Source organism: Mucilaginibacter celer (assembly GCF_003576455.2).
Taxonomy (GTDB): Bacteria; Bacteroidota; Bacteroidia; order Sphingobacteriales; family Sphingobacteriaceae; genus Mucilaginibacter; species Mucilaginibacter celer.
The window spans coordinates 57672-173014 of the sequence record NZ_CP032869.1 but is presented as its reverse complement, the minus strand read 5'-3'; the positions used below and the strand labels follow the sequence as shown (position 1 = coordinate 173014).

The following is a 115343-nucleotide window of genomic DNA, read 5'->3' as shown; positions in this document are numbered from 1 at the left end:
GCATAATGTTTTCCAGTTTTTCATCATCAAAATTGAAATAGCCGTTTTTCCAGGCTACAGCCTCTTCGGTATTTACTTCGCTTACATCAAGCGTATTGCCCAGCTTAGCCTGCTGGCCTGGGTTTAAGATGGCGCTACGGTTTGCAGCTGTTACCCTCACCATCCCCTGCAACAGGGTAGTTTTGGTAGTGGCATCATCGGCATAAGCGTTCACATTAAAATGCGTGCCCAAAACCTCAACGGTTTGGCGGTTGGTTACCACCCTGAAAGGCATTTCTTTATTATGGCTCACCTCAAAATAAGCCTCGCCCGATAGTTCAACCCGACGCTCATTCCTGTTAGCAAAACTTACCGGGAATTTTAAAGATGAATAAGCATTAAGCCAAACCTTTGAACCATCGGGCAAAACAACCTGGTACTGGCCACCTTTGGGTGTTTCGATGGTGTTGGAGGCGTCGAGATCTGTGCTGGATGAAGCACCGGACAGATCTACCCGGTCGGTAATGGTATAAACTAATTGGCCGTTAGCAGCTTTGGTCACGTTGATACCGTTTTGATTGGCAATTTGCCCATTGCCTGCATCGGTAAGGGAGATTTTGTTGCCGTTGGCTAAAGTTAAGATGGCTTTATTGCCTCCGGGATGGATATTGGATTGAGCATTTTGATGAAGGAAATTACCACTATCGGTTGTGAGCATCCTGGTAATGAATAGGCCGGTAACACCCAATATCAACACAGCCGAAGCAGCCGCTACCCAACGGAAGTAGCCCGGCTTCGTTTTAGCAGGTTTGGTTTCCTGGTTAAGGCGGGCAAGCATAGCTTCTCCTACCGTTTCCTCATCTTCCGGAAATTCGGCATCCTGGTAGGCGGTTTCGCGGAACCATTGCAGCAATTGCTCGCGCTCGGCGGCAGTGGCGGTACCGTCTTGATACTTTTTTAATAAAATGTGAATCTGTTCCTGGTCCAATTGGTTTGGGTGCTTTTATAGGTGGGTACATTGAAAAGCGGGTTACCCTATATTGGGGAGGAAAAAAAATTTATTGTATTGTTGATCTAAGCACGCCAGGCTCTAAGACGGAAAGAAAGACATCTGGATTTAATACCCTTAGCCAACCAGATGAATCGCTTGTATAATACGAGGCACCCACGGAGCCATTTCAAAACAAACTATAATTTGCTATAAACACGATACTCCTAACGGAGTTAGAAAACAGTGCCAAATACCCCGTAGGGGTAGCGTGTTTATAGCAAAATCTGAATGAGTTTAAAGGCTCCGTAGGTGCCTCGTATTCTAAAAGGGATGTGAATCGTTAATGTCGTGGAGATAATAGATGCGTTAGTATTAAAGGCGATTATAGTTATTCGCTTCGTCCCTGTCAAATTTGAAGCCGGTAAGATCAACCCGATGTTTATTCAAGGCTTTATTGATGTCCTCAATACGTTTCTTTTTTTGATCTGCAATAATGGTTTCTTCAATTTGATCAATCTCGAACGCGATAACCTCGATAGTCTTCCCCACCAAGCTATCCGGCAGCTTTATCGTTAAGCAGTTTTTATCGGGTGTCATGATTATCCTTATCATAACCCAATTTACTAATTTTCAATATAATATTGATAGGGCTAAACGAAAATCGCTCTTCTAAAGGCGATTCGTTTTACAGGGCGTATAAGATTTCTCCTCACGCCACCTCCTTGCCCTCCCACAGTCCGTCGAAATGACATGGGGGAAGCTTTGAAGCTATTTCAAAAGCGAAATAACCGTATGCAACACCACCACAATACTCCAACCATAATTCTTCAACTCGCCGCGGATAATTTTTAGTGCACGGGTAAGGTTAGCCTCCACCCCTTTCTCGCTGATCTCTATTTTCTCGGCTATCTCGGCATTCTTCAAGCCCAGGTCACGGCTGTAGCGGAATACCAGTTTGCATTTTTCGGGCATTTCTTCCACAATGCCGTTGATGTACTCTTGCAGAAAGAGGGCATCGAGTTTGGCTTCGTCGTGGGTGATATCGGTAAATTCGTAGTTGGCCTTGGCCAGGTCGGCGCGGTTTTTTTCGCGTTGGTAGTGTTTGAATACACCGAATTTTACAGCGGTAGACAGGAAGGCCGAAATGCTTTTGATCTCCACGGCGTCGCGCCTTTCCCAAAGCGAGAGGAAAACCTCGTGTACAATATCCTTAGCTACAGTTTTATCCTTACTGTGGTTCCAGGCCACGGCAAGCATACGCCGCCAGTACCGCTGGTAAATTTCGATAAAAGCGTCATGATCGCCGCTTTGCAGCAGGCTGGTAAGGTCATGATCGGTATGTGTACTGTACTTTGACATCGGCCCCGCTCTAAGGGAGATCTTTTAAATGTTTTGCAAACTAACTATGGTTATCGATTGCGAACAAAGCGTATTATCGCTTAAACAAGATCCATCGCTTTGCGAACACACTTTCATTCCGGATTTAATCAATAATTGGTTACCATGTTCAGTTGCAGCAGGAACCGCTTCTGAACCGGATACAAATATGCAATATAATTTTGATGAAAAAATTATTTTAACATTTAGGGGGGGAGAGAGAACCCATTCCGTCATGTTGAACTTGTTTCAACATCCCACTCGCTAAGCGGCCATGCTTAGCAAATCGTCTACCTGTCCTGTGGGATGCCGAAACAAGTTCGGCATGACCTCGATGTAGTAAATAAACAGGAACGGCCCGCAATGCGGGCCGTTCCTGTTTATTTAAGGGGGCTGTTACTTAGTCTCCGGCAATAACTGCATACGGATAAAATTCTTCCCGCTTAGGTATTTTTGAGCAGTTGCTTTTACGCTTTCAATAGTTACGCTATTCAAATCTTTAGTATAGCTATCTATCTGGTGCAAGTCTTCTTTATCGTTGATCTGCCCGCTGATGTAGCCCAGCCAGAAACCGTTGGTACGTACACTGGTTTCGCGGGTGCGGATGCTTTCGGCGCGCCATTTATCAATATTTACCTGTGCCGGACCGTTGGTTTTCAGCTTATTGATCTCATCTAAAGTTGAGGCTACCAATTTATCAGCATTTTTTGGATCGCAACCAAAGTACACGAACATGGAGTAACGTTGAGTTGGGAATTTGCTGTTATTAGCATAAGCGCCAGGCGAATAAACACCGCTTTCATCTTCCCTCAAGCGCTCAATCAACCTGATTTCCAGGCACTCTTTTAAAGCATCCAGCTGGATCCGCTCGGCAGCGCTGTATTCAAACGGGCCCGACCATACCATATCAACGGTGGCTTTCGGCTCCGAACCTTTGTAAACGTTTTTGGCGATCTTACCTTCGGGGATATGGATGCCTAAATCTTTAGCCTTCTCACCAAGATTTTTTGATGGCAGCGAGGCGATATATTTTTCAATAAGCGGTTTAATTTTCTCAATATCGATGTTACCTACAAAAGTAAAAGTCATGCCCGACGCATCGGCAAAACGCTCTTTGTAGATGGTGTACTCCCTATCCAGATTGATCTGATCAATTTTCGCGATGCTCGGCCCTGTACGGCGCACGTTGTAGTTGCCCAACGTTGCGCTTAAAGTATCCTGGAACACGGCGTTAGGATCATTCCCCCTGTTGGCGAGGCTTGCTTTTGAACGGGTAATGATGCCCTGGAACAAATCGGCATCTTTACGAGGTTCAGTTAAATAACCGTAGATCAGTTCAAAAGCACTTTCCAGGTCTTTTGGAGTCGAATTACCGCTTACACCTTGTGTGCGCTCGCTGATGTATGGACTTACACTTAACTGCTTACCTGATAAATATTTTTCCAGTTGTGTAGGATTGTAATTGCCCAACCCAAACGATTCGATCATGCCCGAAGCATTTGCGGCCGACTGGTAATCGGCATCACTATAAAGCGAAGTACCGCCTGGGGACGAAGCGCTGAACAGGATCTCGTTATCTTTAAAATCAGTTGGTTTCAATACCACTTTTACGCCGTTGCTCAACGTAAGGGTTGTTGTACCCAGGGCTGCATCTTTGGTTTCGGCAGTTATTTTACCTGCAACCGGAGCGTTGGCCAATAAAGGTTGTTTGCTTACTTCATCATTGTAAGGTTTGAGATCTTCGCCTTCAACAGCTTTTATCCAACTGTTCATAACAGCTTCTGTTGGCAAAGTTGCTTTATCTTTTTCAGGAGCAAGCAGCATCAAATCGCGGTTGGTGTTTTTGATGGATGATTTGCTTACGGCATTCACCTCGTCCAGGGTTACGCCCGGCAAATCGTTCTTCACCAGATCATACTCGTAGCTGATACCCGGTGCCGCTGTCCCTTTTAAAAAGTATTGCAGGTATTCGTTCACATAGCTATCCGAGTTGGTTTTGTTTTTTTCTTTAAGCGAAGCTTCCATATCGCTCAGGTAGGCTTGTTTGGCACGGTCAAGCTCGGTTTGGGTAAAACCGAAACGTTTTATACGCTCAGTTTCGCGCCATGCGGCTTTGAAGCCGTTTTCCAGTTCGCCTGGTTTGGCTACGGCATACAGGCTGTAGTTATCCAATCCGCCTAAAAAATCGCCTACTTCGGCACCACCCTGTAAATATGGCGGGTTGGCCTGGCGCATAATTTCGGCGTAACGGGCACCTGTCATCCTGTTAAATAATCCACGAACAATATTATCACGGTAATCGGCAGCGGTATGCAGTTTAGCTGCTGGTTGCTTCATCATTACCTGCGCTACAGTAACAGTCATTTCCTTATCGGTAACAGCTAAAAACTGGTTCTGGCCCAGCAATGGCACGGTATATTTGGTACGCGGCTTTTCGCCTGCAGGGTTTTTCAGGTCGCTGAATTTGGCTTTGATGGTTTTCTCCATCTGATCTACGTCGATATCGCCTACTACAATTAAAGCCTGCAGGTCGGGGCGGTACCAATCGTGGTAAAACTTTTTGATGGTTTCTGGTTTAAAGTTATTCAGCACTTCATCAGTACCAATTGGCAAACGCAGCGAATAGCGCGAGTGGTTAAGGATGGTTGGCAGGTATTGACGTTGCATGCGTTCCTGCGCGCCTTTGCCTAAACGTTTTTCTTCCAGTACTACACCACGCTCTTTGTTTATTTCGGTAACATCAAGGGTAGCATCCTGCGCCCAATCGCGCATAATCTGGATACCGTTTTTCAGGATGTCCGGGTTATCAGATGGCAATGGCAACTGATATACTGTTTCATCAAATGAAGTATAGGCGTTCAAATCAGCCCCAAAGCGTACGCCCGATTTTTGCAGGTAGCTTACCAGCTCATTTTTCGGGAAGTTTTTAGTACCGTTAAAGCTCATGTGCTCCATAAAGTGAGCTAAACCACGCTGGGTATCATCTTCCAGTACCGAGCCAACTTTATTGGCCAGGTAAAAAGTAACGCGTTTTTTAGGTTCTTCGTTATGCCTGATGTAATAGGTAAAGCCGTTAGGCAATTTACCGGTACGTACAGCCGGGTCAAGCGGCAAATTTTTCTCTGTTGTAGTTTTTACAACTTTTGGCTTGGCTACCTGTGCCCATGTTGGCGCAGCGGTAAACGACCAGCTAAGCGCAATGCCTACGCTGGCTAATAAAATAGTACTTTTTATGTTTTTCATAATTTGTAAATCGGATCAGGATTTAGCGCTAAGTTAAAAAAGAGCCGGTATTTAAACCGGCCCCTCGAAATTAAACTTAACTAAAACTGATGGAAATGCCCGACAGAGCTTCTTTATGTGGCAATGAGAGCCACTTTTTTATTTTTAACTATTAAATATTTTTTTGAGCAACGCATCAATGTCTTCCGCTGCAGGATTCACAGCAATCACTTTGCCGCTGTCATCCAACAATAAGGCAAAAGGTACTGATTGGATGCCCAGAGCGTTCATCATTACCGATGCGTCCTTCCCCGCTTCATACTTATCAATGGCCTGTTGCCAGGGCATTGCTTCCTTCAGCATTGCGCTTTTCCAGGCCCTGCTGTTTTGATCTATCGAAACACTCAATATCTCAAAACCGCTTTTTTGATACTTTTTATAAAGCTCCTTTAAATGCGGAATGGACGCCCGGCAAGGCATACACCACGATGCCCAAAAATCAATAAGTACCACCCTCCCTTTCACTGCCGATGATTTGAGCGGCTTACCGTTACTGCCCTGCAAACCGAACGCCGGTAATACTTTACCAACTTCAACGCCCTGCCCTACCGTATCCGCCTGTTGGCGGGTATATGCAGCCACTGGCTTTGCCCCTGCTACAATCAACACTGCTAAGGTAGCCAGCATTAAAAATGTTTTTTTCATACCAATTACCTATAAAATCTGTAATTCAATCAATTTGCGTTTGGGCGGGAAGCATTTGTTATTATCACATACCTGGTAGTAAAGCCCGCATTTAATGGTGGTGCCCGGCTTTAATGATTTGGCGTTTATTTCGGTTTTAAATGTGGCTTTGTCTTCCCATACAAACATGCCCTCGCCGCCGGTAAACGGTACGCCGGCCGAGCTTTGCCAAGCTGTGTTTTTAATTCCTTTAGGTAACTCAATAACCGGCTCGGTTATAATAAAAGGGCTATCCTTAGGCACATAAGCGTAAATATGCCAGCCCTGCAAAATATCGGCATTAACAACTACCTGCTTTTTTCCGCCCTGCATATCAACCAGCGTAGCGGTAACTACTACCGGATCGGCACGGGTGGGTACCGTAGTAGCGGCAGTCGTTTTAACAGTGCCGGATACCGGAGCTGCAACAGCAGCTGTTTCTGTTTTATAGGTATTCACCATAAATTTAAATCCGCCTGCTTCGGTGTAATAAAGGTTTGGTTTGTTTTTGTTTAACCAGTTACGCCATTCAGTAGCCGAGCCAAATTTTTCGGTAGTATATCTCTCCAGTACCCTTTGGGCTAAGGCCGCGTCATCGCCTTTTTCAAGCATGCTGATACATTTTTCAAGCAGCTCTACCTTGCGGTTGGAGATGCCCAGCTTTTTCGCATCTTCATCTACCTGTAGCGAATAGCCATCTGCCGGATAATAATATTCAAGGTTTTCGCGATAGTATTTATGATAGGCCTCTACATCAGTGCCAAACATATTATACATGCCGCTGCCGGTCCAGTACTTCAGATAGTCATCAAAACTTTCTGTAGCATCGGATATCGGCATATGCAGCAGGGCTTCGTTAGCTCTGCCAATATCCTCTCCTTTGGCTTTGCGGTCTTTCAACTCCTGTTGCATTTTAAGCAGGCGGGCATTGCCTTCCTTACGGGAGATCAGCGTTTTTTCATACTGAGCTTTATCGCTGCGATAGATCATTTCGCTTACCCATTCGCGGTTTTCGATCTGTACCTTTTTCATGATTGGCTGCTGACGGTCGAACTTTTTGATGTAGCAAATCGTGTTCACGAAAACATCTTTGGCCTCATCCGTCATGTGGTTGGGCGAACCCGAAAATCCCCACATAAAATAATTGCCATGCCTGCCAAGCGCTACCGCCTCAGCATTTTTTAAACAAACGCCGCCGCTTATAGCTTCCGCATCCGGCGAATCGTTAAAACCCTCGCCATGGGCTACCATACCTATGATATACTTATCTTTTGCAGATGCATCTTCCTTAATCACCTTCCACATCGGCATTTCTTTTGGCGTGGTTGCAGCCTGGTAACCGTTAAAAAAAGATCCGGGCGTAGGCCTTGTTACCAATGTTAAATTAACCTTTATTGGCGTGTTAAATATCGGGTGACTGGTTTTAATGTTCAGCGCATCGTCTTCCAGGCACTGGCAATACCAGTCAAACTTTAAACCGATAGGCAAACCTACATCTGGTGCCAGCTGGTGCATTAAAATAATAGGACGGTTAAAATTTGCCGGAAGGTTTATCGGACCGGCATCGGCAATGGTTACATCTACCTTATCAGACATTGATGCATTATAATCCCGCACGTCCACCACTTCTACCTTATCAAACCGCGTTTCCAAAAATGCCTTAAAATCGGCCATACGGGTTTTCCAGGCTTCGTCGATAGCCGGTGTAGCGGTACTGTAGTAGGTTATTTTTGCTGGTTTCGGTTTTGGGGGATCGTAGCCCACGTACAAAACCCTGAGGCTAATTTTGCCTGATCCGGCTTTTGTAACCTTTGCAGATGAAGCCATACTAAACACAAGGAAAAGCAGCAGGGCTGAAACTATCTTTTTCATATCTTTTTAATTAAAAAGTTTGGCAAGTTTGACATTTAGCTGTTTACCGTGTCGGTTATTGCCGATGATTTGTTGTGTATAGGTTATTTTAAATCAATATTAACTTTGTTTCAATAGTGCAGGTTTCTCCGGCCACCATGGGTGTTCGGAACGTTTTTTATTCCCTCCCCGGGAGGGGGCTGCCAACTTAAAGATCCGGGCAGCAAATGGCTTTAAGTTCCCCTCTTGAGAGGGGGCGCGATGGGAAAGAGCGAGAGCAGGGGTGTGTTATACGAGCGATAAACCTCGCGCAGAATAACACACCCCTCCACCCCTCTCGAGAGGGGAATCGCACAAACCCACCGCTTTTTGCCAAATTGAAGGCTATGCTCCCAGGGGAGGGAATCGCTCTCTCCCCGCTTTTTTATCAGCTATGGTACTAACGCCGGAGTTAAAGCTAAAAGTGACATCCGCTTGTCTATTTATACTTCACCTTCGGAAAATCCTTTTGCGCCTGTTTAAACTGGGTTTCCCACTCCTCTGTCCAGCCGAAGGCCTGGGTAGCTTGCTGCTTAAGGTTTACACCTGCAGCCCCGCTCCAGAAATGCACAAATTCGCCCCAGTTCATATCACGGGTATATTCATGCCCGTGCGGATCTTTTTTTTGCGGGAAGTTTGCCGCCAGCAAAGCAAAGTATTTATCAAGCACCGCTGCTTTACCGTAACTGCTGTAAATGGGATAAAACCAGTTTTTAAACCACTGCGTTTTGGCCCGCGGAAAATCATCATACTGGCCCTGCATCTGGTCGTAAACCCGCTTTGCCTCATCTTCGCGACCGATATGCAGCAATACATCGTAGTTGAAAATCTCCATAAACTTACTGTCGCCCCAAAGCACATCCGATGGTGAACCTTTTACACCGTGACTGGCACCGCTTACAATATGCCCCATTTCATGAATGGGCATGCCTATTTCCTGGCCGGTTGGTTTTTCCCAGCCATCGAGGCCGCAATCAATGGTATTTCGGTAATCATGACTATCATCAAAGTACGAAGCGGGATGGCCGCCGCCGTAAATGCCCTGGTGAAAAATGGTGTACAACCTTGTCGAATCGCCGAAGCTACCGTAAGTGTTTTTTACATAGCCCCAGGCATCCGACATGGTTTTGTAAGGCCATGTAACCGATTTATCCATCCCCTTATCGTAATAAACGGCAACGTTTTTATCCTCATAAACCAACGATACCACCTGGTTATGTTCAAACCAGTGCTCCTGCCAGTAAGCCGGCGGTTTACCCGTTTGCCGGATGGGTGCTACATCGGGCTTATTAAGGCATTTGCCGTAAAAAAACGAAAACGACGAGATCACGATGCCGCCGATGATGTACCTGGTTAATTCATTTTTTGTCATAAAAAGCTTTTTATTGCGCCTTACGGAACCATTGGCAACACCCCTATCCGCAAAGGATGCTGCCGGCTCCGTATGTCTTTAGCATGTTAATTATTTGATATTGTTAAATTATATTTTGCCGGGTTACGTTAAAAGCAACAGCCTAACCTGCTTACAATTATGGCAATAAAACCGGCTACAAAAATTGATATGCTAATCGGAGCGTACGTTTAGTTAATTATATTGAAAAAAAAATGCCTTTATGTCCGGTCCATCATAACCGTAGCTGCAGATATCAAAATCACCCTCACTTTTTTCGTTTTCTGCGGCTATTAATATTACATGTCTTATTATAGCCGGAATGGCGAACCACTCCGGCTATTTATTTTTAGAGCGCCGGGTTCTTACTATAAGCTTCCCAAAGTTCATCAACTGTTTTACCAGTTAATGTTTTCCAGGTTTGATCAGAATACGTATTATCGCGGCAGGCGGCGTCCAGGCCTTTTACAATACCGGCTTTAACATGCTTATCAAGCCAAACCAAAAAACGGGCTGTTATACCGTAACTCCCTGTATAATCTTTATCTGCACTATAGTCGGGTAAATGCCAGTTAGCGGCGGCGTTGTTTAGCCCGAGGGTGTATCTGGCGTAATCGGCAATGCCTTCAGTAAGCCATCCGGGGTTGCCTCCTTTATAATCCTGTACAATATGCATTACCTCATGGGTAACCACATCCAGATCCTCAGGGTTAGCAAGCATCCATTTTGGGCTTACACGAACAGTGCCGTTTCCTGCTTCGGCAACACCTGTATAGGATGGATCGATGTTAAAATGAACCTTCACCGTTGTTTTAGGATTATAAATGGAAGCTTCCAGGGGATATACTTTAAAAAAGGCATCGATCATCCGTTCCTTGATTTTTTTCCCCTCTTCGGTTTCAAAATCGGGCGAGTAGTTGGTGAAGATCAATGTATAAGGCCCCCTGGTTACTGAATCCTGCGACAGGTAATCATGAAAAACCGGCTTAACCTGTGGTTCATCCCTGCTATCGGCCAGTTTATCTTTGTAACAGGCGGTTGTTAAAGCCATGGCAGTAGCCATCAGCATGAAAACTTTCAGGCTGTTATTCATTTTTTTCATATGGTTAGGTTTATTGTTTATTTAGTAACTATGTCAATTGGTTCACCAGGAATGCCACTTAATGTTTTGATGATGTTTCCCGTTTTGGAAACACTCACATCAAGTGTATAAACAGCCCCGTTTGCGCCAACAGTAAGAGTATTATCATCCAAACTAACCTTGATCATTGATATTTTTTTACCGCCGAAATCTGCATCAAGCTGTCTTATATCCTCATTAATAGGATTGTATCGGTATATTTTTCCTTTTGATGAAAAGTAGAATACATTTAAACTGTTAACTACCCACTTGGTGTCGTCGTCAATTAATGCGCTGCCTTTAAATGTGCGTTTGCCCAGGCCTCTAAAGGTTCTGTCGTTGCCCAAAGGGTAGCTGAAACTTAATTCGGTTACGGCACCTGTGCCCGTTTTAAAGAACGCGTAAGATGCGCCGCCCTCAACAGGCTTCATGAATAAAAGGTTATCGTATGTAACATTTTTAGGATCAAAACCTGTGCTTGCTGTATCAACTTTATAGTTGGTTCCAGAATAGGTTCCATCAGAGCCAAATGTGATAAACGCTTTTTTCTTCAGATCGTACCCGATGAAAAATGAGCTGCCGTGTGTAAAATACTTCGACATATTGTAATCGCCGGCCTGCGCATTGGCAAACTTGCCATAATCATCAGCAAAAGGAGCTGTTGATTGAACACCCACGTATAACTTGCCGTTAATTACGCCGGTTGGTACTGTACCCATTTGTACAGGCCCCAAAAACGGTTCGAGATACCCGGCGCTGATAACGGCAGGCGGCGAGAAAAACTGCGACGAAAAATCTTTTCGTTTCAATAATGTACTGGCATCAAGTATCACACCACTTTTATTAGGATCATTACTTAACACCCAATATTCCTCTTTGGTGTTGGGCTGGTAAGGCAGTGGTTTTGAGTAATACAGTTCAACCGGGTTTATAGGCAAATCTTCTTTATTAAGCGATTTATAAATATCGCTCAATACCGTTTTATCGGGCCTTACAAATGATAGTTTGGTAAGCCCGTTATCATTGCTTAATACCAGGCTGCCCACCGAAAACTGGGTTGTGCCTGTTATTTTAAAGGGGAAATTATAAAACAACCCGTTGCGTTTATCGGTAATGAGGAGCTTACAGGTGCGGGGGCCAGGGCCCAAATTATAAACTATTTTAAGCGGGTAACCCTTGTAAACCGCTTCCCGAAGTTCTTCCTGAACGGTTATGTGCCACTCAAAATCCAAATCCTTAAGCGGATCGGCGTTTGCGAGGGTAATTTTTGGTTGTATGGTAAGCGTATCGCCAATCTGCGCTGCGAATGTTGCGTTATTAAAGCCGGCAACTACCGGCTCTGAAGGTGGCGAGTATACATAATTGCCCAGGTCTTTTTTACATGAAGTATAAAGCACTGTTGTTATGAACGCCAATATAGCTATCGATTTAAATTTCATGACCTAAGTGTTTAATTGATAATAACCTGTTGACCATTTTCATCAACAAAAAAGTACTTGCCTGCCAAATCGTAATACTTGAGATAAAACTTTTTATCGGGCGAAGAAGAACTATAAAAATCATAATCATTGCTTCCGTTGGCTCTTTTGGTAAGTACATAACCCTTTTCAGGATAACGCGCTACCCAGGCAAAGGGGTCGTTCACAAATGTTCTGACATTATCTATATAATACAGCGAACGCGGAATTTGAAGATAAGCATCTGGTTTGGAAAGATTTACAAGATCAACAGTACCCGATGAAATCAGGAATAACTGGTGTTTGATCCTGCTGTAATTACCGAGATTACCCATCCAAAAAATCCACCATGATGGCTGCTCTAACCGGGCAGAGTACAGGATAGTTCTTTTTCTGAGCAATACAGGAAGTGAAGAGCCAAAATCCTGACCGCCCGAAACGAGAATAGTGAGCTTTACTGATTTATTGGCAAGATCCGGGTCGCTGTTTTTTATAATCACCGGTATTTTTACAGTGCCAGAATCGGCAGGCATCACGTAAGTTGGTTTAAGCGCTTCATAATGCAGCCCGGCCTTAGCTGTAGTAGCAGTATCAACTACGCTTATTGTAAACTTCCGTTCGCTTTTTGATATCTGGCCCGAAATAATTACCGGCACCCAAATGGTATCCTGGGCCAGCGTGGGGTTATAGGCAAAAGAGTAAGTGAGTATCGAAGTGTCCTGATTTTTGTCTTTATCCTTATAGTTCAGATAAATATTATCCTTAGAGCCATAGGTAAGCAATTGGTCTTTTTTGCAGCCAAAAAGTGCTGCAACAACCACAAAAACATAAAATATATTTCTTTTCATTGTTATAAATGGTATAAGATCAATTATTATAAGCTTTTTCATCATCCGGAACCGGGAACACATAGATGCTGTTAGATGCAGGATATACCTGTCCGTTGGCCGCTACTATATCAAGGTTTAACCGTTTATACATGTAAAATATCTGGCTCTCGCCGTAAAACTCTTTACGGGCTTCCTTAACCAACGCATTTATAAAAGCCGTTTTACCTAAAGTTGCGGGCAACAGATCAATTATACCGCGGTGCGTGCGCACAGTATTTAAGTACTCAATAGCTTTCATCGGGTTACTATCGTAACTCGCTTCGGCGGCTATGTAATAGGCCTCCGTTAAACGAAAAGCAGGTGCCATAAGCGGGTGCAGATTTACCTGAGGCGAGCTGTTAACCAGGTACTTAATCAGGTAACTACGGTTTGGTGTTACATCGGTAGCTGTATAAAACCATTGCCTGTAGCGCCAGTCTTCGGCACCAACGGTGCTTTTTTCATATATGTTATCTAACTGTGCCGGGGTTGGCTGGTAGTCTGCCGTATTTGCTCTGCTAAATAAGCTTACGAGCGCATCATTATCATTGGCGTAAGGCGCATACCATCCAAACACCAGTTCATTGTAAAAAATCCGGTCTTTCTGCGTAACATCGTTGTTAAAAGCATCTTCTTTTTGTGTCCACGGAAACTTGTTGGCTGTTATTACATCATTCGCGTTCGAAAGCGCATTCTGATAGTCGTTTTTGTACAGGTAAACCCTTGCAAGTTCACCGCACACCGCGTAGTAGTTTAGCCTGTGCCTGCGGTTTTGTAAAAACAGGGTATTGCTTGTAGTTTCGGTTTGCTTTATGCCTGTAAAATTATCGGGATATTTTTTGTTCGGATAACCAACAACATAAGCTGCCGAAATAATAGGATCTGTGTTACTTAGTAAGGTACGTGCGTTACGCAAATCAATAATAGCGTAATTAATTACATCACCTACTGATGAAAAGGGCGTGCTTTTAATGCTAACATTAGTTACATAAGGAATGCCCTTACTATCGGGGCTGTACTTGTATGATGGGGCAAACATACGTAACAGATCGAAATGAAGATACGCGCGCAACGCCAGTGCTTCACCTTTGATGATGGCATAGTTATTTCCTGAAAATATTGCCTTTTGCTTATCTATAACCTGCAGTATTTGGTTGCAGTTGCCGATAGCATTATAAACAGACGACCAGATCTGGCTGTTCTTGTCTTTTAAAATGCTTTGACTGTATTGAAACGAGGCGATTTTTTGGAAATCGGTATTAGAAAACGAATAGTTTTGCGCCATAATATCAAGGTTGCTAAACGTAAGGTTTCCTGCATACAAATCTGCTTTGGTGCACCTTGCATAAACCCCGTTTAATGCCTCCTGAAATCCGGCTTCAGTTTGAAAAAGCTGCTCCTTATCTACATCAGATTCCGGCTGCACATCCAAAAACTTCCTGCATGATGTAAAAACAAGTAATGGAATTATAAAAATTAAATATTTTTTCATGGTTTTTTATTAAAATGAACCTAATAATGAAAATGTTAAGCTGCGGGCGAACGGATAATTAATACCCCGCTCTGCCTGGATAGTTGAAGCCCTGAAAATATCATTTGCAGTAGCCGCGAGCCTCAGGTTTTGAAGCCCCAGACGACGAATAGCCGCCAGTTTAAAATCATACGACAGGTATAACGACTGCAACTCAATCAGGTTATCTTTTTGTACAAACCTCGATGAAACGTAGGTATCAGTGAGATCGGTAATATTTTTGAAAAATGTATGGTCGCCCGGTTTTTTCCACCTTTGTTCAAGTACCCGGCTGTCAACATTAAAGCGCGGGTCGGCATTTTCAACCCTGTCAATAAGCGTTTGATTGAAGGCCTGGCCGCCAAAACGGTAATGAAAACTAACGCTCATCAAAAACCTTTTGTACGAAACCGAAGTACCAAAAAAACCTTCGGCCTTTGGCGCGGTATTACCTACGTCCTGTACATCCTTAACATTCCAGTCGTAGGTTAGGGTACCATCTTTTTTCACTAACAGTTCTTTACCATTCTGAGGATCGATACCTAATGATTTTACAGCATAAATGGTAGTAAGCGATTTCCCCTCAACATACCTGGTAAGCGGTGTTGAAAATGCGTTATTATCAGTATTGGTTTGGAAGTTGTCTATATTATTATTAAACGCTTTAAGCGAATTGGAGATACTGATTATTTTGTTATCGTTATGGGCAAGGTTGCCAGTAACGTTTATGTTCCAATCTGTTGTATGGAAAACCTGGGCTACAAGGTAAAGCTCATAACCCCTGTTCGACATATCGCCGAGGTTATCTTTGTAGGTAGTAAAACCTGTTGATGGGGCGAGGTTAATGTCGGTAATAAGCCCTTTGGTAAGTTTGTAATAGTAACGGGGCGATATAACTATCCTGTCCTTAAATAAACCGATGTCCATACCAACATCTGTCGTACGGGTTTTTTGCCACTCCAGGTTGCTGTTTCCATAACCCAATATGGTGGCGCCGATACCTGTTGAATACCAGTGCTGGGTATCGTACAAGTAAATTGAGCGTGACTGGTAAGCAGGAAAACCGATAGAGCCCAGGGTAGCTATGCTCCCTTTAAGGCGCAATTGGCTTATTACTTTTGAGCCTTGCAGGAAATTTTCTTTGTGAATGTTCCAGCCAATACCTAAGGAACCAAAAGGGGCATAACGCCTATCGGCACCGAAAGCCGATGAACCGTCAACCCTTACAGATGCATCTAAAAGATACTTATTCTGGAATGCGTAGTTACCCGAAAAGAATGCACCGGCAGTTCTTGATTTGGTAATATCACCAAAAGGTCCCGAGTTTTCTTTATAAATACGTGCAAAGCCTATGTTGGTAAACCTGTCGTTTGCGAAACCCTGGGCCGAGAACGATTTAACATCCGTTTTCGACGCTAAAATGTTGGCACCTAAAACAAGGTTGAAATAGTGATCGCCCAGCATTTTGTTATAATTGATGGTTACGTTTCCATCCAAACGAAGGCTGCCATTATTTCCATAATCATAACTACCCCTGTTATTTAATTTATCAGCTGCGGTATTATAAAAAGCGCTGCTTAACGGCGACACATAATGATCTGAGGTACTGTTATTTTTGTTCACACTCATTAATGCCCTCAATCTTAAACCTTTTGAGAGCTTGTAATCAGCCGATAACGACTCTAAGATCTCTGTATAAGCAGATTTATCAAAATTGCTGAGGCTGGCTTCATACAACGGGTTAAAAATATTTTCGGTGATGTACTGATCTGATCCTTTGCGGAAGGTGTTTATACGCCAGTTGGCAAGTTCCTGTACCAACCTGCCTGTACTATCCCTGATGGGGAAGTAAGGATTGGCATTTACATATGTTGCAAAATTGCCATAAGGTGAGTTAACCTGGTTAACCTGTGTAATGGTTAAATCATTCCTGATGATGAGTTTCGAACTTGGGTTGTAGGTAAAGTTAACCCCGCCGCTATATCGTGTATTGTCTGAGCCTTTCATAACACCGGGCTGTGTCTGATAACGCATATCAAGACCATACCTGAAAGATTGGTCGCCGCCCTGCACGTAAACCGAATGCTTTTGCTGGTAAGCATTTCTTAACGGCTGCGATAACCAATAAGTATTTACGCCGCTGGCCACGTTTTTCAGGCGCGTAAACAACTGGGCGTCAAGCTCGTCCTGTTTGGTATCGCCGCTGGTAGGGGTTTGTGTACTGTATAAGCCTACAAGCCGCTCGTAATCTACTTTTTGTTTGGCATTAAGCACATGATAATCAGATAAATCCGGTCCGTTAAAAGTAAGTTCATAGTTATATGATAACTGCAACTTTCCGGCAACAGGGGCCTTAGTGGTAATAACCATTACACCATTGGCAGCCCTTGAACCGTAAACTGCCGTAGCAGCACCATCTTTTAATAAGGTAACCGATTCGATACGGTTGATGTCCAGGTCTACTACTTTTTGAAGCGAAACCTCAAAACCATCCAGTATGAATGCGGGCAGGTTGTAATTGCTTGAAAGGTTGTTACGATCAAGTATGTCATCGTTTATTGATGGAATTGCCGTGGCTCCCCTTACATTTATCTTGGGCAGCTTGTTAGGATCGGATCCTGCAAAGTTATTATCAAGCACCTTAAATGACGGATCAAAAGAAGCAATAGCTTTGATTACGTTTTGTGGATTATTACGTTTCAGGTCGGCACCGCTTACCGAGATGGCGTTGCCGGTATAATTATCCTTTTTGATAACCTGGTAACCGGTAACTACAATATCTTTTATGTTATTAATATCCGGTAAAAGCTTAACTACAATCGATTGCCCTGGCACAACTTTAACTTCTGCAGATTTGTAGCCGATAAACGAGAATACCAAGGTTTGCCCTGCATCGGCCTGCACGTTAAATTCGCCTTTTTCGTTAGTCTGGCCTATTACTCCTTTACTCCCTTTAATAGCGATATTTACACCGGGCATGGTGGTTTTACTTACCGAATCCACTACCCGGCCGCTCACGGGTATTTTGTTTGCGGCAATAACCGGGGCAGGTTCCGGCTCGGGAATTTTATTTTGAATCACGATGGTTTTACCTACAATAGTAAAACTCAGGTCAAAATTTTTAAGGCAGGCGGTAAGCGCATCAACAAGCTGCGTATTATGAAAATCCGCATCAATTGTTTTGCCTTTTAAGTTTACCTTATCGCTATAAAAAAACAAATAGCCGGTTTGACGCTTAATGTCCGTAAAAACAGATTGCACACTTTTGTTTTTACCGGATAATGTCACCGTTTGCGAATAACTTGCAGCGGATAAGTGTAACGCGCCCACAAGTAACAGTATAGTGGTGAGTTTCAATACTAATAAGATTTTGTACTTTACCCCCCGTATTGCGCATACGGCGTTGTAAAGAAAAGTTAATTTCATATTTTTGAATAAGATTGGGTTAATAAAATGCAGCCCAGGCCTTGAACTTCTTGTGCTGCGCGACCTTTTTGCAACCGGAAGCGGTGAGAGGCTTCCGGTTTTTTTTGTCTTTAATTAGGGGGTTATCTGAGATTTAGCGTATTCGTTTCTCCATGTAATTTCTTTTAGTTGTGAGCATTCAGTTTGTTAGTTTAGTTTTCGATTTTTATAAAGTTTAGGGACGGATATTTTCTTTTCAGAACTGTTATTTACTGTAGGATACCTTTACTATTTTGCCATCAACCTCAAACTTTATGTTGTTCAGCTCGAGGATCTTAAATACATCGGCAAGGTTGCTGCCGCGCGAGATTTCGCCGAAAAATTTTTCATCGGGGATCTTTCCTTCGTAAACCACATCGATATCATACCACCGGCTGATTTGCCTCATTACCGTACGGAGATCCTCATCTGCAAATGAAAATACGCCGTTTTTCCAGGCTACCTCTTTTTCGGTATCTACCTGCTGTAGGCGGATAGCTCCTGCCCCACCAGCTGCCAGCTGGGCCTGCTGCCCCGGAACAATCACTGCCGAATTAGCCGCCGAACTCACTTTTACCGAACCTTCCAGCAGCGTTGTTTTAACAAGCGCTTCATCGGCATAGGCATTGATATTGAAGTGGGTGCCCAATACCTCAACCGTTTGCCCGGCCGAGTGCACCCTGAAAGGCATTGCTTTATTTTTAACCACCTCAAAATAACCCTCGCCGGTAAGCGTAACCAAACGCCCGGTACCTTTAAAAGCTGTTGGATAGGTTAATGACGATGCCGCGTTGAGCCAAACATTGGTACCATCGGGCAGGATCACCCTGTACTGGCCGCCGTTGGGTGTGGTTATTGTGTTTTGAAACACCTCGCCCGATGGCTCGGCGGTTTTGTAAACAATTTGTCCGTTGGCGTATTTGGTAATAATAACGCCGGCCTGCCGCGCGATTTGCCCGCTAACCGAATCATCAAGCGTGATAGTTTTGCCCCCCGCCAGGGTGAGGGTAGCCTTATTGCTGCCCGGTTTTATGCTTTTGTAATTATTAGCTATAAGTTTATCAGCCTTATGGTTATTGCGGGTAAAAAAGTAAGTACCCACAGCAGCAAATAAAAGTATTGAGGCCGCTACCGCGTATTTTGCCCAGCCATACTTTGATGGCATAGTAAGCGGCTTTTTTTCGTATTGCGCTATTTTTTGATCGATGTTGGCCTTTATCGCGTTTTTCAGGTGCAAATAATCGGCGTCGTTGTCATCGGTAATTAAATCATCATTTAAATCAAACAGGTTGTAGTACGATTCGAGAAATTTAATTTCCTCGTTCGTAGCTTCACCAAGCCTGTATTTTTTTAGTATCTGTACAAAATATGCTTTATTCGCCTCGTCCATTTGCTGCCTTTATATATACATGAGTGGCCAAAATGAAAATAGCCCACGCGATTTAAAAATATTTTTACATTTTTTTAATAAAAACATATTCTTAAGATCACATAGCTAAAAATTTGGCAACAAAATACCGCTTAAGATAAAAATATCCCACATAAAATAACTGAAAAATCGTTTTACCAACCTTTTTGATAGAAATAAAGCAGCACATGAAGTAAAAACAGCGACCTGCGGAGGGTAGCAAGTGCTTTGCCCATTTGGTTACGCACAGTTTTGGGCGAAATTTGCAGCTGATCGGCTATTTCCTGGCTCGAGAGGCCTTCGTTGAAGCGTAAATTGAATATAAGGCGTTGCTGCGGAGGCAGCGTTTCTATCAAATCATTAAAAGCCTTCAAAAACTCATCATGCAATACATTGGCATCGGCCCGGCCAAGGGGACTTTCAATTTCGTGGGCAGTATCGGGTAGCTGGGCATACCTCGATTCCTTTTCCATGTATTTAAACACGCCGTTGCGGGCGGCCACCATTAAATAGGCAGGCAGGTTTTCGATGGTCGATTTTGATTCCCTCGTCCACAGTTGTACAAATACATCCTGGGCTATATCCTGCGCCCGCTCGGCATCGTTAAGCCTTTTATAGGCCGCGTTATAAACCTGTTTCCAGTACTTGTTATACAAGGCATCAAATGCCCCTTTATCGCCCCCGCTTAAAAGCGACAGCAGTTCGGCATCGTTATCAATGTATAGTTCGTTATAGGCCATGGTGTTTTTATACCTTTTGATACTGTATAACACTTATACAAACATCATGGTGGCTTAATGTTTAGTTTAAATCTGTAAAACCAAATATAGGTTTTTATTATGAAGCTTAACAGTATGATGTTACTTTGGTAATGAGATTTGTAAAATCTGGGGTAATTTAAGTTGATAAAGCGGAATGTTCCGGATATTGGCGGTAAAAAGGGGATCCCCAAAAAATAACGGTACAATGGAGTTTTATTTTAATGATCAGGATACAGAGCGGCTATTTAACTTTATACAGCAGAAGGGCGGTAGTTTCATCCCGGATATTTTTTTCGACACGGAAATGTTTAAAACGATAGCCGACAGCGAGGAATTTCTTCAATACCGGCAAACGCTAAGCACTCACTTTTTTTTAATTGCAGAAGCGTATTCTTTCGAAAATCTCAGCTTAAGTATGAACAGATTTATTGAACAGCCCGCGTATGCGGTAAATCAACGTAAAGGAGGTCCTTACATCGATTTCTCATTCTACCGGGGTTTTACAGCGGAATCGGTTATTCCTTATAAAAGATCTGAAATAGATATATACTCAAAATTTATCCATGTTGATGGTAACGGGGAGTTTGCAGCAACCGAAAATTTAAAAAGGTATTATAATGATATTGTGGCTTATATAAAGAGTTGCTGCAAAGCTGTTAAAAAAGGGAGGAAAACTTATTGGATAAGTGTTGATGTTTTAAGGGAAATAGAATAGTTCACCCGTTGGTCGGGTGTCTGGCTTCGAGTTAGTTATACGTGGATTTTACAACATCAACTGAATGTAGTGCGATACTTTAATACCGTATGCCTGTAGTTGCAAACTACAGGCATACGGTATCCGTAGACAAAGTCTACGGACAGCAGAGTTTACCGATAGTCGGTTAAATCAATGCTATTTCTTTTTGTAAAACGGCCTAAACTCTTGTGTATAACAAGCCGTATCTGTTTTAAATAAACCTTTCGCAAGTGCTTCCTTATGCAATTGGGGGAGTTTTTTGTACCTTTTCATCCGGAGTTTATCAACCCTTTTGGGTGTCATAAAATCATAAGTGAAGCTTGCTATCATTACAACCTCTGCCTCGTCACATTTATCTGTAAGCGCTATTATTGCCGGCTCGAAACCAAGATACCAAAATGATATTTTTTTTACCCCAACAGGGATTTCAACTTGAAAAAAGCCATCCAAATCTGTTTTGCCAACTTTAACTGTGTCGTTAATCATAATTAACGCAAATGGCGTGGTTTCGAAAAACTCAGATATTACCCTTCCCTTAATCGTTTTAGTTTGAGCATAAACACTGCACATTGAAACACCGAGTAAAATAAAAATGATTAATACTTTCTTCATTTTAATTTTTTTCAGGACGAGACAAATACATCAATCCGATATAAAGTTAATTATTGCCGTTTACCTTGCAGCCACTTCCTTCCCTTCCGGCTTAAAATCCAGATCGCCGATGTATACCGCGCCGTTTGCATCTTTTTTCATTTGCAGCACAATAATCTCCTTCTTTTCCTGCGGGGTGCCGTAGTGGGTAAACATTTCGGCCATAATGGTGGTTGGGCCGGCAATGGTAGCCTGCCTGTCTCCATAGTAATTGATCTCTATTTTATAAGTACCGGGAATTGCTTTTTTCAGCAAGAACTGCTCAGGACCTAAACCCTGCGTCATATCGCGCGAGATGCGGCCGCCAATTTCGGTGCGGTTATGGCTGTAAAAACATTTTTCGTTATTGGGGTCGGTTACCCAAAGGTCAATATCAGTATTGTTCATGTTCCAGTCCATCACTATCCGCACATCAACCGGCATGGCCTTAATCAGCTTTTTATCAATGCCGGTTAGGTTCAGCTTGCCTTTATTAAGGGCAATAATGCGGTTTATTTCTGGTAAAAACACTTCCTCGATGCCTTTGTACAAACCGTCGGCATCAGGGTTATAGCTTTTGGTCATGGCCGTATACAATACATCAAGCGCTTTTTGATGCTGGCCGGCATCTTCCAGGGCCCAACCATAATCGCGGAAGCTTTGCGGATCGAGCGGGCGCAGTTCGGTTACTTTTTTAAAGGCAAACAGTTCGCCATCTACATCGCCCAGTTGTTTTAATTTATAGCCCAGCATTTTGTATAGTTCGTAGCTGCCCAGGTCAAGTTCGGCCAGGTTGCTCAGGATGCGCCTGCCCAGTTCGGCATTACCGGTTTTTATAAAATAATCGGCCACATCAAAATAGTAAACCGGATTGCTGCTAAACGATGTGCGGAGCTCAATATATTTTTGATACTGTGCGGCTTTGGCTGTTTTTTGAATGATTTTTAAATAATCGGCAGTTACAGGGTTATAGGCAACATTAATGCCACCATTTTGCACCGGGCTGCTATTTGCAACCGTATCCGCCACAGCGCGCCTGCTGCCATTGGTATTGATCACCACTACACCGTTAGCAGCCCTTGCACCGTACAATGCCGTGGCGCTTGCATCCTTCAAAATGTTTATTGAGGCAACATTATTTGGGTTGATACTATTAATATTACTTACGGCCACGCCATCCACAATATATAAAGGCGGGGCACCTGTTATGCTGTTAACACCGCGCACATTCACCTGGCTATTAGCTCCTGTTGCGCCCTGCGAAGGAGTTGCTGTGACACCTGCCACCCGGCCTGCCAATGCATTGTCAACCGATGCAGGGCTAATGGTAGTTACCGAACCGGTTACAGATACTTTTCTTTGTACACCGTAACCAACTACCACAACCTCGGCAAGCTGGTTTCCGGTTGGCGCGGCAGGTTCGGCCACTCTATCAGCCACATTAGCGTTAGCACTACCCCTTACCTGCATTTCGGCCACTGCGGGTGGCTCCTGCCCATTTGTTTTTGTTCTGCGGTTTCGGGCTTTTCTATTGGCGTCGGGCTGAACCTGGGGTTGTGGTTTAGGTTGCTCTTTAACTTCGGTTTCTTTATCCCACCATTGCCCAAGCTGCGTTTGCATCGCGATTGAGGTGCTGAGGTTTTCGCGCTGAGGTTTTTCAACCGGGCCGCGTTGTTTCATAATGGCATTGTATTGCTCCTGTAATTCGGCAGGAGGTTCAATTTCGTACCGGATATAATCGTCGATGTTTTCTAATACGATGAGTGAGGTGTTGCGGGTAACGATGCCAAAACGCTTACCTAACGATTCTATCTCCTGGCGGTTGGCCTCGTAATTGATATCCAGCTCGCTGATCTTTTTCTGCCCCCAAAGTTTGGCAACATCCACACCTTCAACAGCGTTGGCGGCCAAATCAAGCGTTACCTGTTTTTCAAGGCTCACTTTGTTATCATAACCGTATTGCAGGGTAAGCGTTTGATTAGGATTACGGGTAATGCCTGCCACCGAAAAGGTATTGCCCACAGCCACCGGCAACGACGGGTAATTTTCCTCAACACCGGCTTCAGCCTTAATGCCTATAAAATGCAGGGGACGGGTGGTAAGCTTAACGAGGGCTTTATCGGTATCATCGGCACCCAGATCAATCATTTCGCCGTGGGTTTTGAGGGCGATGAGCTTCAGGTTGCTGTAATCGGCCACGGCTGATGAATTGATGCAATAAACGGGTTTATTGATCAACTTTAATGTTTTTTCGCCAAAAGTTTGGTGGCCGTCGCTCATCAGCAAAAACTCGTCGGCATTATATGGGTTCAGGTTAATATTACCCAGGTTGGTAGCGCCGTCATAAGTAATATGTTCGAGCACATTCCTTAAATCAGACCAGTTGCCGTTATTAACCGTATAGGTTTTTGTATTTAAAATGGTATTGCTAAAGGTTGTGAGCACCACATCGGCATTGTTCACCTTTTTTAAGTAAGCATCAAGCAGGGCCAGGTCTTTTTTAATATCGCGGTTGGCACCACTTAACGAGGCATCCCACAACAGCCCTATGCGGTGCGGCATGGGTTTGCCAATGGCCTTCGCCTGCAATTGGGTATTGATAAAATAATAGTATTTATTGCCCTGCGCCTGGATCATTACCTCGCCGGCATCAGTTGGCTTAGGGATCAGAAATGATAAGGGATGATTGGGCATATAGCTGCTTTTAGCCAGTGAGGCCGAATACGTATTGTGGTGATTATCGAAATGTAAAGCATCCCCCTCCCCTTCAGCTACAGGGGCATCGGCACTTTGAATAACCGAGGCATTCAACAAAAATTTCTCCACCGTATCCTTCACATTTAAGGGCAGGCTAAATTTCAGGTTTCCTTTATCGCCTAAATGGATCTCCTCTTCGTAACCAATAATTACGGTGCGGGTACTGTTAGGATTGATAGGATAAATACGGGTGCGGAATGCATTGCCTTCTACTTTCTCCAGCAAACCGGGATCAACGCGGCGGCGTTCAATAGCCTCGAAGGTTACGGTGCCCTTGCCCCTGTCTACCGGTACGGCTTCGCGCATTTTTCCGTTTATATCCAGCGCGTAGCGGCTTACACTTATGCCATCCTTTAGCGGAAAGGTTAATGTACCTTCTAAAATACGCGGGGTGGTGTTTACAAAGGTCATTTGCCAGGTGGTGCGGCTTACGTTACCATAAATAGCCACATCAATTTTTAACTGCTGCAGCTTTACGCCGTTGTTGCTTTTACCATCAACAGTAAGCTGCGGACTTTGGGCTAAGGCAGGCTGTACCATGAGTACAGCCGCCATCAATGCAAAAAGGGGAAAGGAAATCAGTCTTTTCATAATCGCTCGTTTTATGTAAGATGCAGGGGGAGGTGGGATTCCATAAGTGGGGTTGAAAAATTTGATAAAAAAGTGCGGGAGGGTTTAGGACGCTGTTGTTTTTGCCGGTGTAGCTCGTTAAGTTGAGCGTTGTTAATATTACTAAGCCAGCCCCGCGGCTTGTAGCGGTAATCGATGTTTTGCAGATAGTATATAGCGGGCAAAAACTACGTTATCAAAAAGCAAATCCCGGATGTAGTTATATCCGGGATTTGCATAGCTATTACTTTGCTTACGAGCCAAAAGCCGGGAGGCTTGTGGCAGCAATTACTTGCGGTAGCAGGGCTTGCTCAAGTTTAGGCGGAAGTTACGCTTTCGCTAAAGTTAGACCAGGAGGGGTTTATTGACGTTAATTATATATACTTATTTTCTGTTAAAGGTTACTTACGTATATACTTTATTATTGCAGATGAACTTCCCAACGCCCATGCGATTCACGGTCAACCGTTTCTTGTGATTCAAAACCGATAAAAACCCCATCTCTTCCCTCAATGGGATATCCATGTTGATCTAACAAACTTCTTAGCTTTTTGTAAAGTTCTTCGTCTGATTTTAACTTCATCTTCATATCGTCGGACTTGACGCAAATCCAAAATGCCAAATATTTCGGATGTACGTCGTAAGACCCGAACCAATCGATCCAATATCTCTCGTCACAGACCGCTGCTATAATTGTTTTCATGTCTCGCCTGATCGCTAAAATCTTCTTTTTTATCGGATCTGATTTAAATATTTCAAAAAATCCCATATTCTAAATTAATAAATATGCCTATAGTTGCAAACTACAGGCATAAGAGGTTTATAGTCTAAGTCAAAAATTCAAGCCTCACCTGTTCTGATTTCCGTTTAATGAAAACCGCACACACTTCAAGAAGATCATCCGAGATGTATGGGGGAAGCGGTGCTTCATTTTTTGAATAATAAGAAACATAATATTGTCCATTCTTATCGTGAATATACCACACGGGCGACATTCTTTGATCCTCCGAATATGCTACCCACTCCTGGACTAATTCCGGGTGCTTAACGAGGATATCAAAGATATCTTTTTCGGTAATCTCGTCATGAAACTCAAAATAGCCAGATTCTTTCACTAATGCATAGGGTGATTTATCCTCGTTAGCGTATTTTACAGGAAGAAATATGAGATCCTGTATTACTTCGTTTTTGTTCATCGCAATTACTTTTACCAGTTAGTATAAACCTGTTTTCCAAGCGCAATTAAAAAAAATACCTGAGAGATAAAGATTAAAATATATAGTAATTTAAAGAAGAAAAACTTGTGCAGCTTACTGTGTGATTGCTTAGTATCGTCATTATAATATGTCGAACGGGCAAGCTTATATGTAGATATTTTACTACCTAAAGCTATAATTAACGCCGCTATTAAGGCCCCTCCACACAGCACAAAATCTTCCAACGATAGCAAAAACTTTGATTGAAATAAGCCGGCATGAATAAGTGTAAGAACAGCAACATATAAAACAACAAGCGAGATGTTTCTAAAATTCGGTAAAATTACGCTGTTAACTAATAAACAAACGAGTAAGTCCATCGAACCAAATACTGCGATGTAAAGTAATACCATATTATTTCTATAAAATAGCCCGAAGTTAGCCCAATAATTTTTCAAGTATACAGATTCAACAAACGATCTGCCGCCGGAAATCCTGAAAGTGTAAACCTATTACACCATTAAAATTAGATGTAAACTTTCTTCAGGACGATACTGTTCCAAAAATATGTCTTCGTGTTCCAATTTCGCAAAAACAAGTGTTCCATTTTTAAAAACGGGTGTTCCAATTTTATTTTTCAAAAATCACAGCATACTGATTATCAACACAAAGGTGTTCCAATTTGCAAAATCACTCATTTTATCAAAACTTAAGTGACTGATTATCAACTGTTCCATTTTACGAAAAAGTTTAAAGTGTTCCACCTTTTAAAATTGGAACACCGCAAAAAACCTTGCCCCTTCATCGCCCCAATTGTCCGTTTCAACTACCCCATTGCCCTATCCAACCGGTTTCATCTTCGCTCCCGCCCCATGTTGAAATACCTTTGAATCAACAAAACAGGAAATATATCATGAAAGCTATAACCACATCAATACTTGCCTGCATTACCGGGGCAATGGCATTAACCGCCTGCGGACAGCAGCCCAAACCTACCGATACCATTGCCAAACCCGATGGCTTTGCCGTGCTGGAACTGTTCACCTCCGAAGGCTGCTCAAGCTGTCCGCCCGCCGATGAGGCCATTGCCGCAGTACAAAAAGCCACCGAAGGCAAACCCGTATACATCCTGGCCTACCATGTTGATTACTGGAACACCCTCGGCTGGAAAGATAGGTACAGCAATGCCGATTTTTCGAAAAGGCAACGCCGCTACGGCGACCTGCTTAATGCCCAGGTATATACCCCGCAGCTGGTAGTAAACGGTGCCGCAGAATTTGTAGGATCAGACGTGGGGGCTATCAGCAGCGCGCTTTCCAATCAATTATCGGTTGCGCCCACACCCAACCTTACGTTACAGCTGAGCCAAACCGGCGAAACGGTGAACATACACTACAAAGCCACCCAACCTGCAAAAGGCAGTAGTTTGCAAATAGCCATCGTACAAAAAAATGCCCAAACCAGGGTTGAGCGCGGCGAAAATGCCGGGCATACCCTATCGCACGTGCAAATTGTGCGTAAGCTGCAAACTGTAAACTTTAATGCCACCGGAGAAGGAGATGTCCAGATAGCCCTGCCTAAAGAACTTAACGGCCAGGCCTGGGAGGTGATAGTGTTGGTACAGGATCAAAACACCGGCAAAATTTGGGGCGCAGCTAAAGCCGGATTGGATAATAGCATAGCCGGTAAATGATAATCATCATGAACAATTTATTGAAGCACAACCGCAACAGGTTTATCATCGGGCTCATCTCGTTGCTCTCTATGTCGTTCGTAGCCAGCGCACCCTTTGAGAGTAATCCACAAGCCTGCGGGATGATTATCGACGGTAAAGAAAACAAAAAGCAGAAACAGCCCGGTAAAAAATAAAGCGCCGCGGCAGGGCAATGTAAAAATTGTCCGGTTCAGGGGCCGGTTTGTCCGCTTCGGCCAGGAAGTGATTGAGGCGGAGCCGATATCGCAGTAATTTTGAATCAACAAATCAGATAAATAACAACAACAACTTAAAAATTTAAAACATCATGGAAACTTCAAATAGCACCATCGAAAACAAAAAAGTATTATACACAGGTAAAACCCACACAACCGGGGGCCGCGACGGAGCCGCAAAAAGCACCGACGGTCGTTTGGATCTTAAATTATCAAGCCCCGGAACTTCAGGTTTGGGTACCAACCCAGAGCAGTTATTGGCAGCCGGCTGGTCGGCTTGTTTTATCGGCGCAATGGGTTTGGCCGCCGCACAAAAGAAAGTAAGGATCCCTGCCGATGCAGCTGTTGATGCCGAGGTTGACCTGGTACTTACCAACGGCGCTTACTCTTTACAAGCCCGCCTTAACATCAACCTGCCAGGCCTCGACCGCGAGCTTGCCCGCGAACTTGCCGAAGCTGCGCACAACACCTGTCCGTACTCAAAAGCATTAAAAGGCAATATTGATATAACGCTTAATATCGCTTAATCATTAATAAAAAGGGGCAATCTCATTGATGGTTGTCCCTTTATTTTATAATCTATCTAAAAACTAAACATCATGAAAACTACCACTAATCATATCCGCCGCTTTTTTGCAACTGTTGCATTTATAGCTGGCTCACTTTTTATCGCCAACGCACAAACAGCCGCTAATACAACTGCGCCCGATCCTTTCAAAAATATTAAACAAATTAATGCCGGCGAACTGAATGTTGGTTATGTAGATGCCGGCCCGGCAAAAGGTCCGGTGGTACTGCTGCTGCATGGCTGGCCTTATGATATTTACAGCTATGCCGATGTGGTGCCCCTGCTTACCCAAAAGGGCTACCGGGTAATTGTACCCTATCTAAGGGGTTACGGCTCAACCCGCTTTTTATCCGACACCACTTTCCGCAACGGGCAGCAATCCGTTTTCGCTACCGATATGATTGCCCTGCTCGACGCCCTCAAAATAAAAAAGGCCATAGTTGCCGGTTACGACTGGGGTGCCCGCACCGCCGATATCCTGGCCGCCCTTTGGCCCGAACGCTTTAAAGCCCTGGTATCTGTAAGCGGCTATCTCATAGTAAACCGCGAAATGAACCAGCAGCCCTTAGCACCTAAAGCCGAACTGGGCTGGTGGTATCAATATTACTTTGCCACCGCCCGCGGCGAAGCCGGCTACGGTGCCAACCGCAACGATTTTAACAAGCTGATCTGGAAACTGGCATCACCAAAATGGAATTTTGACGATGCCACCTACAACCGCTCGGCCTCAGCTTTTAACAACCCCGATCATGTAGCCATCGTGATTCACAATTACCGCTGGAGGTTAAGCCTGGCCAAGGGTGATGCTAAATATGATGAAATTGAAAATAAACTGGCCGCCGGCCCGGTAATCAGTATCCCAACCGTTACCATCAGCAGTGATTTTGATGGTGCCGCGAAAGACGGCGCTGCTTATGCTAAAAAATTCACAGGCAAATACGATCATAAAATTTTAGACGGCATTGGTCACGATGTGCCGCAGGAAGCTCCGCAGGCATTTGCTGATGCCATTGTTGAGGCTGATGGGTTGGCTAAGTAAATCGCTCATACTCCTTGTTTATAAATCCCGGCCGTTGGCTGGGATTTTTTGTTTTAAGCCGACAGCAATATCGGTGCTAACTCCCGCAACAAACGCCTTTCCCTTCAAAAATCAGAATGTCTAATTCACAACTCCGTTTGTCCATCCCAGCTATGTATTGATTGTCGCCCCTCCCTTTTGAAGGTAATTTTGATTAACAATTAAAAAAACACACAATGAAAACTTATAAAAACATCCTTAATAAAATGATTGCCGGAGCTTTCGTTTTATTCACATCTACCGCATTTGCACAAACAACACCCGCTGCCGATGCTATCCGTCCGTTTCATGTTAACGTTCCCGAATCGGCATTAACCGATCTTCGTCAACGCATCTCGGCAACCCGCTGGCCCGACCAGGAAACCGTAACCGATCGTACCCAAGGTGTAAAGCTCAACCAGATCCAAAACCTTGTAAAATACTGGGGTACCGATTACGATTGGCGCAAGGCCGAAGCCAAGCTGAATGCCCTGCCGCAGTTTATCACCAATATTGATGGGCTTGATATCCACTTTATCCATCTACGTTCAAAAAACCCTAATGCTCTGCCTATCATCATTACCCACGGCTGGCCAGGTTCGGTATTTGAGCTTTTGAAAATTGTTGGTCCGCTTACCGATCCCGAAGCTTATTGCGGTAAGGCATCTGATGCTTTTGATGTGGTGATCCCTTCAATGCCTGGCTATGGTTTTTCTGAAAAACCTAAAACCACAGGCTGGGATCCCGACCGTATAGGCAAAGCCTGGGATGTACTGATGAAACGCCTTGGTTATAAAAACTACATTGCACAAGGTGGCGACTGGGGTTCGGTTATTGCCGATGCTATGGGTCGTCAAAAATTTTCGGGCCTGATCGGCATCCACATAAACATGCCTGCAACTGTACCTGCCGAAGTAGCCAAATTGCTTAACAGCGGTGCACCTGCACCGGCCAATCTGTCGGTAAAAGAAAAGGCTGCTTATAAATCTTTGAGTTATTTATATACCAAAGGTGCCGGTTATGCAGGCATTATGGTAACCCGTCCGCAAACTATAGGCTACAGTTTATCTGATTCGCCTGTTGGTTTGGCCGCTTTCTTTTTAGATAAATTTAACGACTGGACCTACAGCGGTGGTAATGCCGAAAAAGTATTAACCAAAGATGAAATTTTGGATGATATCACCCTGTACTGGTTAACCAATACAGGCAACTCATCAGCACAGCTTTACTGGGAAAATAACAACAACAATTTTAACGCCATTGAGCAACACACACACGAAATTACAGTACCGGTTGCCGTAAGCGTATTCCCCGGCGAGATTTACCAGGCACCAAAAACATGGGCTGCACGTGCCTACCCTAAGCTAATCTATTTTAATGAGGCCAGTAACGGCGGTCACTTTGCCCAATGGGAACAACCTCAAATTTTTGCCGAAGAATTGAGGGCTGCCTTTAAAACATTGCGTTAATTAAACGAAGCTTCTAAAAGCTCTCTCGCAGGTTCAAGCGTTCGCGCTTGAACCTGCGAGTTTTTACACCCCGCGAACAAACAGCATCATGATACCATTAATTAGACATTATATTTGCATACCAGGCATGACAAAACAAACGTTTAAAATCTCGAATAAAGTAATTTGGATCAGTTCCCTGTTTTTGGGTGCAATGATGGCCCTGCCTAAAATGGCCCAAATGCATTTTAACCCTTACGAAGCACTGGTAGATTCGGGCATAACTGCTTTGTTCGCGCTGTTTACCTGGTATTACAATATCAAAACGCTGCCCGCTTACTCATCCCGCGATGTGGCCAATGGCTTCTCGACACCTATTTTAATCAAAAATTTGCTTTTGGGGATTGTGGTGATGTTTGTATTAGCCTGCATTCAGCAGTTTTTGATGACACACCTTAACTTCGGCCCCACCATGCTGATGTTTGAGGTGCGGGGGATTTTGGTAAACGTAATGTTTTACATGTTTATCCACCTTTTGTATCAAAACTATCATAACCAGCAGGTAGGCATCGAACTGGAGCGTATTAAAGGTGATAATCTGGGTGCCCAGTACGAGTTGTTGAAGCAACAGGTTAACCCTCATTTTTTGTTTAACAGCCTCAACACTTTAAAATATATGGTGGAGAGTGAGGATAAACACAGCGTTGATTTCATTTTAAAGCTCTCAGATTTTTACCGCTTTACCCTCGAGAGCCGCAAGCTGGACGTAATCACGCTTGCCGAAGAATTGAACATCTTAAACTCCTACCTGTTTTTGCTGAAAGCACGTTTTGAAGAAGGAATTGAACTTTCAATAAATGTAGACCCGAAGTATAACAAAACCAGCATTCCCCCTTTCACACTGCAATTGCTGGTTGAAAATTGTATCAAACACAATGTGGTATCGTTAGATAAGCCTTTGCACATCCGGATCTACTCGGAAAACGATTTCCTGGTTGTTGAAAACCAGCTTCAGCTAAAGCGCAGTTCAGAAACTTCCACTGGTATAGGGCTTCAGAATATTATTGATAGATACAGCCATCTGGCCAATAAAAACATAGAGATTTTGCCTACCGCCACCATGTTCACCATTAAACTACCTCTTATTCATGAAAATAGTAATTATTGAGGATGAGATAAAAGCGGCCAGATCGCTGGCAAACCTCATCAATAAGTTAAGACCTGAAGCACGCGTGGTAGCGCAATTGCAAAGTGTTGAAGCCGCGGTAGATTACCTGACTAACAGCGAGCACCCCGACCTGATATTTATGGATATCCAGCTTTCGGACGGGCTGTCGTTCGAGATTTTTAAACACACAGAAATTAAAGCGCCGGTTATATTTTGCACCGCCTACGGCGAGTACTCGATGGAAGCTATTAAGGCCAATGGGGTTGATTACCTGTTGAAACCATTCTCTGGAGATGATTTGCAGAAAGCGCTTGAAAAAGTAGAAAGTTTTAAAAACTTTTTCCAACAAAGCACCCGCCCCGATCTGGATGCCCTGCTGAACAAACTTGGGCAGGACGAGGGTAAGAAAAGCTTCCTGGTTTTTAAGCACAATAAATACACCACCGTACAAACCGAGCAGATAGCGTTTATTTACATCCGTAACGACTCGCCCTCCATCATGACCTTTCAGCAGCAGGAATACGCGCTCGATCAATCGATGGATCAGATCCAGAACATGCTCTCGGCCAAACAATTTTTCAGGCTTAACCGACAGTACCTGGTTAATTTCAGCGCCATAAAAGAGGTTGAACATTACTTTGGGCGGAAATTGTTTGTTAAGCTTACTATACCCAGCCCGGGGCAATTGCTTATTGGTAAGGAAAAATCGGGTAGTTTTTTGAGTTGGTTGGAGAACAGGTAAGCTGGTTAAAATTTTTCGGGTATTATTTTGCCATCCTCATAGCGGATGCTTCTGTAGATGCAGGGGTAAATTAGGTTGGCATCGCAATCAAGCAGGCCATATTTGCCGTTTTTGGTAATCTGGAAATAGCCGTTAATGTCTCGAAAAGGTTCGTAGCTATCAAAATCTTCATCGAAAACAAATTTGCCATCATAGGTAACTACATTTACTTTTTTTCCTTTGGATACAAAACAGTGTTTTTCCATACCAAAACTAATGTTATCATAAACCGGCGCAAGTATCTCCCGACCGTTTTGATCAAGCATTCCTTCCTTACCATCCATCCCCTCAACCACATAACAATTAGGATAATAATTTTTGACATACCTAAAGTTTATCTGTACAAAAATTTTACCGTCCCAATCAAGCAATCCCCTTTTTTCTTCGAGGGTTACCTCAATCACCGGGCGGTTCTGGTATAACGAAAATGGAAAGTCTATAAAATCATATTTGAACGGCAATATCATCTTATAATTCGCGTCAACAAGTCCATATTTACCGTTTAGTTTTACCACGTAAACCCATTTTGCCGTATCCTGACACCTGCGAACCTCCCTGATTTCGTCGTATCGAAACGGAACAATTACCTTATTTTGTAAGTTTATCATTCCCCAATGATTGTCTTTTCGCGCGGCGAGATTTCCGGTTTCTTCATCTCGTAATTCGTCGTATAAACAGGGAATTATAACCTCTCCTTTTTCATTCATTAATCCTGATTTTTTATTTTTAGTTACCCAATACCAGGTATCCTTTGAGTAAAATCCTTGTTGTACACATGAAATTCCGTCGTATTGAGGCTTAACAATAACTTGCCCATTAGGATGAATCAGTCCGGATAGTTTACCTTTTCTAATAATATAATCGCCGTGGCCGGTTGTTAACACTATCATGTCATAAATGCAGGGAGCTATTTCGTGCCCTCCCGTATCAATCAGGCCATATTTATGATTTTGAGTTACGCTGAGTAAAACCCCTCGCAGCGTTTCTCCAAAGTAAAGCGCCTTTGGCTTATCATATTGAACAGGGGTAGTGGGTTTTAAATGCTTATTCAAAAAGCCCCATTTATTGCCTATCCTCACCGGTATTATAGTTTTCCCGAATCTGTAAGGACTAAGAAATTCATCATAAATACAAGGTGCCACCTCCCGCCCGTAATTGTTCAGAAAACCCCATTTACCATTTTTCTGCACGGGGATATCGTGTATATTATCGTAATAGGCTCCTGCTGTGTATTGAGCGGGGGTATCGTAACTTATCCCGGTTATGTGCTGTAGATCATGAAGGATGAAACGGCAACGGCCATCTTTTTTGAGCCAGAAACAACCGGTGCGTAATAATCCACAATCGTCATATTCAAAGTTTAACAAAGTCTTTCCGTGGTTATCAATTACCCCCCATTTTCCATTTAGTTTAACAAAACCCACCAGGCTTCTGTCGTTAAACTTTCCAACCCATGCCTTTTCATAAATAGGTGGCGTTATTTCAACACCACGTTCATCAAGCAATCCCCATAAATTATTTTTTTTATAGTAAGTAATCCGCGGGGTCCGATCAGCGTTGTAAAAAATGTCAACTATATCGGTGTAACTCACAAACCTATTTTCTACAGCATTAAAAACAATATATTTCGAGCTATCTGCCGGGTTTGTCAATGACCATACAGGCTCAAAAAGCCACTCATACCCATACATATAATTAGTTATACGCATGCCTATGCTATCGTACAAGGCGAGGCTGAAGTTGTTTTTCTCATTCTTTGCAATTATAAAGCCACTACCAAAAGCTGTTATTCGCTGTCCCCTACGTATTGGAACAATCACTTTGCCGTTGCTAACCACCCCTACCGGGCGATCGTCGGCTTGTCTGTAGGCCTTATCTGGTTTATAAACAAGGTAAGCTTTTGAAGTAAGTATTTTAACCTCATCATAAATTATTGGCACGATGATACTATTATTGTAAGTTATCACGCCCTTCTTTTTCCGTTTAGTTACTAATACTGATTTATATCCCGTAACCCAGGCTTCTTCGTAAATGGGTGGAACAAGCCAGTCGCCGTGACTATTGATAAGACCCTTCTTTTTGTGCTTTATAGCAATAGCAACATCGCCTCTGAATACCCCAATTCCTTCAAATGTTGGTGGTAATATTTCAACGCCGTCACGATTAATAACACCCCATAACCCATCGCGTTGAACGGCCATGAAATCTTTAAAATAAATGGAAGGTGCGATACTTAAGGCCAGGCCATAATCTTCAGATCCACCAGAGCTTCGCCCGTCGTTAATTACAAAAGGAGGATTGAAATACCTCGCTAACCGGGTATATCTTGATGGCGGGAACAGCTGTTTACCAGAAGATGTAAATAAACCAAACTTGCCATCTTCCCATACTACAAACAAGCCGTTATCACACTTCGCCACCCAATAATAAAATGCAGGAAGCACTAACTTGCCAATACTATCAATCACATTAATTTTGCCACTGATATCCTGCACCAGCGCTTGTCCGTTTTGAAAAGTACTACAGTTAACATAAACAGGCGGCACCTTTACAATGCCGGCCGAATCGATAAAACCTACCTTGCTTTTTTTATATCCCGGAGTTTTACTCTTAACGGTGAAAGAAGCCCTTCCGTTGTTAAAGCTGCTGACAACAATATCGGTATCGCCGCTATAGATCATACCATCCCTGTTATATCTCAGTTCGATACGCTGTTGCGCCAAAATATTGAAACCAAATCCTAATAAAAAAAGCAGGAGTAAATACCTCATCATAACAAATATATCATCATGATGCATTTGATCGGCATTTTTCATAAGAGCTACAATATACTCCTGCTAAGCATGTCGGTTACAGGCAATTATACAGAGCATCTGTTATACCTTTGAAAATTCTTTAACTTAGCAATATGGAAAAATTAAAGATCCCGCGTTTAGAACTCGAAACCTTTGCGCAGGCGGGCTTTAAAATTCCGTTGTTTAATATTGAGCATTATCCGCTTGATGCCAATCACTTTATTGTTAAAAACCGTGATAACTACCCGGTTAAGGATTATATTTCACCAGGCAGGCGGCAGTTTTTTAAAATTTTTCATATTACCTCCGGCACAGGCGTGCTTACAGTAGGCCTTCACCGGTATTTGATGGGTACGGGCGATATTGCTTTTTTACACCCGGACGAGATCATGTCATGGCAAACAACCTCTGTTGAAACCGGAGGGCATTTCTGCCTGATTCACCCCGATTATTTTGGCAACGCCACGCATGTGCTTCATCTGTTAAGGCAGTATCCTTATTTCAAACCATCAAAAGCGGTTATTCAGCTAAACGAAGAGCAATCAACAAAAATCAACAGTTATTTTGAACTGATGGTAACGGAAGATGCCGGGCAAAATGATGATAAGAAACAAGCTATTTTACTACATCTGCAGATGATTTTGTTAGAGGCCCGGCGCGCCGGTAAAAATCTGGCCGATGTTGCCATACCCGAAAATTACAGATACATCCATGGTTTTTTAAACCTGCTCGAATCGTCGTTTCAAACTAAAGATCCTGATACGACAGTAAGGATCAAAAATGCATCCGAATTTGCAGATCAGCTAAACGTTCATCCCAACTACCTAAACTCGCTTGTTAAAAACCAAACCGGTAAAACGCTGCGCGAACACATCCAGGAGCGGCTGCTTTATGAAGCCAAAACCCTGCTGCTGCAAACCGATTGGGATATCAAAACCATCAGCTATGTGTTAGGCTTTTCGGAGCAGGCTGCTTTTACCTCGTTTTTTCATAAAAAGGAAAAATCATCGCCCTCGGTATTCCGGGAAAGTGCTGTTACCACCCTCCATATTTGAAACTCGCAAACATCCCTATGGTTTGAATAAATGCCTGCTGCAGCATTGTTGGTTTCTTTGTATCATAAATTTTAAACAATGGAAAATCAAAGAAAAACATGGTTTGTAACAGGCGGTTCACAGGGGATCGGCCTCATATTAGTAAAAAAAATATTAGCCGAAGGTAATAACGTAGCCGTAACCGGCCGTAACCTTGATGTAGTAAAAAGTGCTGTTAATGATTCTTCAGCGCAATTTTTGCCCTTACAGGTTGATCTGCCTGATGAAGCCAGCGTTGGCAAAGCAGTAGCCGAAACCATAGCCCGCTTTGGCACTATCGATTTTTTGGTGAACAATGCCGGTTATGGCTTAATAGGCGGCATTGAAGAAACAACAGCCAGCGAGGTTCAGGCTATTTATGATATTAACGTTTTTGGCTTGCTGAATGTAACCCGCGCAGTGTTGCCGCACATGAGGGCAGCGGGCAGCGGTCATATTTTTAATATCTCCACCGTTTTTGGTTTGATAGCCGGTGCGGCCTGGGGGCATTACTGTGGCACCAAATTCGCGGTTGAAGGTTTATCTGAGGCTCTGGCACAAGAGGTGAAACCATTTGGCATCAACGTAACCATTATTGAACCGGGTTACGTGCGCACCAACTTTTTAAAAAGTGGATCGATAGCCCATCCGCAACATCCGATACCTGCCTATACTGCCATACAGGAGGAAAAACGCAGGCATCTGGAAGAGGTTCCGGGCACCCAGGTTGGCGACCCTGAAAAAGTAGCTCAGGTAATAATCAATACAGCTAAACTGGCCGAACCACCGCTGAGATTATTACTGGGATCTGATTCGTTACAGTTTGCCAATTACAAAATACAGATGCTGAAAGATGGAATTGAAGTCAATAAGGAAATTACGCTTTCTACCGATTTTAAATAAAGCCATCTGAGCGTGTGACGCTGTAAAAAAGGCATCCGGAAATCTACCGGATGCCCTTTTTATATATTCGGTTTGCCGAAAAAATCAGGAGTTACTTTTTCAATGCGATTTCATGAACCCGTTATCTGCATCCACTATAGTCTGAAATTCCTTCTCAAAATTCCTTTCGTAAATAGATTTATAGGTTTTACTGAAGTTTTCGAAAGTATGCTTAGCCAGTGAGTGCTTGCCCAAAGCCGAGAATGCTTTACACTTCAGCATCATGGCATCTTCATTAACCGCATCAAAGTAAAAAATAAAATTGGCCAGCTCTATCAAAAATTCGGGATCGTGGCTAAACTCGCCCGAACGGGCATGATAGAGATAAGTATTGATCACATCGTTAGAAATCTCCGACTTGAAGGTTTCCAGCCACTCATAATCGCTGTTAGAGAGGAACTGACCGCGTTGGGTAATACCCGATAGTTCTTTGATCTTCTCTTTATTCAGCTTCCGCTTGTTTTTAACCAGGCTTAAATAGTTACGGTAATCAACGTACACCAATTCCGGATCAAGATCGATAGTCCAGGTGCCGGTTTCTTTGGATAGCTGGCAATGATCCATCCGCTCGAGCAAGGTTTTCAATTTCACTATACTTACCGAACGATTGTTCCTGGCGCTTTTTTCAGATTTATCAATCCAGAACATTTCGTTTAACCGTTCCGAACTTATACCACGGCCAAGCCTGATGGTGTTCAGCAATATCAGCAAAAACATCTCTTTGATAAGCGGGGTAAACAATTTGGTCATTTCTACCCCCTGGGCATCAAATATCTGCAGATCACCAAACAGCAGGATGGCATTTTTTAGCGGTTGCTGTTCGATAGCTGGTTGCTCTGGCTCTTCTTCCATTATCTTTTCGGAATGATAGCCAATCGGCTGTGCTTGCTGCGTTGCCGTAGTTTCAACAACAACAGGTATTGCCTTAGCATCTGCGGGCGTCGGCGTATTCCCGCGTTTTCTGCGGATTAAATAAGCCGTGCTCCCTCCAATTATAACAACTGCAACAATTACCCAAAGCATCGAAGCGCGATTAGTACCATTGCCTACTAATTGTGCAGCTTGAAAAAGCGGTGGCCCCAGCAAAGTGTACACCTCAACCTGGGTTTGGCCGGCATCACTCCTTAAAAGTGTAACCGCTATAAATTTATTGGAACGTGGAGCAAAGTACAGATCGGCAAAGGAGTGCACATCATGAAACTTATATGGGATGCCGCTTTCAAGTACCTCATAAGTGGGATTATTAAGCGAACCGCGGATCAGTTTTAAAGTTGAATTATAAATATGCCGCGGGAAGATCAATCCATAATAGCTTTTGCCGCCCTGATCAACAATAAGCGAGTTGGCGAAAGTAAAACCATCGGCACCGCGAGGCGCTATATCAAATAATTTTTTGAATGTACGGTCGCTTACGGTGTAGCGCATCATATCGTACATGTACTTTGGTGTGAGGATCTGCTTTCCGCTGGCATTACCGTAACCGCCCAGTATGTAAGCGGTATCCCCCTTGGGTGTAGCACCTGTAGCGGCCAGGTAGCGGGGCATATAAAAATCGCCTTTGTAAATAATGCTATCCCATTTATTGGTATTAAAATGATACTGAAGAACTTCGTTATGGTACAGCAGGTAACCATATCCCCCAAAAACATACATCGACGAATCGCGCTGCGAAATGATTTTGTTGATATGCCAGTAACGCGTTACCTGCCCCAGTTTAAAATTACCCGACCAGGTGTTGGTATTAAAATCAAACTTTTCGGCCTGCTTGGCATCGGTATAAAAGCTGTACAGGTTTTTATTAAGCGGATTAAATATAGCCCGGTTACCCTGAACAAGATTAAGTTTTGTGAAGGCTGCATTTTTTTTGATGATACCGCTGTTAATATCGTAAGTATAAACAGTATCCGTTCCGATAACTAACAAGGCTTCCTTATCGGCATCAAAGCTTACGCTGGCCATACCGTTGGCGATGAAAGCCTGGGCCTTGCTCCAGTTTTGGTGCATGGATGATACCCATGTAGGGTTAATGATCGTAGCATCCTGGTGTTTTAACTTTTCGTGGGCAATAGTTCCACCTGTTTCGTTTAGGGGCCAGTTGTATTGGATTGCTCCGGCCTGATCAACCCGGATGTCCCTGATCTTCATCGGCGGCACATCGGTGGTTTCAAATTCTCCGTGGTTGTTGGTACCAAACGTAATATGGTAACAGGCGTTTTTATTTAGGGGGATGTTTTGCTGCGTATAGGTTTTTCCGGCAGAAATAACCTGTAAACGATTATGAGTTGCATCAAACAGAATCCGCACCCGGTTCCATTTATTGTAAAGATCATTTTGATCGATACCGAAACTGATTTGGGGTTCTTTATCGCCGGTTACCAACTCGAAATGGTTTTTGGCGGTATTATAAACCAGGTCGAAATTCTGCTTATCATCAGAGATAATCCTTACCACATAGCCGAAGTAAACATTATACGCAGGGAAAAAAGAAACATCAAACGATAGTTCGAAATTATCATTAAAACAGAATCCTTTTTCGGGACTAAGCTCAAGCGAGGTTCTTTTATCCTGCACCACTTCATGACTCGCGAACCTTAAGCCATAGTTCTGAGCAAGACTATCGAGGCCCGAAAGACAAAAAAATAGTATAAAAACAACTTTACTGTAAAGCAAATAAAACTTCCCCATGCTTGTCCCAAACAATTATCTGTTAATTGGCAATGCTGCAGCAACGCTTAAAATTGGCGGCCATAGGTAAATGGCATGGGTAAATTTAAATTAAAAACACGATGCTGCATAGCAAATTCATGCAAGGGGGAAAGAATTTCGATTTTCGTAAAAAAGGGGGTGGTTGGGTTAATTATATATCATCCCGATAACGTAGTATTACTTTATGCTGATTATTAATAGAAAAAATGTCATTTCGAAACGAGGAACGAGTGAGAAATCTTGTACGCCCTGCAAACCGCTATACTTATTCGGTTCACAGGGCGTACAAGATTTCTCTTTCGCCCCCCCCGCTTTCACTCACCTCCGCTTTATCGAAATAACATTTTCTTCTATTTATAAAGGGAGATAAATACAATGTTCCATCAAGAAAGCCCAAGCTTTTACGGCTTCTGCACCGCCGAGCCTAACGTTTTAATAAACTCCGGCTGATTGGATGTTAGCTTTGCGGCAAACTGCCAGTTGCTGCCGTTACACACAAGCTTAATTAAAAAATGATTCCATCCTCTTTTTAGCTTAAGCTCTTTTGCTTCATTGCCGGTTTCGGCATCAAGTATTTGTTTACCATTCAGAAACACCGCCGCGCTGCCACCTGTTTTAACCTGCAGGTTCACAACCGGTAAATTAGGCTCAGCAAGCAAATCCTCGAGCGAGCGTTGACTGGATACCCAGAAGCTTAAATAAGCCACCTGCTGCCGGCCATTGACTGTGCCGCCATCCAAGGCTGAGAGATCAAAAATTTCCTTATCGGCATGCAATGATGTCCATATTTTGCGATGTATTTCTAAGCCGTCCTTTATCTCATCGGCAGCTCCGGGATCAACAAAGTTCCTTGTTTTAGCGTCCTCTGCCGATCGTGCAATAAAATTACCGGCGTATAGCGCGCCGGTTATATTGCCCTCGGTATTCAGCACGCTGCCATCAGCGCCTTCTGCCAAAGCAATCCCGGCGTTACTAAGTAATTGCCGTACAAGCCGTATTCCTTTCAACAGTTTAGGATTAGCAGGCAGGGTAGTTACAATCATCTTTCCGGCAGCTTTTTCATAAACTATCATCGCGGTGCCCGAGGGTTTGGCCTCCAATTCGGAGCGGACTACCATTGCCGTTTTGGCGTATTCGGCTTGCTTATTCCATTTTTGCCAATCGGTGTTGTTAGCGGTTAGCAATACTTTGCTCTGTTTAACCAGTTCGCCATCCAAACCATTGCTAATTATATCGGCTGGGTTAAGCTCTGAAAAATACATATCGGCAGCACCGAGGCCGTTGGTTATTCGATCATTTACAACAGGCAATAGTGATGAACTTTTACGATTTGTTACTTCTATGGTCGCAGGCAATAATTTATTCAATGCTTCGGTGCCAGTACTGCCCACTCCCCAAACCAATACGGTACCGCCGCTTGCCAGCACTTTATCAATGGTTGATTTATTTTGTGCCGATGGAGGGTTGCTGCCATCAACAAATAAAACATGAGGAGCAGCTTTGCCGGTTTGTTCAATAGCACCCAGCTTTTTCAAATCGGCGGCTAAGGTGCTACCAGCCCCTCCTATAACTGCTGCACCTGAACTTTTACCTGAAACCGCGGATTTAGCATCGTGGTTAGCAAGCGGTTTACCAACCTCATAAGGTTTATTTTCGGCAGCGGCTTTAATGGCATCAAAAAAAGGCCAGGTTTGGTAAAGCGGTAGCGCAGGATCATAACCGGGGTTTAGCGTGGTGCTGTAAGGGCCAAGTCTTTCAGGTTGTACCCCGGGGCTATCCTCTTTATAATTTGTAAAATACACGCCATCTTCAAGCGTGGGGGCTTTGGTTTTATCTTTAAGGCCGATAGGCAATGGTTTTAGGCCATACCAAACCAGGTTAAATACGCTGTTATATATAGACTCCCTCTCGCGCTGTTGCATCAGGTTTTGGTAGGATGATTGGGCAACACCTTCCATACGGCCAAGGAAAGACTCGTAGGCACGGTTGCCATTGGTTTCGGCTACCTGTTCGGGGGTGCCGTAGTAGGCGTTTCCGGCCTCGCCTACTCCCCAGGGTTTACCGCTTTTGTGTGCGCGGTCCATGGTACTCTGGTCGCCGTAGTGCATGACGTAGGTGGGCAGTTTGCCTTCGGCATCATCCTCACCATCGGCCGAGATCCAGGCGCGGGTTGGATCAAGTTTGCGGCAGATATCGGCCCAGATGCCGTAATAATTTATCAGCGTATCTTTTATGCCGGTAGGGTTACGCATTACGTTTACTACAACGGGCATTACCTCGTTAGATACGCTCCAGCCAAATACAGATGGATGATTACGGTCACGCAATACCAGTTCGGCAACATGGTGTTTGGTATCTTTCCAATAGTCCGGATCATCCACTTTCGGGCCGCCATCGCTGGCCCAGATGGCGGTTTCATCCAATACCATAATCCCCATCTCATCGGCTACGTCCATATAAAACGAAGGGTATGGTTGGGCATGTAAACGCACGGTATTCAACCCGGCATCACGCATGGCTTTAAACCAGGCTACGGCATAGCGGCGCGTCATCTGCGGGGTACCCAGAAAGTGCCACGAATCGCCACGCATAACCACAGGCTTGCCGTTCATCAACACCTGCCCGCCATTAATACTAACCGTGCGCCAGCCAAAGCGGGTGTAACGGGTATCAACCTGTTGCTTGCCATTGCTTACGCGGGCCAGCAAAGCATACAAATTGGGGCTTTCCGGCGACCAGCGCGCAAGCTTATCGCCCACCTGCGTATTCAGCGTTACTACCTTTTCGGTATGGGCCGGAACTTTAATTTTCACAGCCGGTATATCTAACGCAGAAACAGATGCAAGCTTGCCAACGGGTTCCGCAGCATCGGCCGCGTTTTCTGCCTGCCATTTATAAGCTCCGGCATCTACAGTGAGGTTTGCTTCCCGGTCGCCGTCATTTTTTATGGTGATTTCGGCAGCAAGATGATCGCCCTGTACATCCGGTTTCACAAAAACATCTTTAACATACACCAGCGGAACTGCTATTAATGCAACATCCTGCCATATACCCGCGATATGCTGCCCCCAAAACGAACCTGCCTGGTAAGTGCGCCTACCATAATTCCCATTTTTATCAAACAACGATGCCTTGCGAACGCCCACAGCTACTTCATTTTCAGCACCGGGTTTTACCAGCGAAGTCACATCTAAATCAAAAGGCAGGAAGATACCGAAATGGTCACCGGCCGGTTTGCCGTTTATCATAATGCGGGAATCTCCGGCCAATGCCTCAAAATGCAACAACAAACGTTTACCGTTGTAATTGGCAGGCACGTTAAACTTGCGGCGCAGCCAGCCCATTTTTATATGCTCCCATTCTTTAGGGTATGATGGGTAAGTGCGAAAATCTCCGCCCTGCCCGTGCTCATCGGCGAAGCTATTTACATTCCAGGGAGATGGGATACGAATGAGGGTTTTATCCCATTGATCGGGTTGCATGCCGGACAATGCAGGCGCAGAGTCATTCCCCTCGCGGAAACCGGCAGGCAATTGCACCGGCTGAAATTGCCACGACCCATTCAGGCTGAGCTCCTGGCGGTAAGGTTTTTCTGATTCTTTTACAAAGCCTGTAGATGGGGCAAATACACCTGTGTATTGTAAACGCTGGCTAAAAGTTTGCAGGGCGGTTGTGGTAAACAGGATTAGTAGTAATAGTTTCTTTTTCATAGTGTAATCAATCCGGATGGGCGGGTTGAATTTTTTTGGGGAAAGCGGTTAAAAAAACGTCATTGCGAGGTACGAAGCAATCCCCGATTTGCAAAGGGGCTATGCAGATCCGCCCTGTATAGTTGGGGATTGCTTCGTTCCTCGCAATGACGTGGTGACGATGAAGTTGTATCTAATCAGTTCAGACTTACGAAGTTTTTAAAACTTCGTAAGTCTTACCTTGCCATGTTTAATGCACTGTAGCCTTAACCACCGGGCTATAATTATAGGTTGAGTTAGGCGAATTAGCCGCCCTTGCCCCCATCCTGAAATAATACTCGCCTTTAGGCAGCCTTGTATCAGCCCAATGGAAAGTAAAGGTTTGCGGTTTGCCTATTATCGATGCATCCGGCGTGCCATCGGTAGGTACTTTCCATAAATTGGCGTAGTAAGTACCCGGTCCGGCTACGTTCGAGCTTACGGCTTCGTTCACTACCGGGTCTTTGCTTACCATAAATATCAGCTCAATCAGCTTCGAATCGTTTTCGGGGGCTTTGTTTACCGTGTAGCTGAATGTGCTATCGGCAACGGCGGCGGTTATCCTGTAAAAAGGAATCACCTTAAAATCGAGCTGTGTTTTCTGGTTATGGTTCAATACCACGCTAACCGAATCGCCCGCGTAAATAAAAGGACCGTTTAACGGGAAAGCCTTATAATTATCGACAAAAAACTGCGTAGCCGAGTATGATCCATCCGCCTTGATGGATATATCAATAGGCTGCGGACTTGGGTATTTAGCTTTGTTATTCTGCAAAAACCTGATGTCGCCGCCGCCGGGTTGCTTGGTTTCAATGCCGCCACCGGTTCCGGCATCTATTACTTTGCCGTACACCCCTGCATCAGGAGCGGCGTAATTATCGTACTTTTTGCATCCCGCGTAAAAAAGCAGCATGCAGGGAATTAAGGTATATATTATGGATGATCTCATGATTTCAATATTTTTTAATAGCCTGGGTTATCAATAAGTGCCGTGTTTAAGGAACGTTCGCCGCCCGGTATCTGCGAGTAATAGTTACGGGCCTGGTAAGTTTTGCCACCGCCTACAGGTACTTTTTTAAACACATAGTCTTTAGCGTTTACATCATAATAAATATCCAGGCCGTACTCCTGCCTGATGTTAAACTCGGTGGTAAGGGTGCGCCACCTGATGTAATCCCAAAAAGTGCGGTTCTCGAACGATAGCTCAACCATGCGTTCGTGCCTTATTTTTTCGCGGCTGATGGATGTGAGCGATGCCACTCCTGCCCTTACACGTAACTGGTTAACAGCGCCCAGAGCTTCGGATGGATCTTTACCCAGTTCGAAGGAAGCTTCGGCGTAGTTCAGTAATACCTCGCCGTATCTCAGATCAAGCCATGAGGTGCGTGATGAATAATCATAGAGCAGGTTGCGATCTGTAACCGGGTCGGTCCATTTTTTAAGCCAGAAGGTGAGCGAGTTGGAATTAGAGTTACCTGTACCCACCACGTTGGTTGGCGTTAAAGTGAACGACTGCGTGCTTACATCAAAATACTGCAGCACCTGGTTACCGTTATACTCCTTGTTGTTATAAATAACGCCACGCTGCCCGGTAATAGTAGCACCGCGGAATGATGTACCGGTAACTACCACAGTACCCATCAGCCTTGGGTCTTTATTTTCAAACGGACCGCTTAGGGTTGGATAGTGTACATAGCTGGCAGGTGTGCCGATATTTAATGGCTCGTTGGCACCGGCGGTACTTGTTTTTGATTCAAATTTTTCAACCAGGTCAAGCGTTGGTTCCAGGCGGTTGTCGTAGCCTATGGGCGAGCGGATATAATCGGGCAGTACCATTAAATCCTGCGAGTGGGTACGTTGGGTAGCGGCATAATCATAACCTTTGCAAAAGATGGCCTCGGTGTTCGAGTCGCCGGGTTTGCACTCGTAAAACAGGTATTGGAAGTTTTTAGATAGATCTGTAGGGTATTTATTGAACAGGCTGTATTTGCCATCGGTAATAATGGTTTTAGCAGCATTATAGGCCGCCGTTAAATACTCGGTAGCCTTAGCCGGGCTTACACCTACTACACCACCCAATTGCACGGTACCAAACTTACCTATCGAGCCTGCGTGCAGCATAGCGCGCGATTCCAGCGCGAGGGCAGCGTATTTATTGGCACGGCCGTAATCGCTGGTTTCGGGCAAATCGGCAGCAGCCTGCTCCAAATCGTTTTTGATCAGGTCCCAAACTTCCTCTTCTTTGTTACGGGGTTGTTTGAGCAAAGCGTTCGGGTCGGTTGGTGGTTCGGTGAGGATAGGTACACCGCCGTAGTATTTCACCAACCCGAAATAATAGTAAGCGCGTACAAAATGGGCCTCGGCCGAGTAACGTTTTTTGGTTGGCGCGTCAACATTGGTTACAGTGGCTATCTCCTGTATAAAAGTATTTACGTTGCGGATAGCCTTGTACAGGTTGCCCCAGTTTTCTTCGTTAATACCGGCATTGTTGGAGTTAAAAGCCTCGTCGCTCCAGTTGGCGGTGTATTGATGCCCATCGCCGGGGAACTGGCCGAAACGGCCGTTACAAAAAGAATAGTCCTCTATAGGCATATCTTTATAAAGGGAAGCGAAATAGGCCGTTACCCCGGCCGGGCTTCCGTAAATCTGATCTTTGGTGAGCAGCGTGGTTGGCTGCACGTCGAGCAGGTTTTTGCGGCAGGCACTTAATCCCGCCAGCACAAAAATCGCGATGATATATTTTATATTTTTCATGATATCGGGTTTAAAAAGTTGCCTGTACACCTGCGTTAACGTTAAGGGTGATAGGATAGCTATAGCTGTAAAGGCGCGTGCCTGACGATTCGGGATCGATAAAATCAAGGCCTTTACCGGTAAAGGTGTACAGGTTGTAAGCATTGGCAAACACCCTGAAGCGGCTGATACCTATTTTACTTAACAGCATTTTACTAAAGGTGTAGCCCAGCTCAATGCTTTTAATACGCACGTAGCTGGCATCAAAAGTGCTGAACGAGTTAGGCACACCATCCTTATAATTTTGGCGCTGACCGGTTGACGGGAACCTGCCCGGTACCCATGGGCTGTTAGGATCAAAAATATCCTGGCGGTGCCACCTATCGGCATAAATGGCAACCGGGTTTGCATACTGAAAATAGAAAGGGCGCGAAAGCTGATCGAGGTACGATACCGAATACATGGTAGCCCCCTGCACCAGCATCGAAAAATCAAAACCTTTATAACCCAGCTCAAAGTTGGCACCGAAATAAATGGCCGGTTTACCGCCGTTGCGCGCAATAACGGTTTGGTCTTTACCGTCGATAATGCCATCGCCGTTAAGGTCGACATAGTTTAAATCGCCGGGAAGCAGGCTGCGGTTACCTGCGCCATCCTGGATAGGCGCAGCATAGATCTGCTGGAAATTTTGGAACTGACCGGCAACTTTGTAGCCCCATACAATATCGTTGTATCGGTAGGCATTTTTATTGCGATAGTTATCGGCATCGCTGCTGGCCGGTGTTTGTTCGACGTAGCGGTTTTGCGTACGGGCGTACGACATATTGCCGGATACTGAAAAATCAACCGCGCCTATTTTACTGCGGTGCCCCAGTACGATCTCGAAGCCTTGCGTACGGTCGCCATTCAGGTTTACCTGTGGCAGGTTTACGCCATAAGTGCCGGGGATATTGGAGATAGGCGAACCTAACAAACCGCTACGCTCTCTGCGGAAAACATCCCCCTCGAAAGTAAGCTTACCATTCCACAGTGAGAAATCCAGGCCGATATCTGTTTGGGTAGAAGTGTACCAGGTGATATTGGCATTGGCCGCGTTTTTAAAATCGACACCTTTTACAAATCCCGGCCCAAATACCGAACCCGCCAACGAGCCCGAGCCTGAGCTTGGATAGATGTAGCCGGTTAAATAAGCGAAAGTATTGGCAGCCGCCTGATCGTCACCCTCTTTACCATAGGTAGCCCTTAGTTTGATATTATCTACAAACTTCAGTTTATCCTTAATAAACGATTCTTCAGAGATCCGCCAGCCTACCGAACCGTAAGGGAAAAATCCCCAGCGACTTTTGGACGGGAAGTAGGATGAACCATCTTCCCTGAAACCAAATTCGGCCAGGTATTTACCGGCATAGTCGTAATTAAATTTACCGGCATAGCTGCGGTTACCGCTTTGGCTGTAGCCTGAGCCAACAACGTCGGTAGCACGGTTACCTGCCGAAAGCTGGTCGATAGCATCGATCACGAATTGGGTTTGGGCATTATTACTGTTGCCCTGACGATAAATCTGTTCGTAGATCAATAACCCTGATACATTGCTTTTGCCAAAACGATGGTTATAATTCATCGACAATTGCAGATCGTTAGTAATACCCTGGCCAAAATATTCGTTCAACTGCGATGGGCCCTGGTGCGAAAAAGCTGTTTGTAGCTGTGTGGTATTATCATACTGGTACTGATAAAACTGCTTGCGGAAACTGCGGTTAAAGCTATAGCTGTTATCGTAAGCAAAAAGACCTTTTACGCTTAAACCCTCAACAAACGGCAGTTCGTAATTTAAAGTGAAGGTTGAGGTAAGCGCCTTATCATTGGTTTTATTGTACCCAGCCAGATCTTCGCTGATCTGCCCAAGTGGGTTATCATTAGGCTGATTGTAAAACTGGTTCAGGTAACGGGTATCGCCATTTGAATAAAGCGATTGCGTAGGACTGATTGACCACGCGTTTTTCATCAACGCCCATACAGCCACATTCGGGCTTTTGCTCATCACATTGTTTAAGCCCAGGTTAATACCAAATGTTAAACCCTTGCCTAACTGCCCGTCGACAGCGGTACGGAAGTTGTATTTTTTGCCGTATTCGATATCGGTTTTCAGCAAGCCGCCTTCATTAAAATAACCACCCGATACAAAAAACCTTAGCTTTTCGTTACCTCCGCTAACGGTAATGTTATGCTGTTGCTGCGAGGTGCTGTTATCCAATATAGCTTTCAGGAAATCGGTGCTCGGCGTTTTGCCGGTGCGGAAATCTTCAATTTGCTGCGGAGTGAACTGCGGCGGCGTTATCTGCTGGTTACCGCTGATGAAATTGTTGATCTGCTGTTCATCAAACAAGGTAGCGTATTGGTAAGCGCTGGATAGTTCAGGGTACTTGGTGATGAACTGCTTGCCCAGGTGCATAGTGTAGGATACCTGCGTAGTGCCTTGCTTACCCTTTTTGGTGGTTACCAAAATAACGCCGTTGGCGGCCTTTACCCCATAGATAGCGGCGGTAGCATCTTTCAAAACGCTCACGCTTTCAATCTCATTCGGGTCGAGGTGATCGAAGCCGGATTTATCGCGCTGTACACCATCGATGATGAACAGGGGGCCACCCTGCTGATTACCTTCCACATCGTTAGGATCAACATAACTGAACCCGCGGATATCGATCTGGCTGTCAAACTTACCCGGCTGGCTTGATAGCTGCGCCACCCTTACACCCGGGGCGCGGCCGGTTAGCGTATTGGTAACATCGTTATTGGAGTTTTTAACAATGTCTTTAGCCACAACGGTTGATACCGCCCCTGTAAGATTGGCACGTTTCTGCGTACCGTAGGCCACCACAACTACCTCCTCCAGGCTGCCCTGCCGTGCCGTTAAGGTGATCGTGATTGTCCGGTTGTTTTTCAGATCGACATCGGTGGTGTTATACCCGATGTAGCTCACCGTAAGCGTGGCTTTAGGATCGCTTACTTTTAGCGCGAAGGCCCCCTTGGTATCGGTAACCACACCCTGGCTGCTGCCTTTTACTTTTACCGACGCCCCGATCAGCGGCTCGCCTGTTTGATCAATGACCTTACCGGTTATCGGTATGTCTTGCGCAAATAATGGCACCGAGAGGCACCATGCCAATAGCATTAATAAAATTTTCTTCATAGTACATAATTTTGGTTAACTGGTTATAGTTGATTATGAACCCAAAGAAATTTGCAGTAATTAATAAAAAGTTAATATTGAATTAGTTGAAATAATTTTATTTTACAAAACATAAACCACTAATTTTCAGCACAATAAAAAATTAAAAAAAGAAGTCATCTTGTAATTACCTGATCAAACTATGGTAATTAATTGGGGTTTAATACCGAAGGCGGCCCTGAATTATCCGGGTTTGTATATACTTTCCGGCTTATTTTCCCGGTTAATCCGTCATTAATCAATTATTAATAACGCCGGGTAATTTTAAGTTAACCAAGCATAAAAAACCTATATGAACACGTTAACTAAAATCAAGTCCCCTATTTTAAACAATGTGGGGTTGTTTAAAATCCATCTTTTAATTTTACTTATCACAACCTGTATTTCTAATGTGGTTTTCGCCGAAACCGGTAAACTTTTAGCAGGCACCGCCAAAATCAACATCACCCCAAAAACAACCGAGCCGCTGCACGATTCCGTTTATGCACGGAGTTTGGTTTTAGATATAAATAGCAAACGCCTCGCCTTTGTATCGGTAGATCTGGCCGTATTTACCAGCGACAAGATTGAGAAGATCTGCAAAGAAAAATACAAGCTTGAAAAAGTGATCATCAGTTCCTCGCACACCCATTCGGAACCGCAAACCAATGGCAAAATGGCTTTCCAGGGGAATCCCTTTGTAGCTTTTTATGAAGACCAGATTATTAAAGCCATAGGCGCGGCAACAGATCATATGTTTGAAGCACGGATAGCGGCCGGGCAAAGCATTTTTCCGCAATTGGGTTTTAACCGGCTTATTGTTCGCGAAAACGGGCATGCCAAAGAATCGTGGGTGGGCGACGCGCATTACAAACCTGAGAACCCCGAACGGATCCCCTTCGGTCCTGTTGACCCTGAAGTTGGTGTTATTAAAATTGAAGACATGCAGGGTAATGCACGGGCTATTATCATAAACTATGCCATGCATTCGGATATTGTATGTTTTAACTATGCTATATCTGCCGACTATCCTGGTGTGGCCAGCCGCAAGGTTGAGGAAGCTTTCGGCAATAAAATAAACTGCCTTTTTATACAGGGGGCTGGTGGCAATATTGAATCGCTGCAGATAAGTCCGCGCAGATCGGGCCCTAACGATACAGTGAAAACCAACTACGCGCCGATGGAGCGCACCGGCGAGCTCCTGGCATGGGAGGTAATTAAACTGGCCAAAAACATCAGCCCAACTGCCGGCAATGAAACTGATATCAGGTTCATGACCGATTCAATGCGTTTTACCGGCAGGTACGATAAAACGCTAACCTATAATGTGAGCCTGGTCACTATCCTCCTAAACAACAAAATAGCTATAGCCGTTTGCCCCGGCGAGCTGTTTGTTCAGTTTCAGCTGGATTGGAAAAAGAAAATGGAGCTGGCATCGTCAACCGGATTTTTGTTTGGTTACTCGTGGAGCGGTGGCCATTGGCCTGGGTATATTGCCGATGTACGGTCGGCTGCGTTGGGTGGATATGGTGCCGATGAAAGCGGAAGGTTGATTGAGGTGGGTGCGGGAGAAGCCATTATAACCCGCCAGCTTGAAAATTATTATAAGCTTACCGGGTTGATGCGTAAGGATCCGCCGAAATAGCCCGTTCATTGAGTAATGAGTAAATAAATAAGCCCCGCGTTCAGCGGGGCTTATTTATTTACTTTCCAGTATTTCTTTCCGGCATTTTAAACACCAGCGGCTTTTCATGGCGTAATATTTTAGCCGCTTCGCCCGTTAACCACAGGTAGGTATCAGATGGTTTGCCATCCATGTTAATGAAAGCCGTACCTGTGCCGTCTCCTACTTTAGGCGGATTATCTGATCCTTTAAAAATAGCAGTGCCCTCATTCACTTCATCAAACATGGCTACGTAGATCATTTCAGCGCCTGCTGAGATCGCAGTTGATAGCATTTGCCAGTAAAACCTGCCGCCCTGCCTCGGGATAGAACCAACCGGTTTCACATCATCCGGAAATTCGTAGCGGCTCAGGTTATGCCAGCTGAAACCCGGATACACGCAGGGTACATAATCCAAATGATTATCGCGGCACCATTTAATATCTTCAATCACATCATCGCGGTACCTGTCCATATCATTATGCAACAAGGGTGAATAACGCTGTACGCTCCAGGGCAATACGATATCGCAGCGTTTGATAATGTCATGCAGGTAAGGGTCGTTAACACAGTCGGCCCGTAAAGTTCGCCAGGAGTTTGGTACACCTATCATTACCGCGCAGCCACCATACACCGGATCATTCTTTAAAAAATCGATAAAACGTTCGATGCCGATGTTGCGGATATTGTATGGCCTGTCGGGAAAGCCAACGCCCCAAATAGTTACTACCGGTTTTCCATTATGGTACAGGTAAGTGTTTGTGCCTTTTGGGTTGGTCACCTTCAATTCATCAACCAGATATTTCCAATCGTCAATCAATACTGAACAATCCTCGCCTTTACCGGCCAGGCCCGACAGATCATACATCACGGCGATAGCCCGTTTGTAGGTTGAAGCAGCTTCGAAAGCATTTCTAAAAACCCTGTCGTCCTTACGATTTTCGGGGCGGGCATTGTTGAAAAAGCGCTGCATAAATACACCATCAACTCCATATTGCTGCATCCATTTAAAATGCAGGTCGGCGGTGCTTTTATCTACCGAACTGAAAAACTTTGCAGGTTGTCCATCGGCCAGTTTAAATGGTGTTGGATAAGTTTTGGCGTATTCGCTTACATCCGGCCACATATCAATGCCCGAGCGTTGTTCGTTGCCATAAGCAAAGTGATTTGCCCCGCTCCCATCGCCTTCGGCCCTGAACCATCCCTGGTAACCGGCCATGATCAGGCCTTTGTAACTGGGAAATAAAGTTGTTTTAGCATGTTTGGTTTGCGCATTCGCGTTAGCAAAAAAACACAGGAGCATCCACGTGCATAATGTAATTTTTGTTCTCATCATAGTTTACTTTTTTAGTACAGGTGCTGGTTATACACCATACCGAAGTTCACGCAGAAGCTTAACAAAAAATTAATTATGGACTAATTAGGCATAAACACTTAAAAAAAAGTAATTAAAAACAATTTGAAGCCGACACACCGTTGGTTACAGCCTGCTATCATTTACAATTGTAGCTTAACGAAATATTAATAACATCCGTACTGTTGACGAAGCTACTAAGCCATTATTTCCTTTGTCGCGATAAACGGTATTCGTCAAAATTTTTGTTAAGTAATCCGACTTTAACAATGTTATCATAATAAATCCAGTTCTGGCGAATAATACGCAAACCAGTGCAATTTATTTTTAAAACGCAGCAGCCTATTAGCTAACTATTTTATTTTGAATTATTTACTTTAATACAAATAAGTATTTTTATATTTACTTGTCTGAATCTTATTACACTCTCAAATGCAGAATCTCTTAACAGAAATTTTAGCAGAACTTAAGCAAAAACGATGCGTGCTTGTCATAGGCCCCGAACTTGGTGACCATGACGAACCAAGCTTTTTTGAAAGATTATGCGAAGCCCTTCCGAGGCTGGATTTCGATCACAAATCTCTTGATGGTGCATCCGCTGTTTCCGAATATACATTTCTAAACGAAGAACTTATTCAGATTAAAGCTGGTACCGAACCATGGTTATCAACCCTGGTTAAATGGTTTTACGAGGAGCAGACATGGCTTGACGAACCTCTTCGTAAAATATCGCAAATCCCCTTTTCGATGATTATCTCGCTGATGCCGGACGGCAGGCTTAAGCGCATTTTCGACGAGCAGCAATTGCCTTATACTTTCAATTATTGCCCTATTGATAAAGTAAGACCAGTAACCGAAACGACCTCCGCCGATGCCCCCCTTATTTATCACCTGATTGGAAATCTTGAGGAAAAAGAAGTGGTGCTGACATTCGAAAACATGTTTGCTTTGTTAAAAAATGTGCTCAAAAATGATCTGCCCACTGTGGTTCAGAAAACCTTGGCAGAGGCAAAATCTGTTGTTTTTCTCGGTGTCCGTTATGAGCGGTGGCACACACAATTGCTGTTGCGTTATATAAAAACGCTCGACGGGATTAATGTAACGATAACCAAGGATACGAAACTCGAAAAGGATGCTCTGGGGAAAAAGTCTGTCGAAAACGATCAAACAGCAAAAAACTCGAGTGTGTTTGTCAGAAATCGACTTAACCTTGGTTTGTTAAACGACAATCCTATTGGTTTTTTAGATCGCTTATACGATTGTTGCCGGCAACAAAACCTGTTGAAGCAACCGCAGGTCACTTCTTACTTGGCAAGCATATTCCTGTCTTATAGTCACGAAAATAAAATGATTGCGGATGATCTTGCCGACAGACTAAGAAGATTAAGGATGAGGGTTATTATGGATGAAACAGATCTTCGTACCGGTCAGAACATAAAAAAATTTATTGACGAAATAGAGCAAACTGATGCCGTAGTGGCTTTGATATCAAGAAACAGCATTTTTAGTCCTTACGTAATCGAAGAAATTGCTAAAGCCTGTGAACTTGAAAAAACGCTGTTGCCAGTTTCATTAGACAATATTTTGGACGAGCCCGACCTGGAACAGCAAAAAGACAATAGAGTTGAAAGTGTTTTACAGGATATCCGGCGAAAATTACGTGAAAACCTACACTCAAGAATGTCTCATTTATGGACAGAACACGAACGTTGGGCAGATTTTGACAATAGCTTTTCTTCTACCCTCACCGTGCTAAAAAACAACAAAAGGCTGATTTATCAGGCATCAAATCCACAGGCCACGGTTACCCAATTACTTCGTGACATCTTATCCCTGAATACAGCTAACATATGAATGCAATGAGCAAAAACCGTTATCCAGGCGGCCGATCTTTCATGGAAGAGGACTTTCCTTTGTTCTTTGGCAGACAAAATGATGTTCAAGCCTTTTTGGAGCTACTTTCTGTACGTCAAATGGTGGTTTTAATGGGGAAAAGCGGCTCAGGTAAAAGTTCGTTGATTAATGCGGGGATCGTCCCTCAGCTACTTGACGATGATTGCAATTATTATTTCATCATCAGGTTTAATAATTTCGTAAGTAAATCGCCCCCCCTGCATACCCACCAGGAGGAAACAGGCGTAAGAAATGCGGATACCGCAGATAAAAATCAGCTGTCACCTGTATCAGTTGTTATCAAGCGTTTATCTATTCTGGATCAAACCGAGCTTGATACGGAGTTATCTGATCTTATTCCCGATAAAACATCATTCTGGTATTGGATCAAACAACATCAGGCAGCGGCGCGAAAAAAAGGAAAACCAAAGCTATTTCTTTTTTTTGAACAATTTGAAGAGTTGTTTACATATCCGAAAGATCAGGTTCAAGGCTTTACCGAGGAGTTGTATCAACTGCTTTATAGTTCCGTTCCAAACGATTTCAGGGATATCATCTATGAGGCCGAACATGAAAACCGTATAAGTGAAGAATTAGAGGATTTGTTGCTTGACAAACCAAATATCCGCGTAGTTTTCTCCGTTCGATCTGATCGCCTTTCACAAATGAATGTGATGCGTGATCTGCATCCCACCATTTTTCAAAACTGTTATCCGCTGGAAGAACTAAAGATAGCCGATGCCGAACTTGCCATAACACAACCGGCCCGCCTATCAATGCCCGCATTTAAGGGGGCACCATTCCGTTTCGAAAAAGATGCGATTAATCATATCATTAAAAGTATCTGTCACGAAACAGAAGATCGCATCGACGCGGCAAGCTTACAAATAGTTTGCAGATTTGTTGAGGAACACATCGTAGGCGATAAGGCAGATTTTACCGTAAAAGTGGACGACCTTGGCGATATGACGGACATCTTCAAAAAATATTATGAAAATATATTAAACCGATTTGAAGGCGATGAACGGCAGGGCATTCAAAAGTTCATAGAAGACGACATGATCGACGACGACCGGCGCAATGCCTTCCCGGTAGGATTTATTACCAAAAGGCTAAAGATTAAAGAAGAGGCACTGGATTTACTTGAACAAAGTTCGCTGCTTCGGAAAGAAAGGGATGCCAGCGGACGTTTAATGTATGAAATTGGGCATGACAGGATTATGCTGGGTGTGGTTAAGGTTGCGGAACAACGAAAGAGACTAAAAAGCGAGGAAAATCAACAAAAAACCGAACAAATAAACCGTAAACTAAAGGAAAAACTGTTTGGATATCGCTTATTCACAGCCTCAATGGTTTTATTGATCGTTTGTTTGGTAGCCGTGTTCTTTTTGTGGCGTAAACTGGCAGTCACCGAAGCAGATTTGAAAACCCAACAAATCCTTGCCAGTTATAAACTTGAACAAGTTAATAAAGAAAATGCATTAAAAGCTGCTTGGAGCTATATCAATCTCGGCATAGGGTACGAGCGTGCCAGCGGAAGCGAAGCCACGCAAAAAGCCCTGAAAATGTATCAGAACGCTATTGATACACTTAAGCGGTATCCCGATGATCCGGTATACAAGATAGCCATAAGTAAACGTGACTTCCTCGAAAAAAAAGATAAACCATCGCAATGAAAACCGTAGTTAAATTAGGCCTGCTCGTAGCCCTGATGTTTGAAGGCATTACCGGATATGCTCAAACTAATTGCCCGCAATATACTGGCGCACTTAAACGTGCCCAACAAAATATCAACGCAAAAAAATTCCCTGATGCGTTAAATGACATTCTGTTTGCACAAGCAGCTTTAGGCGAATGCAAGGTACAGAACCCGGGTGCTAATTTGAGCATGAGCGAGGCGGACAATCTTTTAAAAGAACTGATTCGTAAACAAGCCGAAGACGCGCGGGAAACCAATGATAAACAACTACGGGAGTTGGAAGGCTATATCGCGAGGTTAATCAAACTGGTTCAACAATCAGGTGCGACAGGGTTTTCTACGTTAAAACCAAAGTTGCTGGAACAGCTCAAAGCTGCGCAAAATTATATTGATGCTAACCATAACACCACCAACGAACTGGGTAATATAGACCTTTACCGCACCGTTGCAGAATCGTATGAACAAAACGGAGATGAGACGCAGGCTTTTGCCAATTGGGAAAGCGGTTTTCAATCAGCAATAAAAATAGTTGATGGCTTAAAAAAAAACACACCCGAACGGGCCTGGGTATCGGCTATTATTATTTGTAGCGAGTATGCAGATAATTTGCTTAACCGGGGCGAAATAAACCAGGTAAACAATATAATCACCACTTGCCAGGAACACTACCCTTCCCTTGCGGGGCTAACTCCGCAAGGTTTCGAAGCACTGGCACGATTGGAGTTTGTAAACGGGCGCTATAGAGAAGCAACGCACGGATATGCTCAGGCTATCCTGCATTACGGTACGACCATCCGTTTAGCAAAAAAAGCGGGCGGATCCGACTTTAAAAACGAACGGGTTAATTTACTTTTAACCAGATGCTACAATGCGATACTTCTCGGTCGCAGACTGAATCATTTCCGCGTTGATACCCTTGCCGGGGCTAACCCGATTGTACCCACCGGCTTATTTGAAAAACTCAAAATCGCTTTTGCGCAAAGTCAAAGCTCCAACGCCAATCTGGCCATAATCAATCTGCGCTACAATTTGGCATCAGTATTAATCGCTCAGGGAAAACTGTCGGATGCACAGGCACAAGACAGTTTAACGAGGATTTTATCTCAAATAGGTACATACAAAAGCACAGGGAGCACCCAGGCCACAACTCAAATAGTGAAAGCAGATATTCACGCGCAGATGGCGACAATATACAGGCGTCGCAACGACAAAGACGAAGCTATCGCAGAAACCGGCGTCGCTTTAAAATATTGGATGGCTTCTATCGATACGGGCAAAAAAAACAAGGAAAATATTATGCTTATTGCCGACGCCGGTCTCCTCATCGAAAAAAATCTGGCCAGAAGTTTTCCTGAAGAAAACGCTTTACAACAGCTTAAACAGATGAGTGAGTTGGTGACGATGAGATATGGGGACGATGCCAACAGGTTTCCGGATATCGCCTTCATGTTGGGCAAACTGCAGGCCAGGCAGGCAGATTTAATTGAAGGTAAGAAAACCACGCAGGATAGTATAAAGGCTTACTCGCTTTTTGTAAGCGCGACCAATCATTTTCACCAATCGGGCGAGCTCGCAGATCCTGCCAATTATCGACCGGATTTTGCCATATACACCCACACTGCATGTCGTATACTTTTATATGAGCTTGCACATCGCCAGTATACTGCCGCCGAAAATACCGCCCGTTTTATAATGCGTGAAATTATGCCTCTTTACAGAATAAATGATTTTGACATTAACATGGGCCTGGAACTAACTTTAGCAAATAATGTCTATGGTCACTATTTATTTAGCAATGCAATGTACGCTCAAGCCATAGAGCCGTTGACATTTGCCTCCCTCCACGGAATGCAATCAGCTACCAATCATTTAATTGCGATCTATTCCGGATTATACATTAATCAGCAGGAAAAAGCCAGATTTTATCGCATTAGAGTAGGTACTCAAAAAAGTGATGCAGTCAAAACTTATTTACTTCCGTTAACAACTACAACTCCTGATGCAGATTCTGTTAAAGTGTATATTACCGACCGTGCCGTTGAATTCCCTTACCGTGGCATAGAAGATGCGGTTAAGTGGGTTAAAATAGTATATCATCAAAATATCGACAAGCGCTATGTTGATGCATTTAATCGCTACCAGGAACAGGCCCAAAATAACCATAGTCCGTTTCAGGAGCTAAGCGATCAGGCTTTGGATGATGCCAAAAGCGCCATTTTTATATTGAATAAATACGCCAGTCATAAAACGGCTATTGCCAACGCTTACGATGTAAACAAACGCCTGTTATTAAGCGAAAAACTTTATAAACAGTATAAAAACGACTTATCTGTCGATTCGGTTAATGCCGGTGTGATAAAAAAAGATGCTATCCCTTTTTATATCAATTATGCGCGTCAGCTAAAGGCTGCCGCCCGTGTAGTAGATTACCGGAATGTATATAAGCAGGTGCTTTTACTCGATCCTGGTAATAAGGAAGCTTTATTTGCTATGATGGAAATGGAGTTTCAGGAAAATCGAAACAAATTTATTAAAGATAGTTATAAGGCTGATTTTGAACATTTGAAAAATAATCTTTCATTTTTTCTTATTGAAGGGGTAAATGAAGCCGCCAACAATACAAGAAATAAAATCCTCGGTATTCGTGAAGATGCCGAAACAAGAGATTATATTGTATCTGCATATTCAGCTTTTGGCAAACAAGATATTTTCGCCGAGCTTTTTCTTGATAAGAAACTCAATCATAAAGAGTTTATTGATTATTTTACAAAGAAAAGTGTGGACAGCATTAGTAATGATGCAAAACGGGAGTATTATAATCACATGATTCAATTAGATCAAAAATACCTCCAGATTATACCTTCTGATAGCGCCGTAAGAAAATTGGCTTCCATACATTGCAGTAATTTTGTTTGGACTTGCCTACTTACAAAAAAAGACGTCAACCTTATTTCTTATCTGCAACAAAGCTCAAATTATGACCCCAAAAACCAATTTGCGACAGGCAACTTATTAAGCGTTTATCTTTTCAATAATGATTATGAGGATGCTAAGCCAGAATATGATAAATTTAGAAACAATATATTTTCAGAAACCGGTCCTTTCCGCACTTATAATGATTACTATACATTTTGCGTTACTGAGCTGCGAAAAGCGGGGCTTAAAAATAAATCAATCTCAATATTTAGTGATCTACTGATCAATCATACGGAAAATAACATTCAGGGTAATTAACGTTTTAATCGTTCTATAATTGGTTGAAGTTTAGTGACAGCGTAACCATGTCCTAAAAACGTGTCAAATTTCGGCTTATTTTATAATTTTTTTTTAGTTAAACGTCTATTAATGTCAGAACTCGGGAGCAGAATTCTTCCACCATTTTAGGTCACTAATCGTCCTTCAAAGTATCTGCTATATACAAACGATAAGACTATTGCGAACAGCGATTTGCGGACTGGTATATTCTTTTGGTGAACTATAAAAACGGGCCAATGTCGGCTATATAAGGATCGCGCAAGAATGACAGGCCATAAAAGCTGATATAAAATGCATGCAAATTTAACTAAATCAATAACTCAATCGTAATTCCCAATATTTAAAAAACTGTCAAATAATAACGACAACCTGTATCAATAGGTATTGTCTAAACCCAAACAAATTACGTGCGGCTTTGAAACAACATCACCCGTGTGATTAAATGCCGAGTTTTTGTTTAACGCGCAGATATCTCATTATATCGAAGACTTGAATGCAACCTTGCTTTTTCCCTAACTAACCCTAACCAACCAGTCTTTTAATTAAATTATTGATCGGCTGATTAAGTATTAACCTATTTTAATCAATGTTACGACCTGTATTGTTATTTTTATCCCCAATGAAACCTAAGCAAATAAAATACAGGCTGTTAATACTGCTTAGCCTGTTGAGCATCCCTTGTCATTCACAGAATCCGCCGGGCAGCGGATGTAACATCATTCACTGGGCCAAATGGTCGCAATTTCAGGGCTCAACAGCCACAGGAACTATAGATGAAGGCAACGGGAATTCGGTTAACGTAACCATGGCTTCAAATTTTGATTTTTCATCAACCCCTGCTATATATAACTACGGCGCGTTTAGCAACTACCCGGTACCTATCCCCAATGAAACAGTTCCGAAAACTACCTGGGCTGCAGGCAGCGGCGGATCAACAAACATGACCTTTTCGCACCAGGTAAGCAATCCTGTATTACTTATTTCTTCCCTTGGGCGACCTAATCAATTGGTTAAGCTGGACTTCTCCCTGCCCTATGTAGTTTTGTACGACGGCGGCGGGATGACTTTTGATAACAGCAGCACAATAACCGGAGCAGAAGGTTACGCGGTCATTATGTTTCCGGGAGATTTTAAAAACGTAGTGATCTCTTCCACAACGCCCGAAGATTATACCAACATTACCTGGGGACTAAGTCCGGCCGCCTTCCAGGTTGATATCACCGAAAATGCAGCAACCTGCGGCAGCACAACGGTAACCGCAACAGGCGGGCAAAGTTATCACTGGGATGGCGGCGATAATCCGGACGCGGCCACCAACACTTTTCATACCAGCAGGAGGTATGTTGTCACGGTTAAAAACGCAGATGGCTGTTCAACCTCTGCTTCCAAACAAATTGACGTGCATACAGAACCCCAGGTTAAAGTTACCGGCAACCTCACGGGCTGCGAAAGCGTAACGGGCACAGCTTTTGCCGAAAATGCCGTTAGTTATCAATGGGACGGAGGGGATACACCCAATAGCAATGTTAATACTTTTCATACCAGCAGGAAGTATAAAGTAACGGTTACAGACGCCTATCAATGCCAGGCATCTCTTTATGTAGATGTTATTGTAGGAGAACGGGTTACTCCAACCATAAATATCACCGCATTGCCATCAGGACCGGTATGTACCGGAACACCGGTAACTTATACGGCGTCGCCTTCAAATGGCGGAGCGTCGCCTGTACTTTCCTGGTTAAAAAACCGTGTCCCGGTTGCATCCGGCAAAACTTATACTACAACAGAGTTGGTTAACGGAGATCAAATAACATGCGCACTAACCAGCCAGATGTTTTGTGCTATACCTGCCAACGCGGTAAGTACCCCGCTCACCGCCACTATCAGCGAAAACCCCGTAATTACCTTTCCTCAGAAACCACCGGTGATCGATGGTCGCACAACCTTTGTTCAGTTAGATCCTGCAATTACCGGCGATATAGCGAGTTACTCATGGGCACCGGTCACCGGTTTGAGCGACCCAAACATCCGGAACCCTGTCGTAACTACAAAAACCACAACAGATTATACCTTAACGGTGGTATCAGCTACAGGATGCCCGGCTTCTGCAACTGTAAAAGTTTTAGTTTTGAACACCCCGATTATACCGAATACTTTTACACCCAACGGCGACGGCGTTAATGATACCTGGAACATCATTAACCTTGCAGATTACGCGAACGCGACGATAGATATTTATAACCGGTACGGCATAAACCTATACCATTCTATTGGTTACACAAAACCCTGGGACGGCATGTATAAAGGCAAAGCTTTACCCGCAGGCACCTATTATTATGTTATTAATCCAAATGATAACGTGCATGGTATAAATGGTGGCTGGGTGCTAATAGTAAGGTAGGGTATTGCTATCCAGCCGCTGGAGCATTCAACAACTGGTCGAAGTTTAGCGACAGCGTAACTTCGTCCTAAACTGGGTTAAGCTTTCAGCTTAACTTTATAACTTTTTTTGTTAAATAACTATTTAAAGCCAGGCATCGGAAGCAGAATGCTTCCTACAGTTTAGGTTGAAGTTACGCTGCCGCTAAACTTCAACCAGTTAACAGATATAGTTCAGTCTACACTTAAAAAAAAGCGGCTGTCTTTTTCAAGAACAGCCGCTTACACTACTGCAAACACAATTGCCGGATTTTACAACCGGAAATCAATGATCTTTAAAAAGTCACCTTTCGGATAGCTTTGTTGGTTTTATCCAGTATAAAAATATCGCCGTTAGGTGCTATGGTTACGTCGGTAATATCTCCAAACAGGGCATCGGCCAGGCCGCCGTCTTTAAATCCTTTCTGGGTTTTAAAAATGGTGGTCACTTTTTGTGTGGCCGGGTTTATGGCGCGCAGGGCGTTATTTTCCGGGTCGCACACCAGTACCAGTTTTTTGGTATCGGCCCAGATCATGTTACCAATTGTACCGAAACGGGCATCGCTGTAGCTGCCATCGGCGTAACCGGCAGAGTAGTCACCTATCAGCCTTTCGTAACTGCCATCGCCAATAGCATATCGGCCTGTGGCATCAAGGTCTGATCCATAAACTTTACCCACGCCATCAATAGCCATACGGCCTTCCGGATCGGCATATAAGTCGAAACTATAATTTGGCACCCCATTGGTAACAATAACAAAACCGAAGAAGCTGCCCGAGCGTGCGCCTATGTATAGCCTGTCCTGGTTATCGATAGCTAAACCGCTTGCCCCTATCGAGGCTGATGCCACGTACATGGTAACCATACCGTTAGGCGCAATCTTCTTGATGTTGCCACTTGCTTCTGCTACAAACAAGTTTCCTTGTTTATCCATTACTATGCCAACCGGCGCGGTAAACCTACCTAAGGTCCCGATGCCTTCGTTGTTGCCGGTGCGGCCATTAGGGTCGCCTGCATATAAGGTTACCGTGCCGTTCGGATCAACTTTATAAACCTGATTATAGGTCCGGAATAAAACATAAAACTCTCCGTGCTGGCCGGCACAGAACGCGTTAACCGATGTATGTGGCAAACCCGTTGTAATGGTGATCACACCCGAGGTCTGGAATACCTTAGGCGAAACCGCTTCAACGCCATTAACACGCACCTTAATAAAACCGGTAGATACGCCTTGCGGTGCCACAACCACTAACTGCGTTGCCGTAGCTGCATTCACCTTAGCCACCACGCCGTTAAAGGTAACCGTGTTATTTGCCGGAGTGGTACTGAAACCAACACCGGTTATTGTAACTACAGTGCCCACATTACCATTATCCGGACTAAAACCCGAAATACCCACAGCCTGCTCGGTGTATACCGGCCCAGCAACTACCTGGTCATTTACAGAAACCTGGATATTGCCTGTACCTGTATTTACCGGTACGGTTACCTTAAGCTCAGTAGCGGTTACCGATTTAATAACAGCATCCTTCCCGTTTATAGCTACTTTGGTTTCGCCTGCAATAGTGCTGAAACCTGTGCCGGTAATGGTAACTTCAGTTCCGGCAGGGCCGCTTAGCGGTGTTATCAGGCTGATGGTTGGCGGTGCTATCACAGTAAATACCGGGCCTTCAATAGGGGTATCCTCAATTTTAAGGTTCACCCTGCCGGTTTGCACCCCATCCGGGGCTTGCACCAGCAGCTTGGTTTCGGTAGCTTCCAGTATCTGGGCTGCCTTACCGTTAAACGTAACCTGGTTTTTGGCAACCTCGGTTTCAAAACCCGAACCTATCAGGGTTACTTTGGTACCTTTACCACCTGTTTTCGGTGTAATATCAAACAACGCCTGCACCCTGAAGTTGGGCCCTTTTGATGAACTTTCCTTTACCTTAACCTCTACCGGGCCGCTAAGTGTTTTATCGGGTACGGTGGCTATGATCAGCGTGTCCGAAAGGCTCACGATATTAGCCGGATTACCGTTAATAGTTACCACAGCCGGTTTATCAGGGTCACTGAAACCCTCGCCCCTGATACGGATATTAGTACCCACGGGGCCGCGGTTTGGCGAGATGGCTTTTACACTTAATGCCTGATAGGTATAGGTACCTATATCATGTACGTTACCAGCATACTTCAATTCAATTTTCCCGGTACCTGATCCCGCCGGTACCATCACCACCACGTAATTGGCCGTAGCGCTCACCACCTCGGCCTGTTTGCCCACAACGGTAGCCGTGTATTTTGATAGATCGTTATCAAAACCAGAACCTTCAATGGTGATCAACGTACCCGTATTACCGCTGTTGGGAAAATAGTTAACTACTTTAAAAACGAGCACGGGGTGCTCGTTTTTATCTTTTTTACATCCGCCAATAAGCACCAATAGCAGCATCAGCAGCAGGGTGTATGTTTTGGTTGGATCTTGTATCATCCTTTGCATATTATTTCTTCTTTAAATTGATGGTTCAGTTTAAAAAGTGTACCTGGCCCCCAGCTGCATCTGCACCCTCGAACCATAGTAATCAATACTGTATGGTTTGCCCGGCGTGGTAAACTCGTAAACCGGGTAGCCATTATTATTTTGCTGCGGAAGGAATAGTACAGGCGTTAAACCAACACTGGCCGTTGAGTTAAATGTATTTGGCGAGAAATACTGAATGCCCCAGCTTTTGTTAAGCAGGTTAGTAAGGTTGATCACATCGGCAGTGATGGTAAAAAACCGCGTACCTGCGCTGTTGATGAAAATATCATGCGCCAGGTGCAAATCTGCCTGGATATTCCATGGGGTGCGGCCTTCGTTCCGGCCGGTAAAATCGCCGCGGCGGTTACGCAGGTATTTATTCCCATCGATGTATTGGTTAAAAGCGGCAGCCTGTTGCGCGGCGGTAATGGTTTGGCCGCCGCTTATCTTATCTTTAAAAAAGTTAATAGCTTCATCGCGCTGCGGTATGTAAACCAAACTCACCTGCTGCGGTAATCCCTGTATGCTATTGTTCACAATACCATAAGTAAACGGGCTGCCCGATTGCGCGCTAAAGAATAGCGAAACATTAGTCCTGCCCGATTTATTCCAGTTTTTGTTATAGCTGATGGTGCTTACAATGCGATGGCGGATATCAAAATTACTGTAAGCCAATGCCGGGGTGTTAGGCACCAGCGCCTGGTTTAACTGCCAGTTACTTTCCATCGAGTTCCTTACCCCGTTCGAAAGATCTTTTGATAAACCATAAGTGTAAGCCACCGATGCCTGCAGCACATTATCAATGCTCTTGCTAATGCTGCCCGTAATGTTATAACGATAGCCCTGCGAGGTATTGCTTAACAGGTAGATGTTTGAAAAACGCTGATCGGTAGTGCCGCTGTAAATGGGTTGTTTCCTGTTTTTATCATAAGGATAATACGTGGCGTTATCCTGTACGTTCAATTGTTGAAACAGTACATCTTTAATGGTTTTGGTGTAGATGCCCTCAACAGTAAACTTCCATTTGCTATCGGTGCTGTAATCGATACCCAAACTGGTTCTCAGCACCTGCGGCATAGTAAAATTATTGTCGATCAGATCGACCTGTGTTTTACCGCTGTTGCTGTTGTTGATCACGGCACCGTTGGCGGCAATAAAATCGCCGATGCCGTTAGGGCCGCCTTTTAACGGATTACTGCCGGAAGCAAAAGTTTTCTGATCGCTTTTCTGATCTAAACCGCCATAGCTGTTGCCCGAGTTGTAAAAAGCATAAGCAATCCAGGCCATCGGGATACGGCCGGCAAACAGGCCCGCTCCACCCCTCAATACCAGGCTCTGATCGCTCAGCCAGTCATACCTGAAACCGATCCTTGGCGACAGCTGGATTTTGTTGAGATAGTTATTGTTGATGCGACTTAGCGGAGTATAGCTATAGGTATTGCCGTAATACGGATCGGCAAGGGCGGTTTGTACTTTGCTGCTCAGCTCCGGCCTTTGCGGCAAATCGGCCATATCGGCCCTTAAACCTGGGATCACTTTTAAACGCTCCGAAACTCGGATCTCGTCCTGTACATACACACTGTACATATTCAGGTTGAAGTTTGCTCCGGGATGAGCAAGTATATAATCGCGGGTATTGTTGGTGTAATTATAAGCGCCGCGTACGCGGTAAGGGTTATTATTCAGGTAATCTTCAATACTCAGGTAATCAACCCTGCCGTTCCAGGCGTTAACAAAGCCGTAGTTGATATTGTAAAGCTCGTTATGCGTACCAAAGGTAAAAGTGTTATTTCCCAGCGTCCAGTTCAAATTGGCGGTAACCTCGTAGGTGCGTTGCTTCATATTAAAAATGCTTGCTTCGCGATCGGTACCGAGATAAATGGTTGTGCCGGGTGTACGGCCCGCTATCTGTACCTGCGGCAGGCTTGGGTCGCCTTTCGGGTCACGTTTATCGGTTACGCGGGTATAGCCCAATAATAAGTTGCCAGATAACCGTTGCGAAAACCTGCTCTTTAACTCGGCAACGGTTGAACTTTGGTTATTTTTTTGTAGGAAAGCCATGCTGCTGAAGCGGAAATCCTGCTGGTCGCGGTCCATGTACAATGCTTCGGAAGTAATGGTGTTATTGCGGATAGCCAGTTGGTGCTTATCGCTGATATTCCAGTCCAATCGGTTAAAAAACTTTGTCGATTTGGAGTAGGTGTTGAAATCGCCTGCCGTGCCGGCATTCATCAGGTTGGAGGCGCTGATGGCGTTGGCATCTTCCAGGCTCAGGATTTGGCTGGTTTCGGCCTGGCCGGCTTTCAACTGGGCAGGATCGCGGCGTTTGGTGATCTCCTCGTTGCTAAAAAAGAACAGCTTATTTTTAATCAGCGGGAAACCTACGCGGAAACCGGTTTGGTAATCGTAAAAATCGCTGTTCATTTTGCCCAGCGTACCTACCCTATCGTTACCGGTAAGTGTGGCATTACGGCCATAGCCATAAACCGAACCGCTTAAAGTATTGGTACCGCTACGGGTTACGGCGTTTACCGAGCCGCCTGTAAAATTGCCTATCTTAACATCGTAAGGGGCCAGGTAAACATGCATATCCTCAATAGCATCCAACGATACCGGGTTGGTACGCGTTGAGCTACCCGGCATTCCCGAAGTACCCGACTGCCCGCCCAGCGAAGGACTAAAACCAATGGCATCGTTATTAATGGCACCATCAATAGTTACGTTATTATACCTGAAGTTGGTACCGCCAAAACTGTTATCCTTACTGGCCTGCGGCACCTGCCGGGTAATATCCGTAATGCTGCGCGATACCGTAGGCGCATTACGCACCTGGCTGGCACTGATATTTTTACCGGCCCCGTAAGTACTGGCCTGCGCACCGCGTTTAGTGGCTTTTACTACAACCTCGCCCAATTGCTGCGACTGGTTTTTCAGCACGAAATTCAAAGTAATTGATGCTCCCAGGCTAATGGTGATGCCATCCCGTTTTTCGGGCTGCATGCCCATCATCGATACCTCTATCGAGTATGGCCCGCCGATGCGGAGGTTGGGTAAATAATACCGGCCTTTCTGGTCGGCTGCTATGGCATAGCGTGTGCCCGATGGCTGGTGTATGGCTACTACGGTAGCACCCGGAAACGGCGCACCGGCAGCATCAAAAACAGTACCGCTCAGCGTGCCGCTGGTTTCCTGCGCAAAGGCCTGCGGCGGGCAAAGTACAAGCAGCAGCAATGCCGCCAGCGCTATGCACAGGCCCGATTTTATGATTCTTTTCATTTATAAATGTCTTTAAACTATGCTGGCAATGTTGTTAAAAACCCGTGCGCAAAACGCCGTCAATAATGTGTAAAACCCCGTTACCGGTAAGTATATCCTGCTTGCTGAGCTGGATGGGCGACGTGTTGCCCGGCCCTTTTACCGTGATACCGCTAAAGCCTCCGGGCTGGCTGCTATCGGCAATCAGGTTAACCGAAATGCTGTTATCATCCAGCATATTTTGTTTAATCACCACATCGCCGCCCGAACCTAAAATGTAATCGTACACAAACCTTCTGTCGCGGATAATGTGGTAGCTTACCAGGCGTTTCAGCACTTCCGGGTCGGTATTGCTTACCTGGGCTACGGTGGCGTAACCAAGGGCCTGCATGGCTGTATTGTTTGGTGCGAGGATGGTATAAGGCCCTGTACCGTTTATGGTTTCGAGCATCCCGGCAGATAGTACCGCCTGGTAAAAAAGCGTAATATCCGGTTCGGCGGCGAGGGCGTTGCCCAGCTTTTCGTGCACATAAGGGGTAAGTACCCTGTTCATCACCTGGATTAACCCGTTGGAGCCTGCAACGTTTTTGGCCAGCACACGTGCGCCATTAATGGTCAACACCGTATCTGTACCTTTTACCCAGCGGGTTACGTAAAGTTTGCCGCCGCGCGAGGGTAGTTCCTGGTTAAACCTGAATGGCAGCTTACTCAGCTCAAAGCGGCCATCAACAATATGATAGCGGGCTATACGCGCAAGTACACTTTTATCGGCAAGACCAACACCGGCGGCATTTGGGTAAATGCTGCTAAAGGCATCATCTGATGGTACCAAAACAGTAAAAGGTCCTTTTTCCTGCAGCATTTTGTCCTGCCTGCTGTATTTTAAAACCGCGTTGAAGATGGAAAGGTTAAAGTTATCGGCAATAACCCGGTCAAGGCTATTTGGATCAACCGTACCTACATCTATGTTTTTTTTACAGGCGCTCGCCCCCATCAGCAACAGCAAAACAAGGGCGCACCCTATGTAATTGAGGTGTCTTGATCTTCTATCTTTTTTCATGATAATATTTTTGCGGCCGGTGCCTGTCACCAGCCCGGCTTTATTTTAATTTGTACCCCTTTGGTAAAAGCAAATGATCAATCGCGTTAACCGGCCCCATCATAGTAAGCATATCAGCCTGGATAATTTTAGCGGGCTCAGCCTCTGATCCTTTAACCTTCAAGTTGATGTTCCCGGTCCCGTCGGCAGTAAAATCAAGGGGCATGTAATACTCACCATCTGGTTTTTGCGGGTTACTTAAATCCAGCGCCCCGGCAACCACATAATTAGATAGTATCGGGCTCCCCATCACATTACTGTAAAATACCGGCACATCCGAGGCGAACTTGGCATAATAGGAGTCGGCGGGAATATTGATCATTTTACCCCAGTTTACGCTGTAATTAAGCAAGGTATCGGTAGCGAAAGCACCCACCATGGTGCCGCCGCCTGTTGGTGTAGTGCCCCAATGGGGTAAGCCGCGGCGCGTGTTAAACGCCATCAAATCCTGCAGGTTGCTAAACCCGGCGGCTTTAAAAGCAGCATCGGTTGGCAGAAAGAGCGTAGTTGATACCACCTGGCGGATACTTGAACCTGGACCCGGAATTATATAATCCCAGCCAAACCAATTTGCAAAGCTTTTACGGCTACCCGGATAACCTGTCGCGTCCGACTCTATTTTGTTATATTGCGCATCGGTATAGCGCAGAAGCTGCAATAAAAGCGTAAAACGGCCGTCATCATCCAAAAACTTTAAAATGGTTTTGGTAGGTTTAACTATAGGCTGATCCAATAACCAGATGTACCCGTCCTTTGCTGCCACTGATTTTCCAGAACCCACTATTTTACCATTAGCGTAAGTTTTGCTATCCTTAACCAACAACTGAATCCGGTAATTATAGGTGTAACCCGGCCCGTTAGTTGCTGTTGTTTGCAGGTCTGGCCGGTATAATAAGGTGCGGGCGTTGTAATTATCTGTTTTGCCGACTAAATCTTCCGGGCGTATCCTGTCGCGCAACGTATAAAACATCAGCAGCGAATCCAGTTCTTTTGGTTCGGCCACCTGTATCTTTTGTTCGTTGTAGCCAGCGCTTTCCATGGCGGCGTTGCCGGGCAGCAATACGGTGAAGTAAGTTTTAGGCGTAGCCTGTGCTTTTAGTATGGCGTCCATATTGCTGCGCTGCCAGGCTTTATAAAATAAAGTAGCATGCGATTGGGCAATCACTTCTTTCAGCGCAGGCAGCTTTTCATCCTCGTAAGGGATTTTATCGCCCACGGGCGGCAGCGTAAATTCCTGCTTTTTGCAGCCAAAAGCAAGGCAAGCCAACAGGCCGCATATCATTTGTAGTTTCCATTTCTTCATGGTGAATTTCATTTAAACGGTACTTAATTTTTCCTGGCGTTTTCGGGCTTCATCAATACACCCGATATTTTATGCACCAGGCCGTTGTTGCACAGGTTATCCGACAAAGCCACATCATTAGCCGTAAGGGTGACCATATAATACCATTTGTTGGTAATTTTAGAAAGCAGCTGCAGGTTGCCATAAGTAGAGCCGGCAAACCAGTTCATACTGCTGTCATCATCCCGTGGAGTGCTTTTATAAGAGCCTTCGGCATTGATAATACCAAAAATGACTCTATCCGACATGAAATAGCTTTTGTCGTAATAGATATAAGCCCCGAACAGGCGCGGACCGCTGTAATCGGCCGGGTTTAACTGATCAACAATCTCCTGCGTCATCCCCACGTTAATAAAAGCCTGGTTATCGGGTGCAAAAATGGTGAACGGCCCGGCCCCGGCAAGTTCATCCCAAAGACCGAATTTTTTCAAACCCGAAACATAAATGCTAAAATTGGGCCTCGAGGCCAGCCAGCTCTGCACGGTTTTACCCGGATATTGCTTCATCACCTTATCAACAGCCTGCAAGGTGCCGTTAGCCAGCACCACGTCTTTACGGTATACAAGGCTCCCGCTAAAATAAAGCTGGTTTATAGCGGCAGCATTCCCCGGAAAAAAAGAGCCGATAGATTCGTAAAGCGAAATACCAGCCAACGTTTCATAACGCACATCCACACCATTTACCGGGAAACTGGCCAGCGTTAGTTTACGGGGGATAATGTGATAAGCCATGGCCTGTTTCAGGCTGTCGCGGTTCAGCTTATAAATATCGCCCGGTAATTGGATCCCTATCTCGTTAAAAGCTTTGTTGTTTGGCGCTATAATGGTGTAAGGGCCGGCTTCGTTCAGCTTATCAACCAAACCGCTGTATTGCAGGGCGGTATAAAAAAGGCTGAAATCATAATTATTCTTTAAAAAATCGCCGCCAAGCCTGAAAGTCTCGTTGGGCTTTTTCACGCTCAGGTCGTCGTATTTGCAGGCGCTCAGCAGCGTGCAAAGCAGCAGGCAAAATACAAGCCCGGTATGTTTCATTTGATTTATGCTTTTGTTCATCGTAATTATCATTTATAAATAGGTACCGGGTATTTGCGTTGGATGGTGGTGAGGTAGATATTACTGTTCACCACCTCGATGGTGTTTACCGTGGCAAATGTTTGCGGATTATTTACGCCCGAGTGCAGGCTCACCAAAAGGTTGGGCAAAAACACGCCGTTTGACAAATAGAAATTACCACCTATAGTTACTTTTCCGTTAAGCAAGCAATTAACCGAAGCGTAATTGGCATAAGTTTGTGAAGTGCCGATATTGGTTTTGCTGTAAGGATTGCTAACAATGTCCAGTCCCGGCACTAAAAATTCAAAGCGCTGCCATACGTCTGTTTTTATGCCATCAGTTCCGGCCGATGCCCATAAAGGGAATTGATTATAAGGGCTAACCTCTCCGCTATCGGTGTTGCGGTTAATGCTGCAAAGGTAATTACCGTTATAGCCGGTAACTATCGGCGCGCTTGTGGGGTTGGTTTGCCCATCATAAAGGGTTAAAAAAACGTTCATCCTGTCTTTAATACCCGAACGGAAGGAAGCCAGTGAAACATTTTGCGGTTTCAGGCTGTAATCAGCTTCGGCAAAGCCTTTGGCGCTGTAGTTATAAAAGTTTACGTATACCAGCGAATCTGAAAGGGAAAGCTTATAAAAGTTTTCCTGCCTTAGCAGCAAGCCTGTTTTTTTCGTGATGAAATCTTTTTGCAAAACATGCAGCGTGTAAACTTCTTTGGTGCTAAGATCGATAGTGGTATCGGCCAGCAGATCGTGCTTCAACGATTCATCAAGACTAAAGAACGGAGCCGAGTTGTACGGGCGGTAATAAAAAACCACCCTGAGTTTGCCCGATGGCACCTGTGCCCAGCTGCTCAGGTCGAAACCGTTCAGTATCGGGCCTACAAGTACTGGCTCTTTACCGGGATACTCGGGGTTTTGTACTGATGAGCTGTTGCCCGCATGCGATGGATAAGGCGGGGCGTACGGCTCTCGTTTATCTAAAAAATCGCCCACTATCTGGCCGCCGGTGGGTATTCCCTTGGCATCAAATACGGGGTTAATGATCATACACAACGATGGATATTTGTTGTTTTTATTATCCATGTTTTGGGTGTAGTTGAGATCATTAAACACCCGCAGATAGGCCGGTTCTTTTATTTGTGTGTACTCAATTTTGTTGCAGGCAGCAACAAGCAGCAGCATCAATAACGCCGGTACGAGCATAAAAGCGGTTGCAAATTTCCTGTTCATTATCGGTTATGTTTTACTAAGATGATTTTCGCTTTTTCGGCAACAGGCACATTAGCACCTGAGCGGCCGATGAGGGCGGCCGTATAAATACCCGGCTCTGCGGCAGGCAACGCGCGCGCCGGTGTGGTATAAAGCGCCGGGTTGGCTATAAAATTTTCGCTTTTAAATACTTCGATATCCTTAGCCCAGGTGCCGGGCACAACATCGGGCAGGGAGCGGTAAGCCATTAACTCAAAAGGTTTATAGAAATCAGCTATCCCCTGGTTTACATAAGGATTCCCCGGATTCAGGATCCCCGGACGAAGGTTTGCGGCCGCCGGTTGTCCGTTATCGAAGGTAAAAGTGATGTATTGATTATCGGGCGAGAGGTTAAGGCAGCGCGTGTTAAACAAATAATCACTCCGGTAGGTACCGGCGCTGGCATCCTGCGGGTTACCTGCCACCACGGTAGATAGGCCACTCAAATCATTAGGTACCAATAATAACTGGCTTTTGCCTGCCGCATCGGGATATAGCCATGCCGTATAGTTTTGCGATGCTTTAAGGGTTTGCTTAAGCGAAGCCAATACGGTACCGGAGGCATTTACAGCTTCGATATTATAATCGCCCTGGATGAGGTTGCTGTATGCGGATGACTGGCCAAAGCCAAGACCGGCAGATAAAGCCTGCCCGTTTACCCGGAAGCTTACCTGGTTATCGCCCGGCAGAGCATTTACCGCCTGCACACGGCAATAGGTAATATTAGCAGGGGCGCTAAGATCGGTTATTACCGTAAAAGCGTTTTGAAAAGCCCCGCTGCTGGCTTCCGAGGGCGATCTGTCATAATTAAAATTATACGGGGTAACAACAATAGTGTAAACACCGCCGGGCTGATAGGTATTGATGGGGGCAAATGTGAGTTTGCTGTTGTTAATAACCCCATTGGCAATCACCGCTACGGTAGATGTAGTTGGATAAATGTCCATAAACCGGGAATCGGACGGTGAAGCACCCGGAACCTGGCGGCCGTTGGCGGTAAGCACCTTGAATTGGTAGGCGCCGTAAGGAAGTTCTAAATAATCAGATACATGCTGATCTGTAGTAACATTACTGGTTTGGGCGGCCACCGGCGTACCATCGGCGTAGGTAAGCGTTACCGGTCCGGTCAAATCTTCCAATTGCCCTATGGGCGAAAAGATGGTACCGCTTACCGGTGCTGTAAGGTTAATGATCCTGATTTTGAAATGATCGGGCTTTGATGGTTGTACGGCACCGCGTTCTACGGCGTAATAGTTTGGCAAACTGCCTGCAGCATTGGTAGGCAGCAGGTAGTAATCCATCGGCTTGTTATATTCCTCTTTAATGGCCGGCATGGTGAAGGGAACGGGCGTAAAACCTGCCTTACCCACATAACTGAACTTTAACTCCAAACCATTGGGCGATGCAAACAAAGCCTGCTGAATTTGCCAGGTAGCGCCCATTAACCCGTTTTTGGGAAAATAATCGGTGCCTGTAAATTTATAGTAATCCGGGCCGTCGGGATCATGAAATACCGAATCCGTTATTGCGCGGCCGTTGGCCCTTACCTGGTTAAACCCGGCAAGGTTAACAATGCGCGAGGTAGAAACCGGCATAGGCGTGGTTGTGAAACGGTTATCGTTTCGCAAATCCATTTTATTTTTTTTGCAGGCTGTAAGGCATAGGGCCGTAGCCATGAACCATACCAGCACCACCGGTTGAAGTTTTGTAAACACTGATGTGATCTTCTTCATTATTAAAACACTTTATAGGTAAAGCCCAACATTATTTCACTCCCGCGCATGTAACTGCGATTAACATACTCGTTACCATACCACTTGCCGCCGGTATCGGGGTTGGCGTACACCGTTTTTACAGCCGGGTTAAGTATGTTTTTGAAGTAACCCTTAAACAGGATGTGCTTGTTAAGGCGCTGGCTGAAAACAAAATCAAGCAGCGGAACCGGGCGGGTGTACAGATCAGGCTCGCCGGTGAGGTTGATCTGCACCAGGCGCTCGCCTACCATATTGAAAGTACCGGTAAGGTCGGTGCCCCATTTTTTATTGTTATAGTTTAACCAGGCGTTGATAGAGTAAGGAGCCTGCTCAAACAGCGGACTGTTCTTCGGCGTAAACCTATCCAACGAGCGATTGGCCAGGTAACGGGCATCACTCTTTTTGATATTGCTCTGCGCCAGCAACAGGTTTGAGCCGAGGAAGAAATTTTTCATCGGATCCCAAATCCTGCCTAAATCTTTCACCACTTCCAGCTCCATGCCCCATACCGTACCTGTATTAGGATCGTTCTGAAATTCGATGGTCGGGAACTCGGGATAGGTGGCGGCCAATCCATCTGTTTTTAAGTTGAACACTTTTACCAGCTGATTTTTGATCCGTTTTCGGAATGCCGATACGGCGATAACCTCACCGTTATTCGGGAACCATTCCCAACGGAAATCCTGGTTTTGGGTGTATTGGTTTACGAGATTGGGATTACCCACAACGAGGCCCATCTGGAAGGCATCAAACTCAAAAACATTGGTGATCTCGCGCAACTCGGGCCGGGCCAATGTGGTATTGAACGCCCCGCGGAAATTCATTTTTTGGTTCAGCGTGTAGGTGGCGTTAACCGAATAGTATGGTTTGTAGCCGGTTTTGTAAACCGAGTTTGGTTCGGCTATATCGCCCACGGTAGTTGTTAAAGCAGGATCGATAAACACGCCGGCGGTATCGACTGCCGAACCAATGTTGGTCATCTCGAAACGTACGCCACCGGCCACACGCAGCTCGTCGGTCAATTTCAGTTCAAGCATGCCATACAGGGCATTGGTAAGGTAATGGCCTTTATAGTTATTTGGCGATTTTTGGATGTTGTACATATAACCGCCAATAGGTTGCGCACCCTCCCCGCTTCCGGGTGCAAGCGGGCGTACGCCAATTACGGCATTGCTTACCAGTTTATCCAGGTCGCCTTCTACATCGTACAAGGGCAGTTGCTTGTTGCCTGTGAAGTTCGATCCGGGTAAAAGCAACTGGTTTTCGGTAAAAGTGCGCTCCCTGAACAAATAGTTGATACCGGTTTTAAATACCTGGCGCTCACCTAAAAATTTAAAAGGGATGCTTAGATCGGCCTTGTAGTTGTAATTATTTTCTTTCAGGTTGCGCCAGCGCCTGCCGTTTGGCTCGGCCTGGATAATGCCGTAGGTACCAAAGCCGTTTACATAGCCCGATGTAAGGGCATAAAGATGTTTGGTATAAACAAGCGAACTACTGCTGCCCGATGGGCGCGTATACCAACCACCACCATTGGGCATATAATCGGCCAGGCTGATGAAGCGGTAATCGGGATTGTTTTGGGATGATGTGGAACTGGCCACATTATAGCTCAGCTTAGGCGAGTAATCGCCGCGCAAAAACTTATGCTCACCCTGTAAATTGTAGGTATTTAAGTTGCGGAAAGTTTGCTTGAGCGAATAAACGGTGCTGGCTACCTCGCCTGGCAAACCGGTATATTCATAACGGCCCCGCAAATTGGTGGCCTGTGTTTCGCCGCCCCAGCTGCCCAGGTACTGCATGCTGACCTCGTGCCTTGGCGAAAAACGGTAGGTTAAGCCTGCCAGTACACCATAGTTCAGCGTTTCGGCACCAGTGTATTCTTTATAGGTTTGGTATTTACCCATAAACAGGCTGTTCGGCGTAGTATAGTTAGGGATATTGCGGAAACTGTAAACATCGGGGTTGCCGGTAACTATACCCTGGTAAATACTGTATTGAGTTAAATCTCCGCCGTAGATGTCGGTAGTGTGATGGTAGTAGTTTCCACCCAAAATCACGCCCAATTTATGCTTTTTGAATATATTAAAGCTGTTGCCGTAGGTTGCGGTGTATAACTGGTTAAGCGGGGCCTGCTTAAAGCGGGTGGTCATTACCGGGTCAAAGCCCTGCATTATGCGGTTTACGCGGTCAACTTCCTTCCAGCCGTCAACACTGTAATTACTGTTGCGGATCATCTGCTGAATAGAACCTACCCCATCAGGATATTGTTGCGACAGCGCTTTAAACTCGGGCGACAGGTTTTTCTTGCTGATCTTCTGGCCGAAGAAACCCATATCGCTGTTAATAAAACTGTTGGTACTGCCGCCTATGCCTATGTTGGAGTTAAAGCCGGTTTGCGCCACAATTTCAAAAACCATGCTATCAGGCACTGAGCGGGTTTTCAGCTCTACGATACCTGCGGCAGCATCGGCAGGTTTATCCGGAGTTACGGTTTTGTAAATGGTGATGTTATCCAGTAAAGCTGCCGGAACCAGATCCAGCGGAATGGCGCTTCTGTCCGGATCAGAAGAGGCTAAACGCACACCATTCAGTTGACCAATTACCGAGCGATCACCCAAACCACGTACCGCGACATATTTATCATCAGTAATGGTTACGCCTGATACACGCTGCAGCGCCTGCGTGGTGGTGATACTGCCGGTGCGCTCAATCTGCTGGGCCGAAATAGCATCCTGAACAACTGATGCGTTGCGGCGCTCATCCAATACAGCGTTTTCTGTACGGGTATTGCGACGGGCCTGTACCACCACCTCGCCCAATGAAGTGGCCGTGGGTAACAGTTTTACATTGATATTGCGGTTGGATGCGTTTACCACAACCTCTTTACTTTGATATCCCACAAAACTGAACACCAGTGTACCGCCGGTTTCGGGCACAGCGATGCTGAAATTACCGTTGACATCGGTGATGGCTACATTGCCTGTTCCTTTCAGCTTGGCGGTAACGCCTGGAAGCGGCAGCTCCTTCTCATCAACCACCACACCTTTAATGGTGATTGCGGCCACAGCCTCTGCTTTTTTGGGGCTGATCACCACAACCTTATCTATAATTGAATAAGTTAAAGGCTGATATTTAAGAATGGTGTTAAGCGCGTCTTCGAGGCTTGCATTGGTGAGATCCACGTCAATGGGTGCGATATGCTTTATATGCTTATTATCATAAAACACAGCCTGCCCGCTTTGGTCTTTCACCATTTTGAAGATGGTGGAGAGCTGCGCACCTTTTTCATGAATGGTTATTTTTTGCGCATAAGCACTTGCAGCTGCCTGTAAACACGTTGTTATCAATAGTACAATGACTAATTTCATTACCAGGAAAATTTTTGAATAAGAAAAAACATCCCGTGCGTAGTATTCCCTACGTTCGTTGAATTGCATATTTTTGCATGGCTTTGGGTTAATAAATTTCTGTAACTAAGAAGGTTTTTGTACCCTGGCATATATTGGCCGGCAGGTGCTCGTAACACCTCCCGGCCTTTTTTATGAAGAAGTACCGGATGATAGGATAACTATGTATTCATAAGCTGCTTGTTGTTTTTAGGGTTGAATGATCAATTGTTTATTCTCTATTTTAAATTTAACGCCGCTGGCTTCGAGTATTTTCAATACGCTTGTTAACCGGGTGTTGCGGTTAATTTCGCCTACAAAGGCATAATCGCCGGGTTTGCCGTTGTACACTATTTTCACATCATACCAACGGGATATCTGGCGCATCAGCTGGGGCAGGTCGGTATCGTCAAATACAAACAGGCCATCCTTCCATGCGGTAACGGCTGTAAGGTTTGGTTTACCTTCCATCGCTATAGCATCTCCCCTTACCACGGCTTGTTGCCCCGGTACTAAAAGCCTGCTTTGGCTGCCGGTGCTCAGGCGAATGCTACCCTCCAGCAATGTGGTACGGATTCCGGGTTCATCATCATAAGCATTAATATTAAAATGCGTACCCAAAACCCTTACCGTTTGCCCGCCGCATTGTACCAGGAATGGCTTGGCTGCATTTTTAGCAACCTCAAAATAAGCCTCGCCGGTAATTTTAACCTCGCGGGTATCACCATTAAATAAAGTTGGGAAAGTGATAGAGGATGCCGAGTTGAGCCACACCATCGAACCATCGGCCAGTTTAACATTGTATTGCCCGCCTCTTGGCGTGTTGATGGTGTTCCTGGTAATTTTTGTGGTAGTATCCTTGCCCGACGCATAAGCGATCAAACCGTTTTGCACTTTGCTCACTTTGGCATTTCCCTGGCGGGCTATCTGCCCGTTGGATGCTTCATCGAGGCTGATGCTATCGCCGTTGGCTAATATCAATACCGCTTTGTTACCGCCAGGCAATGCATCATGTTTCAATGCTGATGCCATTTGCTGCTTTTGCGGCGTGCGGTTTAAATAAAGTGCGGCCGATACGCCCAGTAAAACAATAATGGCAGCAGCGTATTTAAGCCATTGGTTATTGAGGTAGCGAATTGTAGTGGTTTTCTTTATGGAGATCTCATCCTGTTCGGTTATGCCGGTTTCAGTATTTATGGCTTCTTTTAAATAGGATTCCATTTTGCCTTCATTCAGCAAATGAATAAATACTTCCAGTTCATCATCTGCAAGTTTTCCGTCCAGATAACGTTGGGCTAATAACCTGTAATAATGATCCTCCATTTATGGGCTTTTACTACCAAGACAACCGGGAAACATTGGAGGGTAGCTGGGGATGCGATTTTTTTGAAATTATTTTTGAGGTATGGTTTAGCGCGGGGAAATCGCTTTGATAACACGAGGCGCCTACGGAGCCATAGAATTATTTAAACACATTGCTATAAACACGTTACTCCTACGAAGTGTAAACCATCAGCTAAGTACTCCGTAGGAGTAACGTGTTTATAGCAAATGAAAAGATTCTTTTTTAAAGGCTCCGTAGGTGCTTCGTGCTATAAAAGCGATGGGTTTCAGGCACCAAAGTAAACAGCCAGCAAAACGCTAAGCGGGATGCCCAACTCACTCTCAACAGCCTTGCGCAAAACCCTTATGGATAGCACCATGTGATTTTTAACCGCGTTGCGGGATATGCCCAGCTCATCTGCCACTTCATCGTACGATTTTTCCTGCATTCGGCATTTGGTAAAAATCTCGCGCGAGCGGGCAGGCAGGCGGTCGAGCACCAGCTGGATGAATTGCAGGTATTCTTTACTCAACAAATCTTCATCGGTGGTATTGCGCTGATCTGTAAAGGTGGTAACAATATCAGCCATAACAGCCTCTGAGCGGACGGCGCTTTTCAAGATATTTAAAGCGTGGTTTCGGGCTGTAATAATGAGATAGGCTTTAAAAACTTTAACCTGCTGCAGCTGGGCGCGACCGTTCCATATTTTAATAAATACCTCCTGCGTGGCATCTTCGGCCAGGGCTTCTGATTTCAGCACTTTTAATGCTATCGATTTAATGTCGGTGGCATAGCGCTCATAAAGCACCGTAAAAGCCTGCTCGTTACCCCGAACAAGGTGCAGTTGAAGTTCATTATCGGTAAGAGCCGAAAACTCGATCATAAACAGGCGTTGATAAGTAGCGCAAAGTAAGCTGATAGATATTAGCTTAATGTTAACAAGGGATAAACGCGCTATAATTAGTTAAATACGTTACAAAACGGCTATTGAACTGCTTACGCTCATTCAGATTTTCTTTCTGCAAATACCCGCCAAATACATTCTGTCATCTCATCATTCAATTACCATAATCCTGTACCTTTCGCTTATCTTTGCGGCCAATTCAATATTCTCATACAGTGATCAATGTAAATAACATTTCCGTTTCATTTGGCGGAACAACGCTTTTTAGTGATGTAACCTTCTCTATAAACGAAAACGATAAAATAGCCCTGATGGGTAAGAATGGTGCAGGTAAATCCACCATCCTTAAAATAATTGCCGATGTAGCCAAGCCAACTACCGGCAATGTAAGCGGTCCTAAAGATGCCGTAATTGCTTATTTGCCGCAGCATTTACTTACCCAGGATAAGGTTACGGTTTTTGAAGAAACCATGAAAGCTTTTGATGAGGCCAACCAGATGCAAAAAGAGCTTGATGAAGTTAACGAGCAGCTTAATATCCGTACCGATTATGATAGTGACGATTACATGAAGCTGATTGAGCGGGTATCTGAACTGAGTGAGAAAGTTTACTCGCAGGAAGAGGTGAACTACGACGCTGAGGTTGAAAAGGTATTAAAAGGCCTGGGGTTTGAGCGTAAAGATTTCACCCGTCAAACTTCAGAGTTTTCGGGAGGCTGGCGTATGCGTATTGAACTGGCCAAGATCCTGTTAAAGAAACCTGATCTGATATTATTAGACGAACCTACCAATCACATGGATATTGAGAGTATCCAATGGCTGGAAGATTTCCTGATCAACTCGGCCAAAGCAGTAATGGTAATCTCGCACGACCGTACTTTTGTAGATAACATCACCAACCGCACCATCGAGGTTACCATGGGCCGGATCTATGATTATAAAGCTAAATACACTCATTATCTTCAATTGCGTGCCGAACGAAGGGTACACCAGTTGAAAGCATACGAGGAGCAACAACGCTTTATTGCCGATAACCAGGAGTTTATAGAGCGTTTTAGAGGTACGTACTCTAAAACCCTGCAGGTACAATCGCGCGTGAAGATGCTCGAAAAGCTGGAGATCATACAGATTGATGAGGTAGATACCTCAGCCTTACGATTAAAATTTCCGCCATCCCCGCGCTCGGGCCAATACCCGGTAATGGTTGAAGATCTTACAAAGAAATACGGCGATCATGTTGTGTTTGAGAAAGCAGCCATGGTGATTGAACGGGGCGAAAAAGTAGCTTTTGTTGGCAAAAACGGTGAAGGCAAATCAACCATGATTAAGGCCATTATGGGCGAGATTGATTTTGAGGGAAGCTTAAAAGTAGGTCACAACGCCAAAATCGGGTATTTTGCACAAAACCAGGCCGCATTGCTGGATGAAAACTTAACCGTATTTGAAACTATCGACCAGATTCCGTTAAGTGACGGTACGGTTAAGATCAAAGATCTTTTAGGCGCATTTATGTTTAGCGGTGATGATACTACCAAAAAAGTAAAAGTACTTTCGGGTGGCGAGAAAACACGCCTGGCCATGATAAAACTATTGCTTGAACCGGTAAACGTACTGATATTGGATGAGCCAACCAACCATCTGGATATGAAAACCAAGGATATTATTAAAGATGCCCTGAAGGATTTTGACGGTACACTAATCCTGGTATCGCACGACAGGGACTTTTTGGATGGACTGGTAAAAAAAGTATTTGAATTTGGTAACAAGCGGGTACGTGAACACTTTGAGGATATTAAAGGGTTTTTGGCCTACAAAAAGATGGATAGTCTGAAAGAGATAGAGCAAAGCTAATCCAAATACTTTTGCAATAGTTTACTAACAAAAATACAAAGCATTATAAAGGCCCTGCACATTTGCAAGGTCTTTCCTGTTTCTGAAGCTGGGCTCCAACCAGCGACCCTCCCGACATCGTCGGGATGCACCAACCGGAAATGCATTCAAAATTTATTGCATAAAAAAAGCCTCACATTTCTGTGAGGCTTTTTTGCTCCTGAGGCTGGGCTCGAACCAGCGACCCTCTGATTAACAGTCAGATGCTCTAACCGGCTGAGCTACTCAGGAGTGTTTTCCGGTTTGGAGTGGCGCAAAAGTATAATTTCCGGTGATATTTCACAATTTTTATTTAGCAAATAATTAACCATTTTTTTAATTCAGCCTAAATCAAAAAACACCTCACTATCAATCAGGCGGTTAGTCGCAAATATGCACCAGGTGCCCATCACAATCTTCAATAATAAATTCCCGCCCGTATGATCTTCGGATAATTTCCTGCATTATAATAGCCCCGTTGCGGGTCACTTCGTCGTAAAACGCTTCAATTTCGGGCACCCAGAAAATAAAATCGGGCATGCCTTTCCTGATCGTATCATTACGGTGAATAGTGCCATCATCGCTTTTACCAAAATGCACCTGGTAACCGTTGCGCTGAACAATACCGTATACCGGTGGTTGTTCAAAAAAATAGGCAACCAGTTCAAAACCTAAAACATTAATATAATATTCAACGGTTTTCACTACATCGGGCACCACAATTTGCGCGGCAGTGCCTATTATCTGCGGGTTTTTATTCATCTGTTGATGATTTCGTTAAAGATTAATTGAACCGGTTCTTTTTCGATTATAAATATAACAACCGCCCAGCCGGTTTAAATAAAAAAGCCGCCCCGAAATTAAAATTCGTGTCAGCTCCTTGCTTTTCAGCTTAAAAATATCGGTTATTTGGATTGCTTTTTCTCCAGTTGCTGTAAGCGGTTTTGCAAATCAAGCAGTAACTTATCTTTTTGCTTATCTTCTTTATCTTTTTCTATCAGGTATAGTGTTAGTTCTTCAACTTTTTTAAGCAGCAGCTTATTCATTTCGCCGAGGCTTTGTCCGTTCTTGTCAACTTCTGCCGCCGAAGGAACTTCGGGTAAATGACCGTTTTGGTTGATATAGGTTTTTACATCAGTTAATGAAGGTAGTTTGTAGGCTTGCTCAAATACATAATCGGGCCAGTTGGCTGTTTCTACCTTTACCTGTTTAGCCCTGATGTTACCGTTTACCGAAAGCTCTTCGGCCGGAGTGGTTGTACCAATCCCAACACGCCCGGCATTGGTAACTACAAATTTTGAACTATGCGAGCCTGCTCCGTCGGCTGCCGAATTGGTACCAGCATTAATTAAAAACGACGCACCGCTGCCCGCAGTTGATTCGAAAGGAGAGATAAATAAACCATTATAGCTTGCAGCACCGGTTTGAGCGATGGTGGGAACAATAGATACACAGTTTTGCGGCGCCAAGCTACCGTTTAATGATGCCGATGTAACCGCAAACAAGGTTTTAATACTGGTTCCGTCCCTTCGTATCTCTACACCGGCTGTAGTACCTGTTGTACTGCCGATATATATATTGGAAGCACCGGAAGTTAATCTCAAATTCCTTACCGTTCCGGTACCATTTTTTTCGGCAATGAGTGTAAATACGTTAGTTGCCCAGGCAAATCTCACCCTTTCAAAATTTGATACCTGATCGGCTGTGTTGTAAAATGCCTCCTGCGATGTTGATGAAAGAGTAAGCGGGTGGGTGGGGCTTGTGGTTCCTATCCCCGCGTTTCCTGTTGTTGGGAAAGTGTTTTGGGCCTGGGCCTGCGCAGCCACCATCGCCGCTAAAACAAGTGTGTAAAAAAATTTCATTTCAGTAAATTTTGTGATTAGTTAAATATTATTGATAAAGCTTTATTTCAAAAGCCCGCAAATTCGTTGTATGGTTGTGGTGTATGATGCCCGGGGCGTAAAATCAAAACTTCCGCCATCGTACGCTACAGATAGGCTTGCAATACCGGTGTTTGCCAGTTTGCTAAACTGATCTGCAGGCAGTGGATACGATATTTTTATAGACTGGCCACTGTTAATTACACCCGCCTGCGACGGCATAAGCGAGTTGCTCGTTATTTCAACGGTGCTGCTATCAGCCATCAGGAAAGTAACTTTGCTGCCCGGGTTTATTACAAATGGCTCCTCTACATTAGTTTGCAGCGAAAAAACCAGCTCATAGTTACCACTCATGCGGGTGGCGTTAACATATAGCTGCCTGCTTATCCCTGCCGGGAGGCTTAGGGTATCGCCTACCATCTCGGTCGAGGTAATCAGTGCCGTATCGCGCGTGGCGGTATCAATACTCATGGCGGTAATTGTTTGCCCTTTGCCCAGCAATGGAAAAATAAACAGGATTAAAAAAACAAAATACTTGCTCATATTTTTTAGGGTATAGCGTTCGAAATGTTGTTACTGGAGTTATAAGTGATATTGACATTATCTAACGACGATGGGGTAACACCCGAAATTGTTACCCTGTAACTCGTTACTGCCCCGTAAGTAGGGTTAATGGCGCCAAGGTTAAATGTTGGTCCGTCAATATTGCCGGCAAAAATGTTTACGTTGCTGCCGCCTACCGCCCGTTCCACGCCGTTTTGCGTAACGTATACATACATATAGGCATATAAATCACTTTTATAAACATCATGCAGGTGCCCGGCAACCATTACATTATTGCCACTTAGCGTTGCGGTAGGATAAAGCTGATCGGTAAGCGGAGCCGGTGTGGTGGTACCCACATTAAGGTTATAGGTTGATGTACCTGTAAAGCTCCACCGATCTGTAGCGGTAAGTGCAAAGGTATAATTACCGGTTGTTGTTGGTGTACCCGATAAGGTTGCGGTAGTGGCGTTAAACGTTAGTCCCGGCGGTAAGGTGCCCGAGGTTAATGCTACGGTATATTTTCCGTAGCCCAATGCTCCTTTAAATGTCTTGCTGTAAGCCGTGTTCTTTACAGCACCAATGATTTGGGTTGGCGAAACAATAATTTTATCGTCGGCCTTAACCGTTAAGGTAAAACTTTTAGTAACCTGTGTACCGGCATTATCGGTAACCCGCAGGCTTAATGATGCGCTTGCTGCGGCCGTTGCAGTGCCTGTGATAGCCCCGTTGCTATTGAAGGTTAAACCGGCCGGTATTGTGCCCGAAACCCTGGTAAACGTATACGGAGGCACACCGCCTTTGGCTGTAACCATGGCAACCGAAGCAACGCCCTTTACCAGCGGCCGGATAGCCGTGCGATAAAAATCGAGCGCAACGGCCGGCTGTGTTGTTCCAAGCAGGGTGCTTTTATCGCGGATGCCGTTGGCATAAAGTGTATTGCCAACGTCGGAAGGATTGGTTCCGTCGGGTAAATTTTCGGCCGAGGCAGTAAACAAGTCCTCAAAATTTACATATTCGCAATAACTGTGGGTTGTTGCAATTAACCTTTCTACATCCCTGTAATCATCGGCATTGGGGCCGGTGGTTGTTACATTATCGTCGGCATAAGTTTCGCCATTGGGGCCTTCGTTTGCAAGGGGGCCTATTGCCTGGATGTATATTTGGGCATTAGGCCTGAGTGTTTTTAACTGTTCGATAAGGCTTTTGTATTCGCTGTAAAACAGGTTGAGCGGTGTGGCGGTACGGTAATCATTCAATCCTATTTGAAACCAGTATTTATCCACATTAAATGCGGCAAGCTTTTGGGCAAAAGCGGTTATATCTGCCACCGTTGAGGTATTGGTGTGTAAAACCCGGCCGGCATACCCTTCCGAAAAAATATCGCCGGTAAATACGCTCCCATAAGCCGGATCATATTTCACCTTCATCATCCATACATTACTTTGCGGACCGGTTGAAATGTTATAGCCCGAAATAATTGAATCGTGCACATAAGTTATTCCGTTTACCGGGGGTGTTGATGCCGCCGGCGCAACTACCGTATTTGAATTGGGGAAATAAACCGCCCTTAAATAAGTACCCGCGCGGCGCACCTTAGGATCAGAGCCCGTTAAGGTGCCCTGGCCGGGCATCACTACCTCAACGGTTTTGGTACCCTCAGGCAGGTCGTCGGTTACCAGCGACACCACTTTGGCCATGTCATTTCCCTCAACCTGGTAATATTTATAAAGCTTGTTGTTTACAAATACGGCCGGGCCCGAAACGTGGGCAGCAACATAGCCCACAAAAGGCACATACGGGGTGGGTATAACACCATCGTACAGGGTAGTTGAGCCAACTGCGCCTTCCTGTACCATACAGTTGGCGTAGGCGGCAAATGTATCGTTTGCAGGGTCGTAAAAATTTGAGGTATTGGTGATGCGCTGCACCAGCAAACCGAGGCGCGCGGCAGCCGGCGGAGCGGTAACCTCATACACCGGGTTGGCTGCGGTGCCTTTATTGGTAAAAGTTTGCGGCGCGCCCAATGGGCCGCTGTTGCTGTACCAAACAAAAGTGGGGTTGGTAGTTTTGAGGCCCGATATGGTGTATATTTTGCCGCCCAGTACCTTGGTAGAAGTATTAATTATGTGATTGCCATTAACGGCATTTCCCTGCGGATCCCAATCCTTACCGCTTTGTACCTGGATCTGCGAAAACAGGTTTACAACCCGCGTATCATAAAAATCGCGCACATACTCCAGCACTATTTTGGTGGCATCGGTTTGAAAACGCATGCGGGCATAGGCCGAGTGTTGCAGGTATTTCTTTTTGGCGATATTTTCCAGGTCGCTCCAGCCGTACCAGGCGGTTTCGGTATTGCCTAACAGCGTGGTTGCATCGGCCCTGAAACGCATAAAATTATCGCGCAGGCCGTTTTGTTTTAAATTAAGGCAGATATTTTTTTTAAAGGTTGCCTGCGCCTGGCTTGATAAAGGGCCGTTGAAAATAATAGCCAGTATATACTCGGCATTGGCAGGCAGGTTGCTTATGGTCCAGTTATAATCCCGGTATTGGGTTTGGTCGAGTGTAAAAGTTGTGGAGGTGGCAACCGTGTTGGTTTTAGTGGCGATGATCTTTACCTCGATGGTACCGCTGCCTTGTGCCGAAAAGGTGAGGTTACCGGGCACATTGCCAATGCCCGATGTTTTAAAGTAAACAAAACGCCCGGCATTAGTACCTGCATTGCCTGCCCCGTTAACAATAGCATTATTATCAGCGGCTATGGTATATCCCGGCGGGGCCTGCATGCTCCATTCGGGGTCGAGGATATCGGTGGTAACGAAGCTGCCCGTGCCCTGTGTGGCCGTAGATTCGGGGAATACGGGCTGCGGCCCGTTTGAGGGGGTGTATCTCGATACGCCTACGGTACCGTCGAAACTGTTGGCTGTTATGATGTCCTGCCGGTTATCGCCGTCAATATCGTCGATGGTTATACTTTGGGGGTTGATACCGGTAGCAAAATCAACTTTAGTGTTAAATGCCGGATCGGCCCCGGCGGCACTTATGTTCTGTAAAACCGAGATCATACCGGTGCTGTGCCAGCTGGTAACGGCAATATCGGGCTTATTATCGCCATCAATATCTTTTAATGCGATGCCATAAGGATTTTTTCCGGTGGGCACTATAAACACCTTATCAAAAGTGATATCTGTAGCAGTAGCATTTTTAAACACCAGCACTTTAGGGTCGGCGGAGAGGTTGGATACCAAAATTTCGGGTTTACCATCGGCATTCATATCGGCAATAGCTAATGCCGTGGGTTTAACACCTGCATCCTTGATTACCGGGACATCAAACGATGTGGCATTAATTGTGCCGCTCACTGCTTTGTTTTTGTAAACAAGCATTTGCCCGTTGTCGCTTAACAACACCACCAATTCGGGTTTACTATCGCCGTTAATATCAGCAAGTGCAACCGTGCCCGGGGCACCGGCGCATAAAATATCGGCTCCAGCCGCAAAAGTGGCCGTACCTGCTGCCGAAGTATTGCGGTATACGGTAACCGACGAGGCATCGTAATTGGCCACAGCCACATCCGTTTTGCCATCGCCATCCACATCGGCAAGAGCAATGGCATGTGAGTAAAGCCCCACCGTAGTATTAATTTTGGCCAGGAAGCTGATAGTACCCGTTGTTGTATTATTCAATAATACCGAAATGGTTTTATCATTAAAGTTGGATACCACCAGATCCAATTTACCGTCCCCATCCATATCCGCCACACTTAACGATTCGGGCCCCACAACGCCGCCGATATCAAAATCCTGCCGGGATGCAAACGAGGCAGCATCAATCCGCCCGCTTACCGCCGTATTTTTAAATACGGATACCTTGTTGCCGCCCTCGTTGGCTACAATCAAATCGGGCTTGCCATCGGCGTTTAAATCGGCCGTTTTCACTGCCAATGGGTATTTTAGGGTGTTAAAAGGCACCTGGGCAGCAAAATCATCGGTAGTGAACTGCGCGTAACTTTTGGTGCAGGCCAATGCCATGATTAAAATAAATGCAGGTAGTATTTTAGTCATAAGGTTTTTAGGTGTGGGGGAGGATTTATCCTTTTGTTATGTTTATTGTATTTTTTTCTTTAGTTGATTTTGTGATAACTTATCTACTTACCTCTATTTTTTTCCGGGTTCTTTAACGGTATTCATCCTCGCTTGTGACTCTGTTAGGACTATCAATCCCACCTGCGACTTTGCATAAAGGCCACAAGCGAGGACGCTTGCAGTAGCAGGGGGGTACACTACCGACTATCGCAATTCTTTAATTGAAAAATTAAATGGACGCAGTACTTCTTTAATCTCACTTAAAATTTCCACCGTTCCTAAATCTTTCATTTTTTTAATATTAAAAAAGACAATTTGTCGCTGCTCTTTCAAGTCGCCATTATGATAAACTTCTAAAAGACAATCCTTAAATGTATACCGATCGCGGCCAAAATATCCTTTATCTCCAGTAAATTCTTTGCTGGCGAAGTATATAAAATCTTCAAATGATTGTATCAAGGACATATCGAATTTATAGTAATCACGTTTCACTATATTTGTGCTGAGCGACGAATATAAAAAGCAACATTGAAAATAATTGCTTTTCAACGATGAGCCGTTTGGGATTTCCGCCCAATTAAGATCTTCATTTTTTTTCCATAAATTTAATATGTCAATTACACCTTGTTGATATGCTTCAAAGTGATCATCATATATAAGCCCAGAGACCCACCATGAATTACCTTTAAAGACTTCAAAATCGTTTATATATATTTTAAATTTATTGACCAAAAACCTTTTTTTTGTTTTTTTTTGACTTTGTATTTTAACCTCAATAGAATCATTTGCCGATATCTCGCACGTTTCTATCGCATACAATAAATCTTTATTGGATGATTTAATGCCGTAGAAAGTAAATTTCCTTAAACTATCGCTTGCAAATGGCTCTAAATAAACATATTGACAGTCAATCAACTTATGATTACCAATACTTAATGAAACTTTTAACATTATAAATCTTTCAAATTAATCATAATATCATAAACATTTTTGTAGTGGTCTCTTGACCAGCCGTACTTGTAGAGTGGATTGCCGTTAACGTCCGTACCGACTTGTTTTTGTAAAATTCTATAAACGTTTGGTTTTCCTGGAACATCAACCTCCCATTCAAGAGCACCTTCCCATTTTCTTTCTGTTGAAGTATTGTTGTCGTTTCTAAACACTTTTTGATTGCCATTTTCATCAAGTCTGGGTTTTCCTCCCCCATTTGATATCTTTTTCACCTCTTTATTTATTTGTTTAGCCCCTGGTTCATTGTCTTTAAATTTTACCGGCTCAAAACCTGAAAATCCTAAAGGAACAGCAGACAAAATTGCCTGAAGGAATTTCACTTGGGCATTTCTAACATTCCAAGCTTCTTTTTGGTCCCCTCGCTTATAGTCCGGGAGAAATAACGTATTAAAAAGTTCAGCACTTGGATGCTGTTTCCAGATTTCAAATATATCAATTGACATCAAGCCATCGTTCCCGTAAAAACCGATGTGAAATGTATAGTTAAGGTTAATATCATCTTCATGATAATTTACCAAAAACTTCTTTAGCTGGCCGCCAGGATAAGCCTGTCCAAATATGTTGGTTGAGGGTAATTGCTTTGCGCTATTTAACTTCAACACTGAAATACCTGTTTTTTTGCTGAAGTTTAAAGTGTAATGGTATTCTTCTTTCCCATCCAAATCAATTGCCTGTATTGGAGTATTACCCGCAAATTGATAAGGAGTATAATATGGATATTGGCTCGTCAACGGATCTACACTCAAAAACTTCCCAATCCTCGGATCATAAATCCTCATTCCATAATCCTGCTGATTCCCTGTCCCCTTTCCTACATCACTATCATTCTCCTTGCCATTAAACCCATACCTATATCCAGCCGTATTAACACTCCGGCCCGGCATAATGGCACCAAAGGCATAATACTCCTGCTCGGCTACTACATCAGCTAAATAATAGTCTATAGTTGTATTATCCGTTGTATGTTGCACCCGGCGGTCGGTAACGGTAGCCATCACATTATCAAGGTGGTTTGCCAGCTCGTATTGTTTATTGCCCCAGGTATCCCAGCTTTGAAGCGCGGCCTGCTGGGCTGTGGTGGCTGTAATATTGTTCACATTCGGTGTCCAGATACCCAGCCTGCTGCTGCCGTATAGCTGCTGTTCGCGCCAGTTAATGCCGACAACCTCACCGGTACGCGGAATGTTATCGTAAACAGCCATGGTATTGCCGCTTGCGTCGCGCACATACCAGGTAGTTTTACTGCCCGGTATGGTTTTACTTACACGGTTGCCCGATGCATCGTAGGTATAGCTGAGGGAATTAGTGCCGGGAATGCTCAATATCTTACCATAAACACTCCATTGTATACCATTACCACCTGTTATGCCAGCTTTAACATCGGTTTTTAGGTTACCGATGGCATCGTAAGTATAATTATTGGCAGCCTGCAGGTCGATATCATCTGCAAAAGCAGCAGAGGGAACATTATCCTTAACGCTCCTGAGGCGGTTGTTAATTAAATTGCCGTTTTCATCTTTATCGTACAGGTATTCCAGCTTATCCATATCAAGCCCGCCGGTACCTTTACGGTTGGCTTTAAATATGTTGCCGTTGGCATCGTAACTAAAATCTTCATGATAATCATTCGTACCCGCTACACCGGCCAAACCGGTAGTATTGCCAGTGGCCTTAAACACGTCGGTATTGGTAAGGCGGTTAAGCTGATCGTACCGGTAAGTATAAAAATGCCATGGATCATTGTTAGCATTAAGCTTAGGCAGGTTCATGGATGAAGCTGCTATATTACCGTTATACAAAGGCTTAAATGTTCCCAGCACAGCATCATCAAAAGGGTTAGCGTTTTGAGTAACCGTGGTATAATCGGGTTTTGCGGTGGTACCGTAGTAGCTTAAGGAATAGCCAAAGGCGTCCCTCGGGATCTTGCTTCCGGAATTACCGTCGCCGCCGGCATCGCGTGTAGGCAGTACCGAGGTGCTGTTTACACCTTTAAGCCAGCCCTGCAGGGTGTATACATAATCAATACCCTGTATTTTGGCCATGGCATCGCCCAGTTCGGTACGGGCCAGCGGGCCGTGCAGGTAATAGCTGTAGCTGGCGTTCATGGTTTTGTTGCCGCATAAAATGCGGCTGCCGGTACTGCCGTTAATCATGGCCCGGGTACCGCTAAAGGCAGCGGTAAGCCTGTTTTCGGCGTCGTAGTTATAGGTATAGTAAAACTGGTCGGCCTTTCCGCTCTGGTAGCTTACAAAATTGGTTTTGCCGCTTATCAGGTCATACTCGTAGTCCATGCGTTTCAGGTTGTCGGCACTGCCATCGGTAAGGCCGTCAATTTGCTGCCACAGGGTTTTTACGTTGCCGTCAATATCGTAATTATAATAAGTGGCACGCAAGGCCGGGCCGGTAGCATCATCGCTGTAAGTAATTGCCGATACGCGTTTGCGTAAATTACTTTGCTCGGGCAGGGCGGTTACGCCGGTGGCTGAGCCTGCTGCGGTAGCAGCTACAGAAGCCTGAACATCATAATAGGTGCGGGTTACCTGCTTATTGGTACCGTCATTTAAAAAGTCGGTACGTGTATTCTCTGTAAAATAATCAGCTACCGTTCCAACTTCAGCAGCTACGGGCGCGCTTAGACCTGTTTTCTCGCCAACTTCGGTTATTCGGCCCAAACCATCGTAGCGGGTATACGAAAAAGCATTTTCGCCGGCCTGCTTAGCATTTTGTGATGCTGTTATACGGCCAAGTAAATCAAACCAATAGTTAGAGAGTCCGCCATCGGGCGATTGCTGGGTGAGCACCTGGTTGCCGGTGGTATAGGTATAGTTGGTGGCAAGGGTATGCTCGGGATATACGCTTATTACCTTGGTTTCGTCAGTAGTGCCGTTAATGGTGGTTGGGCCGCCGGCTACAGGTTTATTAAAGCGGTACCAGGTCATGCCCGATTTGTTACTTGGCACAAACACCACGTTACCAGCATTGGTAGTTATTTCGGTACCACCCAAAAACCTGGTATAAAAACGCAGGTGTTTCAGGGTAGCCATATTGGTCGGGTAATCTATCGAAGCCCCATTTGGCTTTACCAGCCAGGGAGCGTTACCCGGTTGCGTGCCGGATATGTTAGCTATTTTACGGCCGTTAATGTACACGTTTAAATTACCCGGCGTCATGAAATTGGTAGACTGGATAACGAGATGCGTCCATGGATGAAGCGGTGCCAAACTGGCAATACTGCCGCTGTAATTATTGGATAAGGTGAAAGTCAAGCTGGCCTGACCATTAACAACGGTTTCGGTGGTTTTATAAATATCCACGTTAAGCCTGTTATTGGCAATACTCACCTGGAACAGGTATTGCTTATCGGGCGTTTCCTGTATAAACTGGTTAACGGCATTATCGGGGTTATACAACCACATCTCGATTGCGCGCGAACTGCCCGCAGCCGAAAAGTATGTTGAAAGCGTGTTAAAGGCAGCAGTATTACCGTTTTCGATAATCGTAGCGCGGTACTGATCCATATCGCCAATACCCTGGTCCGGGTTGTTAATGCGTGCATCATTAACCCAGGTTAACTGGCTGGCAGTTAATAAATGCACACCCTCGGGCGGAACGGTGCGTACGAGGTTACCGCTCTGATCGTAATAATAAAGCGTATAGTGATAAATATTTTGTTTGGTTGCCAGGCTGGCATTGACTGCGGCCAGTTTACATACGTTGATATAATCGGCCCTGAATTTTGCACGCTGTTCATTAATATAAATTTCATAATCGCGCCGGCCGCTGTTTACAGCTGTTTCGAGCGCGGCTTTGGCGCAGGCATTTGGATCAGCTTTGATGGCCGAAAACGGAAGCTTGTTGCAAAGCCTTAAATTAGGGTTGGCAGCAAACCCGGCCTCAAAAGCAATATAATCATCATACGAAAGCACATAACCAAAACGCTGGTTCATGTAACTTGCCAGGATAATGCGATAATTAGGATCAGCCTCTAAAACACTAACCGACTGAAATTCATTCTGCATAGCGCCTTTAGCCGCCAGGTAATCGCTCTTCTCTACGTAGCCTTTTCTAAAAGTATTAGTAGGATCATCAGGAATGGAATGATCATCGTACGAGTAAACCGGATCAAGAAATGCAGGCAGGGTGACATCCTCGGTGGTAATAAAGCGGCACTGATCGCATGATTTCAGGAGCACATCCAGCTGCGCACGCGAAAGCGACATACCATCTTTAAAGGTAACCAGCAAGTAATCGTATAAAGGCAGGCTCGCTGCAGCGGCTTCGGCTTTAAAAGTGGCAAGGCGTGTACAGATATCGGCAGTAGTTTGCGATGCAACACGCGCCGCGCTTTGCTGTTTTGTGTTTGCCGGCCCCGGCGCTTCAATAAGCCATGGGTTTATTCCCGGAGTAAAACGTGCACTTGAATTACCGGGATACAGTACTGCTTTAATAGCTTCGCCAAAGTTATGATCACCGTAAGAGGTTACACCGGTGGATAGTGTACTTGCACCAAACGGATGGTAAAAATCAGCTCCTGCGCTGCAAACTGCTGCAAGGCGGGGTTGCAATGCAGCTTTTACAGTATTATAAGTGGATGGATAAGCCGCCTTTATACCAGGCCCGAGTATTTCCTCAACCCAGTATTTCGCATTGTTGGTACAAATATCCGCAGCCTGGGCTTTGATGTCGGCAACAGAGCTGCCGGTTGTTGTTGAGCCGAGTGCTTGTGCATCAGCTATAGTATAGCCCGAAAGCACGGGTGCCTGATAGGTAGGAAAACGGGATGTTTTACCAGCGTAGCTTGTGCAAGGGTCGGAAACAGGTGGTGGGGCAGGGCATTTAGCGATGCCGGGCTGAAATACCACATCACTTTGCCCGATAATCCATACCCCGCATGAAAAACGCTCTACGAAATCCCTGCATTGATTTGAGAGTATTGGCTGAGTGTAGTACTTAGAACTAACCGACGAGTTTGCAGGTATAATTAAATCAACATTTTTGTAAGATGTGTGGGTTTCAAGCGGTGGTCCGTTTGGATCACCTCCGCCATAATCATAGTCGGTTTTAGCGAAAGACAACCTCACTGTGATATCGCTGGCTGCATTAATGGGATTGCCATCCGGATCAAGGAGTTTTAAATAGGTAGCCGCGATATAACAAGCACCATTTTGGGATGGAGCTTCCTCAACAACCGATATCTTTAAGCTACCATTATTATATGCACTACCGGCACAATTAAGCGTACTGATGCCCATGCTGTTTACAGGTAAATCCGCAGCAACTAAAATCCTTTTTAAACGATCATTTACAGCAAAGCTTAATCCATCAGTAATATCAGCAACCGGCGTATGTAGCGTTAAACTTACAGGCACATCAAGCGCGCCGTTGTTATAAGAAACTATTATACTTTGCTTACCATCCGGAACCGGCGTAGGCGGTTCGGGGTCACGCATAATCGTAAAGTCATTTTTGGAAGGACATTGCCCGGGTAGTTTAGGAGTTGAGGGAGATCCTATCGAACATGGTAAAGGTCTTACTGCATAACAATAGTTGCCCTGGCCCATGTCCAGGTATTTTTGTTTCAGGCTTTGATAAAGGCGGATGTAAGTTTGCCATTCGCGGTCCTTTACGCGGCAGTTTTCTGATGGCTGGCAGCTATTCCAGCTATTATCAGCCGATGAACTGTTGGTGGTACCTCCTGCCACAGCACAATAAGTGATAAAATCAACATACTTAAGCAGGCCTTTAACCGGAATCACTTCACCGGTTTGAGTATCAGTCGGTGGGAGGCTCAATACATATTTTGAATAATTCTGTAAATCAGCCAGCATTAAAGACTTATAATCCTTCCCCTTTGCGTCGGCAAAGAAATAGGGATCGTGATTAAGCAGCCAGTCGTCATTATTTCCTGAATCATAATCGGGTATGGCCAGGCCTGATTTTTTCAGCTTGTAAATATCTGCTATTGCTGAAATGTCGTCGGCGCGGAGATCCCAATTTTTTGAGTCGGAAGTAGCGTAGCAAAATTGCAGTTTACAATATTCAGGATGGTCGGGTAAAAATTTGCTGGCCCATTCCTGTTTCCAATACCTGATAAAATCGCTTACGCCAAAATTGGCATCATATGGTGAGGTTACCGTACCGTTTTCCCTTACAACAAGATTTGCCTGATAATCAGCATCCGCACTGGGTTTTACCGGAAATTTAAGCCGGTAGTTCGGGGTTCCGCCTACAATTTTTGTAATAACATTTATATTCGGTTCAAGCGGCATACCATCGCTTTTAAATAAAGCATATTGCCCGCCCGGGCTTACATCAGCAAGCATTTCCTTTTCAACGTCATCGCAGGGATTATAATCACAGGTGGCCTGCATGCCATCACATTTATCCTTCAATGTGTTGTACATGTTAACGGCCCAGTCATTAAACACGCTCGATGCTACACTTGCGGGGTCAAGATCCAGCGCAATGCATTTATCCTTTAGCATCTGCACAAAGGTGGCCTGCTCGCCCAGTAAGGTAGTACAGGTGTGACAATCGGCATAACAGCCCGATATATCCAGCTTATCGAGGTAATAGGTTTTTATAAAATTAAACTGTTCCTGCAAAAAACCGTTACGCTTTGCCTGCGATTCAAAATTATCCACATAGGCGTCAATCACCTTTTCGTCAAATGCAAGCTCAACCGTTACAAAATACTCGCCCGGTTTATCAAAGTTGATGTTATCAAGCGTACCGGTGTACTTTACGTTATCGCTGCAATTTGAAGTACGCGAGCCAATTTGTACTATTCCGCTGGTTTCTCTAATCAGGTTATTACAATTATCAGTTATTTTGATAGTCATGTTGTAATAACAGTTGCTGCAAATTTGCAGCGTGCCGCCGGGATAAAGGTCAATCAGCTTTTGCACATCAAAGCTTAACGTTGCCGTACCCTGCGAAGCTGCCAGGTAGGTGGTGGTTGCCGATATTTTCATATCGGCCCGGTTAAATACAAACTGCTCGGGCTTTAAAACTTGAATGTTGGTGGCCGGAGCGTTCGGGTCCTGATCAAGGTACGATGGCAAATTATCAAGTGATGCCGGTTTGTCGCCCGATAAAGCTGTGGCTATGGTTTTGCCGGAAGCATCGAGATAGCTTATACTCGCCTGCCCGTTAGCGTCAACAGCCATGTTTTTCTGGTAATGTTCGGCGTAGCCAACATCGTTGCCAAACAGGCGGTCCAGCTCCCACTGATCGGGTTTGCCGTAATAGTACTTTGTGGTATTGCTTTTTTCGCCTTGTGCAGCTTTACCCGGTTGAAACGCTGCGCCTACCCCTCCCTGTAACCTTACCCGGCCGGTATTATCATTAGTATATTGGGTTACCGAAAGCGGATATTGTTCAGCATCGGGGATCAGCTTATTGAAAGATCTGTACAGGCTATTATTGGCAGGTAAGTTTTTAAAATCATTAAATGATGAATAATATTGTGAGGCTCCCGAAGCGGTACTAAGCGGCTGCGGATTTATTTCACAATTAGAGCCTACAGTATTTAATGCTGTATAAGTATAAGGCCCCGATGAAAGTGTGTTGAAATTGCTCTTGTATTTTATTGTCGGCACAGCATCGATATAGGGCGCCGGCAATATGCTTGCTGCTACCCTGCCAAACTGATCGTAAACGTTTTCCTGTACAACCGGCACCATATCAGAGGTGTTGATGGTAACCGTTTGCCGGCCGCGTAAGGTACCGTCAAAATAACTCATTACCTCTTTGCTTTTCCCCTCTTCGGCAAATGAATTTGAATATTGCCAGTTAAGCCCATCCTCATTTGAAGTGGTTGGCCAGATAGCATATTTATTAGTACCGGATATGGTTGCGTTATAATTCCACTTACCCGTTTTCCTTACATCGCCAATATACTGAACCTGCCTTACCCTAACCAGCAAATACCCCACATTATCTGTAATAACCGGTATCGAATAGCTGTGCCTGTCTATAGTTACCCTGGTGGCATTATTTTCGAATATGTTAGATATAACAAGGTCAACCTGTGCCGGGCGCGAGTTCATATAGTTGTCAATAACACTATAATAATCGTTTCCTTTTTCGATGGTGGTCCATTCTATATCATACTCCTCGGCACTTTTGGCTAACACATTTGATATGGCAAGCTTATTATTGGTGATAGGTGTAGGTGCGGTGATAACGATATTGTCATCGCTAAACTTAACGGTATGATCGGCAGTAACGGTTCCTTCAAGCCTTACCATATCCGCACCGGGGGCAACACCTTCAATAGCGGTTACTCCCACTACTTTCACTATTATTTTAAAACCGGGATTAATAACATTATAGGTATCAATACTTTTAACAGTAGTACCCGACGCTGCCAGGGGATCGTATGTAACAGTTAATGAAGTTGTTTCTGTGGATGATGGAGAGGTGCTGCCAGGCTGGGTAAAAATCTGGATGCTAAGATCAACTTTGTAAGTAAACTTGTAGAGTAAAACATTATCATTTACCCTCAGGCTTACCGTATTTTTTACTGATCTACCTAACACATCAGTATCCCAAACATAATCGGCGTTTTCAAATTTGCGGTCTTTTATGGTTACATTACTAACGTTAGCTGTAAACGGACTCGAAATCTTATTGGTGGTTTCGTCAATACCGGCAAAGCCCGGCAAGCTGATACCAAGAAAAATAAATCCTAAAATGAATGTGAATAAGGTTTTTAGCATGGGGATTAGGCGGCTTAATTACAGGTTTACCGTTTGATATTTAAGGTACTTACCACGGGCTTTATATTTATGATGACGATCTCGAGTAACAACATCGTCGGCCACCAAATACTTACCTGGCGCACCGGCATTGGTCCATTGATTGATCATAACCGTAACCACTTTTTCATTATCGGTACGCAGCGGTGCATTGAAATTGGTATACCTGATAAATACTTTTTTTATACGCAAAGTAGCTGTATCTATGGTTATTGCATATTGCTTGCAGCTAATATGATGCTCGTTAAGCATGGTAATGGTTTGCTCGGCACCCTTACGCGAACTTAAAAGTTCATAATGTTCTGACTGGAGGTTTTTGGCCATTTCGTCGGAAAACAGGGATTTAAACGAATCGTTACCCACCACCGGCTTTTGAGGGCCGGCCAGTATGGTATAGCCTTTATTATCAATGTACAGATAAGTGCCACCGGCGTTAAGCGTTTGGGTACTTCCCAACTGGTAGTAAAACTCATTCGCGTGTTTACTTAGCAAAAAGTTTACATGCGACATTTTTTTTGAATTATCGGCTTTATCTGTCATGGAGATCTCACCGCCGATAGTGTAACTCAATTTATCAGTATTATATTTTTTAAACACTGAACCAAGCCTGTTCAATATCGCTTTATCATAAACAATACCGGTTGTTTTTTGGCGGGTAACAATTCCGCGCACAGGTACGATACTTTTGGCAGTTGTAGGTATTCGTTCCACCGCCGCACCAGTTAACGATGCTGAAAGCAGCAGAAGCAGCACAAAAAGCCTACCGCTAAATACTTTATTGACAATCATTGTTGTTTATTGGTTTTTTCCGATAAGATGAATGGGATTCTTTAATAGTCATGATACCGCGTTCGGTTTCTTTTTTAACGCGTACCAATTGCCCTTCATCGTCATATTCATAAAAAGTAGCAAAGGCATTCTCGTCCGACTCAGCCATTAAACGCAGACTCTTATTATCATAAGCATAGGTTTTCATGTGCGATTTGAACGGATGCATCCTGATATCATCCAGGTAAACAGGCGCAAGCGACGAAACCGGGGTAATTTTAAGCTGAAGCCCATCAACAGTTGTTGGCAGCTTAATCCGGCATTCAATCAGTTTCCAGCCTTCCACTACCGCTTTACAGGCCATATCGCTTACCGCGCCGTCGGCGTTTACTGATACGTTTATGTTAACCGTTTTATTGGCATCGCCGGTATCCCTGGTCCATAAACTCAGCATGTAATCGCCCGATGATCTGTCGGGCTCAAACAGGTTACTAACATAAGTGCCCAGATCAGTTATAGGCAAATACTCATTTTTACCGTTATTTTTCAGGAGATTGGTTATTCCGAACTCTTTTGAATGGATGTTCGCGTCAACTTCAATTGCATTTTGTATCGACAGACTGTTTCTTCCCGTATGCGAAATGTATTGACTAATCGCGCCGCCATTTACAATTAACTGGCCGGAGTTACATGAACTATAATAACGATCGCGACCGATTCCCCAAGGGTAATCTTCAAAAGTTTGGCTAAACAACTCGCGGCTTTTAGCATTGGATGCCACTGCTGCCGGCAAACTGCCTGCAAACCCATATATGGCAGAGCTGTACCGGTTCAATGCGTCTTTGTTTTCAAGTTCCTGCCCGTAACGGTCATAAGCGGTCATGGTATTACCCGTTACCCAACGGCTTGCACCGGTAACGGAATTTAGCACCCATTTAACACCATCGAAATACCAAAAGGAGTAGAATTTATCGATATATCCTGCATTTTTAATATTAGCTGCAGTATTAGCATTAGCCGGTTTAGGATAAGCCCTTTTTTGTAAAAACACTTTATTTTGATAAGGGCGCCAATTACCGAGCACTCCGGCCGTAAAGGGATTGAAGAATGATCTGGTATCGTAATTGTAATATACTCTTATACCATTTGAAATGAAGGTATTTCTATTATCAACCTGGTCCTTCGGTGCCTTATCCGGTTGATCCTGAGGTGCCACATCTCTCCATTTTTTTGTGGAAAATAAACAATTAGGGCCGGTTGTGTTATTTACAGGCAGGGCTTTCAGTTCACCGAGCGTATTGTTGTATACTTCGAGACCTATTGATCCGGGATTTAAGGTCTCATCACTCGAACTGGGTAGATTAGTAGCACTTGCATAAATTGTGTGATCTCCTGCTTCGAGGGGTATTGCCTTAATCATCCAATAACGGAGTTCATTACCTGATGCCAAATGCGGCATCGACTTCTCTACTGGGTTACCATCAAAATAAATGGTATAGGTATCATCAGCAGAATATCCCACATAATAAACTTTACTTTCATCAACGTGGAATTTTGCAGTAAAACCAATAGGGTTAGTTTCATAATGATATTTATTTATCCACACACCCACCTTATCTAAACGCCCCTTAAAATAATCATTAGACACAACTTGTTCTGGTTGATCTAAATAATAAGTCCCGTTTGAGCCATGAAAAGAGTGAGGATATGCCGCCCTGATTTTGAATTCTTCATCGGTGAAAACAGGTGTTGGAGATCCATGATCCTTATAATCAATATTAGTAACCGATTCGCAAGGCACCCATGTTGGCCAGGTGCTGTTAAAAGTAGTAGCCGAAGCATTCAGCACAGCCATCCCTGTTAGATCGCCATTTGATCTGATATTGAGCATATTGCCCACTATAGGATCGTTCAAACTTGTATAGGATGCGGCGGAGGCATTGAGCATATTTCGCAAACCAGAACGGATAACTTTCAGCTTACGATCGGTAAAAGCGGTTGCAAGCGCTCCGCCGGCAGTAATTAAACGGCGCGAATTTGAACCCGGCGAAGCCTGATCTTCAATAACCCAGTAGTGCTTAGTGGTGGTTTCGCCTTCGGTAATATCCAATAACTCATCGCCGATATTGAGGTATTGTAAAGCACCTGATGTGGTAACCAATCCGTTGGCATCAACAGAAAGCTTTTGGAATACCGCGTTGGCGTTAGCATAAGCCCCGCCCATGCCCGGATAGGCCCAATAAGCCGGCATCGAAGCGGTGTAAATATTTTTTTTATACTCGTTGTTAGTGCGGGTAATAATCGGTTCGCCGGTAGTTATATCGTAAGCTTCATTTTCGGTGGTGATGGTTGATCCGTCTATCTTTTTAACTACCCTCTCCATAATACCGTAGGTTTGAATAACCTTTAGCGTAACGGCCGACCGGAATAAGCTGTAACTATTATTGGTACCTGTTGGGAAGTGCGGTATTGGTAACACCGGTGGAATAAAGAAAGGGATCACATCGACACCAAGGTTAACCGTACGTCCGGAATTTACTTCTTCCTGTTCCCTGAAATCGCTAAAATATTCAATATCCCGCCCGATAATTTGGTTTGAAGCAGCTCCGTTTTTATCCAATACAGTAACGTTATTGTCCAGATTTACTTCCTTGTCATCGGTAGCAAAATGATACTCTGTTGAAGCAAGCTCAGATCCCGCGGCATTAAAAGTACGCTCGGTTCTGGGCTTACCGTGCATATCATTCAGTTCGATGCTGTATCCCTGTGATAAGGCAATTTTATCTACACTGTTTGAGGTAACCAAACCAAAGGTGGCATGATCCTTATAGGGATATGGATCGATAGGAAGCGCGGTTACTTTAACGGGAAAATCTTTGGCGGTGAAAAATTCGTGTACGCTATAACCCCGCTGCGGTAAAATAGCACCTGTTTGGTCAACATCCCGCACAGTTACCTTACTGTAGCCAATAGCAGGTGCCGGATAAAGCGACTCAACGAAAGGCTCTTCGAGGTTAAAATAATTGTTTATAGCTCCCTTAATTTTTTGAATATAAGGCACGGCAGTTTTAAGTGCATTTTCATCATTGCCGATAGCAGGTTCATAAGTGGCTACGCCGCTGCTTATTGTTGATCCGTTAAGGGTTGTAGTGTAATCGTATGATTGTCCGTACTGACCGGCAAGTTGGGCTGCGCCACCGGTCATGGTGTCCCAGTTATCAACAAGCTGCACCCGCTTTACCCGGGCGGGGCCACCAAGCTTTTTACCATCAATTTTTACTATTTTAACAAAACTATCACTCAGTTTAATTTCATTAGCGAAAAACTTATCCTGAGCCTTTCTATAGGCTTTCTCATAAAAACTACCGGTAAGTTCAGAGAAGTTTGATACGGCTGCCACAACTGCAGCTACAACTGATGCTATGCTACTGCTCGCATTTTTATTACGTCTGTCAAAACCGGGGTATGCAAAGCGCGGATATTCGTTTTTAAGGCGCTGCCAGGTGGCTATCATAATAGGGTTAGCGGTTACATTACCCTCGGTTATGTCTTTAAACATTACATAAGCATTGCCATTGCTATCTATTGTCACGTTACTTATTTCGCAATAAACAGGTACGTAATCGTAGTCACAATCCTTATAAGGAGAAAGATGTGGCCCTTCGCTGTAGTCGGTTGATATTCTCACCCTAAATTTGGTGTACAGGTAATTATTCCCATTCAGGAAATTTTTTTTAAACCATGCCGTTGGGTCATCAGTAATTGCCGGTGCTATCGTCGTTCCGATATTTATCTGGACACCTTTAGCTTTTAACAGATTATCAGTTGTATTACCCGAAGCGGGAGCCGTTATAAGGTTGGCCGACGACATTACCATCGCGCGCTTATCCTGCACAAAAGCATAATCCGATGCCTCATAAAAAACGTTTATTTCTCCCCCGGTTGGTAATGATATTTTGTTTAAATGCCATAACGAAGCGTCCATATCAGCTATCGACCGGTCTTGCAAACTATATGGGTAGGCATCATTACCCATCGAGGCCGGGTTATTTTTGTATAATTTGTAATTCCCCCACCTGTCTGTCACCATATCGCCCGCGGCTTGACCTATATATGGAGCCTTTTTCAATGTCATATTACCGTATTCCACGGTTTCGCCGGTACTTGACGTAGTGTTGTAGTTAAAAACATAAGGATGTGAAGCCCCTTTATCTGAGTTACCGTATTCAAACCAAACCTGTTTTAAAGTAAGTTTGCCGCTACCGTTTGCCGAATTGGGGATATTGGGGCAGAGTTCATTAGTATAGCAAAACTTGACTGTTTTTATAGGCTTACTCATATCATTTTTTGAGTATAAGCGAATTTCTTTTAAACTCTTCTGAGGGCTGCCGGGGTCCTTGGCGCCTCCAAATTCGTCCGATACGCCTAAGCCATCTGTACGGTTCTGGGTTATGAAATAAGCAATATGTGTTTTGGTTTCAATGCTGCTAACATACCATAACTCTTTTTCTCCGGTTATGATACTTCCCTTATCATCATCCGGGTCGGCAAGCAGGCCTTTATTTAATACTGCGCCGTTAAACGATGATGTCCATTTATAATACTTGGGCAACATTGAATAATTAAATTTCACAGCCGTACCAAGGTCGTCGGGAGTTATGCCATCACCCAAAACATCAACATAATCGGGTGATAGGATCCCGCTTAAAAGATAACTGGTAGCATAAGCAGGCGTATTTTCTTTGTGATAATAATTATCTATTCCACCGGTAATACCCTTCGGATCACCAAGTGATGGGGTGGCTACCTTGTTTATGTTAGGTGTATAGTCGCCGCCATTTTTTTGTGCTACGCGCCCAACAGCAAAAGTATACTCGGTTTGCTTTGTGTTATATACCGGAACCCCGTACACCATTCTCTTTCCTTCCGGGTCGGTAACGGTCACTTCTGAAATGTGATTTTTCTTTCTTACAGGAAGCGTTTGAGACGGATCAACCCGTACTATGACTGAGGCTGGTTGCGGAGATGCCGAATAAACGTTACCTGATATTGTGTTTTGTTGGTATACCGGTATATCCCTGTCTAAGCCCCCCAGTTTCGCTTCGGCGGCAGTTAAATAGGAAATCATGGTTCGGCGGTTTTGCCTTTTTGTGTTACCGATATTGACGGGAGATACAGATGGATCGGTATAAGCGGCTTGAGCAACTGCCTGACTGGCGTTCACCATCATTTTTACCTTTAAAGGTTTAGTATCCCCTACATTATCTTTCAATTTTTTATTTTCAGGATTTTTTTCACCAATCAGTTTAAAATATGCGTGTTCTGAGCCAGGATCATTGGGTTCGTTTTGAAAATCGCCAATATTCATATATTGGTTTTCTTTAACCCACTTTTGCGTAGTGGTATGCCCGTTTTGATCAAAGTACGTAAAGCCTCCATGAAAATACTGCCCACCACCATAATCAGCGCCTATCGTTCCGATCTTTGATTCGTCTGATTCATAGTTGTCAAAAAAAATCCCGCTGCCATTACGATACAATCTAAACTGCCCGGAACCAAGCTGGTTGGTAAAACTCCACAAATCCGGGGTGTGAATAGGTATAGCAAGGTTTGGAATTTCGGGAATGATGGGATTATCTTTCTCCCGGATAAAATCCATCACAGCATCTTTATTATTTTTTCCGCGCTCGGCATACAGAAAACCGTAGGCTGGCTTAAAGCTTTGTATATCCTTAACCGAACGAACATTTTGATAACCGGTGCCACCAAGCGACACAAAACCACCCACTGCCGCCGGCCCTACATCGATGCTGAACGAAGTATAATCCGAGAAATAAGGAACATTGATTGTAGGAGAAATCGGTTCGGTATTAAAACTAATGTTAGATCCAAAAAAACTAAAATTTTGACTTGCCGATTCCGGGACTATTCGCGTTTGTGTAACACCCTGTCCTAAATATTTCGTTTTTAAGCGATACCCTGTCGCTGTTGCACCGAAACTGCCACTAAAAGCTAAGTTTTTAAGCCCCGACCGTGTGTTATATCCCAATGAGGCCGATAACCCCGCGTTTGTTGTAAGCCCCTTAACTGCTTTAGCCTGCACCGACAGAGATACATACGGAGAAACCGAGACATCTACACCCGATTGGGTATTGGATAACACGCCGATACCAAGCCCTCCTGTTAAGTTGCCCGAATTGGCAAATGAAAATGAAAGCCCGGCGTTGGCACCTATTTCCGCTCCAAAACCGGTATAGTTATCGTTAAAAATACCAAAGGTTAACGAACCATTAGCGGCTTTACCAAAAAACTCCGCTTTACCGGTTACTTTTCCCCCTACCGTAACTTTAGGTTTGGTGTAATGGACTGTTTCCATCTTATCGTCATCGCCCGAAAAGTCATCGGGGATGCCACGAAGCTGCCTGTTGATGGCACCCGGGTTAAGGCTCCAGCCCAATCCTACCCAGCTGGCCTCATCATCAATACCTGTTGCTCCCGATTGATAGCTTAAGTTTATAGGGTATCCTCCTACATCGAGCAAAGGAATGTTATAGTTAAAATCCCCGGTTTGCAAATCAACCATATTGGATACCTCGGCCGGTTGAAAAGCCTGCGTTTCGGGCTGTGCAGGCCCCGTGGTAAGCGCGTACGACACCGCAGGTACAAATACATTAAACCCCCAAATTAAAATAAGAACTACAGCAATTTTTCTTTTCTGTTTAAATATATGGCTCATACAGTATCGTCAATCTTCTTTTTAATTCAGTTTTACCTGGTAATCTTTTTTTGTGATGTATTTGTCGTGATAAATCATACTGGCATCGGCACCGGTTGCCATCTTATCAAAATCAACAAGATATTCAAAAGTGTTTGCCACGCCGTTTGCCACAGGTTGAGTTATTTGCGGATAAATCTTCCTGCCGCCTTCGCTGATATAAAACAAACTATCGGCATTATAAAGTAACCCGTGTTTCGCTTCGGATGTTACCTGCTCCGGCAGTGTGGTTCCGGTAAGCACAATCCGCACTTTGTAGGCCGTAGCGGCGCTATCGTTATTTTTAATATTAATTACCTGTAGCGTAACACCACTATCGGTTATCTGCTTAAGGTTAGTATTCGCCTGCTTACAGCCCAGCAAAGCGCAACAAAGCATGCCAAGGGTTATTGTTTTTCTCATTCTTCATTTTTATAAACAAACCTCAAACTTTTTACTACCCCGTTGCGAAGCGAGATATTCATCAGATAGTATTTATCGTTTTTGAATGAGCCGAGGGCAGAGATGTCCAAATCGATAAAGTTTTTACCAGGCTCGAGCTTAACTTTAGGTAAATGCTTTATCTTTTTTTCAGGCGCGTCAACAGGCACAATTTCGTAGTTAAGAGGCTGCTGCTCGTAGGAGTTTACTATAGCAAATTTGATATGTCCGGTGGATATGTAAAAATTTCCGCGGCTCAGATCGTCAATTTCACGGAATGATTCTGTATCCACTTTCTTTTTAATACTATCGGTACAGGAAACAGTAAACTCCCATATTTCAGAGCGGTTTAACACCGTTTGATCTTTATAGGCCGATACCTGCCAGGCATATTTTTTCCCGGTTTCCAAATCGCGCACGATGGATGGATAGGTAAGCAGCGGCGTTGTAATATTTTGTTGATTGATTAAAGGAAGATTGTAATTGATTGCTTCGGTAGCGCTTTGGCCGTTTTTTATTTCAGCAAGCACCAACTGATAATATGACCCGGGTACAGCCGGAATTAGCGGTTGCCAGGTGAACAATGGCCGCTTGTTACAATTGGATTCGCCGTCGTACGGATCAATCAGGTTTAAATCGGCAAAGGGTGCCAGGGCATAGCTGAAACATTGCTCCTGCGGGCCCAGGTCGGATCCGGTAAACGTAAGCTCAAAACAATAATCATAATCACCTTCCGGAAACATATTGCTTTGCTTTGCCAGCCTGCCCAAACGGTTATCTGCTATCTGGATGGCAGCGCTCCTGGCAACTGTAACCGGCAAGGGAGAAGAGCCCGGAGCGATGACAAACTCAGGCACACGGATCATGGCAATTAAACCGGCGTTGCGCTCGCTAACGCTAATGGTTAGCGTGGCCTGCCGCCTGGCCCCGGCATTAATAAACTGGCAATTGAATAAGCCACTGATATTACGTCCGTAAATTTCGGGCACAAACTGCACATTTATCTGCGCTTTTGATGTAAAAGCGGTTATAACTAATAGTGCTATTAAAAATATACGGTGTTTCATTTATTTAATGTGATATCTTAACATCAATTTGGCCCTGCACGATGCGTACAGATCGGCATACTGCGCTGTTATCAGGTTTTTTCTGACATCCACATATGCATCTGCATCAAAATTATTTTTGGTAAATAGCTGTATCCCCTGCTTTACGCCTATCTGCCTCGCTATAGTGCTGTTATCAAGATAGGTTACTCCCGAACTCATGTTCAGTTTGCCGAACATCACGTACTGGTATGACAGATCGGAATTAAACATATCGCCGATAAGCTTTTGGGTAGAAAGTTCGCGGTTGTAGAATAAAGACACATTGAGCGAACTGCGCTTAAATACAACACTTTGTGTAAAATTTGTAGATAATATACTGCCCCTGCTTGCGCCCGCAGCCGCTGTTAAATACGCATTGGTATAATCCTGGAAAGAAATCCCGAAATGATTTACAGCGTAACGTTTGCCGATTTTGTAGTTTGCATTACCGTCAAATTCAACTTTTTGAAGCGAATAAACCGGGCTGCCTATGCCGTTTACTATTTTATTGGTATTGTTATTAATGTATTTTAAATCGACATTGAACTTGCGGTTAATGATATACCTGCTATCTGCCTGGAATTGCAGTGAATGCCATTTATCATTTGAGGTATAACTGATTGAGCGGTTTTTAAGATCGGTACGTAAAGTTAGCTGCAGTTTATTTTTGTATAAGCTCTTTTTCAGATTACCGCCCAAGCTCATCCGGCCCCCTCCTAAGCCCGCATTTGCCGGGTTTTGATAGCCAAGCCCGGCATAGTTGAAATAAATATTGTCAGAAAAACCCAGTTCTTTGATATCAAGCCTGTGCCCTACGCCAAAAGACATGGCCTGGAACATATCGGCAGCCAGATCATAATTCATACCGCCCTTCTTCTCTAAAACAGCATCGGTACCGTTAAGATAGTTTGCAGATGAAACGTTTGTTGATTTTGAAACATCAACATTAAAACGCCCTATATGATTAAATGTAAACGCTTTAGATAAAGTAAACACCACGTTATTATCCGAAACAGCCGGCAACTGGTATTGGTTTACACCCTGCGAACGCTGATTGTAAGAGCCTATTACCGATACTCTTACGCTATTGGCCGACGATCTGTTAAGTACCGCACTGATATAAGTGAATGCTTTAGGCGTATTGTATACCGAACTGTTAAATGCATTATCCTTTACACTACCCACGTCATTCATATTACCATAGCCAAATGTTATGGGGATACCGCCCGATTTAAACGTTAAATGTGTTCCGGTTAAAAACAAATCGCGGCTTTGTACATTTCCGGGAACATTATTTCCGTAAGCACCTAATTTAAATGCGTCTACCCGCTCAAAAAAGCTCTGAAGGCCATTGGCCGGTACTTTACTAAGGTAATTTTGCCCCATTTCAGAGTTACCTACGTTGCCGTCGCTGTGGTTAAGAACCTGCTGCATTTGCAGGATTTTTTTTACGTCATACCCGTTTTTACTCAAATTTTCTTTGATCCCCGAAATGGTGCTGTAAGCGGTATCAGCTTCAGATAACAACCGCTGCCTTCTTTCGGCAACAGCTTTTTCAGCATTGAGCTTTGCTATTACAGAAACAGAATCATTTAAACCTTTTTCATTGGTAATAGCCTGCGCTACCCGACCGAATAAATCACCATTGCCAGCAACCCTATCCGGAAAACTGCTCTGCTCTGCAAATTTGTGAACAAGCTGCTCCCGGTTCATGGCCCGAAGCGAACCCCGGTTAGCAGTATCGGTTAAAAAAGAGGTAAGCTTTTGATCGGCAGTAACGGATTGCAGATCATAGTAATTTAATCCTCTGCCGGTATTGTATTTATCTATTGAAGATGATAAAGCAATATTTGCTTTCAGGGTAGAATCGGCCAATGCAATTTTGTAAAGCGAATCTTTCAAGGCTGTTTCGCTTAGCGTAAGCAAGCCATCGATATTATGACGGGCCGACAGGTATTTAGAAATCCCGGTGGGTTTAGCCTGCTGAAGATTTTCGGCCTTCAGCTTATCAACAACGGATTTGCTGGTATAACCCGACAGATCAAGCCCTGCAAATGCCCGTTTTCGCAGTTCGTAATAGTTAGCGTAATCGCTGGATAACATACTGTCAAACTTCCGCGGATCAAAATCAAATTTGAACAAGCTGCTGGTTAGTGCAGATGGCGTATAAGCAAGGTTGCGGTTGGTTGTATAATTAAAATTTAAAGGAATCCCCCAGGCGTTTATGCCGCCGATTACATTAATTGCACTTACAAACTTTTTGTTGCCGTTAAATACTGCAAATGCCGGGTTTATACTGTTAATAACCGGCAGAGGCTGATACCTGTTATCGCTTTCGACAGTGAGATCAAAACTTACAGATTGCTTTTTAAGCGTTTTTAGCTTTTGCGTTAAGGGGTCTGCGATACCGGCAGCTTTTGTTCCCGCCGTTTTCAAGGGATTTTTTACGGGTTGAGCATTAATAGTTCCTGAATTAATCTTCAATGCCGGTTTTGGCGAATTAAAAGCCTTCTTTTTGATCGAATCCGCATTGAAAATTTTTGTGCTGCCAACCTTGCTCACTTGTCCGGTTTTAACACTGTCGGGAGTAATTGCCGGTTTCGCCGGGATATTTTCCTGTGCCAGCGCATTGCTTGCATACAGAAATAATCCGGCTATTATGCAAAACGCAACTATACCTTTTGCAGGAAAACATTTTTTAGGGTCGAATGATGTCACGGGAATAATGCAGGTATCTCGGGCAACAAACAGGCATACGGAGTAACCGGCCTGACAGTAAGTAAGTAAATTATTGTTGATTAAGCTTTGTAAAAGCTCCTAATATTGTGAAATATGGACCAGAAGATTGATCGGGGCATAAGAATACCGTTACAGGGGAATTGAATATTCATTTTTTTTGTGTGATAAGATTAAGTACATGCGAAAATAGAATAATTACGGTTAATTCAAAAAGAAAAATTATATTTTCTTTATGTTAAATATCGACCTTCCCCCTGATTGTTATTTCATCATTCAGTTTTATAATTATAATTTTACCCCGAAATTTTTCCTGACACGCTTTTTTTTGACCTTATTCCTTATCTGTTTAATATCCATGAAGCGGCTTTTATTTTCTTATAAAAAAAATGTAGCCATATCTCTTTGCCATCGTAATTTTTTATTGGGGCTTTTGTTTTTTTTGATGTTGTCATTCCCCGTAAAATCATTTAGCCAGACATCATCAAATGAAGGAAGCGAGTTTTGGGTGGCATTTCCAACACATGAACATGATTACTATCCCGACGGAACATTAGGACTCCCTAACCTGAGTATTTTTATAACCGGCAGTCAATCGTCATCAGGCAAGGTTAGCGTGGGCAGTTTTTCGCAATCCTTTACCGTAAATGCAAGTAATGTAACAGAGGTTAAAATTCCGAGAGACGAAGCCTACATCGATATTTCAGAAAGCGATAAAACACTTACTAACAAGGCCATCCATATTACGGTTGACCCCGGTAAACCTAAAATAGTTGTTTACGCCCATATTTTTGCCGCTCAACGTTCGGCCGCCTCACTTATCATACCTTCCGAGGCTTTGGGCAAATCATATACCAGCGTTAATTTTAAATCAACCGGCGTTGGTAAAAACTACATCGTATTAGTGGCTACACAGCCCAACACCAAAATACATCTATTAAAAGGCAATACAGACCTGGTTCCGGGCGGGGTAACTTTACCCAAAGTAAACGATGTATATGAATTTACATCGGAGGATGATCTGACCGGCACCAGGGTGGTGAGTGATGTATCTGAATGTACCAGTTTTGCCGTATTTTCGGGCACATCGGGTTCATTAATTTCAAACGGGAGCTGTGTTACCAAAACCATCGACCCGCTGTTTCAACAATGTTATCCCACCAAAAGCCTTGGTTATAACTATGGACTGGTGCCCTTTAGCACGCAAAGCACCCATTTTAACCACCCGGTGCGCACGGCCGGCTATCATTTCAGGGTGGTTGCAACTGAAGACGGCACCCATCTTACCATAAACAGAGCACCAGCAATTACGCTTAATGCCGGCGACTTCTACTCATCAGAATTAACCGGTGCTGTTAATAGTGATAGTTTCATAAAAGCCGATAAACCCATAAGCGTAGCACAATACGCGCTAAGCCAATCGTGCAGCAACCAACTTGCCGACAACAATACTGTAGGTTACAGCGATCCTGATATGGTTATTCTCAATCCTATCGAATACAATATCAGCAACATCACCATTTTCTCGTCATCCAGGGAAAATATCAGGGAACAATATGTTAACATTTTAATTAAAACCGCAGTAGCGGCAAGTTTTCGCATCAATGGACAGAAACCCGCTGCTGCTTTCAAAACCATGAAAAATCTGGCAGGTTACTCGTACCTGCAGCTTGATCTCAGCAACTATTCGGGCAGTACCTTTAACCTTAAAGCCGATGAAGGTTTTAATGCCATAGCCTACGGATTTGGAAATGTTGAATCGTATGCTTATTCGGCGGGTACTAATCTTGCAGGCAATCATTCGCTCGTGGCCGTCAGGAGGGCCGACAATACGGTTATTGACTCGGCCTGCGTTAATGATGATTATTTCTTCAGGCTAACGTTACCTTATATCTCCACAAAAATAGCCTGGCAAATGGATGCAAACGAACTAACGTATTACGCCATTAATCCGCCATTTACAGAGATACGGCAAAATGGCAAGCCGGCTTATGAATATATGTTGCCCAGAACTGCTGCATATGATATTGCCGGGGTGCATCACATCCATATCGTTCCACAATATCCTTTAAGTGAGTGCAGCAACAGTGCAACCCAGGATATTAGTGAGGATTTTAAAGTGAACGACCTGCCCGATGTAAAAATTTTTGCCGGCGAAATTGAATGTCAGAATACAGTTACCTTTGAAGATAAAACGCCTCTTCAAAAAAACATAAAACAACGTATCTGGGATTTTGGCGATCCAACCGGCGGCGGGAATAACACCGCTACCAGCCAAATTGCAAAGCATACTTATACCCGTAACGGAACCTACCCGGTAAGCCTCACTGTAATAAACACATCCGGCTGCGAATCTACAAAATCGGTTCGGGTTGTGATAACCGGCAATCCTTCTGTAGGTTTTAATACGGCCCCGGTAAATTGTGTTAATAAGCCTGTGCTGTTCACATATACAGAGCCAGCTTCGGGCGCTTTGAAACCTATTGTATGGAAATGGCTTTTTGGCGACGGAGATTCAACCATCAGCAGGCAAAACGAACAAATTTATCACAGTTACAAATCCGCGGGCGTTTACCAGGCCAGGTTGGTGGTTATTGGTGAAACCGGCTGCCCGGCCTATTCCGAATTTAAAGAAGTAAGTGTGGCAAAAACTCCAACCGGAGATTTTGATTTTAAAGACGTATGTGCAGGAAATGCGGCAAATTTTAGCTATAAAGGCACGCCCGCAAATGATGAAAAAGTTACGTGGGATTTTGGAGACAGCCACTCAACCAGCCAAAACCCCAATGTTACAGTTTCGCCACAAGCCAGTCACGTTTATACACTCCCGGGTAGTTATCCGGTTAGCATGACCATATCGTCATTATCGGGATGTGAGACAAGGATTGTAAAAACAATTCACATTTACAATACTGCCGTAACACCGAATTTTTCAGTTGAAAATTCATGTATCGGGCAAAAGGTAAGTTTTAAAAATACATCCGGGATTGAAAGCAACACACATATCGAAAAAATTGAATGGTATTTTGACACGGAATTAAATCCCGATAAAAAAGAAACTTATATATACCCCGATATAAACGGTCCTTATTTTCATACATTTCCGGCGTCGGCAGCCTCCCTGGATAAAAAAGTAACCGTAAAACTAAGAATATTTGTTACCGATGATTGCTTTTATGATGTAAGTAAAACCTTCAAATTATCTACCTCGCCTACTATTTCATTCGACCCAATTGGTGATATCTGTGAAAATGCGGCACCTATACAATTAACCCAGGGCAAAGAGACAAGCGGACTGGAAGGACGTGGCTATTATAGCGGAGAGGGCGTAACAACAGATAATTTTTTCGACCCCATGAAAGCGGGCATCGGTTCTCATCTGCTTACCTACAACTTTATATCAAACGATGGTTGCCCTAACTTTGCATCGCGCCAGATAACTGTTATTTCTGAGCCCGTTCTCACGATGCCGGCGGCCATAACGATTACTCAAGGCGAATCAGTTACCCTGAAACCTATTGTTTCGGGCAGCGCGCTTACCTTTAAGTGGCAACCGTCTGATGGCCTTAATTACGATAATATTGCTGCGCCTGTAGCCAGGCCAACCCAAAATACAATTTACACGTTAACAGTTTCTAACGGATTGTGTGAAAGCCAGTCGACGGTTTCAATTACCGTATTTAAGGCAATTAAACCTGTTAATACATTTACCCCAAATGCTGACGGCGTAAATGACCTTTGGACTATAGAAAACATCGAAAATTATCCCCAGGCCATTGTACAAATATTTAACCGCTATGGAACAGAGTTATTTCATTCAATAGGTTATACCAGGCCATGGAACGGAAGGTATAACGACCAGGAGGTGCCTGCAGGTGTATACTACTATTTAATTGTGCCTGGAAAAAATCATGAAAAAATTGCGGGGTACTTAACGCTTTTAAGATAGCAAAAAACAGTACAGACAGTCTTTCGGCCGGTTATCAGGATGCTATAATAGCTGGGCTACGTCCACCAAAAAATAACAGTTATTCCTGCATACCATTTATAACCACCATAGCGAGGAGATACCGGGTTTAAATAAAAAGATTGTCCCGAAAATGCAGAACAATCTTTTACGCCTTTACCGCAATAAAAACTACCGATTAATTATTGACAACAGCAATTACAACCGGTTAGTTAACAGCCACCGGCTTTTGCCAAAAAGTTTCGGGGTTATTGGTGGCATACTGAATGCTTGATCTTACCATCCGTTTGGGCGCTTTGATATTATTGTAACCCGTTGGGTATAAATTGATATATTCTGTAGCAGGTTTATCGGGTTTGTTTGTTTCAACATTCCACTCGCTTTTGGCCGAGCATTGCAACCAATACAGGTTTTTTGACATGTAATAGCCCAGGTAATATTCTCGGCTTTGCTTGTTTTGGTTGTTCCAGTTGGCGTCGTCGTTCAGCACCAGGTCGGTAAGCTGGTTGTTGTATAATTTATTGCGTACTTCTTCAATATTAAGCAGGTTGCCGCTTTTATCGGTAACATAGGCGTTAAAGGTAGGGTCCATCCACACCCATTTATTTAACGTGCCGGCCCAAACAACCGTTATTACGTGACAATCGTTATCCAATGTATCCTTGGGCATACAGGTAACCATGCGGGCTTTAAAGCCTTCGGCCTGGTAGGCATCTTTTAATATAGTGGCCATCATACGACAGTTGATGCCGCGGTTTTCTTTTTTGCAAACCTCAATCAGGTCGATACCATTTTTTAAAGCCGGATTGTTGGAATTGCCATCGTGCCTTACGGTATTGTGTACCCACAGCAGCAAATTTTTTATTTTGCTGATCTCATCTCTATTCCCGGCAACCGAATCGAGTTTAAATTTATTTTTAAAAGCTATCAAATCGGCATCGTTAGCTTCCTGGTAAGTAAATACCGGCAAATCTTTGTTAACGGTGTGATTGTAAGTTCCCGATTTACGCAGCACATAACCCATATCCCCGCGCTCGCGGATCAGCTCCAGCGCGGCCAGGTAGCGTTTTTCTTTATGCA

At 44.3% G+C, this 115343-nt stretch carries 65 protein-coding genes and 1 tRNA gene (2 of these 66 cut by a window edge); 17 read left to right on the top strand and 49 right to left on the bottom strand.

Annotated elements, in window-relative coordinates:
- The 14 genes from HYN43_RS00610 to HYN43_RS00545 all read right to left on the bottom strand — a co-directional run.
- Positions 1-967 carry the 5' portion of a FecR family protein gene (locus HYN43_RS00610; protein WP_119407609.1) on the bottom strand. 185 nt of this gene lie to the left of the window's left edge, so the window shows 967 of its 1152 coding nt (coding positions 1-967); its start codon is at positions 965-967; its stop codon lies beyond the left edge, outside the window.
- A 375-nt stretch (positions 968-1342) separates the two neighbouring features.
- Positions 1343-1582, bottom strand: a complete 240-nt coding sequence (locus tag HYN43_RS00605; RefSeq protein WP_119407608.1) for a hypothetical protein — start codon at positions 1580-1582, stop codon at positions 1343-1345.
- Positions 1583-1738: 156 nt separating this feature from the next.
- Complete coding sequence (locus HYN43_RS00600) at positions 1739-2329, bottom strand: RNA polymerase sigma-70 factor (protein WP_119407607.1); 591 nt, start codon at positions 2327-2329, stop codon at positions 1739-1741.
- Positions 2330-2743: 414 nt separating this feature from the next.
- Positions 2744-5590 (bottom strand): M16 family metallopeptidase, encoded by a 2847-nt coding sequence (locus tag HYN43_RS00595; protein WP_119407606.1) that lies wholly within the window; start codon positions 5588-5590, stop codon positions 2744-2746.
- Between the two features lie 144 nt (positions 5591-5734).
- Positions 5735-6274: a TlpA family protein disulfide reductase gene (locus tag HYN43_RS00590; RefSeq protein ID WP_119407605.1), complete on the bottom strand. Its 540-nt coding sequence runs from the start codon at positions 6272-6274 to the stop codon at positions 5735-5737.
- Between the two features lie 9 nt (positions 6275-6283).
- The gene (locus tag HYN43_RS00585) at positions 6284-8164 is read right to left on the bottom strand and encodes a protein-disulfide reductase DsbD domain-containing protein (RefSeq protein ID WP_119407604.1); all 1881 of its coding nucleotides are present in this window, start codon (positions 8162-8164) and stop codon (positions 6284-6286) included.
- Between the two features lie 457 nt (positions 8165-8621).
- On the bottom strand, positions 8622-9554 hold the full coding sequence (locus HYN43_RS00580; RefSeq protein ID WP_119407603.1) for a hypothetical protein: 933 nt from the start codon (positions 9552-9554) through the stop codon (positions 8622-8624).
- A gap of 367 nt (positions 9555-9921) precedes the next feature.
- Entirely contained in the window at positions 9922-10674 is a 753-nt protein-coding gene (locus tag HYN43_RS00575) for a basic secretory protein-like protein (protein ID WP_119407602.1), read from the bottom strand.
- A 17-nt stretch (positions 10675-10691) separates the two neighbouring features.
- Positions 10692-12131 (bottom strand): PKD-like family lipoprotein, encoded by a 1440-nt coding sequence (locus tag HYN43_RS00570; protein WP_119407601.1) that lies wholly within the window; start codon positions 12129-12131, stop codon positions 10692-10694.
- A gap of 11 nt (positions 12132-12142) precedes the next feature.
- Complete coding sequence (locus HYN43_RS00565) at positions 12143-12997, bottom strand: DUF4843 domain-containing protein (protein ID WP_162996244.1); 855 nt, start codon at positions 12995-12997, stop codon at positions 12143-12145.
- Positions 12998-13016: 19 nt separating this feature from the next.
- Complete coding sequence (locus HYN43_RS00560; RefSeq protein WP_119407599.1) at positions 13017-14510, bottom strand: RagB/SusD family nutrient uptake outer membrane protein; 1494 nt, start codon at positions 14508-14510, stop codon at positions 13017-13019.
- A gap of 9 nt (positions 14511-14519) precedes the next feature.
- A complete protein-coding gene (locus HYN43_RS00555) occupies positions 14520-17954 on the bottom strand; it encodes a SusC/RagA family TonB-linked outer membrane protein (RefSeq protein ID WP_119407598.1) in 3435 nt (1144 codons plus the stop codon).
- Between the two features lie 244 nt (positions 17955-18198).
- A complete protein-coding gene (locus tag HYN43_RS00550; RefSeq protein WP_119407597.1) occupies positions 18199-19362 on the bottom strand; it encodes a FecR family protein in 1164 nt (387 codons plus the stop codon).
- A 173-nt stretch (positions 19363-19535) separates the two neighbouring features.
- Entirely contained in the window at positions 19536-20120 is a 585-nt protein-coding gene (locus HYN43_RS00545) for an RNA polymerase sigma factor (RefSeq protein ID WP_119409198.1), read from the bottom strand.
- Between the two features lie 226 nt (positions 20121-20346).
- Here HYN43_RS00545 and HYN43_RS00540 point away from each other — a divergent pair, with 226 nt between their 5' ends.
- A complete protein-coding gene (locus HYN43_RS00540; protein WP_162996243.1) occupies positions 20347-20856 on the top strand; it encodes a hypothetical protein in 510 nt (169 codons plus the stop codon).
- 177 nt (positions 20857-21033) lie between these two features.
- Here the strand turns inward: HYN43_RS00540 and HYN43_RS00535 are convergent, their stop codons facing one another.
- From HYN43_RS00535 to HYN43_RS00510, 5 genes are all read right to left on the bottom strand, one after another.
- On the bottom strand, positions 21034-21489 hold the full coding sequence (locus HYN43_RS00535) for a peptidase associated/transthyretin-like domain-containing protein (RefSeq protein WP_119407595.1): 456 nt from the start codon (positions 21487-21489) through the stop codon (positions 21034-21036).
- A gap of 60 nt (positions 21490-21549) precedes the next feature.
- Entirely contained in the window at positions 21550-24855 is a 3306-nt protein-coding gene (locus HYN43_RS00530) for a VIT domain-containing protein (RefSeq protein ID WP_119407594.1), read from the bottom strand.
- Positions 24856-25294: 439 nt separating this feature from the next.
- Complete coding sequence (locus tag HYN43_RS00520; RefSeq protein ID WP_119407592.1) at positions 25295-25642, bottom strand: hypothetical protein; 348 nt, start codon at positions 25640-25642, stop codon at positions 25295-25297.
- A gap of 58 nt (positions 25643-25700) precedes the next feature.
- Entirely contained in the window at positions 25701-26069 is a 369-nt protein-coding gene (locus tag HYN43_RS00515; protein ID WP_119407591.1) for a hypothetical protein, read from the bottom strand.
- A gap of 11 nt (positions 26070-26080) precedes the next feature.
- Positions 26081-26482, bottom strand: a complete 402-nt coding sequence (locus HYN43_RS00510) for a hypothetical protein (protein WP_119407590.1) — start codon at positions 26480-26482, stop codon at positions 26081-26083.
- A 500-nt stretch (positions 26483-26982) separates the two neighbouring features.
- On the opposite strand from HYN43_RS00510, the gene HYN43_RS00505 reads away from it, so the two are divergent.
- The 7 genes from HYN43_RS00505 to HYN43_RS00475 all read left to right on the top strand — a co-directional run bounded on the left by HYN43_RS00505 (position 26983) and on the right by HYN43_RS00475 (position 32981).
- On the top strand, positions 26983-27762 hold the full coding sequence (locus HYN43_RS00505) for a DUF1223 domain-containing protein (RefSeq protein ID WP_119407589.1): 780 nt from the start codon (positions 26983-26985) through the stop codon (positions 27760-27762).
- Between the two features lie 8 nt (positions 27763-27770).
- Positions 27771-27938, top strand: a complete 168-nt coding sequence (locus tag HYN43_RS00500; protein WP_162996242.1) for a hypothetical protein — start codon at positions 27771-27773, stop codon at positions 27936-27938.
- A 152-nt stretch (positions 27939-28090) separates the two neighbouring features.
- Entirely contained in the window at positions 28091-28525 is a 435-nt protein-coding gene (locus HYN43_RS00495) for an organic hydroperoxide resistance protein (protein ID WP_119407587.1), read from the top strand.
- Positions 28526-28597: 72 nt separating this feature from the next.
- Complete coding sequence (locus HYN43_RS00490) at positions 28598-29605, top strand: alpha/beta fold hydrolase (protein WP_119407586.1); 1008 nt, start codon at positions 28598-28600, stop codon at positions 29603-29605.
- A gap of 215 nt (positions 29606-29820) precedes the next feature.
- Positions 29821-31092 carry an epoxide hydrolase family protein gene (locus HYN43_RS00485; protein WP_119407585.1) on the top strand — a complete coding sequence of 424 codons (1272 nt, stop codon included), beginning with the start codon at positions 29821-29823 and terminating at the stop codon, positions 31090-31092.
- A gap of 127 nt (positions 31093-31219) precedes the next feature.
- Entirely contained in the window at positions 31220-32239 is a 1020-nt protein-coding gene (locus HYN43_RS00480) for a sensor histidine kinase (RefSeq protein ID WP_119407584.1), read from the top strand.
- Positions 32220-32981 carry a LytR/AlgR family response regulator transcription factor gene (locus HYN43_RS00475; protein WP_119407583.1) on the top strand — a complete coding sequence of 254 codons (762 nt, stop codon included), beginning with the start codon at positions 32220-32222 and terminating at the stop codon, positions 32979-32981. The genes HYN43_RS00480 and HYN43_RS00475 overlap by 20 nt, the downstream gene beginning before the upstream one ends.
- A gap of 5 nt (positions 32982-32986) precedes the next feature.
- Here the strand turns inward: HYN43_RS00475 and HYN43_RS00470 are convergent, their stop codons facing one another.
- Positions 32987-35794, bottom strand: a complete 2808-nt coding sequence (locus HYN43_RS00470; RefSeq protein WP_162996241.1) for a WG repeat-containing protein — start codon at positions 35792-35794, stop codon at positions 32987-32989.
- A 134-nt stretch (positions 35795-35928) separates the two neighbouring features.
- Here HYN43_RS00470 and HYN43_RS00465 point away from each other — a divergent pair, with 134 nt between their 5' ends.
- Entirely contained in the window at positions 35929-36870 is a 942-nt protein-coding gene (locus tag HYN43_RS00465; protein ID WP_119407581.1) for a helix-turn-helix domain-containing protein, read from the top strand.
- A gap of 78 nt (positions 36871-36948) precedes the next feature.
- On the top strand, positions 36949-37791 hold the full coding sequence (locus tag HYN43_RS00460; protein WP_119407580.1) for an SDR family NAD(P)-dependent oxidoreductase: 843 nt from the start codon (positions 36949-36951) through the stop codon (positions 37789-37791).
- Between the two features lie 99 nt (positions 37792-37890).
- Here HYN43_RS00460 and HYN43_RS00455 read toward each other — a convergent pair whose 3' ends face one another.
- The 5 genes from HYN43_RS00455 to HYN43_RS00435 form a co-directional block, all read right to left on the bottom strand.
- Entirely contained in the window at positions 37891-40515 is a 2625-nt protein-coding gene (locus tag HYN43_RS00455; RefSeq protein WP_119407579.1) for a galactose oxidase, read from the bottom strand.
- A 422-nt stretch (positions 40516-40937) separates the two neighbouring features.
- Positions 40938-44246: a glycoside hydrolase family 2 protein gene (locus HYN43_RS00450; protein WP_119407578.1), complete on the bottom strand. Its 3309-nt coding sequence runs from the start codon at positions 44244-44246 to the stop codon at positions 40938-40940.
- 229 nt (positions 44247-44475) lie between these two features.
- Positions 44476-45213 (bottom strand): DUF3823 domain-containing protein, encoded by a 738-nt coding sequence (locus HYN43_RS00445; RefSeq protein ID WP_119407577.1) that lies wholly within the window; start codon positions 45211-45213, stop codon positions 44476-44478.
- A 14-nt stretch (positions 45214-45227) separates the two neighbouring features.
- Positions 45228-47018 carry a RagB/SusD family nutrient uptake outer membrane protein gene (locus HYN43_RS00440; protein ID WP_121540000.1) on the bottom strand — a complete coding sequence of 597 codons (1791 nt, stop codon included), beginning with the start codon at positions 47016-47018 and terminating at the stop codon, positions 45228-45230.
- Between the two features lie 10 nt (positions 47019-47028).
- Positions 47029-50187 (bottom strand): SusC/RagA family TonB-linked outer membrane protein, encoded by a 3159-nt coding sequence (locus HYN43_RS00435; protein ID WP_119407575.1) that lies wholly within the window; start codon positions 50185-50187, stop codon positions 47029-47031.
- Positions 50188-50518: 331 nt separating this feature from the next.
- Here HYN43_RS00435 and HYN43_RS00430 point away from each other — a divergent pair, with 331 nt between their 5' ends.
- Entirely contained in the window at positions 50519-51850 is a 1332-nt protein-coding gene (locus HYN43_RS00430; RefSeq protein ID WP_119407574.1) for a neutral/alkaline non-lysosomal ceramidase N-terminal domain-containing protein, read from the top strand.
- A 58-nt stretch (positions 51851-51908) separates the two neighbouring features.
- Here the strand turns inward: HYN43_RS00430 and HYN43_RS00425 are convergent, their stop codons facing one another.
- Positions 51909-53204, bottom strand: a complete 1296-nt coding sequence (locus tag HYN43_RS00425) for a glycoside hydrolase family 99 protein (protein WP_205589849.1) — start codon at positions 53202-53204, stop codon at positions 51909-51911.
- A gap of 450 nt (positions 53205-53654) precedes the next feature.
- Here HYN43_RS00425 and HYN43_RS00420 point away from each other — a divergent pair, with 450 nt between their 5' ends.
- The 4 genes from HYN43_RS00420 to HYN43_RS00405 all read left to right on the top strand — a co-directional run bounded on the left by HYN43_RS00420 (position 53655) and on the right by HYN43_RS00405 (position 62470).
- Positions 53655-55076 (top strand): toll/interleukin-1 receptor domain-containing protein, encoded by a 1422-nt coding sequence (locus tag HYN43_RS00420; RefSeq protein ID WP_119407572.1) that lies wholly within the window; start codon positions 53655-53657, stop codon positions 55074-55076.
- 5 nt (positions 55077-55081) lie between these two features.
- Positions 55082-56791 carry an ATP-binding protein gene (locus HYN43_RS00415; protein WP_162996240.1) on the top strand — a complete coding sequence of 570 codons (1710 nt, stop codon included), beginning with the start codon at positions 55082-55084 and terminating at the stop codon, positions 56789-56791.
- Complete coding sequence (locus tag HYN43_RS00410; protein ID WP_119407570.1) at positions 56788-60048, top strand: hypothetical protein; 3261 nt, start codon at positions 56788-56790, stop codon at positions 60046-60048. Before HYN43_RS00415 ends, HYN43_RS00410 begins: the two co-directional genes overlap by 4 nt.
- Before the next feature lie 640 nt (positions 60049-60688).
- Positions 60689-62470, top strand: a complete 1782-nt coding sequence (locus tag HYN43_RS00405; RefSeq protein ID WP_162996239.1) for a T9SS type B sorting domain-containing protein — start codon at positions 60689-60691, stop codon at positions 62468-62470.
- A 313-nt stretch (positions 62471-62783) separates the two neighbouring features.
- Here the strand turns inward: HYN43_RS00405 and HYN43_RS00400 are convergent, their stop codons facing one another.
- The 10 genes from HYN43_RS00400 to HYN43_RS00355 all read right to left on the bottom strand — a co-directional run bounded on the left by HYN43_RS00400 (position 62784) and on the right by HYN43_RS00355 (position 80336).
- Complete coding sequence (locus HYN43_RS00400; RefSeq protein ID WP_162996238.1) at positions 62784-64958, bottom strand: IPT/TIG domain-containing protein; 2175 nt, start codon at positions 64956-64958, stop codon at positions 62784-62786.
- A gap of 39 nt (positions 64959-64997) precedes the next feature.
- A complete protein-coding gene (locus HYN43_RS00395; protein ID WP_119407567.1) occupies positions 64998-68264 on the bottom strand; it encodes a TonB-dependent receptor in 3267 nt (1088 codons plus the stop codon).
- A gap of 34 nt (positions 68265-68298) precedes the next feature.
- Entirely contained in the window at positions 68299-69303 is a 1005-nt protein-coding gene (locus tag HYN43_RS00390) for a fasciclin domain-containing protein (protein ID WP_162996237.1), read from the bottom strand.
- A 40-nt stretch (positions 69304-69343) separates the two neighbouring features.
- Entirely contained in the window at positions 69344-70657 is a 1314-nt protein-coding gene (locus tag HYN43_RS00385) for a fasciclin domain-containing protein (protein ID WP_119407565.1), read from the bottom strand.
- A gap of 11 nt (positions 70658-70668) precedes the next feature.
- Positions 70669-71736 carry a fasciclin domain-containing protein gene (locus HYN43_RS00380; RefSeq protein WP_162996236.1) on the bottom strand — a complete coding sequence of 356 codons (1068 nt, stop codon included), beginning with the start codon at positions 71734-71736 and terminating at the stop codon, positions 70669-70671.
- 8 nt (positions 71737-71744) lie between these two features.
- On the bottom strand, positions 71745-72971 hold the full coding sequence (locus HYN43_RS00375; RefSeq protein ID WP_119407563.1) for a hypothetical protein: 1227 nt from the start codon (positions 72969-72971) through the stop codon (positions 71745-71747).
- Entirely contained in the window at positions 72971-74722 is a 1752-nt protein-coding gene (locus tag HYN43_RS00370) for a DUF4397 domain-containing protein (RefSeq protein WP_119407562.1), read from the bottom strand. The genes HYN43_RS00375 and HYN43_RS00370 overlap by 1 nt, the downstream gene beginning before the upstream one ends.
- Before the next feature lie 2 nt (positions 74723-74724).
- Positions 74725-78111 (bottom strand): carboxypeptidase-like regulatory domain-containing protein, encoded by a 3387-nt coding sequence (locus HYN43_RS00365; protein ID WP_119409197.1) that lies wholly within the window; start codon positions 78109-78111, stop codon positions 74725-74727.
- A gap of 228 nt (positions 78112-78339) precedes the next feature.
- Entirely contained in the window at positions 78340-79452 is a 1113-nt protein-coding gene (locus HYN43_RS00360) for a FecR family protein (protein WP_119407561.1), read from the bottom strand.
- A gap of 287 nt (positions 79453-79739) precedes the next feature.
- Positions 79740-80336, bottom strand: coding sequence for an RNA polymerase sigma factor (locus HYN43_RS00355; protein WP_119407560.1), 597 nt, complete (start codon positions 80334-80336; stop codon positions 79740-79742).
- Between the two features lie 236 nt (positions 80337-80572).
- On the opposite strand from HYN43_RS00355, the gene HYN43_RS00350 reads away from it, so the two are divergent.
- Positions 80573-82207, top strand: coding sequence for an ABC-F family ATP-binding cassette domain-containing protein (locus HYN43_RS00350; protein WP_119407559.1), 1635 nt, complete (start codon positions 80573-80575; stop codon positions 82205-82207).
- 196 nt (positions 82208-82403) lie between these two features.
- Here the strand turns inward: HYN43_RS00350 and HYN43_RS00345 are convergent.
- From HYN43_RS00345 to HYN43_RS00290, 12 genes are all read right to left on the bottom strand, one after another.
- A tRNA-Asn gene (locus tag HYN43_RS00345) sits at positions 82404-82477 on the bottom strand.
- A 129-nt stretch (positions 82478-82606) separates the two neighbouring features.
- Positions 82607-82987, bottom strand: a complete 381-nt coding sequence (locus HYN43_RS00340) for a VOC family protein (RefSeq protein WP_119407558.1) — start codon at positions 82985-82987, stop codon at positions 82607-82609.
- 143 nt (positions 82988-83130) lie between these two features.
- Positions 83131-84087 carry a hypothetical protein gene (locus HYN43_RS00335; RefSeq protein WP_119407557.1) on the bottom strand — a complete coding sequence of 319 codons (957 nt, stop codon included), beginning with the start codon at positions 84085-84087 and terminating at the stop codon, positions 83131-83133.
- Between the two features lie 42 nt (positions 84088-84129).
- Entirely contained in the window at positions 84130-84648 is a 519-nt protein-coding gene (locus tag HYN43_RS00330; protein WP_119407556.1) for a hypothetical protein, read from the bottom strand.
- A 5-nt stretch (positions 84649-84653) separates the two neighbouring features.
- A complete protein-coding gene (locus tag HYN43_RS00325; protein WP_119407555.1) occupies positions 84654-88715 on the bottom strand; it encodes an FG-GAP-like repeat-containing protein in 4062 nt (1353 codons plus the stop codon).
- A 225-nt stretch (positions 88716-88940) separates the two neighbouring features.
- Positions 88941-89687 carry a hypothetical protein gene (locus HYN43_RS00320; protein ID WP_119407554.1) on the bottom strand — a complete coding sequence of 249 codons (747 nt, stop codon included), beginning with the start codon at positions 89685-89687 and terminating at the stop codon, positions 88941-88943.
- Positions 89687-98470, bottom strand: a complete 8784-nt coding sequence (locus HYN43_RS00315; RefSeq protein ID WP_119407553.1) for an RHS repeat-associated core domain-containing protein — start codon at positions 98468-98470, stop codon at positions 89687-89689. The genes HYN43_RS00320 and HYN43_RS00315 overlap by 1 nt, the downstream gene beginning before the upstream one ends.
- Before the next feature lie 18 nt (positions 98471-98488).
- Positions 98489-99298 carry a hypothetical protein gene (locus HYN43_RS00310; RefSeq protein ID WP_119407552.1) on the bottom strand — a complete coding sequence of 270 codons (810 nt, stop codon included), beginning with the start codon at positions 99296-99298 and terminating at the stop codon, positions 98489-98491.
- Complete coding sequence (locus HYN43_RS00305) at positions 99285-106013, bottom strand: hypothetical protein (protein ID WP_119407551.1); 6729 nt, start codon at positions 106011-106013, stop codon at positions 99285-99287. The genes HYN43_RS00310 and HYN43_RS00305 overlap by 14 nt, the downstream gene beginning before the upstream one ends.
- Before the next feature lie 21 nt (positions 106014-106034).
- The gene (locus HYN43_RS00300) at positions 106035-106454 is read right to left on the bottom strand and encodes a hypothetical protein (protein WP_119407550.1); all 420 of its coding nucleotides are present in this window, start codon (positions 106452-106454) and stop codon (positions 106035-106037) included.
- On the bottom strand, positions 106451-107539 hold the full coding sequence (locus tag HYN43_RS00295) for a DUF928 domain-containing protein (protein ID WP_119407549.1): 1089 nt from the start codon (positions 107537-107539) through the stop codon (positions 106451-106453). Before HYN43_RS00295 ends, HYN43_RS00300 begins: the two co-directional genes overlap by 4 nt.
- A complete protein-coding gene (locus tag HYN43_RS00290) occupies positions 107540-110278 on the bottom strand; it encodes a hypothetical protein (protein WP_119407548.1) in 2739 nt (912 codons plus the stop codon).
- Between the two features lie 463 nt (positions 110279-110741).
- Here HYN43_RS00290 and HYN43_RS00285 point away from each other — a divergent pair, with 463 nt between their 5' ends.
- Positions 110742-114245, top strand: coding sequence for a PKD domain-containing protein (locus HYN43_RS00285; RefSeq protein WP_162996235.1), 3504 nt, complete (start codon positions 110742-110744; stop codon positions 114243-114245).
- Between the two features lie 226 nt (positions 114246-114471).
- On the opposite strand, the gene HYN43_RS00280 is transcribed toward HYN43_RS00285, so the two are convergent.
- Positions 114472-115343 carry the 3' portion of a TPR end-of-group domain-containing protein gene (locus HYN43_RS00280; protein ID WP_119407546.1) on the bottom strand. 379 nt of this gene lie beyond the right edge of the window, so 872 of the gene's 1251 nt are visible here — the last part of the coding sequence; its start codon lies beyond the right edge, outside the window — the gene reads right to left on this strand; it ends in the stop codon at positions 114472-114474.

Excerpts from the sequence above, each read along its gene's own strand:
- HYN43_RS00455 (WP_119407579.1), bottom strand. The coding sequence starts at position 40,515 with ATGGGGAAGTTTTATTTGCTTTACAGTAAAGTTGTTTTTATACTATTT.
- HYN43_RS00490 (WP_119407586.1), top strand. The coding sequence starts at position 28,598 with ATGAAAACTACCACTAATCATATCCGCCGCTTTTTTGCAACTGTTGCA.
- HYN43_RS00335 (WP_119407557.1), bottom strand. The coding sequence starts at position 84,087 with ATGAAATTTTTTTACACACTTGTTTTAGCGGCGATGGTGGCTGCGCAG.
- HYN43_RS00440 (WP_121540000.1), bottom strand. The coding sequence starts at position 47,018 with ATGAAAAATATAAAATATATCATCGCGATTTTTGTGCTGGCGGGATTA.
- HYN43_RS00550 (WP_119407597.1), bottom strand. The coding sequence starts at position 19,362 with ATGGACGAGGCGAATAAAGCATATTTTGTACAGATACTAAAAAAATAC.
- HYN43_RS00590 (WP_119407605.1), bottom strand. The coding sequence starts at position 6,274 with ATGAAAAAAACATTTTTAATGCTGGCTACCTTAGCAGTGTTGATTGTA.
- HYN43_RS00390 (WP_162996237.1), bottom strand. The coding sequence starts at position 69,303 with ATGAAAAAAGATAGAAGATCAAGACACCTCAATTACATAGGGTGCGCC.
- HYN43_RS00320 (WP_119407554.1), bottom strand. The coding sequence starts at position 89,687 with ATGTTAAAAGTTTCATTAAGTATTGGTAATCATAAGTTGATTGACTGT.
- HYN43_RS00340 (WP_119407558.1), bottom strand. The coding sequence starts at position 82,987 with ATGAATAAAAACCCGCAGATAATAGGCACTGCCGCGCAAATTGTGGTG.
- HYN43_RS00555 (WP_119407598.1), bottom strand. The coding sequence starts at position 17,954 with ATGAAATTAACTTTTCTTTACAACGCCGTATGCGCAATACGGGGGGTA.
- HYN43_RS00595 (WP_119407606.1), bottom strand. The coding sequence starts at position 5,590 with ATGAAAAACATAAAAAGTACTATTTTATTAGCCAGCGTAGGCATTGCG.
- HYN43_RS00420 (WP_119407572.1), top strand. The coding sequence starts at position 53,655 with ATGCAGAATCTCTTAACAGAAATTTTAGCAGAACTTAAGCAAAAACGA.
- HYN43_RS00380 (WP_162996236.1), bottom strand. The coding sequence starts at position 71,736 with ATGAACAAAAGCATAAATCAAATGAAACATACCGGGCTTGTATTTTGC.
- HYN43_RS00530 (WP_119407594.1), bottom strand. The coding sequence starts at position 24,855 with ATGAAAAGACTGATTTCCTTTCCCCTTTTTGCATTGATGGCGGCTGTA.
- HYN43_RS00460 (WP_119407580.1), top strand. The coding sequence starts at position 36,949 with ATGGAAAATCAAAGAAAAACATGGTTTGTAACAGGCGGTTCACAGGGG.
- HYN43_RS00425 (WP_205589849.1), bottom strand. The coding sequence starts at position 53,204 with ATGATGAGAACAAAAATTACATTATGCACGTGGATGCTCCTGTGTTTT.
- HYN43_RS00480 (WP_119407584.1), top strand. The coding sequence starts at position 31,220 with ATGACAAAACAAACGTTTAAAATCTCGAATAAAGTAATTTGGATCAGT.
- HYN43_RS00515 (WP_119407591.1), bottom strand. The coding sequence starts at position 26,069 with ATGAACAAAAACGAAGTAATACAGGATCTCATATTTCTTCCTGTAAAA.
- HYN43_RS00305 (WP_119407551.1), bottom strand. The coding sequence starts at position 106,013 with ATGAGCCATATATTTAAACAGAAAAGAAAAATTGCTGTAGTTCTTATT.
- HYN43_RS00565 (WP_162996244.1), bottom strand. The coding sequence starts at position 12,997 with ATGAAAAGAAATATATTTTATGTTTTTGTGGTTGTTGCAGCACTTTTT.
- HYN43_RS00405 (WP_162996239.1), top strand. The coding sequence starts at position 60,689 with ATGAAACCTAAGCAAATAAAATACAGGCTGTTAATACTGCTTAGCCTG.
- HYN43_RS00415 (WP_162996240.1), top strand. The coding sequence starts at position 55,082 with ATGAGCAAAAACCGTTATCCAGGCGGCCGATCTTTCATGGAAGAGGAC.
- HYN43_RS00540 (WP_162996243.1), top strand. The coding sequence starts at position 20,347 with ATGGAGTTTTATTTTAATGATCAGGATACAGAGCGGCTATTTAACTTT.
- HYN43_RS00325 (WP_119407555.1), bottom strand. The coding sequence starts at position 88,715 with ATGACTAAAATACTACCTGCATTTATTTTAATCATGGCATTGGCCTGC.
- HYN43_RS00370 (WP_119407562.1), bottom strand. The coding sequence starts at position 74,722 with ATGAAGAAGATCACATCAGTGTTTACAAAACTTCAACCGGTGGTGCTG.
- HYN43_RS00475 (WP_119407583.1), top strand. The coding sequence starts at position 32,220 with ATGAAAATAGTAATTATTGAGGATGAGATAAAAGCGGCCAGATCGCTG.
- HYN43_RS00435 (WP_119407575.1), bottom strand. The coding sequence starts at position 50,187 with ATGAAGAAAATTTTATTAATGCTATTGGCATGGTGCCTCTCGGTGCCA.
- HYN43_RS00385 (WP_119407565.1), bottom strand. The coding sequence starts at position 70,657 with ATGAAATTCACCATGAAGAAATGGAAACTACAAATGATATGCGGCCTG.
- HYN43_RS00505 (WP_119407589.1), top strand. The coding sequence starts at position 26,983 with ATGAAAGCTATAACCACATCAATACTTGCCTGCATTACCGGGGCAATG.
- HYN43_RS00430 (WP_119407574.1), top strand. The coding sequence starts at position 50,519 with ATGAACACGTTAACTAAAATCAAGTCCCCTATTTTAAACAATGTGGGG.
- HYN43_RS00495 (WP_119407587.1), top strand. The coding sequence starts at position 28,091 with ATGGAAACTTCAAATAGCACCATCGAAAACAAAAAAGTATTATACACA.
- HYN43_RS00575 (WP_119407602.1), bottom strand. The coding sequence starts at position 10,674 with ATGAAAAAAATGAATAACAGCCTGAAAGTTTTCATGCTGATGGCTACT.
- HYN43_RS00365 (WP_119409197.1), bottom strand. The coding sequence starts at position 78,111 with ATGAAATTAGTCATTGTACTATTGATAACAACGTGTTTACAGGCAGCT.
- HYN43_RS00465 (WP_119407581.1), top strand. The coding sequence starts at position 35,929 with ATGGAAAAATTAAAGATCCCGCGTTTAGAACTCGAAACCTTTGCGCAG.
- HYN43_RS00560 (WP_119407599.1), bottom strand. The coding sequence starts at position 14,510 with ATGAAAAAATATTTAATTTTTATAATTCCATTACTTGTTTTTACATCA.
- HYN43_RS00470 (WP_162996241.1), bottom strand. The coding sequence starts at position 35,794 with ATGATGAGGTATTTACTCCTGCTTTTTTTATTAGGATTTGGTTTCAAT.
- HYN43_RS00600 (WP_119407607.1), bottom strand. The coding sequence starts at position 2,329 with ATGTCAAAGTACAGTACACATACCGATCATGACCTTACCAGCCTGCTG.
- HYN43_RS00605 (WP_119407608.1), bottom strand. The coding sequence starts at position 1,582 with ATGATAAGGATAATCATGACACCCGATAAAAACTGCTTAACGATAAAG.
- HYN43_RS00400 (WP_162996238.1), bottom strand. The coding sequence starts at position 64,958 with ATGATACAAGATCCAACCAAAACATACACCCTGCTGCTGATGCTGCTA.
- HYN43_RS00355 (WP_119407560.1), bottom strand. The coding sequence starts at position 80,336 with ATGATCGAGTTTTCGGCTCTTACCGATAATGAACTTCAACTGCACCTT.
- HYN43_RS00410 (WP_119407570.1), top strand. The coding sequence starts at position 56,788 with ATGAAAACCGTAGTTAAATTAGGCCTGCTCGTAGCCCTGATGTTTGAA.
- HYN43_RS00375 (WP_119407563.1), bottom strand. The coding sequence starts at position 72,971 with ATGAACAGGAAATTTGCAACCGCTTTTATGCTCGTACCGGCGTTATTG.
- HYN43_RS00310 (WP_119407552.1), bottom strand. The coding sequence starts at position 99,298 with ATGATTGTCAATAAAGTATTTAGCGGTAGGCTTTTTGTGCTGCTTCTG.
- HYN43_RS00545 (WP_119409198.1), bottom strand. The coding sequence starts at position 20,120 with ATGGCCTATAACGAACTATACATTGATAACGATGCCGAACTGCTGTCG.
- HYN43_RS00535 (WP_119407595.1), bottom strand. The coding sequence starts at position 21,489 with ATGAAGAAAGTATTAATCATTTTTATTTTACTCGGTGTTTCAATGTGC.
- HYN43_RS00450 (WP_119407578.1), bottom strand. The coding sequence starts at position 44,246 with ATGAAAAAGAAACTATTACTACTAATCCTGTTTACCACAACCGCCCTG.
- HYN43_RS00445 (WP_119407577.1), bottom strand. The coding sequence starts at position 45,213 with ATGAGATCATCCATAATATATACCTTAATTCCCTGCATGCTGCTTTTT.
- HYN43_RS00285 (WP_162996235.1), top strand. The coding sequence starts at position 110,742 with ATGTTGTCATTCCCCGTAAAATCATTTAGCCAGACATCATCAAATGAA.
- HYN43_RS00295 (WP_119407549.1), bottom strand. The coding sequence starts at position 107,539 with ATGAAACACCGTATATTTTTAATAGCACTATTAGTTATAACCGCTTTT.
- HYN43_RS00330 (WP_119407556.1), bottom strand. The coding sequence starts at position 84,648 with ATGAGCAAGTATTTTGTTTTTTTAATCCTGTTTATTTTTCCATTGCTG.
- HYN43_RS00500 (WP_162996242.1), top strand. The coding sequence starts at position 27,771 with ATGAACAATTTATTGAAGCACAACCGCAACAGGTTTATCATCGGGCTC.
- HYN43_RS00360 (WP_119407561.1), bottom strand. The coding sequence starts at position 79,452 with ATGGAGGATCATTATTACAGGTTATTAGCCCAACGTTATCTGGACGGA.
- HYN43_RS00485 (WP_119407585.1), top strand. The coding sequence starts at position 29,821 with ATGAAAACTTATAAAAACATCCTTAATAAAATGATTGCCGGAGCTTTC.
- HYN43_RS00570 (WP_119407601.1), bottom strand. The coding sequence starts at position 12,131 with ATGAAATTTAAATCGATAGCTATATTGGCGTTCATAACAACAGTGCTT.
- HYN43_RS00300 (WP_119407550.1), bottom strand. The coding sequence starts at position 106,454 with ATGAGAAAAACAATAACCCTTGGCATGCTTTGTTGCGCTTTGCTGGGC.
- HYN43_RS00315 (WP_119407553.1), bottom strand. The coding sequence starts at position 98,470 with ATGCTAAAAACCTTATTCACATTCATTTTAGGATTTATTTTTCTTGGT.
- HYN43_RS00510 (WP_119407590.1), bottom strand. The coding sequence starts at position 26,482 with ATGGTATTACTTTACATCGCAGTATTTGGTTCGATGGACTTACTCGTT.
- HYN43_RS00520 (WP_119407592.1), bottom strand. The coding sequence starts at position 25,642 with ATGGGATTTTTTGAAATATTTAAATCAGATCCGATAAAAAAGAAGATT.
- HYN43_RS00585 (WP_119407604.1), bottom strand. The coding sequence starts at position 8,164 with ATGAAAAAGATAGTTTCAGCCCTGCTGCTTTTCCTTGTGTTTAGTATG.
- HYN43_RS00395 (WP_119407567.1), bottom strand. The coding sequence starts at position 68,264 with ATGAAAAGAATCATAAAATCGGGCCTGTGCATAGCGCTGGCGGCATTG.
- HYN43_RS00580 (WP_119407603.1), bottom strand. The coding sequence starts at position 9,554 with ATGACAAAAAATGAATTAACCAGGTACATCATCGGCGGCATCGTGATC.